The sequence below is a fragment of the Peribacillus sp. NPDC096448 genome (assembly GCF_044762675.1).
Taxonomy (GTDB): domain Bacteria; phylum Bacillota; class Bacilli; order Bacillales; family DSM-1321; genus Peribacillus; species Peribacillus frigoritolerans_B.
In genome coordinates this window covers 564,237-679,579 of the sequence record NZ_JBIWEU010000001.1, presented here as the reverse complement: position 1 = coordinate 679,579, position 115,343 = coordinate 564,237, and the positions used below count along the sequence as shown (strand labels likewise).

Below are 115,343 nucleotides of genomic sequence, written 5' to 3'. Positions count from 1 at the left end.
AGGTGTAATTGGATAATCCAATGATTCATGAATGATTTCAATATCTTTCACCTGTAACTCAAAACCGAACGGTGAGCGTTCATCCTTTTGAATGACACCTGTTACATACAAGGATGACTCTTGCGAAACCGATTTCGCACGAGCGAAAATCTCTTCACCCACTTCAGCTTTCACGACCACCCCTTGAATAAAACCGGAGCCATCACGTATTTGAAGGAAAGCAATTTTCCCACTGGACCGTTTGCTGGCAAGCCAGCCTCCAATGGTTACTTCTTGATCGACGAATTTGCTAGCATCTTTTATTGTAATTTTCACGGAATTTACCTCCAAAAATAACTTAACTTACTAATGAATTTACTCTACTTATTATACCCATAGCCCTGCTTACAAGCAAATAAATCAATTGAAGCGGAGGTTCCATGCCTTTTATATCATTCTTATTATGTTTTTGTTGTATATTCACCAAATTGCATGGTAGATTACTATTCACTAACGTCCATGCTCTTATTACAGCAAAATCATCTCGGTATATGTTATCGATCGACATTTCCATTTCCTTACAAATGATTGAATCCAATCAACGAATGGTAATCAATTTCGCCTTTAACAGGGTTTCAAATGATGCATATAATTGAAAAGCACTTTTAGGGTTTCTTATTTGGCAGGAAAGCAGCTCTTCAAGTCTTTTGATCCGATAGCGTAAACCACTCATTGAAATGTTCAATTCTTTCATACTGCATTCAAGATTTCCACCGCATTGGAGAAATACATAAAGCGTTTTCAATAATTCATTCATTTTGGGGTCATCTTCCATCAATAAAGGACCCAGCATTTTCTCAGCTTTTTTCAGTACCGCCGGATTACTCCCAGTATGCATTAAAATGGATAAAAGATCGACTTCTTCAAATTTGATAATATCCCGAGTTCCTTCATTCATATTCAAAGCGGTTAAAGCTTCTTGAAAAACCTCGTGAGCCCGTTCCAATTCATCACTTATTGTACCAAGTCCCATTTTAAAGTTATATCCGCTGAAAACAGTATATAAATGATCGATGCATTCCTTAGTTCGGAATTGGAATTCATTCCCTGGACTCAACGGTATAAGCAATACGATATTGCCATCCCTTAATGCTGTTAAGACGACTTGATTCCGCTTTTTAAAGAAACTATAAATCTCTTCGATGATTTTCTGCTGAATGAAATAGTCATTCTCTGTCCCCCGATCGGAGGAAAAACGGTAGCCCAGCACCGCAATTGTGAAAAGATGATCCAATGAAGCGTCTAAATACAGGCTTTTTTTGATAATTTCTTCTTTAGAAGTAAACTCCCCATTTAATATTTGTTCAAGAAATAAGCCTTTTACCCTTTCAAGCGCTTCAAAACTGCTTTTCTCATTTAAGAGGAATAAGGAACCAGTCATGGACACCCTCTCAAGGATCATTCGATTGATTTCCAGGTTCGTTTTACCTGCAACTCGATCAGGTTGCACGAAGGCACAATAGCCGTATGTTTTATTTTGTAATGTAATGGGAGTATAAAGCAGCTCCATCCCATCTTTCACGATTCTTCCGGTCTCCAAAATGACAGGACCATTTTCCCTCATTAGTTTAAGCTGATTCCTGACATCCTCTGCCTTCAATTTGTGAAACCCAGCATGATAAACCTGATCGTTATTGAAATTCTCCATCAACAAAGGTATTTTTGTTTTCTGATAAACCATCCTCACTATCGATTGAAGGCTTCTTCCGTTAATCAACTCTTCTGTCAGCAAATTATGAATATCCATCACTGTTGACAAACTATTGCGTTCCTCCAGCAGCTTTTCATATGTTACGGCAAGCTCTTGAACAATCGGTTTGGTTTTATAATATTTCAACTCATCCTGAATCTCCATGCCCCATAAATGTATCGATTTACCTTCGTATCTGCACTCTGAATGCCCTGCTCCCTTACAGGCGCTTTCCTTAAAAATTACTTCATGACCGCAGACCGTTGAATAAAATCCACTTGCATAACCCGTCAATGTATAACAGACTGGCTTTTCCGCGATTCCAGTCTGGGTGATATGTTCCTCTGCCTCATAGGAATTCACCCAAACCCCTTCCACCTTTACATAGTGTACATCGGCTCGACCATCCATCGATAATTCCAGTTTCGTCGTATTGACTTTTGTATAACCTTGCAGCATATGTAATATGGGGCCTTGTCTCAATATCTCCTTTACCGTTGTCAAATTCCCTTTTAGTGCCTTTTTAGCATCATTGACTCCGATATTCCAGCCATAACGTATTAAAAAAGACTTCATTCTTTCAAATCCAATATTCTCGATCAGGTTCTTTCTTAAGGTACCGAAAATTGAAGAGGAGGTCAGGATCATCCTCTCATCATTTAAATGAATTTCACCTTCATCATTCTTAAGATTCAAAAGATTCGTCATGATTCCCCCGGCTTTCCTTTTACATAATATTATACTTTTTCCACACCTTACCTATCAAGATAAATGTAAACGCATTCATATCATGCAGTGGCGGAAAAACCGGTGGGGTCGATACATACCATTCTTTTCACGTGTTCTTAAACAGTTTAATTCATTCGGAGCTGAATCAAATCATTAATGCCTTCATCTTCATTTATCCACTTATCATTTGTCCAGCCATTAAGGTCATAATCGTCCATTGCCAAGTCCACAAAAGCTTTGAATTTATCCGATTGTCCATCAGAATCAGCCATTTTCATGGTTTCAAGCCTAATATTTTCATGGTTACCCGCATAATTGATTTCATATAACTCATTCCTGCCACCAAATTCCGTTCCGATGGAATCCCAGATAAGTTTCATCAGTTTTACCCTTTCCACTGCCGAAACCCCACCTGAACCCTTATAATAATTATCGAGATACGGACGGACCTCAGGGTTTAAAAAATCCTTGGAGCTTGATGGGAGTTGAATGAGATTACCTGCTACAACCTGTTCAAATATCTGTTTCACCTTTGGCCAAACCAAAGGTGCGAACACTCTATAAGCAGTTGCATATGTGCTATTGGGCAGAACAGTGCCATTCGGCCCTTCCATCGGGTCTGTAGCCATCGCTGTCGAGATTGCCCAAAACATATTCCTGTAAGCAAGCACTTCCCCGATATTGGCCTGCACTCCCCTAAATTGATTCGTTCCTGCCATTTCCGTAGCCTTCATCAGAAGCCCAGCCATAAAGTCCAATTTCACCGCATAGCGTGTGCAGCCATGAAATGTATATCGATTCATCCACCCAGTCTTGGATCTAAATCCATTTGCAATTTCCACATTATTATAGGCGAATACATTCTCCCACGGCACGAATACATGATCAAGGACGATGACTGCGTCATTTTCGTCGAACCGGCTAGAAAGCGGGTAATCGAAAGGAGTGCCTGTCTTGGCAGCCGTTTCTTCAAAAGACTGTCTGCTGATCATTTTTAATCCTGGCGCATTCATCGGCACAAAGAAAATCAAGGCATGGCTTCTATCACCTTCCCCAAGATCGACAGGAGAATAATTCGCGACGAAATTATAATTCGTAAGTGCTGCAGAGGTTCCGACCATTTTGGCTCCGCTTACAATTATTCCATCATCCCGCTCTTCCACCGTACGTACAAATACCTCTTTATTTTCATGTAGCGGTTTATTCCTGTCCATTGCCGGATTTATAATTGTATGGTTACAGAAGGGAACGTCCCTTGTGGTTTTTTCATACCATCTTTTCGCATTATCCTCAAACCCCTTAATAAAAATCGCTATACGGTCCCAATGATCCTGTAAATGCAGCTTTGTAATCAGGGGTACGACCCATGAAACCATAGCTTAACTTAGACCATTGTGCTATGGCATCCCTTGCTTCAAGCAGCTCTGTTGCGTTCTTTGAGGCCTTGAAGAACTTATGGGTAGTATGACCTTCATCTGTCTTAGCCGTTAAAATCCGTGCAGTATCCGGATCATGTAGAGCATCATATAGCTGGGCAATTGACCTGGCAGAATTGCGATATGCTGGGTGCGTCGTCACATCATCTACCTTATTACCGTTCAAGAATACCGTTCGTCCATCTCGTAAACTTTCTAAATACTCTTTGCCATTCATCATCGGAACATCCCCCATTCACATCATTCAATTTGAATTCCTAGCTTCATACTAACTAAATGTTCAAGGCATTTTTCTGTTAAAATTCATCTTTTTTCTAACATTTTCTGTCTAATTATACTGAATAATCTAAATATGTTGAACTTAAACAAAAAATCATATACGATATCATATATGATTAATTTTAAATTCAAGGGGTGGGTGTCCATGGCAAAAGCAAGAGTGAAACTTCAAAAGTCAGATTATTCAGAAGAAATGGAAATACTGTCGAACCGCTATATATTAATGAACGGTGATAAGTATGAGATATCACAAATCAAGTTGGATAACCCTATTTCAGGAATGGTATATGGAGCATTATTAAACTATAAAGGATCATTGGAAGCATTGAAGGGTAAGATCAACCATCCTCCTTATAATGAACCTCCTAAAGGGCCGATACTTTATATTAAACCCAGAAACACGTTTTCTTTTTTTTCAAATCCAGTTCCCCTTCCAACCGGCGTACCTGAATTGGAAATCGGGGCCGCACTTGGAATAGTAATCAGTAAAACGGCCACAAGAGTCAAGAAAGAAAAAGCATCGGATTATATAGAAGGTTTTACGATCGCCAATGATATTAGCATTCCACATGAAAGCGTTTTCCGTCCTGCTATCCGCCATAAAGCCCGTGATGGATTTTGCCCCATTGGTCCATGGGTCGTATCCAAGGATTCCATCTCCAACCCCGATTCTTTAGGAATTCGTGTATATATTAATGGAGAGCTACGACAAGAAAATTCAACTTCAAATCTAATTCGCTCCATATCCCGCCTTATTGAAGATGTAACGGACTTCATGACTTTGAGTACGGGTGACGTCCTTCTAGTTGGAGTTCCTGAGAATGCACCGCTGGCCAAAGCAGATGATCATGTCAGGATAGAAATAGACGAAATCGGTTATTTGGAAAATAAGATCATTTCCGAGGAAAAATTATCACTGGAGGGGATTTTATGAAGAGAGCACGTGTAGCCTATGCAGGTGCTGTACATCCAGCAAGTGAATATTATGGCCAGCTGCAATTGGCGGATGGCAGGCTTGTCAAAGAGCAGGACGTTGTCTGGCTTCCCCCGGTGGAACCACGAACTGTCTTCGCGCTTGGCTTGAATTATGCAGACCATGCGAAGGAACTTGCTTTTAAAGCCCCGGAAGAACCCCTTGCGTTCTTAAAAGGTCCCAATACATTCATCGGCCACCGGGGACAGACAAGACGGCCTGCTGATGCAGCTTATATGCATTATGAATGTGAACTGGCAGTCGTCATAGGTAAAAAGGCGAAGAACATAAAAAAGGAAGAAGCCTTTAAGTATGTAAGTGGATATACGATTGCAAATGATTATGCAATACGGGATTACCTGGAGAATTACTACCGACCTAACTTAAAGGTCAAAAATCGCGATACCTGCACCCCCATTGGTCCTTGGCTCGTCGATGCCGAAGATATTCCAGATCCTTCGAATCTTGCTATCAAAACTTACGTCAACGGAAAATTGACTCAGCAAGGCAACACGAAAGACATGATTTTCAGCATTGCAGATTTAATTGAATATTTCAGCAGCTTCATGACATTGAGTCCAGGCGATATCATATTGACAGGTACACCTGAAGGCTTGGCGGATACTGCTGTAGGCGATGAAATCATCACTGAAATTGAAGGCATCGGAAAACTCGTTAGCACAATAGTAGGTGACGATATATTTACAGAAGGCGAAGATCGGCCGCATCTAAAAATCCACAAATAAAGGAAGGGACTAATCATATGCCTCATATTATTATTGAATATACGGATAATATCAAAGATGAAATCCAGATTGACGGCTTATTAAAGAAGGTGAATGATGTACTGATATCCTATCCTTCCATCTTTCCAATTGGCGGCATTCGATCCCGGGCCATCGAATTGAAGCATTATCGTGTTGCCGATGGTACAGAGGATGATGCCTTTGTTCATGCCATACTAAAAATTGGAGCTGGACGCGAGAACAGTGATAAAACCAAAGTATGTGACCATCTATTCGAAACGATGGAGTCCCATTTGGCATCCCTCTTTTCAAAAAGATTTCTTGCCCTCTCCATGGAACTTACGGAATTCAGTGATTTTGGCACATATAAAAAGAATAATATCCATGATCGATATAATAAATGAACAAGATTTCATATTTAAAGGCCTTCCACATCATCGGGAAGGCCTTTAAATTAAAATCTTTTGCCACTGCTACCTGGCTCAGTTGATTTCTGCAAGGTTTTCAGTACGGTTCAAGAACTCTTTGACACGGTCCACATATTCCTGTTTATCATATCCGTTATATAAAGCGCTTGCCATACGGACCGGATCCCCAAAAAAGAATCTTTCGTACAGCGTTTGCCTGGATCCAAATGAACTCATGCATACATCCCATGCGAGACGATACAATTTAACCCTGTCATACGCTCCACCATTCGCGGCTTGAAGATATTTATCCAAATCCGGTCGAAGCTCCGAATTGAAATCAGCTTCATTTGGTATCGCCATTAAGCCACTAGCTCCAAGAAGCTGCATTATTTCACTGAATCTAGGGTAGATCTTCGGATAATAATTCCGGGCTATGTTTAACGGTGTGAAATCGGGAGTCATCATTCCCCACTTATCCACTTTTGCGTTTGCCTCCGAAGCTGTAATGAAAGCCTTTACCGTTTCAAGCGCTATGATGACTTCCGAGATTTTCTCCTGAACATGCTGGTATTGCCCGATATTGATGGTTTCCACCATAAGCTGCAAAATCCCCAGAATGAACTCGGTTTTGGCGATATTCTTCGATACCACCTGATGGGTCATATGAACAACTGCATTGCTTTCATTATAGGCCTGGTTGCAAATGCTGACATCCCCATATGCAAATACCCGATTCCAAGGTACGACTACATCATCAAAAACGATAATCGTATCCATCTCCTCAAATCTTGAACCAAGGGGATGGTCAAAATGTGATTTGCCATAGTCGAATGATTCACGACAGATGAATTTCAACCCTGGTGTATTATTTGGTATGGAGAATGCGAATGCATAAGGGTTTTCTTCTTCTGATTGTTTTAGCAATGTTGAAGGGAAAACCATGATTTCATCCGTGATTCCTCCTTGTGTAGCTAATAATCTGGCACCCTTTATAATAAGTCCTTCTGAATTCTTGCCTGCAATCCGTGCAGCGATGTAAGGATCCGGAAGCTTTGCGGCACTAACTCCCCTATTAACCTGGGGTTGAATCAGGGTATGTGTCAACGATAAATCCTTTTCCCGGCAGAGCTCATAATAATCTTTCATATTTTTGGCAAACGCCGAATCCTGAGTGCCGAACATATCAGCTGCAGTACCGTACGCCATCATCCCACTGTTGATATAGTCAGGGGAACGTCCCATCATTCCATTATTATGTCTTGCCCATTCTTGAATCATTTTCCTCCTTTTTTCAAGGTCTTCCTTAGTCCGCGGCTGCATGAATGAGGTCCCTACTCTTTCGTTTGAGGTTGGTGAAATATAAGTCATGATGTCATTTTTTGCGGAATCATGCTGCAAATCATATAATTCGGCCTGTGTTTTCATGACCCCTTTAAAAGCTGGGTGTTGACTGATCTTATCTTTTACTTGCTCCCCGTTGATCCATACATTCGCCTTTGCTTGGTCCACCCTATCGATATATTCTTTACCTGTTTTAGCCGGCATGCTTACATCCCCCTTAGCATCAATGTAATGAAGCGCTTACAATTTAATAAATTCTAAATATTGAATTAATTCCTATAACAAAATATACCATATGTTATGATATATATATAATACTTAATAAATTCAATATGTATATGTTAATCATATGTATGAGGTGTATATAATGGACATCCGGCAGTTAAAATATTTTGTGACGATCGTACAGGAAGAACAAGTAACCAAAGCCGCAAAAAAATTACATATGGCGCAACCGCCTCTTAGCCAGCAACTTAAATTAATGGAAATGGAAATCGGTGAAAAACTTTTCGATCGGAATGGAAAGAAACTTGAACTCACTGAAACTGGCAAGGTCCTTTATAAAAAAGCTGAAGCTCTATTAAACCAGTTTGAAGAATCACTACTGGAAGTGAAGGAAGTCAGTAAAGGGGTAAAGGGCACTCTTTCCATAGGGTCAGTAAAAACTTGCTTTTCTTACATTCCGCAAAGGATAAGGACCTTTAGAGTTAAATACCCTGACATACGTTTCAAGTTAATGGAAGGTGATACGTTCCGTTTGACAGAAGGCTTAATAAACAGGGAAATCGAGTTGGCCATTGTACGGCTTCCTATTAACGGTAAGGAATTCTCATCGATTAACCTTCCGCCGGAAGATTTTGTGCTTGTCACCCCAAAAGATTGGGATATCCCAGACTCCATCGAATTCAAACAAATTAAAGAATATCCCCTCTTATTGCTGCATAGGGTAAGCGGTCAAGGTACTTACGAACTTATAGTGGATGAATGCTTCAGACATGGATTCGAACCTACGATTGTATGTGAATGTCCTGATGCTGCAATGATCTTATCTTTAGTGAAGGAAGGAATAGGCGCTACCATCATGCCACGTACCACATCCAAATCGTTTTCAACCCAGGGGATAAAAATAGTCGAATTGATAGATTGTGAAGTACAATCGGAAGCCGCTCTTATTTGGCTCGAAGAACGCTACCTTTCCAAAGGCGCCGTCAAATTCCTGGAAACATTTTCTGAATGAATGGCCAGTTATCCTTGAATATTAGTGCATCAGTACTTCTTTTAATTTTATTTGGTACTTTTAGAATCTCCTTATCCATTGAAAAGAAAAAAGCAACTCATCAGGAGATGGCTGCTTTTTCAAATCCATTCACAAGTGCGATGGCCCGCGATTTATTTATAGGCATGCTTTTACATCATTCAATGTCGCAAAACACCCTTAACATCATGACCGGTATTGGACTTTACCAGGATTTCATTATAATTATCTTTTGTAACCGTTTTCAAACCAGCCCTGCGATTACCGATCAGGGTACCTAAATAGCATGCGAGGAATCCAAGCGGAATGGAAATGATTCCTGGTGAATTCAAAGGGAAAATTGGGTCACCTGTCATAATGGTGACTCCGGGAACCGGGTTCCAGACATTTGGACTTAGGGCCACGAGCAAAAGTGTACCAAAAAGACCTGTCATCATGCCGACTATTGCTCCGGTTTTATTGAATTTTTTCCAATAGATCGTAAGAAGGATTACTGGCAAATTCGAACTGGCGGCCAATGTAAAGGCAATCGATGCCAGAAACGCTACATTGAATTCCTGAAGACCTAATGATAAAACAATCGCAAGTGCTGTCACACCAATGGAAGCCCATCTAGCCATCGTCATTTGCTGTTTTTCCGTCGCTTTTCCATCTTTTAATATTTCATTATAAAAATCATGTGAAAATGCCGTAGCACCTGTTAAAACGATTCCCGCAACTACTGCGAGTATGGTTGCGAAGGAAACGGCCGCAATAAATGCGAATAAGATATCCCCGCCCACAAGTTGTGCCAATAAAGGTGCAGCCATGTTACCCGCTGGATTAGCGGCCATGATATTCGATGTTCCAACCAACTTCGCAGCACCGAATCCGAGAAAAATGACCATGATATGAAAAGCACCCATAATCCACATCACCCAAACAACCGACTTTCTTGCCACTCGTGCATTCGGGACAGTCAAAAAACGTATTAAAATGTGAGGTAGACCTGCCGTTCCCAGAATCAGGCCCAGTGACAAGGAAGCTGCATCCCACCCACTGGCATACTTAATACCTGCCTTCAGGTAATCTGCACCCATGGGTGTTGCTGTTTTCATTTCCGTGAAAATTCCGATGAAACTAAAATTCAGCTTCCACATGACGATCATGAATAATATAAACACACCGCCTATCAGCAGGATGGCTTTAATGATCTGCACCCAGCTCGTCGCCGTCATCCCCCCAAATAGAACAAATACCAACATTACAATACCTACGATGATGACAGAGGTATTATACGGGATGTCTAAAAGCAATTTAAATAAAGCACCTGCTGCAACAAGTTGCCCCAGCATGTACATGACTGATATCACCAGGGTATTAAAAGCGGTCACTCCCCTGACCTGTTTATATTTGAACCTGGTAGTCACCATATCGGCCAATGTGTATTTCCCTAAGTTCCTTAATGGTTCAGCCACTAGGAATAGCACGACAAGAAATGAAACAAGTGCTCCATACATCAGGAAAAATCCATCATACCCCGTTAAGGAAAATGCCCCAATCAACCCTAAAAACGTGGAAGCCGACATAAAGTCCCCGGCCAATGCAAGTCCATTTTGCCTAGCGGTCAACCCGCCTCCAGCCGTATAAAAAGAGCCTGCCGTTTTAGTTTTTTTGGAAGCGAAATACGTGATGAAAAGCGTACCTATCGACATTAGCGTAAAGAGAATAATAACTGTCCAATTCATGATTCAAAGCCCTTCTTTCTCGATGATTTCTTTTATCTGTTCATCGATTCTTTCTGATTTCCGTACATATACGCTGCAAACCCATACAGACATAACCGTAATGGAGACACCGTACACCCACGCCCATGTTATGTCCCCAATGAAAGGGCGATCCAGGATATCTGTGTAAAAAACCAGGAAAGGCAAAAGCATGGAATATCCCATAAAGAAAATCGTAAAAGGGATGACGAATTTCCTTTTATCGGAAAGCATATTCTGAAACTCTTTGGAGGCAACAATTTTTTCATAATCCACTAGATTAGTTTGTTCCGATTCTTCAAGTTTTTTTTCCAACCGAACCATCTCTTCGCACCTCTTCTGATATTTATTTTTCCAAGGACGGTACCAGTATTATAGAGCCTCTCCAATGTCAGCCGCTTTCTTCTACGGTATATATCCCCCCGGCCTCCCAAAATCCCAACAAACTATTCTGCACAAAGAGGGTCTAAAACCAATTACTAAGCTTTCCGTACTCCTTTTGTATAACTGATGACACTTACAAATAGGGCAGCAGTAAGCTCCCACTGCTGCCCTGTCTCTGACCATATCTTTTAGAATGCTTGCACCTTCGCTATAGACTTGGCTCGCATATCCTTCATCTGTTTCGACTTCTTTATACTTTCACTTTTCCATTTGATATGAATCTTCTTTCCTTTCAAAGGAAGAGATTCATTGAAATGCAGATGCCAACTCCCTTGAAATGATCCGTCCATTATTTGATGGGCAATTCCCTCATGAACATTTCCTTCGGTTTGGATTTCGATTAAATACACGCCGGGCGGGGGTGTCAGGAATGCTTCCGATAATGTAACGATGACGTGTTGACTATCCTTGGAGTTGATTATCCCTTGACTTTCAAAATATGAGCCAAGGTATGCCGGGATATATGCAAACCGACCTTCCGCAATCAAGTTTCTAAGCTTGGTGGAACTAACTTTTTCATGATCAATTTCAAATTTCTTCAATTCCGTCTCTTCAAAAAATCGCTTACCTTCGATTTTCAACGTTTCCATATTCCCTTCCCCTTTATGCCCATAGCGGAAATCGAATCCAGCCACGGCATGTTTGCATTTAAATCCACATAGATAATCCTCGATTAAGCCTGAAGGTGATAGATGGGCAAATGCGGAATCGAAGTTCACGACTATCAAGGTTTCTACACCTAAATCCTGCATTATTTTTGCTTTTTGCTCTAAAGGAGTAATGTATGTTTGGGGCGTTTGATCGTTTCCAATGATTTGCTTTGGATGTGGAAAAAAGTCATGACTGCCAATTTCAAATCTTGCTGAATGGCAATCCTTTTGGCTAGATTTATCAATTCTTGATGGCCTAGATGAACTCCGTCGAAAAATCCAAGAGCCAGCACACACGGTTCTGCTTCTGCTGAATATATACTGGAAAGTGGGTGCTGAACATGAATGATATCCAAATTCATCTTCCTTCCTTTGCTTCTTGAAAGCTTCCATTATAAACTCAGTAAACGGAACTTCCATAATCCAGCATTCTTCCATCAACTATTCACCAGTTGTACTGGCGCCCTATCGAAAAGACCATGAGAATCGATGTATGTTTTGCCGAAACGTTCGATCATTCATCCTAAACCCCGCTTCTTTTTAGATGATGAATTCTGGCTTGCTTTTTGCCAGGATCGGTTCTTTAAGCGGGACTTCTTCTCCTGATATTATATCAAGTACAGAAGATGCCTCATCAAACCATGAATCCGGAGCTTTGGCTCCCCAGAATGTCTGGCGTCTTGGATCATTCAAATCCCAATGAATCGGTTCGGTATCCGGGTCAGATGTTAAGTAGTCCCCATTGTATAATTCGATCCTGTGACCGTCCGGGTCTCTTAAATATAGGAAGAATGCATTGGATAGGCCATGCCTTCCTGGTCCGCGTTCGATGGACTCTGCATATCCAAGTGATGCCAGTACATCACAGGCATGGATAAGTGCAAGCGGGTCAGGCAGAAAAAAGCCTACATGATGAAGTCTTGGGCCGATACCGTTCATGAATGCCTGGTCATGGACCGTTTGCTTTCTATGTAGCCACGTTGCCCATAATTTGCCCGACTCATCCACTGTATCTTCCGAGCAGGCAAAACCTAATTCTTTCACATAAAAATCGGAGGCTTTTTGCACATTTGGTACACAACAATTCACATGATCGATTCTTTGGACCCTCGAACCCCTATGCATATCGAATCGTTGCAGCAATCTCTCGGCTTTATCCATTTTGTAAAAAAACTCCACTGGCAATCCTGAAATATCCTGAACTCGCAGCGACTTGCCCAGTGCATGCTGTGTTCCTTCCTGCATCCACTTCATTTTCATTCCCTTGGACAGGAAGAAAGATTCCAACCCTTCAAGGTCTTCCTCTTTTTCAACCTTGTATCCTATTGCTTCAACGCTTGGCTTTTCTGCCTTTTGCAAAATAAGCGAATGATGATGCGCTTCCTCTAAACCACGTAAATATATGTGATCATTCGTTCTTTCCGTTTCAATAAAACCTAAAGCATCCACATAAAAGGCTCTTGATTTATCTAAATCTGTTACATTAAGTATCGTTCTCGCAACACGAATAATAGAAAAATTCATAGTATTCTCCCCTTCTTTAATGAAACCCGGATTATTTTTCAGCAGAAGAAACGGCATTTTGTTTTAAGTCTCCAAATTTTGGAATATGATGTTCTCCAATTGCCACGTGGATGACTTGTGTTTCCGTATAGAATTCAAAGCTATAATGGCCACCTTCACGTCCTACCCCACTATATTTCGATCCTCCAAATGGAATCCTCAAATCCCTAACATTTTGGGAATTCACCCAGACCATCCCACTATCGACAGCTTGAGCAAACCTATGTCCACGTTTCATATCATTGGTCCATACATAAGCAGCTAGCCCATACTTTACATCATTGGCCATTCTCAGCACTTCCTCTTCAGCCTTGAAAGGAATGACCGCCATGACGGGACCAAAAATCTCTTCTTGTGCCACCGTCATATCATTTGTACAGTTCAAGAGAAGCGTCGGGGCAATAAAATTCCCTTGCTTGAACGCACTTGGGATGGCACCGCTTACAATCTCCGCCCCTTCATCTTTTGCTATATCCAGATAACGGGAGACATTATTATAATGGTTACGATGGATCAGCGGTCCGATTTCCGTGTCTGGATCCATTGGGTTTCCAATTTTGATATTATGAACACGTTCCTTCAATTCTGCAACGAACTGGTCTATTATCGATTCATGGACAAATAATCTGGAATTGGCTGTGCAGCGCTCCCCATTGAATGAATAAATTCCCCATACCACTGAATCCAGGGCCTTTTCTAAATCGGCATCTTCAAAAATGACCGCTGGTGATTTACCTCCAAGTTCCATGGAAAAGCGTTTCATTGTATCTGCACCATTTTTAATGATTTCAGCACCGGTTGTCGTTTCTCCGGTAAAAGATATCAATTGGACTTCAGGGTGGGCAACCAAGGACGCCCCTGCTGTCTCCCCAAAGCCATGAACGATATTGAATACACCTTTTGGCAGACCGGATTGATCGATGATTTGTGCTAATTTATTGGCCGTCAATGGAGACCACTCCGCCGGTTTAAGGACACATGTATTACCTGTAGCCAGGGCCGGGGCGATCTTCCATGTTTCTAACATGAAAGGCGCATTCCAAGGAGTGATTAATCCTGCCACCCCTATCGGTTTATGAATTGTATAATTGATGAAAGTGTCATCCACTTGATATGACTCTCCTATTAGCCTGCTTTTCACCATTTCAGAATAAAAACGGAAATTCTCCGCTCCCCTTGCCGCTTGTTTTTTTGTCTGGCTAATCGGCAACCCTGTATCAAGTGATTCCAAAAAGGAAATTTCTTCGGCATTTTCTTCAATTAAATCAGCAATCTTATTAATGTACTTCAATCTTTCTTCCACTTTCATCGTTCTCCATGGGCCATTATCGAATGCAGCTCTTGCAGCAGCGACCGCTTGATCAATATCCTCTTTAAACCCTTCTGCCACATTATTGATTGCTTGATTATTAAAAGGGCTAAGATTTTCAAATGTTTTTCCTGAGATACCATCGACAAATTGACCATTGATGTAATGCTTCACATCTTGCACGGGAAAAGTTTGCATGATAAATCCTCCTTTAAAAATTAATTCGGGAAGATGACAATAATCGTTTGGATTTGCGCAATCTTCCCAATCTAGCAATTATGACTGGATTTTTTGGTCAATCAACCCGTATGATTGAAGGGTTTCACGCAGTTCTTTTTCCAATGGTTCCGAAGGAGGTCCCATAGGCGGCCTTAATGCGGGATTGATTTTCCCCATCATACCCATCGCAGCTTTTAATGGTCCTGGATTGGTTTCTTTAAACAAAACATCATTTAATGGCATTAATTTGTAATGGAGGTCAAGTGCCTTATCCACATCACCCTCCACCCAATGGTTATAAATTTCCGCCACTTCTTTAGGAGTGATATTAGCAGTAGCACTTATATGTCCTGCCCCTCCAATAGCCAACATTGGATAGCATAATAATTCAATGCCCGAATATAAGAGAAAATCCCTTCCGCAATTCAATAAGACACGGTTCACATGTTCGAAATCTTTATTTGATTCTTTTACACCAATAATATTTTCACAATCTTCAGCAAGACGTGCCAATGTCTTCACTTCTAAATTCGTCGCCGTTCTACCGGGAATGTTATAAACGATCAGCGGGATATCAACAGCATCGGCGACCGTTTTAAAATGATTGTAAAGTGCCTGTTGATTCGGTTTATTGTAATAAGGAACGATGACCAGAGCAGCATCCGCGCCCATTTCCTGTGCCCTTTTTGTCAAATGTAACGTTTCTTTCTGATTGGCAGATCCCGTGCCTGGTGCAACTGGAACACGGGCTTTTGCTGCTTTTATTGCCGTTTCCATCACTAATTCCCGTTCCTCAATCGTTAGTGAACTCGGCTCGCCGGTTGTCCCGCATACCGAGATTCCATGGGAACCGCTTTCAATATGCCAGTTTACTAGATTTTCTATAGCCTTTACATCAACTTCCATCTTGTCATCAAACGGAGTGATAACGGGAGCGATGGATCCTCTTAAACGACTTTTGATTTCCTCGTACATTTTTTCTACCACCTTTTTCATTATTTGAATATTCCGAATAATTTAAGTGAAAAAATCGGCTTTGCTTTTATCAATAATCGATCGACTATTACAAAACAAAGCCTGGGTCATCAAAGTGCCTGATCTTGATTAGTTTCCGCCCTCTGCTTGAAAGTGCTGATGGCATTCAGTTTATGCTTTCTCACCAATGATTCAATTTCTTCAAAAGATGCTTTTTCCTTTAGAAGCTTTATGATGCTTTCATGTTCGCGAATCGATTGGACTGCGCGTTGCGGCACCATGGTGAACATGGACTTTCTGACTCTATTCATTCTTTGTTGCGCCTGTTTAATTTCCTCCTTTAAAAAGGAATTTCCGCACTTTTCATAAATTTCCGCATGGAAACTTTCGTTTAATTTACCAAACAGCTCTAATTCAAAGTTATGGAGGGCTTTTTCCATTTCTTTGTTTAAATTAATTAGATTTTCAAAATCATGATCATTCATCGTTAAAGAACTGAGGGCAGCTGCATATCCTTCAAGCAAAGATAAAACAGAAAGAGTTTCAATGTATTCGCTCTCATTTATGCTTGTAACCACCGCTCCACTATAAGGCTTATATTGAATAAGGCCGTCAGATTCCAGTTGCCTGATCGCTTCCCTGACAGGAATCGGACTTAAACTAAGTTCTTTTGCCGTTTGATCGATAATGATCCGCTGTCCAGAACCATATGTTCCATCCAAAATTAATTTACGAAGGTGCTCATAAGCTATTTGCTTTTTGCTGGGGTTTTTGTTTTTCTCTTCCATATTTTCATCATATATGAAATCATATATGATTGCAATCGATTTTTATTAAAAATCATATATGATTTTTCTTCACAAGCTTGTTTTGCATATATTAATGATCTATTCCTCTGAATAGGCTTAATGTAACAAATAATACGGTAGTCTACCTTTCCTTTACAATTGTGAAGTGAGCTAAAATTCTTGTCCCGCCTTCTTCCCGAAGTACCATATCGAAATATAATCCAACTAAAAAAAACCTGCAGACCCTGATGTAGCCAGGCAGTCTGCAGGTTATAAAAAATTAGGCCATTTTTGATTTAACGAATGAATGTATTCTTTCAACGGCTGCTTCCAGCAGCTCCAGTGAAGTTGCATAAGAGAGTCTGATGTTATCAGGTGCACCAAACCCTGAACCTGGAATAACGGCCACTTGAGCTTCTTCAAGCAACGCAGTCGTAAAATCTTCGACATTGCTGTACCCTGTTAATTCAACTGCACGTTTAACGTTCGGGAATAAATAAAATGCCCCTTGTGGTTTAATGCAGCTTACGCCTGGAATTTCAACCAATTTATCATATATCTTATTCAAACGGCCTTCAAATGCCTGACGCATTTCCTCAACAGGCTCCTGCGTACCTTCATAAGCGGCAATCGCACCATATTGAGCGGTTGTGGTTGGGTTGGATGTGCTATGGCTAGCAAGGTTCGCCATTGCTTTAATGATGGACTCATCACCGACTGCATAACCAATTCTCCAGCCAGTCATCGAATGCGATTTGGAAACACCATTGATGATGATCGTTTGCTTTTTCAGTTCAGGTGAAATCTCTGCAATGGATGTATGTTTAGCATTTCCATAAACCAATTTTTCGTAAATTTCGTCGGAAACGATCAAGATATCATGAGCCAGGCAAACTTCCCCGATAGCTGCCAATTCTTCCCTGGAATAAAGCATGCCCGTTGGATTGCTTGGAGAGTTGATGATAACCGCTTTCGTTTTTTCGGTAATTGCTTGTTCTAATTGTTCTTTCGTGATTTTATATTGATTTTCTTCCGTACCGACTATATAAACCGGCTTACCGTCTGCTAGCTTGATTTGCTCAGGATAGCTCACCCAATATGGTATCGGAACAATGACTTCATCTTCTTCATCCAAGATCGCTTGAAACAATGTGTACAGCGAGTGCTTTGCACCTGAGCCAACTGCAATTTCAGACGGTTTGTAATCCAAGCCCTGATCACGTTTCAATTTAGCCGCTATTGCTTCTTTTAGCTTCGGCAGACCAGCGGATGGCGTGTATTTAGTTTGACCTTCATTCATGGATAAAAGTGCTGCATCTATGATATGTTTGGGAGTATTATAGTCTGGTTCACCAGCACCCAAACCAATTATATCTAAACCTTGTGCCTTAAGTTCCTTTGCTTTTGCCGTAATGGCCAATGTTGTTGATGGCGTTAATGACTGAACGCGGTTCGCTAATTTCATTTTAAATTAATCCTCCATTCTAAATGCTTCGATAATACTTTAGCCATTCCCCAGTTTTAAAATCATAATAGTCATAGTTAAAACGCTCGGATTCATCAAGATACGTTACTTCCCAGAGCGGAACGTTCTTTTCCATGCCTAGCTTAACCGAAATGATTTTTTGGGGATTAAGCCTTTCATTGACAATGTTCAAGATCTCTTTTTTTGATTTACCATCTTTATAGTTTTCCACTACTATTTCTTTCTTCTTGTCCTCAGGAAGCCAGACTATTTTTTTAGTCCCTTTTTCCCCCTTACCAATGATGACGGAGTATGAATCCTGCCCATTATAAAGGTAGAATTCTTCCATTGTCACAAGGCCGCCTTCTTCCTTTGCCTTTTTAAAAGCCTTATTACCAGCCTCTTTTTTAGGCTGCAACGCTTTAATGTATGCCCCGCTGACAAATCCGATAAAACAAAGGACTAGGATAGAAGCAATAATCAACCATTTTTTCAAAGCTGCTTTTCCTTCTTTCTATGTACGATAAATTGTAAATATCGCTTTTTCTTGATCTTGGGAATCCAATGCAAGACCGAACATTAAGTCATCTTTTTTCAATGTTCGGTTCAAAGAATCCACAATCTTATACAGATCAGGAGAATGTTGCAACCTGACTGTTGAAATTACTTCGATTTTACTTTCCATGAAAACGCCCCTCCATTTTAATAAATTGTCAACAACCACTGGTATGAATAGGATTTGAAGGCTTTACCACCTATCACATTATACCAGTTCAAAGATTATTTTTCTTTATAAATTCATAAAAATTCCTGGATTAATGAATAATCAAGATTCTTTAAATCCACTCTTCTATCATTTCAGCCATTTCTGATATTGAGGCTTGGTGCCAGTCCACTTCCGGAATGGCCTTTTGAAATTCAGGTCCATATTTGGCTGTGATGATACGGCGATCAAGTATAACCAAAATCCCTTTATCTTCTGGAGTGCGTATAAGCCTGCCGAAACCTTGGCGGAACCTTAATAGGGCTTCAGGTAAAGAATACGCAGAGAATGGATTGCGCCCTTGCTTCTCGAGAAGTTGGCATTTTGCAGCTGTCACTGGTTCATCCGGTGGCGAAAAAGGCAGCCTGACAATGATTAAACAAGATAAATCCTCGCCTGGGATATCGACGCCCTCCCATAGGCTGGTTGTCCCAAACAGGACCGCTTTCTCGAAATTTTGGAAATTCCTGAGCAGCCTCATCCGGCTTCCGCCAGAAATCCCTTGTGCAAACAGGGTGAACTCATCCAGAACGCCGCTGTCTTTGACGGAATGATAGGTTGCCCGCAGCATTTCATGCGAGGTGAATAATACCATCATTCTCCCTTTCGCTGCCTGAGCGGCAGCAATAATATGGTTTGCCGCGGTTTCGGAAAATTCCTCCACCGATAAACAATTGATATCTGGTAAATCATTTGGAACCAGTACTTTTACGAGTTCCTTATAAGGAAAGGGTGATGGAAAACTTGCTGTCTGCATTGGCTCATTCTCTAAACCGAGTTGCTCTTTAAAATACTTAAAAGAATCCTTCACCACAAGGGTTGCCGATGTCATGACCACACTTTTTTGGCGCCCGAAATAGGAATCCCATAGCCGTTTACTGCCTGAAATCGGCTGAACCGTCAAAGTCACCCCATGCTGAGGTGCCGCATTCGTATAATCAAGCCAATAAATATTTTCATCATGGGGCTTGATGAAAAACTCATGCAAGGAGTCCCTGGTATCCTGTAAATGTCCAAGCAGCACCTCGATATCATTCAAGTGAAATAATGAATTTTTCCCTAAGGGGGACTCATCATCCAATAAAAGAGCCAATCTTTTCTCTAACTCCGTGATGATGTATCCTAATAAATCCACCAATCGCTCAGCGACAAGAATCGCTTTACTCCATCTTCCATCATCTATTTTGAATGAAAGCCGTTTTGGACTCATGGACCTTGAAAGTTTTTCCGCCTGATTGGAAATGTAATAAAAAAGCTGTTCGAATTCATACGAAAAATCACTAAGCTTTTGATCTAATTCATGCGAAGACTTCCCATTCGTCAGTCCGCTATTTAAGAGCATCCTGTCCAATTTATATAATAATTGCTTTTGATCTGATGTCCCTAGTCTGTTCAAAACCGTCTTCACCGAAATGTAATTAAGCCTGCTCCCAAGCTGTTTTGATGCAGCCTGTTCCAAATGGTGTGCTTCATCGAGAACTAAATACCCTTTTTTTGGAATCAAGGCGTCTTCTGTAAGCAGATCCGTCATTAAAAAGGAATGGTTAGTAATGATGATATCCGCCTTTGCAGCTGTTCTTTTTGCCCTTTCAAAAAAATCCAATTCAAGCCAGGGCTGTTTTAAACCGGCGTATGTAAGACCATCACTTTGAAGCCTATTCCAAAATAGCTGACCGCCGCTTGTAAGATTCAATTCATCTTTATCACCTGTTACGGTTTCAGTAAGCCAAACCAATATCTGCATTTTCGTTAAGGCCGTTTCATAATTATCTTCCTTCTCACGCAAAGCCCTTTCGAACTTTGCCAAGCTCAAATAATTGCTTCTCCCCTTCAGTAAAACAGCTTGAAAGGTAAAAGGAAGGATTTTCTTAAGCTTAGGAACCTCATTTTGAAGAAGTTGATCCTGTAGCTGAAGCGTATACGTCGAAACGACGACAGATGTTTGATGTTTTTTTGCAAAATAAACGGCCGGAAGCAGATAACCTATGGATTTTCCAATACCTGTTCCAGCTTCAATGATTGCATCCTGGCTGGTTTCGAAGGAATTGTGAATCATGTTCATCATATCAAGTTGTCCGCTTCTTGCTTCAAATGAAGGGAATGCATTTTGAAGCATGGCTATTTTTTCCTCATCATCGAGCGGGAAATTCGACTCCGTGTCTTTATGATCACCTTCGTCCTCGGCCTTTTTAAACGCAAGGCCCCTATAAGTAATTAGATCAGATGAATGGACTTCTGCTTTAGCAAGTTTGCTTGCAATGCAAGCATCTATTAATTCGGAAACCTCACTTTGTAAGGAATAAGATAATCGATGTAACTGTTTAAGTGTCATGACTGGAAGATTCATCAGCTTTTTTTTCAATTCCAACAATAATAACGCGGTGGCATATGCATCACTATCCGCTTGATGGGGCCTGGAATGATCTAGGTTTTCTTCTTTAGCCAGCTGGTGCAGCTTATATCCATCGGATGTTGGTTTTAATATTTTCGCCAACTCCACTGTATCAAGGGTGGAACCATAAAACGGCTCAAACCCGCATCGTACTAGTTCTTCCTGTAAAAAAGATAAATCAAATAAAACATTATGGGCAACAAAACAAGCCCCTTCAATAAGCCGGGCAATATTTTCTGCAACATCTTCAAAGTCAGGTGCATTTTTTACCGTCTCGTTGCTTATTCCGGTCAATTCTTCAATAAACAAGGAAATTTCCTGTCCAGGATGGATGAATGTCGAGTATTCATCCACAATTTGGTCATTTTCGATGACCACTCCAGCAAATTGAATAATCCTATCTCCTTTTTTCGGAGAATTCCCTGTTGTTTCCAAATCAACCACTACATATCGTTGCATCATGAATTGTACACCTCAAACTTCGCTTTCTCCACTTCCTGATGGAATTCTCTTATCTTTTTTATACCATAATAATCGTAATAAAGGAAACAAGCCGTACATCAATAGACGAAAAGGGCCGGCACCTTTATGCATGATCCATGCACATGTGCCGGCCCTCCGCTTACATGATTGTAGCTGCAGGTTCGTTTGAAATCAGATCAATGATTTTGTTGTTTTCATCCATGATTGCAACTTTTGGTTTATGATCTCCCAGTTTATCCTCAGAAACCATCACATAAGAAATGATTATCACGACATCATCCGGCTGCACCAGTCTAGCTGCCGCTCCATTCAAACACACGACACCGCTACCCCGTTCACCTGCAATCACATACGTTTCAAGCCGTGCACCATTATTATTATTAACGATGGCGACTTTTTCATTAGGCAGAATACCCACCGCATCAATTATATCCTCATCAATCGTAATGCTACCTACATAATTCAAATTAGCTTCAGTTACACGTGCACGGTGGATTTTTCCATTCATCATCGTTCGAAACATCTCAATTCCCCCTGATCTTATGAATTATTCTACATATAAGGTGATATTATCAATTAGTCTTGCATGCTTGAACTTTACAGCCATTGCAATGATGATGTTTCCTGCCAGCGATTCAAGTGGTTTAAGTTCCGGGTATTGATAGACTTCAATATAGTCGATCACTCCACTTGTGTGGGCAGTAATATGTTCACTCACTAGAGCCGTGACGGTTGCTGTATTTCTTTCACCTGATTCCACCGCCTCTTTGGCCTTTAATAAACTTTGGTATAGCTCTTTAGCCTCCATGCGTTCTTGATCTGATAGGTTCACATTTCGCGAGCTCTTCGCTAACCCATCTTCTTCGCGTACGGTATCTACAGCAACAAGCTGGATGGGGAAATTGAAGTCTTTGATCAGTCCATCTATCACGGCGACTTGCTGGGCATCCTTCTTACCAAAGTAAGCTCTATCAGGGAGGATGATATTGAAGAATTTCGTTAAGACAGTCGCTACACCATCAAAGTGTCCAGGCCTTTGTCTCCCGCATAAAACATCCGTCCTGCTTTGGACAACAACTTTCACAGATGGTTCTTCACCGTACATTTCATGGACTGTTGGATAGAAGAGATAATCCACTCCGCCATTGGCTGCGACATTTTCATCCCGTTCCAAATCCCGCGGATATGTTTCAAAATCCTCATTAGGTCCAAATTGCATCGGATTCACAAAAATACTCAATACCACAATATCATTTTCTTTACGGGCCTTTTCCAAGAGGGTTGCATGCCCCTCATGCAAAAACCCCATTGTCGCTACATAGCCAATGCTTTTGTGATTGTTTTTTTCCTCTCTAAGTGCCAATTGCAAATCAGCTGCTGATGTAAAAGTTTTCATCTTTTCCCTCCGTAAAGTTCAGAAAGCTGCTCATCCTTCATCGTGAATGTATGTTCTTCCGAAGGAAAATCTTTAGATTTCACTTCATTCACAAAGCTTGTAATCGATTGGCCAATCAGTTCATTTGCATCTCCATAAACCTTTACGAATTTCGCAAGCCGGTCTACCCCATACTTGATGACATCATGGTAAACGAGGACTTGACCATCCGTTTCTGCGCCTGCCCCAATTCCAATGGTTGGAATTTCGAGGTTCCGTGTAACGAGTTCCCCCACTTGATATGGAACACATTCAAAAACTACTAGCATCGCCCCCGCCTCTTGACATTTTTTCGCATCTTCCAAGAGCTGTGCTGCACTTTCAGCATCTTTTCCTTGCACTTTATATCCGCCCAGGACACCGACGGATTGAGGAGTCAAACCAAGATGGGCAACAACCGGGATGCCCGCCTTGGTCAATGCTGATATTTTTTCAACAACATCATCCGCACCCTCGAGCTTCACGGCATCCGCATGACCTTCCTGCATGATCCGGGCTGCATTCTTGAGTGTTTCATCCATAGATAGGTGATAACTCATAAAGGGCATATCCGTCACGACAAATGTGTTTGGTGCCCCGCGTTTTACTGCCTTTGTATGATGGATCATGTCATTCACTGTAACTGGAATCGTTGAGTCATATCCCAATACGACCATTCCTAAAGAATCACCGACTAAAATCATGTCAACACCTGATTGTTCGGCTAATTTTGCTGAAGGGTAATCATAAGCCGTCAGCATGACAATCTTCTCTTGATTTTGTTTCATTTTCAAAAAATCTCCGGACAATTTCATTACGTTTCCTCCTTTTGATGGAGGAGATGAAAACATCAGCGAAAACTGGTGTCTATACATTCATGCGCAAAAAAAGGACTGACTAAAAAAGTATCTGTTTAGCTACGAAAAATGGCATGAACAGCCACAATTCGATCAATAAACAGCACTTAACTTTTTAGTCAATCCCTTTGTTTCATCAGAAGTTTCATCCCTCCGTCCCCGTCCAGTTCTCTGGATCAAGGCAGATTTTCAAATGATTTGGTATTTATGGGGGTGCAGTTCACATGAGATACTGCCCACTTGCATTATATCAAGCCAAATAGATAATTTCTATTTAATTTTCACGAATGTGACAAAAATCTAATGAATTTCAATATCTGCAGAATATATCGAATGTACGGTTCCTTTTTCGTCTTCAAGCAGTAAAACGCCTGAATCCGTTATACCCAATGCTTTTCCAACAATCGTGGCATTAACGGTATTGGCTTTGATTACCTGTCCAAGACTGATCGCATAACTCTCCCATAAATCCTTTATAGGCATGAACCCTTGATCTAAATAGAGTTCGTACAGATTTTCCAGACGAAACAATGCTCGTTGAATGACTTTGGACCTTGAAACCGTCCCTCCACTTTCTAAGAGAAGGGAAGAAGCTTTTTCCTGCAGTTCTACAGGAAAATCCTCCATTTGCTGATTGATATTCATTCCAATTCCGATAATGACAGAATGGATTCTATCTGACTCCGCCTGCATCTCCGTCAGGATGCCCACCACTTTCTTGCGGTTCACCAAAATATCATTCGGCCACTTTATTTGTGGCTTTAAATCAGTGGTATCCTCTATAGCCTGAGCCACAGCGACCGCTGCCAATAATGTAAGTTGCGGAGCCTCATGAATCGGGATTTTCGGTCTTAGGATGAGACTCATCCATATGCCGCTGAACTTTGGGGAATGCCAAGATCTCATTAGCCTTCCTTTTCCGGATACTTGCTCCTCGGCAACGACGAGGGTTCCCTCCTGAACTCCTTCATTTGCCAGCTGATGCGCAATTTTTTGAGTGGATTCTACAGTTTCCTGATAATGGATCATCTTGCCGATCGTTTTTGTTTCCAAGCCAAGTTGTATTTCGCTTTCGGAGACTTTTTCAGGCGCTGATATGATTCTGTAGCCTTTTTTCCTTACGGCTTCTACACTATAACCTTCACTGCGCAGGTCTTCTATATGCTTCCAGACAGCTGTGCGCGAACAGCCAATGTATTCAGCAATTTCCTGACCGGATATAAACGCACCATCCGCTTTTGAGAGAGCTTCCATCAGCTTTGATCTTAACTCAGATTGCATTTCACCAGCCACCTCTTTATTTCTTCTTTATCATTTCTTAATTCTTCATTCAAGACAGCATTCAATATTTTTTCCAAGTATTCTTTGACCCATGGACCTGGCTTTTCTTGATGCCAATTCAATAAATCCGTCCCCGTAACGGCAAGATCCGACATTTGCTTTATAATAAGTTCATTGTAGCGTTGGTCTGCATTCTCTTCAGCATCCGATACATTACCGCCAGTCAGTGCAGCCCTGACTTTAGCAGCTTGAACCGTTACGCTATGACCTGCCTGAAATACATCGATGGCTGATGGTTCTTTTTTCTTCACCATCTGTATTGTACGTTGAACGTTTCTAATGGTTTTCAATGGCAGCTTCCATGCTCTCAAAGCCTCTTCCATTTCTTGATCCTTTGTGTGAACCATGATGATAGACCATATTTCAGCCGCTTTCAGCAGCTGAAGCGGCAGGTTCAGTAAGTCCATTAGATGATTTTTTTTATTTGAGAATAGAGGCAGGTATTGATATAATCCGCTTTCCAGCAAGAGTGAGAAAGCCTTTATCTTATTGGAGCCTGCCGCTAGCTTCTCAAATTCAACCAGGATTCTTTCGACAGCGATTTCACTGATGTTCTGGGCGTTCTCTTTAAGGGAATCAAAGGTTTCTTGATCCAGTTCAAAATCAAGTTGACTGACGAACCTTAAAGCACGCATCATTCTCAATGCATCCTCATGAAACCTTTCATGCGGGTTACCAACCGTGATAATCCTTTTTTGTGCCAAATCGCGCTTACCATTAAATGGATCGATGATCTTTCCGGTCCTATCCATTGCTATTGCATTCATGGTAAAATCTCTTCTTTGCAAATCCTCAGTCAAAGAACGGACAAATTTTACGGCATCGGGTCTGCGAAAGTCCGAATACCCGCTTTCCGTTCTAAACGTCGTAATTTCATATGTACCCGTATCCGTAATGACAAGCACTGTACCGTGGTCGATTCCGATATCAGCCGTATTAGGAAAAATCCTTTTGATTTCCTGGGGTGTTGCGGAAGTAGCGATGTCCACATCGTTTATGGGCCTGCCAAGGATATAATCCCTTACAGAGCCGCCAACGAAATAAGCCTCGTATCCTGCTTCTTCAATCAATTCCAGAATGGGTACTGATTTCAAGAATAACCGATCCATCAGCATCTCCTCCCTATTCCATGGATTTACCTTCAAGTGCTTGAATGTAGATGGCTTCATACTCTGACATAATAGTATCACTGTGAAATTCAGTATTGGCCCTTTCCAGCGCAGCTTCAGAAAAGCGTTTATGTAAAATCGGGTCGCTTAAAAGTCCAATCGCTTTTTCAGCAACCATTTTGACATCTCCCAATTCACAAATATAACCTGTCTCCCCATCAACGATGACTTCAGGAATTCCCCCGATATTCGTCCCGATACAAGGAACTCCACATGCCATCGCCTCGAGCAGCACAAGCCCGAAGCTCTCTTTTTCCGATAACAGGAATATCAAATCACTGATTGAATATAATTCTGCAAGGTTATCCTGCTTACCAAGGAACAAGACCGAATCATCGATTCCAAGATCTTTAGCCAATTTCAATACGGTTGTCACTTCCGGCCCGTCTCCTACGAGCAGAAGCTTTGCAGGCATTTTCTTTTGAGTTAAATAAAACGCCTGGATGACGTCTTTCACCCGCTTGACCGAACGGAAATTCGAAACATGTATGATCACTTTTTCATCTTCCCTGATTCCGTATTCATCTTTAAGGTAATCTGAATTGGATTTATGGTATTCTCTTTCATCAATAAAATTATAAACGGTTTTGATTTCCTTATCCGGCGCGATTAATTCGTGCGTTTGCTGGACAAGGGAATTAGATACTCCTGTAACGACATCTGATTGCTCAATGCCGAATTTAATCAAATTGGTCAATGAGGGATCATGGCCCAATACGGTTATATCCGTACCATGCAGTGTGGTTACGATCTTCACTTCATTACCTGACATTTGCTTTGCAAGGATCGCACAAACTGCATGTGGAATTGCATAATGAACGTGGAGGATATCTAATTTCTCCCGTTTTACTACATCCGCCATCTTGCTCGCAAGCGCCAGGTCATATGGTGGATATTGAAAGACTGAATATGAGTTAACTTCAACCTGGTGATAAAAAATATTACAGTACATCTTATTCAAGCGAAAAGGGATGCTCGAAGAAATGAAATGTATTTCATGTCCTTTTTCTGCAAGCATCTTACCTAATTCAGTTGCTACGACACCAGAACCCCCAACTGTAGGGTAACAGGTAATTCCAATTTTTAATTTCATAAGATTATTTTTCTCCTAACAAGTCGGCATCGATCAGTAACGGTTTTTTTGTCTTGAATCCCTCCGCAAAGGCGACTCCCACTTCTTTTCCGAACATCCGCTCCCGTGCCTCTACAGTCTCGATATAGCCATTAACTAACGGTGTTTCTACAGATACTTGACTTTTTTCGAATTGGCTGCCATATGCCCTAAGGCTATCCAGCTTTTTCGATATTGTAGAAGTGATGTCCACGACGAAGTCCGGTTTGTGAAACCCATTGATCATATAATAGTACATATTTTGGACACGATGAGAATCCAGGCCATCTTCTTCCATATACTTTCTTACTCCTGCCGAAAAAACTGCTTCCTCGACTAACTTGGCACAGTTACCATGATCGGGATGGCGATCTTCCAAAAATGGTGCAAATACAAGTGCAGGTTTATATTGGCGAATGACCGTAATGATTTGATTTATGTATTCCGCCTTCATGTATAGTCCCCTGTCGGGTAGACCAAGGGAAATCCTCTTCACCCCAAGGATTTCAGCAGCCTTATCCGCTTCCTCTTGCCGCAATGGAACGGTTCCATTGGATGACATTTCAGCTTTTGTCAAATCACAAATGACAATTTCCCTTCCTTGTTGTACATATTTAGCGATCGTGCCACCCATACCGATTTCAACATCATCCGCATGTGCCCCGAAAGCCAGGATATCTATGTTACTTTTGTTTATCATTTATCTCACCTTGTTTTTGCCGTAGTTTTAGCCAGTCCATATACCCATGTTTCAAACCTTGTATCAGCACTTCTGCAGTGCCCATATTTGTTGCCAAGGGAATTTCATATACATCTGATAGGCGTATAAGCGCCGATACATCAGGTTCATGTGGCTGTGATGTCAAAGGATCGCGGAAAAATAGGACCATGTCCATTTCTCCGCGTGCAATCATTGCACCTATTTCCTGATCACCGCCAAGAGGTCCTGAGTGAAAACGATGGACTGGCAGTGATACTTCTTCGATGATTCGTTTCCCAGTCGTACCTGTTGCAAATAATTCATGCTGCTCAAATACATCTTTATAGGCTGTCACAAATTGAATGATATCTTCCTTTTTCATATCATGGGCAATTAAGGCAATTTTCATCGTAAATCCTCCTGATCCCTATTCAATAATATTTTCCAAGCCGTATACAAGAACATCCAATTTCATGACGGTATCGACAGCAAGTTTGACTCCTGACATGAAGGAAGCTCGATTAAAGGAATCATGCCGAACCGTCAATAGCTCTCCATCACTTCCGAAAAGCACTTGTTGATGGGCAACGAGTCCCGGTAGCCGGACACTGTGGATATGCATGCCATCTATATTTGCACCTCTTGCCCCCTGGATCGTTTCTTTTTCATTGGGGTGCCCTTGTTGTTTTGTTTCACGTACCGCTGCAATCATGTCTGCCGTTTTGGAAGCAGTTCCAGAAGGTGCATCCAGTTTTTGATCATGGTGCATTTCTATGATTTCCACATCCGGGAAATACTTTGCGGCCATTTGGGAAAACTTCATCATCAAAATGGCTCCAATTGCAAAGTTTGGCGCGATGATGCAACCAATGCCCTTTTCTTTTGTCAATGAATCCAGCTTTGCTAAATCTTCCTTTGTAAAACCAGTCGTTCCCACTACAGGGCGGATGCCATGATTTAGTGCCGTTTCGGTATGGAACATGCCCACTTCCGGTGTTGTCAAATCGATCAATACGTCTGCCTCTACGGAAGAAAAGCATTCATTTATATCAGAAAAAACAGGTGCTTCAATACCGTGAAAACCTTCTATTGCGGAAAGGCTTTCCCCGTTATGCTTGCGATCTATGACAGCTGCCAATTCAAACCCTTCTGTCCTGTGTACAAGCTTCACCGCTTCATTTCCCATTCTGCCACGTGGACCTGCTACAATCACTTTCACTTTACTCATCTTTACCTTCCTCCTCCATTTTCTCTTCTTTTCTTGTCCATCTATCTTTATCGCGGGTTGTAAACTTTTCCATGACCAAATCATGCGCGTTTTGAAGGTCAATCCCTAAAGAATTGGCAAAACAAATCAACACAAAAAGCATGTCCCCCAATTCCGCCTCAATGGTATTCTCTTCCTCCGTTGCCTTCTTTGGTTTTTCACCATGGTAATGATTGACTTCCCTAGCCAATTCCCCAAGTTCTTCAGACATGCGGGCGAGCATGGCCAGAGGGCTGAAATATCCTTCTTTAAATTGTCCTATGTATTGGTCGACTTCCGCTTGCATTTGTTGGATCGTCTTTTGCTTTTCCATATGAGTCACCCATTCTTGATTTTCGTTTTCAAACATCATACCTTCTCCATGTTAGCTAAAAGTGAAACAGATGACAACAGATACGTTCGCGAATCAAAATTGCCCATAGTTGGTTAATTAGTTATAATAAGTAAATTAATGCTATGCAAACCGTTGGAGGTATGGGACATGCTTTTGGGCTTAAAATTAAAAAATATCATATTCATCCTTTTTGGGGCTGGAATATTCGCATTTGGCCTCGTGCATTTTAATATGCAGAACAACTTGGCCGAAGGCGGATTCACCGGTCTTACCTTGATTATATATCAACTTATCGGGATAAATCCTTCTTATTCTAATTTGATTTTGAATATTCCCTTATTTTTAATAGGGTGGAAATATTTAGGGCGTACATCTTTCTTATATACGATCATCGGAACGGTTGGCCTCTCCGTTTGGCTATGGGTTTTCGAGAGATATGAAATTGAAATCGATCTCGGTAACGATTTGATGCTTGTGGCATTGTTTGCCGGGGTCTCGGTTGGTGTCGGGCTGGGCATCATTTTTCGTTACGGCGGTACAACAGGCGGAGTGGATATCATTGCGCGTTTTGCCCATCGTTACTTAGGGATGGGCATGGGACGGACCATGTTCATCTTTGATGCCGTCGTCATTGGCCTATCCATCCTTACCTACCTGGATTACCGGGAAGCGATGTACACCCTCGTTGCCGTTTTTATAGGTGCCAGAGTGATCGACTTTATGCAAGAAGGAGCCTATGCTGCCAGAGGTGCAATGATCATTAGTGATAAAAACAAGGAAATTGCTGAAAAAATCATGAATGATATGGAGCGGGGCGTAACTGTATTAAGGGGATATGGGTCATTTACACGCAATGACCGCGAAGTCCTCTATTGTGTTGTTGGGAAAAATGAGTTAGTCCGCTTAAAAAATGCCATAACGTCTGTGGACCCTCATGCATTTGTATCAGTAAGTGAAGTTCATGACGTATTGGGTGAGGGCTTTACCCTTGATGAGAACAAGAATCCCATTGAAAGGTAATCCATTGATTTGTGGCATACCGATGGAATGCAATCCTTATGAATGTTGCCCTGTCTAACTGAATTTTATTAGCGATGTGCAACAAATACTCTTAAAAATGAAAAAAGGACCCCATCCAAGATGGTGTCCTTTTTCAAATTAATCTTCTTCCCTCATTCCTGTATACATGAGAAGAAGACGAACTAATTCCAGTACGGCTACAAGAGCGGCAGCAACATAAGTCATCGCAGCGGCACTTAATACTTTTTTCGTTTCCCGTTCTTCATCATTCCGGATGACCCCAGCGGAAACGAGTTGATCCATCGCCCGAGAAGAGGCATTGAATTCAACCGGCAGGGTTATCACTTGGAACAATACAGCGGCTGCCATAAATACGATACCCGCCAATAGCAACCCAGGAAGTGAAGCTAACATCCCGATTAAAATCAAAATCCAAGATATGTTAGAGCCAAAATTAGCTACCGGTACTAATGCATGTCGGAAACGCAAGAATGCATAGGCTTCTTTATCTTGAATCGCATGTCCAACTTCATGGGCTGCAACCGCTACACCGGCAACTGAATGGCCGTGATAGTTATCCGTTGATAAACGCACCGTTTTATCCCTTGGGTCATAATGGTCCGAGAGCATTCCAGGTGTCTCTTCGACCCTGACATTGAACAGTCCATTTTGATCTAAAATGGCCCGAGCAGTCTCAGCACCACTCATACCGGAAGAGGCCGATACCTTTGAATATTTTTTATACGTGCTTTTCACTTTCATTTGTGCATAAATCGGGATTAAAATGATAATCGCCAAATAAATGAAATACATGGTATCCTCCTATAACTAGTATTACCCTTAATTCTATGGATTGAAGGCAACCGTGTCAAATATAGTGTTCTCTTCCCCTGTCTTTTTAATCATTATGTTCTTTCCTTGGTTTTTCCCTATCACCTTTATATTTTCTCCAGCCTACATAAGAAAGCGTCATGATGATGATTGAGCCTGTCGATATGATGACCCACCAAAGGGAAGGATCTGCATCATCTTCCCCCATATCATCAAAAATGGAGGTTAGTTCGTTTTGCAACGCATCCAGTTCCTTTTGACTATCCCCATCACTGATTACCTCCGGACGGTATTGGTTGATGTATTGAATCCTCGTGTCCAGTTGTTGCATCGTTTCTTTGGAAAGGTCGACTTTCAAGCTTGGATATATCATTTCATATTGTGATAGGAATAAGTTCAATTGGCTATTGAAGGTAATTGTGTCTTGGTTGATCGCGGCATTCTTTGTCTGCTGGAAAGAATTCATCATTTGATCCTCCATCTCTGTCCAGAGGGGCTGATGGGTAGACTTGACCGCATCAACAACAAGCCGGAACTTTGTAACAGAATTAACCTTTTCGGAATCACCCTTGTTCATATCCTTTATTGTCATCAACGCCTCATTATGAGCTACGGTGATAATTCGAAGTTCGTCCATGTCAAGGATCTGCTCTTTCGCTGTCTCTTTTAAAAACCGGTCAGAAAAAAACGTCAGCATCTTTTCCGAATCTCCATATCGCTTCAACTTGGTCATTTCCAAGGCTCTATCGGAAATGTTATCTAATTGCTCCAAACTTGAAGAGGATTCTGCATAGACAGGGAAATGTAAGACGACAAATAAAACAGCAATGGTTAATATGAATTTTTTTAACATGCTACTCGTCCCTCCTCATATCTCTACTAAAACGATATGAAAGAAAAAACATGAGTAGACCTCGTTCAACATAAAAAAGTTAACCCTGCTTTTACAAAGCTGTATTTAGAGTTAACTTTTTAATGGATGATGGATAGGGTGATTCGCTTTTTTCTATATCCAAAGTACCAGCCGACAAAAATGGATAGTATACTGAGCCAAAAAGTGAAATAACCTATCGAATTCATATATACCAATAAATCACGATAAATTGGCATCATTTCAAAAACATAATCGATTATGTCATTATGTATGGTCCAAATACCTGCCACTATCAAATGCCAAGGTTTTATTCGATAAAATGGTGCATATAATACCCCTTGTATCGCCATCCCCAAATGAGAAGCCATTAACATATAACCTTCCCATGGCAATGAGCCAGTTGTCACGAAGGTCATAAAATTCATTACAACCGCCCATATTCCATATTTGAATAGTGTTATAATCGCCAACGCTTCCATAAGTCCGAAATTCCTTTTTAACAGGAACCCCAATAAAACAAATACAAAGAACAGGCTAGCTGTCGGGCTGTCCGGTACAAATGCCAAAAAAATCGCCGGTGTGTTTTCCAATTGACTGCCGTACCAATAATATCCATAGGCAGTACCGAATATATTTATTAATAATAACAAAGCTAGCATTTGCCGATTTGCAAGCCAACTGTAAATAACATTCATTCTTTTACCCTCACTTATCATTCTCAAGTATATTCATTTTACAGGCCATCAACCAGAAAACCAAGTATCCATTTCAATTTCTTCTCATTTACGCTTCAATTTACCAATAAAAAAGCCGACAACCGTAGTCGTCAGCTTCATTTGCAGCATTTGAAAGAAAATGCTGTTGATGGCTATATTACTTTGTCGATAAACCAGATACAAATTCTGCTAATGTTGCCAATTCTTCATCTGTACCTTTGAACATGCCAGCTGGCATGGCACCCTGGCCTTTGACTGCGATTTTAGAGATTTCTTCTGGGCTCAAGCCAGTGTCAATTAAGCTTGGCGCTCCTGCTCCACCAGTTAACTCTGCTCCGTGACAGCTAATACAGCCACTGGAATCCATCAGTTTATACCCATCGCTCTCTTTATCAATGTCTGCACCTTCCACGATCGCTCCTTGTTTCTTGGAAGCTTCCCAATCGTGGTGGGCTGCAGACTCCCATGTTAAATAGAAAACGCCGGCAATTGCCAATAGCATGAAGCCTACAGCAAAAGGACGTTTTGCCGGGCTCCGCTCTGGACCACGATCTAAAAAAGGTGCCAAGAGCAACGCTCCGAAAGCCAAACCAGGTATTACTAGAGCCCCGATTGCATTATAAGGACCTGAAGCATAAGTATACTTAAGTAATTGGTAAAGGAATAGGAAATACCAGTCTGGCAGCGGAATATACGCTGTATCTGTAGGATCTGCTATCCTTTCCAGTGGTGACGGATGTGCGATTGTCAGGCAAAGATAACCTACAAGAAATACAGCTCCTACCATCCATTCTTTTAAAAGGAAATTAGGCCAAAATGCTTCTGTTTTCCCAGGATATTCTGAATAATCTTTCGGAATATTCGGTTTACGGTCTGCGGAGATACGCGAGTCACCTACGAATTTCATACCTTTCCCACGATGCATTGAACAATTCCCCTCCTTTATGAAAAGGTTTTTTTGGTTCTTGGTTCACCATTCTTTTATAGTGGACCTGAAATACCTTGTTTTCGGATCATCAGGAAATGAGCCGCTAGTAAAGCAAATAATGCTGCAGGCAGGAAGAATACATGAATTGCAAAGAATCGTGTCAATGTCTGTGCTCCAACGATGGTTGGATCTCCTGCGATCAATGTCTTGAGTGCCGGTCCCATCAACGGTACCGATTCGACAATTGTCAAAGTAACTTTCGTTGCGAATAGCGCTTTCATATCCCATGGCAATAAATAACCAGTCAAGCCTAATGCCAGCATGATGAAGAAAATCAATACGCCGACCATCCAGTTCAATTCACGCGGTTTTTTGTAAGCTCCCTGGAAGAAGACACGAAGAGTATGTAAAAACATCATAACGATAACTAGACTTGCTCCCCAGTGATGCATACCACGGACAATTTGACCGAAGGCAACTTCATTTTGCAAATAATAAACAGATTCCCAAGCATTTTTAATGTCCGGGACATAGTACATCGTCAAGAACATACCTGACAAGATTTGGATGACCGTAATAAAGAAAGTTAACCCACCAAAACAATATACGAATGCAGAAAAATGATGTGCGGGGTTAACATGTTCAGGAACCTCATGGTCAGCAATATCCCGCCATAACGGCGTAATATCTAAACGCTCGTCCACCCAGTCATATAACTTTGTTAGCAATGTTTACGCCTCCCCATGCGGTTTTAGTTGACCCAAATAAAGTATTCCATCTTTTTCTTTCGTGTCAAAGACATCCAATGGTGAAACCGGTGGTGTCCCCTTCACATTCATCCCATCTTTCGTATACCTGCCGTAATGGCAAGGACAGAAAAATTGATTCGGATTAGTCTTATCCGTATTCCACCCTACCGTACAGCCTAAATGTTTACAGATTGGAGATAATGCAACGATCTTACCATCGTCCGTTTTGTAAACCCAAGCTGTATTCGTTTCTTCAGACTCATACCACCCATCGACCTGTTTAAAACTAAAGTCGACACGGGTTGGTTCGGTAGTCAGTTCACCTACCTTCTGCTTAGTTGCAACGTAATCCCCGCCTTTATCAGCTGATAATACAGGATCAATTGCAAACCTAACCATAGGCATCAACATACCGGCCGCCATAAATCCACCAACGCCAGTAAGTGTGTAATTAAGGAATTGACGTCGTGAAACATTATGCTTGCTCATGCGTTTTCCCCCCCTCTATTACTATACTGAGAGCCCAAAGGACCAATAAATAGCGACACTATAAAACTAGGACATTTCCATGATATCTCAATAATTTACCAAGGTCAATATTTGTAAAACCCAAAAGGTGGCAACTATGTGTCAAATAATGCGAAAAATCCTACTTTTTTTCATTTTTCCAATTATAAGAGAAAATATCAAGGATTTGGAGAACTTGCTGGTTTATCATTTCCCTTGCTTGTTCAATTTCAAGCCCCTCCAAGGGAATGGCCGGAATCCATACTAAATTATTTTCTAATTCCCGCTCTTCCTTTTTCCACTCGAAATCCGATGTAAGAAGGAAAACATGCTCGAAATTATTTTCTTTCACTTCATTGACCCAACCCTTTAACCGTTCAACCTTATCCATTTCATCACTAAAATAATGAAATGTCGGCAATAAAAGAATTCTTCCTTTCATCTGCTTTTCAATTTCCAAGCTTAAAATGGTAAGAAATTCATTCATTGAGCCCGTTTGCTTCATTTGCCCTTTAAAAGATAAGGGAACCAAAGGAATCAAAACGGTATCCACATACTCTTTTGACTGCATATACATGTCAAGATCTTTTGCTGTCCACTTCATGTTTTTTCTTCACTCCCGATTTTTTGAATCAACTCCTTATCATTTTACCATTATTTTTATAACATCTTTACCATATACCCATAGTCTTTACAAAAATGTGGATTTTATCAATGTTTTATAAAAAATAAAAACCTTTCCTGATTACGGAAAGGTCAATTTATTTCATCCAAGTACTTTCAATTGATTCAATTGTTCGGTTAAATTCTTAAATGCTTGTTCATCATGCTTATCAAGTGCTTCATCGATTTCCTTAAGCAGTCGGTCCCTTTGAAAATACAACATGCTTCTTTCTAAAAATTGTTCAGCAAGCAGCTGATCTTTTTCATTCGATGCCGTCGATTTCGGCATGAAGGGATTGTGCTCGAGTACCGCTGCATATTGATAAGAAGAGTAAGACGATTTAAAATTGAGCTGTATATAAATGTCTTCATCCCGATTCAAACGGATATCATGAAAAGATTTCTCTGCATCGGTCGTCATGATATTGGACTTATAGAACCTGAAAGGGACTTCATCCACACAATGTGTCGACATAATCAGTCCACGTGGGCAATATTGTGCATTTTCTACAAAATGAACCTTTTTCATTAGTTGATCATGACTCATTAGATAATTCAATATCCATACGCATTCTCTTCGTTTCAGTTGATAATGATTTAAAAACCACCGAATAAAATCCTTCTTCTCATTCACAGAAACAGGGGCAGCCACCATGAATTCCCTCCTCTGTCTTGATTTAGTTTTGTTTCACTTATCTACATTTCATCTGTGCTTTCACCTAGCCGCTCCAAAATCATTGCATACTCATCATTAGCCGGGTTCATCTCAAGCAGCTTATTAAATACTTCTCTAGATGTGGCTCTGTCTCCTTCTTCAATTAAAAAGAAACCATAATCTTCAAGGAAATCTTGATTGCTCTTGAATGAATTATATGCTTTATGATAGCTGGTTAATGACTCTTTAAATTGTTCGGTATGCTGATAAGATACAGCAGCTATCCATTCAAACTGTGGATCATCCTCTCCATATCGCCTTACTTCACCAATACACTCCAATACATCTTCATACCTTTCTTGGTGCATATACAATTTCAAAAGGGTGAGTGCAGCTTCCAGATATCCCGGATCAATGGCAAGTGCTTCTTTAAAAAGATTTTCCGCCTCTTCGTCAAGTCCGCTTTTCAAGGCTATTTTTCCACCGAAGAAGTAAAGTTCCTTATTGAATTCATCAGCCTTGATTCCTTCTTTGACCGTTTTCAAGGCATTTTCCAGATCTTCAAGATGTTCATAACTCTTTGCCAGGTACAAATATAGAGAATGATATTCATGATCCAATTCTTTCAGTTCAATAAACTTTCGTACGGCTGTCTCATAAAGACCTGCCTGAAAAGCTGTAAATGCATATTCGAATAGAGTGTTGATTTCAAGTCCATCCTTTAAGGCCTTTTCAAAGTGCGGAAGGGCCTCCTCGAACTTCCCTGAACTGCTTAATGCTTCAGCAAGCCTCTGATTGACATTAACACCAGCGATTTCTTGTTCCTGTTCCAAAACCTTTATGTAATTTGCAATGGCTTCCTGATCCCTTCCTTGATGAAAGAACAGTTCAGCTAGTGCAAAATCAATGATGATCTCATCTGGAAGCATTTCCTTGGCCTGCAGTAATTTCCGTTCGCTGACCTCATCCATCCCCTGTAATTGATAAAGGTCCGCTTCCAAAAGCAAAGCACTTGGATATACTTCATCATCTGCACTTACTTTTTCAAGCATCAGCATCGCTTCATCTTCCTGGTCCATGTCAATCAGGATTTCCGCCAACGAAACAATCAATTCTCCTTCATCGGGATAGAGTTGCAGCAGATGTTCAAAAAGATCCTTTGCCTCTTCCGCAAAACCAAGCTGGAGCATTTCTTCGGCCAGCAATAAAATGTCCTCTGCTGACTCTGATGATTTAATTCGATTTATATGTTTAAGAGCTTCAGTTAATTCCCCTTTTTTTAAATGCTGTATAACTTGTTCCACTGTGTTCATTGTTGAATCCTTCCTTTTGCATGATAGACTTGGTCCCTAGTCATACACACTCACGCCATAATGTAACATATTCTGCCATCAAGAACAAAATACCCAGTAATCGCGAGATGCATAGTAAACAGTATTCATTAGTTTACCATACTGTAGCCTTGTATTCCATTGATGAAGTCCCCTCCATTCTCATTAAAAAAAGGTTACTAGTTAATTCTCCACGCTACGGTAAATCTCCTTTTTGATCATGAACCCCTTTTTCATTATTTTCATGATCAATACAGGCCCAAAAAAAGCTCTGATGTTAGCGCTTTCAATGCTTTTAAGCATTTAAAAAAAGTTTACAGACCAAATAAGGTATGTAAACTTTTTTTTATTTACTTTATCAATTGCGTCAAATGTCCAAAAAATTGTGGATATGATACATCGATGGCATCAGGGTCGGCAAGTTCCACTTCCCCATCCGTTATCAAAGCCGCTACAGCAAGCATCATCCCGATACGATGATCCCCATGGCTTGTGACCATGCCTCCATTCAGGGCTTTACGACCTTTGATGATCAATCCGTCTGCTGTCGGGGTTATATCTGCCCCCAGGACGGAAAGCTCATTTGCAACAGTATCAATTCGATTCGTCTCTTTCACTTTTAGTTCTGCTGCATCCTTGATCGTGGTTATCCCTTCAGCCTGTGTCGCCAGAAGTGCAATAACCGGTATTTCATCGATGAGACGGGGGATTAGATCACCGCTGATGGTCGTTCCTTTTAGCCGGGAGCTTCTGACCGTGATGTCCCCTGCAGGTTCACCCTCGCTCGTCTTCTTCTCAATCGTGATATCCGCCCCCATCGACTTCATGACTTCGATGATTCCAGTCCTTGTCGAATTAAGGCCCACATTCTTTAACACCACTTCACTATTTTCCGTAATCGCTGCAGCCACCATGAAGAAAGCCGCCGAAGAAATATCACCCGGCACATGGATGTTCGTCCCTTTGAAGACTTGATTTCCACTAACTTTAATCGTTTGACCGTCCTTTTCGATTTTCCCGCCAAACTCCTGGATCATTCGTTCTGTATGATCACGGGTCTCTTCCGGTTCGATAATGATCGTTTCACCTTCTGCCTGTAAACCAGCCAAGATTATCGCAGATTTTACCTGTGCACTGGCTACAGGCAATTCATAGCGAAACCCTTGTAATTTGCCTCCTCTTATGGCAAGGGGGGTATATTCGGCTCCTTTTCGGCCATCAATGATTGCTCCCATCTGACGAAGAGGGTTGACTACCCGGGTCATTGGACGTTTGGCTATCGATTCGTCACCTGCCAAAACGACTGAAAAATCCTGTCCTGCCAATATGCCCATCATTAACCTGATCGTAGTACCAGAATTTCCGACATCCAGTACTGATTCAGGTTCCTTTAATCCATTAAAACCTTTGCCTTCAATTTTGACGTGCTGGCCATCTTGTTCAATATGGACTCCAAGTTGCTTAAAACAAGAAATCGTACTTAAACAATCGGCTCCTGGAAGAAAATTAGTGACTGTCGTTTCTCCTTCGGCAAGGGCTCCAAACATTATCGAACGATGGGAGATCGACTTATCTCCAGGTATGGCAATCGAACCACGTAATGTTTGGATGTTCGTTTGTAATTTTTTAGTATTCATAAAACCATCCTCCCTATCAATATTATGCCAGGATCGTTTCATAATCTGTATGTCTTGAAATACACTCCGCAGCTTTTATGCGATCAACATCCGTTTGGAAGCTGATGACCAGCACACCGTATATCTCTTCCCTGGTTTCAATGATCCTTATGTTTGTGATGCTGATACCTTCTTGTGCCAAATATCCGGTAATCTCAGAAATTATTCCGGCATAATCCGGTATATCGATATATAAATCATAAAACGCTGGTATGGCGCCTTTCGCATGTGTTGGCAAATCATCCCTGAAAATCTTGGCATCGGTAAAGAATCGAAGGATTTCTTCACTATCTTCATTCGCAACCAGACCTTTTATATGCTCCATTTCATTCAGCCAATCATTCATTAATTCAAGTAGCACATCCCGGTTATGTAACAAAATGTCACGCCACATTTCCGGACTGCTTGAAGCGATTCTTGTAATATCTCGGAATCCGCCTGCTGCGAGCCTTGAAATCAACTTGTTTTCCTTACTGTAATTTTCTGCCTGCTTAACGAGCCCCGATGCAACAATATGCGGAAAATGACTAATGACCCCAGTCAGCTTATCATGTGTGGCAGGACTAACAATGAGAAAGTTAGCTCTTGTCCCTTGCAGCCACCCTTTCAGCTGCTCAACTCTTTCTTCTTTGATGGAATCCCCGGGAGTAAGCAAATAAAATGCATGTTCGAATAAATGCAATTTGGCTGCTGCAGCGCCGCTTTTATGGGAACCAGCCATAGGGTGCCCCCCGATGAAGGCCACCCCTTTATCTATCAATGGTTGCGCTGCCTTAACGACTGTATCCTTCGTACTTCCTGCATCGGATATGAGGACATCACTTTTTAAATCCATATCAGCCAATTGCGCTAAAATCTTCACGGTTTCATTGACAGGCACAGCAAGTAGAATCAAATCAGCTTCACATGCTCCCGCTTCCAAAGATGATACAGAATCATCAATGATCCCCAATAGCATCGATAGTTGAATATTCTTTTCACTTAGGTCCATACCAACAATCACGGCTTCAGGATGTGCATGGCGTACAGCCATGGCCAGTGATCCGCCTATTAGACCTAAACCTATTACAAAAACCTTACCCTTCACTCTTCTCTCCCCCGCATCTTTTATGCTCCTCTAGGTTTGATGAAACGTTAAAGCAGCGAATCAGAAGGTGCCTCAACTTCATTCAAAAAAGTTTTAATAGCATTGATCATTCCTTCATTTTCTTCCGTAGAACCAATCGTTACCCTTAGGCTGTTAGGAAAACCGAAAGATTTCCCCGACCTTGCGATGTAGCCGCGCTCAAGCAAATATTGAAACACCACATCTGCATCCTGTTTAAAATGGATAAAGATGAAATTACCTTGTGACGGGTAATAAGCCAAATTTTCCTCCTTGCAAAAATCATAGTATTGCTTGAGTCCTTTTTGATTTTCTTCCTTGCATTTTTCAATGAAGGCTTGATCTTCCAAAGCGACGATAGCAATATTCTGTGCAAATGTGTTCACATTGAATGGTTCCCGGGACGGATCTAGTTTCTGAATAATATCCTCATCCGCCAAACCGTACCCAACCCTAAAACTGGCAAGCCCATAAATTTTTGAGAAAGTCCGGAGTATGATCAAATTTTTATATTTATTAATCCATTGATTCGTTCTGGGGTAATCCTCAGCCGTTGCATATTCACAATAAGCTTCATCCAAAACGATAAGAACATCTTCCGGCACTTTTTCGATAAACGATAATAAATCCTGTTCCGAAATGTATTTACCTGTTGGATTATTTGGAGTACAAAGCCAGACAACCGCTGTTTTATCATCTATTACTTTAAGCATTCCTTCTAAATCATGAGCACCGTCAATATGAGGAACTTCCCTGATTTCCGCGCCTTCTAGCGTGGCATTATGGCGATACTGCGAAAAAGTTCCTGTTGCCATGACCGTATTCTTTCCAGCCCCCAATAAACTCCTGGAGATGATTTGAATGTTCTCATCAGATCCATTTCCAAAAATAAGCTGAGTTTCTTTCACACCTGTATGTTTTGCAACAGCTTCCCTAAGCAACGTTGCATATCCATCTGGATAGATTGCAAACGAATGGGTTGAATTCCTAACGGACTCCTTGACCTTTTCCGAACAGCCAAAAGGATTTTCATTTGAAGCTAATTTCGTGATTTTTTCCAACCCGTATAATTTTTTCACTTCATCAGTGGATTTTCCCGGTTGATAAGACTTCAAGGAAAGGACCGCTTCATTCCATTTCATGTCAATCACCTCTATTTTTTTATCACTTTAAAGTAAGAAAGTGTGAGAATAGTATATCATAATCATCTTATATCTGCTTTGTCAAATCTGGCCGTAATACCGTAGCCCCTGCCTGGTATACATGCTGTATCTCTTTTTGAGATTTCGTCGTATTTAAGTGGATCATGACCCGGATGCAAAATGGCAAGGAATTGCTTACCGGTATTTCTTTCATGCATGTAACCGGTACATAAGTCCAGCCTTCGAATTTCCTCAAGGCTTTGGCAGGGAAGACAGAACGAATCTCTTCCGTAGCAGAAAAAAATACAGAAGCCACCATATCCGGATCAATTTCGTTGACCTGAATGATTTCGCCCATCAACTTTTCAACAGCGGAAATCACTTCCATTTCTGTGTCTCTTTCTACTGTAGTGGCACCCCTTATTCCTCTAATCACACATAGTCCCCCTTCTCCTGAACTCTATATCATATCCGCCATTTCCTCTATCAGCTCAGAGTCGGCTATATCCATTAATAGCGGTGACCCCACTTCGGTTAGCAGAACAAAGGTAGCTGCATCATTGACCGATTTTTTGTCCGTTTTCATTAATTCAAGCAGCATCGCATGTTCAAGTCGTGTTGGAATGGTTATTTGATAACCTAAAGAAGAAACCCAGTCAATAAACTCATCTAGTTTAAAATCGAGATCGGCTTTCTTTCTGCTTAATTTAAGAGCATATACCATCCCGATTAAAATCGATTCCCCATGCGTAAAGTTTCCGTATCCCATTGAACCTTCCACTGCATGTCCAAGCGTATGACCAAAATTCAAAAAAGCACGAATACCGTTTTCCTTCTCATCCTCTTCGACAATTTTAGCTTTAATGCCAATCCCTTTTGTAATCATTGTTAGGAATTGCTCATCCGTTATATCATTCAAATCAACAATATTCGACTTTAACCATAGATAAAACTCATTATCTGCTATCAAGGAATGTTTAATGACTTCTGCAAAACCTGACCTTAATTCTTTAAGTGGCAGAGTTTTTAAAAATTCCAGATCGTAAATGACCGCTTCAGGCTGATGAAAGGCCCCAATCATATTTTTCCCTAGCGGGTGATTGATGGCAACCTTGCCGCCCACTGCACTATCGTGGGCGAGCAAAGTCGTCGGAACCTGTATAAATGGAATCCCTCTCATAAAAGTAGCTGCAACGAATCCAGCCAAGTCACCGACTGCCCCACCGCCTAGGGCAATAATCAATGACTTGCGATTAATCTGCTGGGATAAGCAGAAGCTTTGGCATTCATAAAACACATCGAATGTTTTAGCATGCTCCCCTTCTGGCACTACATGATGCAAGACCGGTTTTCCCGTCTTGATCAGGGCGTCCTTCACCGTCTGCAAATGAAGGGCCGCCACTTTCTCATCAGTTATGATTAGAATCTTGTTTAAATGATTTAATTCATGCGTTATTAATTCGGGCAATTCATTTATCGCCTTCTTGCCAATTAAAACCGGATATTGCTTGGAAGCCGTTTTTATTTGGATGGATTCCATGATTTAAAACCCCTTTACTTCTTCCCGATATGATCTTATGTATTCTGCTAATTGCTCATAACGATCTGAAGGGAATTGATCAACGATGGCAGCCGCCAGTTCCCATGCCACTACCGCCTCAGCAACTACTGCTGCTGCAGGAACCGCACAACTATCGGAACGCTCGACACTTGCTTCAAACACTTCCTTCGTATCAATATCAACACTTTTCAAAGGTTTATATAAAGTGGGGATCGGCTTCATCACACCGCGTACAACAATCGGCATTCCAGTTGTCATACCGCCCTCAAAACCGCCAAGGCGATTGGTTTTCCGGTAATAACCCTGTTCTTCGTCCCAAGCGATTTCATCATGGACATCACTGCCGAATAGATGGGCCGCTTCAAATCCAAGACCTATTTCCACTCCTTTAAATGCATTGATGCTCATAATTGCTGCGGCCAGTTTTGCATCAAGCTTACGGTCATAATGCACATAACTTCCCACACCCACCGGCATTCCTTCTACAATGACTTCGACGATTCCGCCGATGGAATCTCCTTTTTGCTTCGCTTCATCAATTGCATCCTTCATTTGCTGCTCCACGTTTTTGTCAAAACATCTAACTGAAGATTCTTCTGTTACTTGTTGCAATTGCTGAATATTTTCATATTTTGGCGGTTCTGCCTTCACTCCGCCAATTTCCAAAACATGCGATGCCACTTCTATTCCCAATAAAGACAATAGTTTTTTAGCGACAGCACCTGCTGCCACCCTTACTGTCGTTTCACGGGCTGAAGAGCGTTCCAGAACATTTCTCAAATCGCGGTGCCCATATTTAATCCCGCCGTTCAAGTCTGCATGACCAGGACGAGGACGGGTGATTTTACGTTTAATTTCTTCAGCTTCCTCTTCTGAAAGCCCTTCACTTCCCATAATCTTTGTCCAATGCTTCCAGTCATCGTTCTCAACGACCAAAGCAACCGGTGAACCGAGTGTGTAGCCATGTCTGATTCCCGAAGAAATAAAAGCCTGATCTTTCTCGATCTGCATCCTTCTTCCACGTCCATGCCCTTTTTGCCTGCGTCCCAATTCTTGATTGATATCCTCATTCGAAATCGGCATTCCTGCCGGTAATCCTTCAATGATAGTAGTCAGCTGCGGACCATGTGATTCTCCCGCTGTTAAATATCTCATCTTCCAGCCCCCTTTTAGCACTTTAAAGTGTATATGTATCAATATACCACAATTTTATGAAATGTGGGTATATGTAAAACGTAAAAACCATATTGTTTGAATTTAATCACTTTTCACTCTATTTTACAAGTACTTAAACATTTTCGATATAGTTTATCTTCCAAATTAGAGGTTCTACTGGCTATGCTATTACTGTACAAACGAAAAGGACTGAATGCCCATGAGCAGAATCAGTCCTTTTTTTAAAAGTATTTACTTTTTCTTATAAAAAAATGTGTCGATCGTTTCAAATTGATATTTTCCAGGGGTGAATATTTGCTCTGTACTTCCTACAAAAAAAATCCCGCCGCTTCTTAGTGATGCACTGAATTTTTCATATAATAAATTTTTGGCTTCTTCGGTGAAATAAATTAACACATTGCGGCAAACGATTAAATCGAACCCCTGTTCAAATCGATCAGCGAGAAGGTTTTGCTTTTTAAATGTTACCCTTCTCTTGATTTCATCATCGACATGATAAAAATCCGCTTTTTTTTCAAAGTATTTCCTTTTGATTTCTTCAGGCACTTCATTTAAGGAACGTTCAGGATATAGCCCCAATTCCGCCCGCGCCAACACATTTTCATCCAGATCCGTCGCCAATATCTCTATCTGGCTAAGTGGAACCAGATTGGATAATATCATTGCAAGCGTGTATGGTTCCTCGCCGGTTGAACAGGCCGCACTCCAAATTTTCAACTTTTTTTTGCTTGCTAATAACTCAGGAAGGATTTTCCGCTCCAACACTTCCCATCTTTTCGCATTTCTATAAAATTCGGAAACATTGATTGTCATTCTATCCAAAAACTCATTTAAAACGCCGGGATTGGTTTGAATGCCTTTATAGTATTCACGAAATGAATGATACCCTCTTTTTTCATATAGGGATGTCAGCCGCCTTTTCATTTGCCCTTCCTTATATAATGCCAAATCAATGCCTGTCAACATTTTGATATTACGGATAAACTCTTCATATTCTTGAGGCATTCCCACGACTCCCCTGCACATAATTATTTTAAGTGGCCCTTCCCTTTATATATCGGAGAGCGCCATATTTTCTTTAAACTAAAATAATTCCTTACCTTGCCGGGAAGCTAAAAAGCAATACAAAAAAGCGGGTTCCATCGCATTATGACGATGGAACCCGCTTCTTATAAAGTGATGAGTATTAATTAATAAACCCACTCGTTTACAAGTTTAGAATACTCAACAAGTTCTTCTTCTTTGAAGAATAAACCGATTTCACGTACAGCGCTTTCAGCTGAATCAGATCCGTGAATGATGTTTTTGCCAACAGTTACGGCAAAATCGCCACGAATTGTTGCTGCTGCTGCATCTTTAGGGTTAGTAGCACCCATCATTTGACGTGCAGTTGCGATTACGTTTTCACCTTCCCAAACCATTGCGAAGACAGGACCTGAAGTAATGAAGTCCACTAATTCGCCAAAGAAAGGACGTTCTTTGTGCTCGCCATAATGTTGCTCAGCCAATTCTTGAGAAATGACCATTAATTTTGCTCCTGCAAGAAGGAAGCCTTTCTTTTCGAAACGGGAAACGATTTCACCGATTAAATTGCGTTGAACGCCGTCAGGCTTAACCATTAAAAATGTTCTTTCCATGAATGTCACTCCTAATATGTATCATTGTTATTTGCCTATATAAGGCAATACTTTTAGAATATTACCATTGTTTGATGAGTTTCGCAACTCCCATTATCAAAACTTTCTTTTTCCGATATTTTTCGCGATATCCGATAAAGTTTTTCTAGCTTTAATGGCAGGAAGACCTTTCAACTCAGTAAAAGCCTTTTCTAAATACATATCACTGATCCTCGCTGCTTGTTCAATGGCACCGGAAGTTTTTATCGCATCGATTATATGGGACATTTCGTCTTTTGGCGTATCTTCCCGAACAGTTTCGATAAGCTTTTTTAACTTTGGATCTTCCATAGCGATCAATACGGGTAAAGTGATATTACCTTGAATCAAATCACTGCCGGCCGGTTTCCCAAGCTCTTCTTCCGACGCCGTAAAATCCAATATATCATCGGTGATTTGATAGGACATACCGACATAATATCCGAATTTAAATAGCTTTTGGTGAATCCTCTCTTCAACGCCTGCTGAAATGGCTCCCAACTGGCAGCTGGACGCAATGAGCAATGCCGTTTTCCGTTTGATCCTCCTAAAGTATATCCGCCAATTCTGTTCGAAATTGTACTTATCTTTTATTTGTTCAATTTCCCCAAGACATAGTTCAACCATTGTATCAGCGAGAATTTGATGCGCTAGCGGAGATTCGATAACCGCCATCATTTCCAGTGCACGAGCAAAAATGAAGTCGCCTGTGTACATGGCGACACGATTATCCCATTTCGACTTAATGGTAGCGGATCCCCTGCGTAAATCCGCATCATCCACAACATCATCATGTACAAGGGAAGCCGTATGGATTAGTTCCAAAGTCGCTGCGACATGCTTTACGACATGAATATCATAGTTGCCAAACTTCGCACCCAATAGGACGAATACCGGACGGATCCGTTTTCCACCGGATTGCAGTAAATGCAGGGAAGCTTCCCTTAAAACCGTGGAATCCGCTTCAATTGCGGCTTCCAGTTCTTTTTCTATTAATTGCAAATCTGCATTCAAAAATGAATACATCATTTTAAATTTCATACATTCCACCCAGCTTTGTCCATTGCTATTCTGCTTATTTTGAAGGCTTGTACCCGAAATGTGTTGCTGCTACCCCACCGAAATGGGCTTTATAACTGACATTTTCCATTCCTGCCTGCTTAAACATGTTTTCAAGCTTTTTCATGCCTGGGAAATCTCGAGCTGATTCCTGCAGCCATGAGTATTCACTATAGCTTTTTGCGAATAATTTGCCGAACATGGGCATGATGAAACGGAAATAAAAATAATAGCCCTGTTTAAAGCCTAGCATCGTTGGCTGTGACGTATCCAAGCAAACGACCATACCACCCGGCTTGGCTACACGGTTTAACTCTTTAAGCACTTTCATGTAATCAGGGACATTCCGCAGCCCGAAACCGATCGTGACATAGTCAAAGCTATTATCTTCAAAAGGAAGTTCCATTGCATTCCCATGCATTAGGGAAATTTGATCCAGATTGAGTTCCTTCACCTTTTGTTCGCCAATTTTCAGCATGTTTTTACTAAAATCCAGACCAACAACCTTTCCTTCTGGTCCGACTTCATTAGCAAGGGCAATGGTCCAGTCCGCTGTTCCACAGCATACATCCAGTGCACGGGCGCCTTTTGGGACATTCATGATGGCCATTGTAGCCTTCCGCCATTTAAGATGCTGTTTAAAGCTGATGAGGGAATTCATCTTGTCATAATTTCCGTAAATCTTTTCAAAGACATGATGAACTTTTTGCTCTTTAGACTGCTCCATGATTCACCCTTCTTTCACATATGAATTAATACTCTCTGTTTGTTCCAAGATGGACTTCACTCTTTCCAGTAGTTCATCATCCAACTTTGCCAGCTTCCGCACCGAGCGCTCTACGGATTGCCTGGCATCCCTCAGGCACTTGTCGAATTGGGTGCGTACCTGTTCTTCCTTTTCCGAAATGGGAATATCCCCACCAATCGAGTCATCAAAAGGCATTTCCCTTAGGACATCAAAAACTATTGATTGCCCCGACTTCATATAACTGCTCTTCTCGGCATGCAACCGTTTTAAAAGCAGCAGGTCTTCCGATATTTCTATCCAGGCAGGCTCATTATAGTAATCCGCCAGTTTATGAATCAGTGAAGCCTCGATCGCTTTTACCGTCATTAAAAGCGTTGGTACATCATGAATGGACCCTTGTTGGTAAAGAATGATTTTATTATCATTTATTTTTTTTATCGCACTTGAAAGTATTCGGATCATATCAACATTACCTACACTGGCAAGCCCTTGATAATATAAGCCACTATAGTAATCACCGGCAAGCACTTGTAATTGACGATTTTTCAATACCTCGGGTGACTCGATCCCTTCACCCGAATTCGAGACGATTTCATGGGTATCCAGAGCTATTTGCACTAACATGGTTGAAATGATGTATTGATTCCGTTTTTCGCTTTTAACGTCCAAATCGTTAAACAATCCCCAAAGCAATATCAGTTTATCTTCGTCCAAGCTTGGCTTTTGTATATACTTCAATAAATATGGATGTTGAGCTTTCGTTTCTATTAATCGTTTTAATTGCCTTATGTCGTCCGTTATGTTTAACAATTGAGATCACCCTTGCATCCCCGAAAGATAATTTTTTTCATACATATTGGTTTCTGTCTGTGTAAAATACACATTATTATACCATAAAAACAATCAGATGAAATGGTCAACGTTTATAAAATGAAACTTCCAAAAATAAGGAAATCATCGACTTTTGCTCTTCAAAAAATGGATGCGGGAAATTTACAGCTTGTTAAACGCGATATCAGATGATTGATTTACTAATTAACCAAGCATTGAGAAGCTATCATTTGTCAGGTGAATTCTTTTTGGAATCACTTTCTATCTCTCCGAATGGAGTATAGACCTTTGCATGGCCCCTGATTTTTATTGCCGAGGTATGCTCTGTGAATTGTGCGATCATCACCTCTCCTGAGTCCAGTTTTTCGGAGTGATGAAACTTGGTGTCCGTTCCCCTTGTCAACCCGATGACATTCACACTATCCTCAATGGCTTTGATTACGACAAAATCATTCAGAATCTTTTTTTCATTCATTTTTTCCTGCCCCCATGTCCTTAGTCTTTAATGAACGCCAGAACTTCAGCTCTAGTACGATGATCTTTCGCAAACGTTCCCCTTACAGCTGAAGTCACTGTTTTAGATCCGGGTTTTTTTACACCTCGCATGGTCATGCACATATGTTCAGCCTCTACTACAACCATTACACCATGAGGCTCGAGCTTTTCCATTATCGAGTCTGCAACAGTAGAAGTGATACGCTCTTGAAGTTGCGGACGCTTCGATACAGCCTCAACCGCCCGTGCCAATTTACTTAAGCCAGTCACTTTTCCGTTTTTCGGAATATATGCTACATGGGCTTTCCCGTAAAAAGGGACTAAATGATGTTCACATACCGAGTAAAACGGAATATCCTTTACTAGTACGAGTTCTTCATGGTCCTCTCCAAAAACAGTATCGAAATATTCCTTAGGATCTTGGTTAAGTCCAGAAAAAATTTCTTCATACATTCTGGCTACACGGGCAGGAGTATCCAGCAGTCCTTCCCTCGTTGGGTCTTCCCCTACAGCCTCGAGAAGCATTTTAACCGCTTCTTCTAATTTGGCATGATCAACATTAGCCATTATTTGTACCTCCTAAAAAATCAATAATATTATGTATTCAGATAAAAAAACCAAAGCGCGTTGCACCCGGAAATCCATAATTGCAATTATCAAAGCGAACCATTACACCATAGATTGAAGCCCATTAAAGGCAGTTTCGCCGGAAGCGGTTTCGAATGGTTATTTCCTTGTGACAGATTTACCATCTGAAGCGTTTCTAAAATATTCACTGTCTTTTATATTATCACAGATGGAAATTAAGAAGCAAAAAAAGGGCCGCGTTTTCACGCGGCCCTTTTCGGTTAAGCACCCGTATGTAATGGTAGAATTACTTCACTGCATCTTTCAGCGCTTTACCGGGTTTGAAAGCTGGCACTTTGCTAGCTGCAATTTCGATTTCGTCACCAGTTTGTGGGTTACGGCCTTTACGAGCCGCACGTTCACGAACTTCAAAGTTACCAAAACCAATCAATTGGACTTTATCACCGTTTTTTAGAGCTTCTAAGATTGTATCAAAAACAGCATCAACAGCTTTTGTAGCGTCTTTCTTAGAAATTTCAGTTGCTGTAACAACTTCATTAATTAATTCTGTTTTGTTCATGCCATTCACCTCCTCCCAAAAGGAATCTTTATAAAAAATCATTATTACAACACTATAATAGTGATTTGATATTAGTTTCGGTCGAAAAAATTTCATTCCCTGATAATCAGGGATTACCAAGCCGGTTTAATTTCCAAATAATTCATCCGAAAATTTATAAATAGGTTGAAACCGCTGTTATAACGCGTTTTCTGTATGTAGATTATCACAAATCCTATAAGCTTAGCAAGGGAATTCAAAAAATAATGGGAATCTTTTCATTAATAATTGTATATATTATAAATTTTGTCTTTCGCTATTCATCATTTCCCTTTTTTATAGAAATTAAACTTATTATATTGCTGAAAATCGCTTAACCACAGGGTTTTTTCAAGATTATACTAAAAAACAGCAGATTATTTCAAATATTAGCGTCCATAAATGATATTTTTCTTGCGATCCTGCGTTTCTTCCATGTAAAAAGACCAATCCATAAATGGAGTTGGTCCAGCCTTAAACGTTTTCTATAAGATGATGGCAATCAATCCGCCACTGCCCTCATTAATAATCCTCTCCAGTGTTTCTTTCAATTTATAGCGAGCATTGTCTGGCATCATCGCTAATTTCACCTGTATGCCTTCCCTTACGTAAGAACTTAGGCTTCTTCCAAAAATATCGGAGTTCCAAATGGAAAGTGGATTGTCTTCGAAATCCTGCATCAGATACCGGACTAATTCCTCACTTTGCTTTTCCGTACCGATGATTGGCGAGAATTCGGATTCGACATCGACCTTGATCATATGGATGGAAGGAGCCACTGCTTTTAGCCTGACACCGAATCTGGCCCCCTGACGGATGATTTCAGGTTCATCAAGACTCATATCGTTAAGGGATGGGGCTGCGACACCATATCCAGTTTGTTTAACCATCCTCAACGCATCGGCCACCTGATCATATTCTGCTTTCGCATACGCAAAGTCCTGCATCAAAGATAGCAGATGATCCTTGCCCCGAATCTCTACACCTACAATTTCCTTCAGAATATCATCATAGAGTTCATCAGGGGCATATAGGTCTATTTCTGCAACGCCCTGCCCCATCTCAATTCCTGCAAGAGCGGCACGGTCAATGAACTCGAATTCATTGAAATGACCGACTACACGATCAACATCCCTCAATCGTTTAATGTCCTTGACGGTCTCTTTAACCGCTTCCTGGTAACTTTCCCTTAACCAATGATCCTCGCGCAGAACCATTACCCAGCTCGGGAGATTAACATTGACCTCGAGAACAGGGAATTCGTACAGGGCCTCGCGCAGTACGCTATAAACATCCGATTCCCGCATTCCTTCGACACTCATGGCCAATACGGGGATATCATACTTTTCCTGCAAGGATTCCCTCAGTGCTACCGTATTCGGGTGGTGAGGCTGAACGGAATTGACAATCATGATAAACGGCTTGCCAACCTCCTTCAATTCTTCGACGACCCTTTCCTCGGCCTCTAAATAATCACTTCGCGGGATTTCTCCTATCGACCCATCCGTCGTAACGACTACGCCTAATGTGGAATGATCCTGAATTACTTTGCGAGTACCGATCTCGGCAGCTTCATTGAACGGAATCGGCTCTTCATACCAAGGCGTGTGAATCATGCGGGGACCATTTTCATCTTCATACCCTTTTGCCCCGGGTATTGTATAACCGACACAATCGACTAAACGGATGTTCACGTCGAGACCTTCAGCTACTTGAATCGATGCTGCCTGGTTCGGTACGAATTTGGGTTCCGTCGTCATGATCGTCTTTCCGGCAGCACTTTGAGGCAGTTCATCCTGTGCCCTGGCACGGTCCGCCTCTGACGGTATATTCGGAATGACGACCAGTTCCATGAATTTTTTAATAAATGTGGATTTACCAGTCCTGACGGCACCGACCACCCCCAAGTATATATCGCCACCGGTCCGTTCAGCTATATCTTTAAAAATATCTACCTTTTCCAAGGTATCCCCTCCCGAATTAGAGTTTTGGGATTTCGTTTATCCATTTGCATTTATTTAGGACAATATATATCTATGATGTTGTCCTAAAAATTTATTCCATTTATTTCCCTGGTTCAATCCCTTCCTCCACCAGAAATTTTTATATAAGGGTTGTTATTTTAAAAGTAAGATGAAATAAAGATAAAAGAAATAACCCTTCCCCTACAATATATTTTGCAGAAGAAGGGTTATGCCTATTTTGTAAGAAATATTGGTGTTTTTGTTTTTTCATCAATTGTATATGGTAATGAATAGGCAGGGACGAACTCCGAACTCTGCACCAGCAGTTCCCGGATATCTTCACCTTGCTTGATTTCCCCCTCATGCTTCTTCAATGCCTCAAGTAAATCAGGGGTATAATCAACAAAAATGCTGCCTTGACCATCGACTACAAGGTATAAGTCTTTTTGTGAAAATGGACTCGTGACCGTCGGAGCTTCCTTCAGCCCCATTTTTTCATAATCAAGCGTGAAGACATTATCGGATAACCTTTCCTTAAATGGCGGGTATCCATTGCTTTGCTGATAAGCAGTCAATCTCAAGGAAACATCCTGAATCTTCTGGGCCATCCTGACATCCAACAGCTTTACAGTCGGATCCTTTTCAACATTAACGAGGATGTATTGAAAAACGCCCCCTGATTCAAAGGCATTGTCCGGCGGTTCAGCCATATACCTAGGCGAAATCTTAGAAAATTTTATGACATATTTTTGATAAATCGGTGTACCTGCATCTTTTGTAACTATGGGCAGTATGCCGCCTTCATCTTTCTGAAATTGATCCACTGCACTTTGGACGGATTGTATTTGCTCTTTATAAGGCAGTTGGTTTTGCATTTTTTGCTTCTCCGGATATAAGCAGCCAGATAATGATACAGAGATGCATAATAAACATAATATTTTGAAAAAATTTCTCATCATTTCTCCTCACCTATCAAGTGGTTGGCCCGCTAAGAACAACGATAAGGATGATCAAACCGGCCAGAATCATAAGTATGTATGCGATAATTGCTGTCAAGACTCTCCAAAAACCTTTTAATTTATAGCGGCTTAAGTAGATTAAAAATATTGAGATAACCATAAAGCCCATAGCTATAAAGGATATCCACATTTTTTGCAGAGCAGGTGTCATATCTTCATCACTCCTTTTTCCAGAAATTATTATAACATACCAAATTACGTTAAAGGAATTAAATCCTTGTCCAATCTGTGTAATTCCCGTTTTCATTGCTCATTTTCGCGAAAAAAATTTCTGAGGTGCAGCAATATAACGAGGAATATATAAGTAATTCCCACACTACCTCCAAACAACAAAAAACAGCCCAAAGGCTGTTTTTCTGCTCACTTAAATTAAGATTGAAGCGTCGGCAAGACTTCTTTAAACGCTTTAATGACTGTATCGACTTCATCCAGCTGAATGGTCAAAGACGGCTCGATCCTGATTGTTTTGGAATTAATAAGCGTACCTGCCACTAAGATGCCTTTATCAAAAAGGGCTTTTGAGAATTCATACCCCACTTCATCTTTATGGAACTCAATACCAATCATTAATCCTTGGCCGCGGATTTCCAAGACCTTATCTTTGTGCTCAGCAGCCACTTCCCTTAACCCATTTAAGAAGTATTCACCAACTTCTGCAGCACGCTGCGGTAAGTTTTCTTCCAAAAGTACATCGATCGTAGCAATGGCCGCAGCACAAGCTAGTGGATTTCCTCCAAATGTCGTAGTGTGCATGAATGGATTGTCGAACCAGCTTTTAAATACTTTCTCATTGGCTACCACAGCCCCTGCAGGCATTACTCCGCCGCCGAATGCTTTCGCTAAACAAATAATGTCCGGAACAACATCATATAGCTCAGAAGCGAACATTTTACCTGTCCGTCCCATTCCTGTTTGCACCTCATCCAAGATCAATAACGCATCATATTCGTCACATAATGCCCGAACCTGCTTTAAATAATCTTGCGGAGGAAGGATGACCCCTCCTTCACCTTGAATAGGCTCCAACAGTACAGCAGCAACATCTTCACCGACCAATGCACAACTTTCAAACGTTTTTCTCATCATATCCACATCACCGAATGGTACATGGCGCACACCTGGTACCAACGGGATGAACGGTTTTCTGAACATGCCCTTTGCCGTTGCCGATAGGGAACCAAGGCTTTTCCCATGAAATGATTTTGTCGTGGAAATGATCGTGTATCGGTCACTGTACATTTTAGCCAGCTTAAGTGCAGCTTCCACGCTCTCGGTACCGCTGTTCGTAAAGAATGAGTATTTTAGATCTCCCGGTGTGATTTCGGCAAGGATCTTGGCAAGCATTGCACGTAATGGATCAAGTAAGTCCTGGCTATGAAGGGCTTGTCTTTGTAACTGATCGGTTACTGCCTTTACTACTTTAGGGTTACGATGGCCAACATTATAAATACCAAACCCACCTAAACAATCAATATATTTTTTTCCATTTACATCCGTAAAACAGGAATCTTGATCAGACCACTCCACCGAAGCGAATTGTGTGTCTTTAGTGACCGTCTTCCGATATTCCAAAAACCCAGGGTTTACATGGTTACGGAAATTCTCGACAGTTTCTTTTGTCACCCACTGCGCATCTTCTTTTGAAATTTCTTTTTGCTCGATTAATTGAAGCACTTTTTTAATATAATCTTGGGTTGCTGATTGGTTAGCTTGAGTGTTTTTACTTTCTACGTTAATTGACATTTTATAATCTCCTTTTTTTATAGCTTTAGTTAATTGGTTAATTAAGATTGCTTGTTTTATGAAACTTTGATGCTTACCTCCCTTTTTTCTTATACTTACTAATCAAGCAAGAACCATGCCAAGTTAATTAACCAATAAAATCGCATTTTCTTTGATAAATCTCTTAAAATCTATGCAATTATGCATATCGTTATTTCACTTTGCATAAACAACCTTGAAAATCATTAAAAAGCTTCTCAAATGCTCCCATAAAAATAAAAGCCGTTGACAAGTGATTTTTATCACTCGGCAACGGCTTTTATTCAAAATGCATTTTTTTCAATTTTCTTACTCTGTTCAGCTAACACTTTTTGATACTTCCTGCTCACTGACGATTGACTTATCCCAAGCGCTTTAGCCGCTTTGGTCGTTGTTTTATACTGTTTCATGGCAAGCATGATCAATTGCTCTTCAACATGATCCTGTGCTTCCTGCAGCGGAAGAATTCTCGTAATGATGGGTTTCGTTTGTTTAAAGTCACTGCCCACAGGTATGAACCTTTGAATGAAGTCAGCATCGATCATTTCTTCATCTGCAGAAACGACCAATCTTTCAATCATGTTCTGCAACTCACGAATGTTCCCTGGCCAGGTATAGACTTCCAGTATATTTAATGCATCGGGGGAAAAGTGGTAATTCCGCTGATACCTTTCATTCAATTTTTGAAGGAAATGAAAGGCTAGCGGCGGTATATCCTCCGGCCTTTCCCTTAATGGGGGCACATGAATGGGTATGACGTTCAATCGATAGAATAAATCTTCTCTGAACGTGCCCATCTCGACCATTTTTTCCAGACTCTTATTCGTGGCCGCAACAATTTGAACATCAATGGAAATGGGTGTAGTGCTGCCAATCGGAATCACTTCCTGTTCCTGGAGCACCCTCAGCAGCTTCACTTGCAGATGTATGGGCATGTCACCCACTTCATCAAGGAATAAAACACCTTTATTGGCCTGCTGAAAGTATCCTACCTTCCCATTTTTATCCGCTCCTGTAAAGGAACCCTTCGTATAACCAAACAATTCACTTTCGAGGAGGTTTTCCGGAATCGCCCCGCAATTTATCTTCAGGAAAGGTTGTTTAGATCGCCTGCCCATTTTATGAATGGCTTCAGCTATCACTTCTTTACCTACTCCCGACTCCCCATTGATTAATACAGTTGATGAAAAATGTGCGATTTTCTTAACTTGGCTGATTATCTGCTCCATTTTAGGACTTGCAAAAACCAACTCTTTATAAAATTGATCCTGTTTTTTGAAAGAGTCCAGTTCTTTCCTCATTTCATTTAATTCCGATTTCAATTGTGTCGTTTCCGTTATATCCCTAGATGCAATGACTATTCGATCTATATCCCCTTGTTCATTGAACACAGGGGTGCCTACGGAAAGGACTTTCTTATTCATTTTAGTATCTTGGACAATCGATACTTTCTTTTTTTGTTCAAGGACTAACCGGGTGACCGAAGGATTAAAAATCCCTTCATCTTCTAATTGCAAGAGATTCTTCCCGATATAATCTTTTAAATCCTTCCCCCAGAAACCTGAGATGATGCTGTCACTATAGCGCAGCAGCTCTCCTTTTTGATTGACTACAAGTATTTCATCATAGATATTCGCCAAAATGGCATTCAAGTCTTTATTCGAGCTTTTTATCAATTCTATTTCCATGGCCATTTCCTCAACCATCGGTAAATCCTGAACGATGATGATCAGGCCTTCGACTTCTTTTTCATGGTTCAGAATCGGGCTATAGTCGACAAGCACACTCATGACATCAGTAATCTCCAGCTGATTCAGAATACTGCTCCCGCTGGCAAACACGCTATGTATATGCTGCTTATTGAAGATGTTCGCAGCAGGTTCATTAAGGACTTGTTCAGAAGGCTTTTTTATCATCTTCAAGCCTGATTCATTGAAGTTCACGATATTTCTTTCTTTATCAGCAACAAATATCCCCATAGGAATGGAGGTTAATATAACATTTAGCAGGTCTAAATTTTGTTTACTGTCCTGCTTGAATAATTCAGCTAATACATCTTCCCTTTTTACATAACCGGTTAGGAGGCCATCATCCGTTTTTATCAGTACGATAGGTTCACCGATAATTTGAAACAGATGCGGCAAGGAAATGTTAGGGTGCAATTTACAGACATCATCAATCGAAAAAGCATACTGTAAAAGCTGATCGACTGTCGTGATTTTTTCATTTAACGGGAGGTCATCCATGCGGATATACGCAAACACTTGATTTTCCTTCATAAGAAAGAAGAAAGGTTCCTGTATCTCATGAATTTTTTGGTCTGAAAATGTAGGCTGATCAATTGTTATAGTTATGAATGGTCTAATTTTATCATCCGGAATAGATAACACAGTTTCACTCTCCTTTTGTAACCTAACCTATATTTTATCACAATTCCGAATTGCAAGATAAAAAATAAGAGGCACCATTACTCATATCCAGCATTTACCTTTATTCGCACCACAACAAAAGGGTCCTTTAACGGACCCTTTTGATCTAAAAACCTGGTAGACTTATTTTATAAAGGACCGTTCACCTTATCTTATAAATTCTAATCAGGTTTGCTATACAGATGGGACAGCTCCCGCCATGCCGTCATTATGGCCTCATGCCTGTTTGCAAAGTTTTAGGAGCCAAGGGTATATATATGCTTCCAATGCTTCTGCCCCGTCACTTTTCCTTATTCATTCCCCGTATGTAATTTCACAGTTAGATAAAAACGATGAATATGACCATCAAAAACTAGGCGACGACGTTAGCATTTGTTTTCGCAGCCATTTTCCTAACCATGACATCGAGAACCGTCACAATAGTCAGTAAATTCAGGCCAGTACAGAAGGAATGCCTTTCCTTTCCATAACTGTACGCTGTGAAAAGCATCACCATATAAGCGAGCCAGAAAGCTCCCGGGAACCATACTAAGCGACATATGTGCTGAATACACATTGCTGACGCCATGAACGGAAAATTGAACAACAGGCATGAGCATGAATGACCTCTTCATTTTCTCATCGGCCGTTTAACACTCTTCCTCATTTAATGAATACAGTAGATTAGATTCACTGTGCTTTTTCAAAATGGAATAGCGGAGGGGATTCCGTAAACCATTTTGTCCGATACAGAAGATAACCAATCCCAATTACCGCCCAGACTATTCCTAAAATCAAGGAACTCATCTCGAGATTAAGCCAAAGGATGAAGACCGAAGCCGCGCCTAAAACCGGGGACAGAATAGTTGAAAGAAAACCTTTAATCGTTCTGAAGCTTTTGTTTCTTATTGAATGGACGATTACGCAAATATTCACGAAGGTAAATGCAATTAAAGCCCCAAAGTTTATGAGAGAAGTGGCCGTAACCAAATCAAGGAATAAGGCAACCAGTGATATCGAACCGACAAAAATGACATTAAAAAATGGCGTATTGTATTTGGGGTGGACAAACCCAAATAGTTTTTTCGGGATCATTTGGTCACGTCCCATTACATATAGCAATCTAGAAACACTAGCGTGAGATGCAAGTCCGGAGGCAAGGGTACCGCATAATGTTCCTGCAAGAAAGAAAGCCTGAAATAACTTCCCGCCCACGAAAAGGGCAATTTCCGGAGAAGCTGCTTCAGGATCGCTAAAACGGGAAACATCCGGGAAAAATAACTGTGTAAAGAATGATGCCGTCACAAATAAGACCCCTCCGATAAGGGCAGTCAAAAAGATGGCCCGGGGGACCGTTTTGGATGGATTCGGTGTTTCTTCCGATAAAGTAGTGACTGCGTCAAACCCCAAAAAAGAAAAACAAAGGATTGTAGCACCAGTTATGAGGGTCGAAATTTCCATATCGGGCCCGATGAATGGCTGAACCGACAAGACCTCTCCAGTCCCCTCTCCCCCCATGACTCCTTTAACGACAAGTGCCCCAAAAATGACGATGACCAACATTTGAAAAAAAACAAGGAAGCTATTAAAGTTGGCTGCAAGATTAACATTGAATAAGTTAATGACTGTCATTAAAAGGACAAATGCCACCACCCATATCCAGGGATAAACTTCCGGAAAAAGTGCAGTTAAGTATATTTTTGTTAAAATGCCGTTCACCATCGGTAAAAATAAATAATCAAGTAACGACGACCACCCGACAAGGAAGCCTAAATGTGGACTGATCGTTTTTTGTGTGTAAGTATAGGATGAACCTGCCTGCGGATATATCTTCACCATTTTTCCATAGCTGGCTGCTGTAAACAACATTGCTAAAAGAGCAATGACATAAGCGGTTGGCACATGCCCCCCCGTTTTTTCGGAAACTATCCCGAATGTATCAAAAACAACCATCGGCGTCATATATCCAACACCGAGCAATACGATATGCCATAAGTTTAAAGACCTTTTTAGATTACCTGTTTGCATGTATCATTCCCCTTCCTTTTTAAGCGAGAAAAGTTAACAAACTTTTCTCGCCTCCCATAGAATTTTTTGGTCATATTACACTTCGCAATTTTCATACCAAAAAAAATAGTCGATTTTCAACAAAAAACAAGGAAATATGCAGAATGATTTATGCAAAATTGAATAACCTATTCAATTATTCATAAATAAAAAAAAGAACAGATGATTTTTTGCCCATAAAAAAAAGCAGAAGATATTTAGATATCTTCTGCTCATTTGACTAAATCCCCCGTGCCGAGGTCAAATTACTAGTTTACTTTCGTTGCATTGTATGCTGATAAACGGCAAGGCGCATCATCAAATGCCTAATTTAATGAAATTCTTTTATGAAAATCAACAGATTGGAGGTTAATCCTGCTGCCTGCTATCCAATATGTTAAAAAGTTCTTCCATCTCATTCGTTTTTGAACGATTCATCAAAAGGTCAACTGCCTTTTTCACTTCTTCCCCATTGAATAAAACATCGTACAGGGCTTCGGTGATTGGCATATTCACTTCGTACTTTTGGGCTAGTTGATAGGCGGCTTTAGTGGTTCTGACACCTTCAACGACCATACCCATGTTTTCCAAAACTTCTTCAAGCTTTTGCCCTTTACCAAGCATATTCCCAGCTCTCCAATTACGGGAATGGACGCTTGTACAAGTGACGATCAAGTCGCCGATCCCAGCTAAACCTGAAAACGTTAGCGGGTTAGCCCCCATGGCCACCCCTAGACGGGATATTTCAGCCAATCCTCGAGTCATTAATGCAGCCTTGGCATTATCCCCATAGCCTAAACCATCCGTAATGCCGGCAGCCAAAGCAATGATGTTCTTCAAAGCCCCTCCGATTTCAACACCAATCAAGTCAGGATTTGTATATACACGGAAATTATTATTGATAAAGATGTCCTGAACCCTTTCGGCAGCTTTCATATTCTTTGAAGAAACGGCAACTGTTGTCGGGTGACGCAGACTGACTTCTTCTGCATGGCTCGGTCCTGAAAGAACCACTATATCCTTAAGCCATTCAGACGAAGAGACTTCTTCAATCATTTCCGATATACGAAGCAGGGAATCAGGTTCAATTCCCTTACTCACATGAACGATCGTCAATGGTTTATCATGAGCCTCTTTAATCTGACCAAGCACTTCCCTGTAGGCTTTGGTCGGCACCGCCAAAATAATTATTTCAATCCCGGCCAATGCTTCCTTAAGGGAAGAATAACCTTTAATCCCCGAAGGCAATTCAATCCCAGGCAAGTATTTTTCATTCGTATGATTTTGATTGATTTCATTGATTTGATTCTGATTATGTCCCCATAATCTCACTTCATGCTGGTTATCAGCGATTACAAGCGCTAAAGCAGTCCCCCAGCTCCCAGCTCCAATCACAGCGATACTTTCTTTTTCTTTTACCACGGTATAACCACCTTTACTATTTTCTCTGGCGTCCAAAAATTCGTATTGGTGTTCCTTCAAAACCAAAGGCATCCCTAATTCGATTTTCTAAAAATCTCTCATATGAAAAATGCAATAACTCCGGATCGTTAACGAATACGACGAAAGTTGGCGGCTTGATCGCTACCTGAGTCGTATAATAAATTTTCAAACGGTTGCCATTATGAGTCGGTGTCGGATTCATCGCAACGGCATCCATGACCACTTCATTCAAGACATTTGTCTGAACCCGGATAGCATGATTCTCACTAGCCTGATCAATGACAGGTATTAAGGTATGTGTCCGTTTTTTCGTTAAGGCAGACAGATAAATGATTGGCGCATAATCCAAGAACAGGAAATGGGCACGGATCTTTTCTTCAAAATCCTTCATCGTTTTTTCATCTTTCTCGATGGCATCCCACTTATTGACGACGATGATGACCGCCCTACCCGCTTCATGGGCATATCCTGCAATTTTCTTATCCTGCTCACGAATTCCTTCTTCAGCGTTCAGGACTACAAGAACAACGTCTGAACGTTCAATTGCCCTTAATGCACGTAGTACACTATATTTTTCCGTGCTTTCATACACTTTGCCTTTTTTCCGCATCCCTGCTGTATCAATAATGACATACTCTTTGCCATTGTACTTATACGGGGAGTCAATCGCGTCACGAGTCGTACCTTCAATATCACTGACAATGACACGTTCTTCACCTAACAATGCATTGACCAGAGAGGATTTACCTACGTTCGGTCTTCCAATCAAACTGAATTTAATGACATCATCAGCATAATCCGGGCCGTCAAATTTAGGGAAATGTTTGGCCGCTTCATCCAGAAGGTCACCAAGACCAAGTCCATGAGACCCGGAGATCGGGAATGGATCGCCAAAACCTAACGCATAGAAATCATAAATTTGATCTTTCATTTCTGGGTTATCGACTTTATTTACTGCAAGGACAACCGGCTTTCTGGATTTATAGAGTATCTTTGCGACCTCTTCATCAGCAGCCGTTACACCTTCACGACCATTCGTCATAAAAATTATCACATCAGCTTCGTCAATGGCAATTTCAGCCTGCTGGCGAATTTGTTCTAGGAACGGCTCGTCACCGATATCAATTCCACCTGTATCAATAATGTTGAAATCATGTGTCAACCATTCACCCGAACTATAAATCCTGTCCCGAGTCACTCCTGGAACGTCTTCAACAATCGAAACCCGTTCTCCAACTATTCTATTAAAGATTGTCGATTTTCCCACGTTCGGACGACCGACTATCGCAATTACCGGTTTTGGCATTGCTATTCACCCTTTCTGCTACTATATCTCTGTCAAAGTCACGAAATTCATGAATGCATTTATTACGGTTGCTTTGCATTATTGATTTTCATAATTTCCTTTTAAAGGAAAAGGCTGTATCCATCATCATTTAAAGGAATCTTTCATCAGTAAGAAAAATCCCGACTGATTTTCAGTTAGACTCATCAGGTATTCACGGGCAGTTTGTCCACTTGACGCCCCGGTTCCTAAGGTGACATGAAGCTGAACACCCCTGCATGCTAAAACTTGATTATAAACAGCCCAAAAAAATGAAGAAAGCTTCGGCTTACGGCTTCCTTTTTAATTGTTTAGAGCATTTTACGATTTATCTACAGACCTCTAACTATCCTATAGTAACAAATTTCTCGCCAATCAACAATGATTGTATGAATAAAAGCCTTCCAATTCCAATTGGTTCGATTAATACTTCTGCCTTTTGATAAATCAGCTAATACTCCATACTAATTTTCTCCATACTCATTGATTAAAATTCTCTTTTCCTTGTTTTGATAAAAATCTCGATTGGGATATTGAATAAATGTATTGGCCAACCAGTTCCAACATTCTCCACAGTATGTTTGCACCCAAAACCAACACGGCATTATCATGCCATGCGTAAGTAAGCGCCACATAAGGTAAAGAGTGGTAAGCAAGTAATCCGGAATATATGATATCTCCCATCAGCATCCCAATTAAAAGGACGAACAATCGATGTTTCCAATTTTTAAAAAGTAATAATATAAGATAATTCAGGAAAATACACAAAAGGTAAGACGGTTTCATTATGAGCCATATCGGATCAAGTAAAGAAAAAAGTTGAAAACTGGCATAAGCGAGAGTGATAATAAGACTTCCGCTGATCAGTTCCATCATCTTGATGATTGATTTCTTCCTAATATATACACACAATATAAGGAAGAGATACGGGCCGCTCAAATGTACGGAAACCAATGGAACCTCCAGTTTATAGCCCGCCAATACCATAACGGCTAATAGATGAAAAAGAAAATCAAAACGAAAGGGAACCGTTTTCGGAATAAAATACATGACAATGACCCAAACTATCCATGAAATCCAATAAAATATAATTCCATCCATGCAGCGTCCCCCCTTTTAGGAACATTATGGCTTGTTTATTCAAAGTATAAACGTAAAGCACGGCATTTAATGAGGAAAAACTTCCCCCTATCATTTAAAAAGGAGGTGTGAACATGGGAAAAGATCGGCAAGAGAAGAAATTGAAAGAAAGTAAACGGGTGGAGTCCGACAGGGACCAATCACTGGGTCATAAAGGGGCAACAAGAATGGAAAGCCCTGAAGTGGCACGAAAAAGGAATAGTTAAGTCTATCCTTGAACAAAAAGGAAGCATCTCAATTCGTTTCAATTGAGATGCTTCCTTTTTGTGGTCATTCATTTAGCATACGCCGAACAATCAATGCCTCTTTGAGATAACCAATGGTAGGTATTTCCTTTGATGACTAATTTGGATTTCCTTAGCTCCGATATATTACCGCACCCGAGTGCTGTCATGATGACCTTCAAATCTTCATGTATGTAATGTATTTCTTTAATCAATTGTTCCAAGCCAAACTCTTTATAGAGCTTGAGGAAATGTCCGGCCAATCCGACGCCTTTCGCTCCTAATGCCAGGCTTTTTGTAATTTCCAAAGGGCTTTGGATGCCACCCGACCCAATGACTGAAAGCTGTGGTGAAACATTTACTGCTTCGACAATCGAAGCGGCTGTCGGTATGCCCCATTCATTAAAATATCCGAGTATTTTTGCTCGTCTTTCATTCTCGATTTTAGCAAAATTCGTTCCGCCAAACCCGCCTACATCAATGATTGAAACACCCACGGAATGTAATTGCTTTACCGTTTCCATACTCATCCCAAATCCAACTTCTTTTACGATGACAGGAATTCCGATCGTTTTGTTGATTTTTTCTATTCTCGAAAGGGTACCCGCAAAATCCCTGTCCCCTTCAGGCATCGTCAATTCTTGGATGACGTTAATATGAATCTGAAGGGCATTGGCCCCGATCATTTCGCTTGCCCGCTTAGCCTGTTCGACTGTTGCTTCACCACCGAGATTACCAATCAACACACCATCAGGATTTTCCTTCCTTACAACTTTAAAAGAAGCTTGCTGGCTAGGATCCTTGATGGCTGCCATTTGCGATCCTACCGCCATGGCGATTCCCGTTTCCCTTGCAGCAATGGCTAGGTCACCATTCAATTTTTCCGTTTCAGTGCCTCCGCCTCCGGTCATGGCATTTATAAAAATTGGCGAACTTAATTCAAGTTCGCCAACTTCTGCTGTGAGGTTCACATTATTCAAGGAAATACCTGGTAAGCTTTGGTGAATAAACGAAATATCTTCTAGTCCGGTTTGATGCTGCTGTCCTGTCTTAAGCGCAAATTCTATATGATCTAATTTTCGTTGTTTTCTCTCCAAGGCCATCACCATTATTATCTTATTTTAGTTTTTTCAATTGATCACCGATCATTTCACCTAGCTGAAAACCCTTCGATTCTTCAGGGATCTCATAATCTGATGTGTTGTAATTGGATTGAGGTTCTTCAAGTTCCTTGATGCTCAATGATAAACGTTGATCCGTTTCATTGACTTCCAGCACTTTCACTTCGACAGACTGCCCTTCTTTAAGTACTTCTTGCGGAGTGGCAATATGCTTGTGTGAAATTTGTGATATATGGACAAGCCCTTCTACCCCTGGAAAAATTTCCACGAATGCACCGAAAGAAACAAGGCGTTTGACGATACCTTCCAGTGTAGAGCCTTTGGCCGCTTTTTCTGCAATTCCTGCCCAAGGTCCAGGAAGGGTATCCTTGATGGAAAGTGAAATCCTTTCATTATCACGATCGATGGATAGCACTTTCACCTGCACCTTATCCCCTTCGGAAACGACATCGGATGCCTTGTCGACATGCTGATGGGAAAGCTGGGAAATGTGGACAAGGCCGTCTACGCCACCAATATCCACGAACGCACCAAAATCGGTAATCCTTTGGACCACACCCTCAAGCACTTGCCCGCTTTCAATCTTATCCAAGACGTTTGCTTTTTGTTTTTCCTTTTGGTCCTGGACTACTGCCCGATGTGAGAGGATTAAGCGATTTTTGTCTTTCTCAAGCTCAACGATCTTGAATGTTAAAGTTTTGTTTTTGTAATCAGAAAAGTCTTCAACGAAATAGTCTTCTACTAGAGAAGCTGGAACAAAACCACGTACGCCTAGATCTACGACAAGCCCGCCTTTGACGACATCTTTAACTTCAGCCTCAAATACGTCTCCATTTTCAAATTTCAATTCCAGGTCATCCCATGCCTTAAGAGCGTCAATTTTACGTTTTGATAGAATGAGAGCTTCTTCTTCGACTTTAATGACTTCCAGCTCCAATGCATCACCTTCCGAAACGGCATCTGACGCCTTTTCGACATGCAGGCTTGAAAGCTCACTGATGGGTATGATTCCATCAGTCTTGCTGTTTTCCACATCGACAATGACCTGTTTTTCTTCTACCTTTGAAACGGTTGCTTTAACTTGATCCCCAACTTTGTAATTGTTCACTTCTACTTGGTTCATATCTTCTGTCATTACTAACTCCTCCTTAACCCATGACTGATCAGCAAATTTCCTCTTCATCGGCCACATATTTTATTTAAAGTGGTTCAATAAAAACACTTTCCTAATAAAGATAAAAACAGTTTTTTTAGAGTAATAAAGTCATATTCCTTTTCATCGGCAATAAAGGAACAATACCCTTATTTTATAAATTCTAACAAAATCAGAAAATTGTCAAGTATGAAGGACTATTTATGCTCGGAAATCAATTCCCCAATATGCTCCATGATGATCTTGGTGGCTTCATCGGCTGATATTTTCTGTTCACGATATTCGGTAAAATTTATTGGAGGACCGTAAACGACCTTCAATGGACGTAAAAATTTATATGGGCCGATGATTGCACACGGTATGATAACGGCATCAGACCGCAATGCGAAAAATCCGGCACCCGCCAAACCTTCTCCCAATTCACCGTTCTTGCTTCTGGTTCCCTCGGGAAACAGACCAATCGCCTTGCCCTCCTTCAAAAGCTTTAAGCCTTTTCTAAGGGATTCCCGATCGCTATTACCGCGTTTCACGGGAAATGCATTTACTCTTGGTAATATACCCTTTAAAACAGGTGCATGAAACAACTCTTCTTTCGCCATGAAATGAATATCCCTTGGAGACGTCATGCCAACTACGGGCGGATCCAAATTATCAATGTGATTGGCACAGATCAATACCCCGCCCTCTTTAGGGATATGTTCCTTTCCAAGTGCTTTAACCCTAAACGAAGGCGTTAAAACGCCTTTTACGATGTTCTTGGCAAATGTGTAAAAATCCAATGTCATCTTTTCCTCTCTTCTATTAAAGACATGATACTTTCTGCGACTTCCTGAATCGATAATGAGGTCGTATCGATTTCGATAGCATCCGCTGCCTTTTTCAATGGCGAAACCTCGCGTTCGGAGTCCAGCTTGTCCCTTGTTGCGATTTCTTCCCTTAATTTTTCGATATCCGATGGAAAACCTTTCAATATATTTTCCTGATGCCTCCGCTGTGCCCTTTCATCCACGGAAGCGATTAGAAATACCTTTACTTCGGCGTTTGGTAACACATGCGTACCTATGTCCCTGCCATCCATGACGACACCGCCATTTTCACCAAAGATTTGCTGCCTGCGAACCAATTCCTCCCTGATGCTTCGGTGCTTTGCCACTTCCGAAACGGAACCGGTCACTTCATTGTTCCTGATTTGGGCTGTCACGTCCTCGTTATCCAAGAACACCAACTGGCCATTTTCACTTGGTCTTAATTCGATCTCCGTATTGATGAGAACTTCTGATAATGCTTGTTCATCATCCAGGCGAATCTTTTGATTAAGTGCCTTATAGGTAATGGCCCTGTACATTGCACCTGTATCCACATATATGTAATTGAACTTTTCTGCAACAATTTTAGCAACCGTGCTTTTTCCAGCAGCAGCTGGTCCATCGATTGCGACTGATAATTTTTTTTTCATAAATCCTCCCAAGAATCCTACAATCATGCTGATTATTTAGTACCCTTTCATTTTATCACAACTAGCGGGAAAATCATTAATAAAAGGGATGTGTACGTTCAAAATCACCTTCGTTCTTTTTTTGACCTCTACAGCCATCAAAAGTTATCCTTTTATTGAAAATCTTCTTACAAAAAAAAGCGGATCACCGCTTTACTTATTGGTCCCATTGAATGTTTCAATGATTTTCGTATAATTATTGCTGGTAACACCTTCATACCTCGAGAGCTTGGTCAAATCAAAGATTTGATCCTCCATGCTCAAAAGGAACTGGAAAAAAAATAAGCAGGCCAATTGGATGATGATCACTTTAATTAATAGTCTCTCAAATGTTTTCATATCAGCCGCACCCTCCATCTGTTTATATTAGCAGTATGGATGGAATCGCCGTTTTTCATTCAATCATGTTAAACATGCAAGCCTTTTTTCTTTAAGTCCACCTGCTTTTCAAATATAAATCTCATTAATGTCTTTACATCATTTTTTGAAGGTTCAAGAAACTGGACGTGCAGCAGCATATTTCCATGCTCTTTTTCCGTTACGCGAATGACTTTGCTTTTTAACCTTACATAATGAATCCCACCTGATTTTAACGTAAGCGCCATCCACAGGTATAATTGCGAAACTGATTGAATGTTAGTGCCTTTCAAAAGCCTTATGGAAGCTCCGCCTGCGCTGATATCCTCCGTAAATGCACGAAAAGGGGTAAATTCGGAATGTTCTGGATGAATGGCCGTATCCAAGGTTACATCCAGGCGCACGTATTGCCTCCGTTGGATTTTAACAAACGTTTCTGCTTCGGGCAGCAATAGTTGCATCATGGGTATTCTTCCTTTCACTTTTCCAAGCACTTCAGAATCGAATATATAAACAGCCTGCTCTTCATTGGAAAATGTGACATTGAACTGTGTCCCATCCATAAGGAATGCGATTTTCCCAGTCCCTACATCGATGGGATAGTCCGTATAGACACAACCCGTTCCCATTTCTACAACCATACAATTGAACTTTTCCTTCTGTGATGTGTATTTCGGCTCGAGCATTAATATATCACCAATTTTAAACATCGTCTTCCACGTCCTTTTTGAAAAACTACATAATATTACCCATCAATTTTCCCATATATTCCAAGTAATCATTAAGTTATTATGTCACGAAATAAGAAAAAGGGAAAGTGACTAAGCACATTTCCCTACAACTTATGATTCATGATTGTTTAAATTAAATTCTCGTATACCGGTTCGGAATTCTTTAATTTTTCCACCTTTTCTTCTTGACCGGTATCTGCATTAATGAAAATACGGTAGGTATCCTCTTTAATCGTACCGAGAAATTCATAACAAAGAACTTCTTCACCAATATCATTGGTAATTAACGCCTTTCCTTCTTCCATTATTTTTACATTACTGTTGATTTTATCCTTAGCTTCTTTCTCGGATATGTTCGGATTCCCTATTTCCCTGGTTTTGTGTGATTTTAAATACTCATCAGCTGAAAACCCTATAACGGATCCATCATCCAATGCGATTTTGACCTTGACTGAATCTGGATAAATCTTGACCCCATTTTCCGATGTCACGAAATTCAATAATGCGATATTATCGTATTGAGCACTTTCAAATAATTCAAGTGAACTAAAATCATGTTCCTTTAAAAAAGCTTCGGCTTTTGTATAGGCTTGATTCAAATCAATATTTGTTTTGTTCACATCCCTATTATTGATATACCAAATAGGGTAACCGCCTTTTTTGGTCAAATCCATATTCAGTTCAGTATCGGAGTCTTTATCGAGGATGCTCACACTATAAAATCCATAATCGGAACCTTTTCCGTTTTCTTCCACGTTCACCTTCAAATTTTTGCTTTTTGAGTGTGCATAGTTTTTTGCCGTCTCGATTGCTTCTTCCTTCGTAATGGTTTCACCTTGCAAATTTTTGAAGTTTTCATCCCTCTGTTGTGCAGAAGTAAAAGTCGGATTCATCTCATTCGTTTCCCCGTACCCTGATACTTTTTTCTCTACCGTCTTTAAACCATCAATGATCGTGTTATCCGAATTTTCTTTCCCTGATGCAAGAGCCATTTCGACATCCATCCATCTTAAATTATTTTTAAGGACTAGATACTGCACTTTCCTTAACTCGCCCTGGATGTCTCCTGCCTGTGTGTACAAGGATTGCAGAGTCGCATATTCCTTATCATTCAATGGTTCTTTTTCAAGGTCACGTACCGCTGTTTTATAACTGAAATCCGCAATTTTTGATAAAAATTCCTCTGTCTTGTTAAAAGGAAGCAGGGTCAATGGCAACTGCCCGACATCACTTTGGGCTTCGGAAGTGATACGCCAAACATCTGTTAACGCCGGACTTAATGAATACCGTGAATTCATGGCCAAAGTACTGCCGACCTTATCGTGCAATAAATCCACTTGATAGCTTAAATCATGAAAGGCTCGCTGATACGTATTTTCCGCGTTGATTAATACAGCATTTTTTTCCTTATGTTCTTGATAACCCCAGAATGCAGTTCCCGCAACAACTACAACAAGCAGGGCAATCACTATATTCCTGATCATTTCCCTTCACCTCTTTACTTACAAAAGATATGTTTTCCGATTCTTTTAATTTGTTCCCTTGACCAGATCCATTTGCTTGTTGCCGTATCGGGATTAAAGTAATATTCTGCATTACCGCTTGGATCCCACCCATTGATAGCATCCACCACGGCTTCTTTCGCCCTTTCGTTCGGTGTAAGCCAAATCTGTCCATCCGCAACAGCCGTAAACGCCCCAGGTTCAAAAATCACACCCGAAATGGTATTAGGAAATGCAGCACTTTCCACCCTATTCAGGATTACTGCTGCAACGGCAACCTGACCTGTATATGGCTCCCCTCGCGCCTCTCCATAAACGGCATTGGCCATCAACTGTATATCGTTTTGAGAATAACCTCCTGGAAGATTGGCTGATGTCGTTGTTTTGGGAGGGGCCTTTCCGGAAGCGGTCCCTCCATTTCCTTTCGCTTTTACCTGTTGTTCAATGGGGACTCCCCCATAATAGGTGAAATCGTTTCCTTTATTGATCTGCTCATGAACAAATGCTTTATTGAAATTAGACGCATTCGTCAACTTCTGTTTTGTTGTTGTCCCTGCCAAACCATCGATTGGAAGCCCGAAATCTTGTTGAAAGTTTCGAAGTGCCCAATAAGTGCCCCATCCATAGGCTCCATCAATCTTTCCCTTATAGTAACCGATGTTTTGCAGGCGTGCCTGCAGTTCAATTACATCATCTCCAACCGCACCTTTTTGAATGACTTGGCCCGAAAAGGCATTTGTTCTTGTTTCCGGGTAAATTCCGAAACATATAGTTATACACGAAAACAGCAAAAGCCATTTCCATTTTGACGAAATTCCTTTCATCAAAAACACTCCTCTTTTTCTTGAATTAATGTAATTCTATTTTCTTCTTTACTGGCTTTTTTATTCCAAACATAAAAAAAACGGAGCGGGCAAAATATGCCAGCACTCCGTTTTTAATAGTATTCGTCATTTGCTAAGGTAGTGATTTTGTGAAAGTTTTTCTGCGTGAAAGTCAGACAACAAACGTGCTTTCTTTACTTTTTTCATGCCTAACCACCATAGATAAATCATGAATGGCATAATAAAGTACACCCAAAATTTTTGGGAAACTAAAATATAATCATAAACCCCATGTAATGAAATGGGTATGATCAATGCCAACAATAAATAGACCTTATTATTCGAAGGCGAAAACTTCGCCTTGCCCAAATAATATCCCATGATCACTCCGAACAAAGCGTGACTGGATACAGGGAGAACGGCCCTGAGAAAAGCGTGTTCCACCCCGTTGGCCAGCAGGTACAAAATATTCTCCATTGTGGCGAATCCAAGGGAGACTGCAGCTCCGTAAACAATCCCATCATATGGCTCATCGAATGCCACATGCTGATAAATAACATAAATGAGTATGAACCACTTGAAGAATTCCTCAAGCAGTGCAGCCCATAAAAAAGCATTTGCTAAATCAGTATTCAAGATATGTTCGGTTTCGAGTACATACTGTATGAACATAATCGGCAATACAAGAAAAACACCGAATAAAAATGTTTTGACCACAACCGATATCGGTTCGGTTTCATATTGATCTTTCAAATAGAAATAGCTCAGTAGCGCCAATCCTGGCGCGATAGCCGCTGCAAACATGACCAGCATTAGCTGACCCTCTTTTCATCTTCGTTTCCTTAATCGTACCATGGAATGAAGAAAAACTGAATCCAAGAATCAACTCTTCCAAATTTTATTTAATCCTTCAGTACTTAAAGAAGGTCTCATCTATTGTGTTTTCGCTTGCCAGCATGACAGCTAACTTAATTCGTGCCTTCTTGCTGTCATAATCAGCGCCTAATATCACACCGCGTTGTTTTAAATCAAATGCGCTGCCTTCATAATCATAAGCTGGGTACACTTTTCCTTCTTCTGCACTTGTAGTCATGATGATCGTTATTCCTTTATCGAGTGCAGCTTGTATGGAAGTTACCATTACAGGGGTAACTTGTCCCCTACCTACACCCTCGAGCACGATGCCTTTCGCACCGTTTGCAACCGCAGCATCAATAAAGAGGCCGTCAGCGCCTGTATGGCACTTGATGATATCCACCCTTGGGATGCGATTCTTAATATCATAACACTCCCTATGTAAAGGTTTTTGATAGATGCTCACGACATCATTATCAATTATCCCCAAATATCCATAGCCAAAAGATTCAAACCCCTGTAAATTGGAAGCATGAACTTTTTTGACATACTTTGCTGAATAGATCCGCTCATTAAAAACGACCACTACCCCAACATCCCTAATAAGATCACTCGCAGCGCATAATATCGAATTCCTTAGATTGGAATATACATCGGTGCCCACCTCTTGAGGAGAGCGTTGGGAGCCGGTCAATACGATTGGACGTTGATCTTTACTCGTGACATCAAGGAAATATGCCGTTTCTTCAAGTGTATCCGTACCGTGGGTCACGACGATTCCCGTAACTTCAGGATCCTCCAATTCCTTTTGTATGGCTGATTTAAGCTGCTGCATTTTTTCAAAGGACATGGACATGCTTGAAATCTGGAAAAGATCAACCACTTTAACCTCGATATCGCTGGGCAATTCGCAAAGGGATGCCAACTCATGGCCAGTCAATGCACCAGAGGCCAACATACCATTCGCAGTTTCTTTACTGGCAATAGTCCCACCAGTCGTTATTAATGATATTTTTTCCATACGGTAACAGCTCCTCATTTATATAATTCACTTTTCTTTAACAGCTAAATGATAGGCAATCAATCCACCATGAAACCTGCCGTTCTCTATGAAGATTTCGTTCGCATTATTTCCGGCTGCCAGAACCCCTGCAATATAAAGACCTTTAACGTTCGTTTCCATCGTTTCCTCGTTATATGCAGGCCTTCCAGTCTCCTTATCAATAGTAATGCCCATTGAAGCTAAAAAGGAATGGTCAGGATGGTAACCAGTCATTGCAAACACAAAATCATTTTTAATGACTTTTTCCTCATCACCTACATGATAGACGACGCTGTCTTCCGTTATCCTGTCGACATTCGCATTAAATTCCATTTTGATCGTTCCATTGCGGACTAATGATTCGAATTCCGGAAGAATCCAAGGTTTGATACTTGGAGAGTAATCCGATCCTCTATAAAGGACTGAAACCCTTGCTCCTGATTTGACCAATTCCAGAGCTGCATCCACACTTGAGTTTTTGCCACCGATGACTGCAACATCACAATTATAGTAGGGATGGCCCTCCTTGAAGTAATGAAACACTTTAGGGAGCTGTTCACCCGGTATGCACATATAGTTAGGATGATCATAGTATCCGGTCGATATGATCACATGCAGAGCTGCATAGTCCCCTTTCGATGTCTTGACCAAAAACTTCCCATCTTCTCCTTTCTCCACTTTTTCCACTTTTTCGAATTTATTGACCCGCAATTCTTTCCTTCTGACTACTTCCCTATAATAGGCTAGCGCCTGATTGCGGACCGGTTTACGGTTTTCGATTATAAAAGCGACATCACCAATCTCCAGTTTTTCACTCGAACTGAAAAAAGTTTGATGTGTCGGATAACGGTAAATGGAATCAACCACATTTCCTTTTTCAATGATCAGGGACTGTATTCCCACTTCTTTAAGAGCGATCGCAGCAGCCAATCCACAAGGGCCCCCACCTATGATAATGACTTCTTCAACATTCATCTTTTTCCACTGCCTTTCCATGCACTATGTAATACGTTCGTCTAAAAATAAAAACTCCTATCAATACATGATAGGAGTTTTTACAAATCATTTCAATGATAAAGCAATGAACATGATTTTTAACTATATGTTGATACTGATTTGAATCCTTTTAGATCCAGCCACGGAAGCGGGAAGCTTCAGCCATTTTTCTTACGCCAATCATATAAGCCGCCAGTCGCATATCAACGCGTCTTGATTGTGCAAGTTCATAAATGTTATTGAAAGATTTCACAAGGATTTTTTCCAGCTTTTCGTCCACTTCTTCTTCAGACCAGTAATAACCTTGATTATTTTGTACCCATTCGAAGTAAGAAACCGTTACACCGCCAGCAGAAGCAAGCACATCAGGAACAAGAAGGATTCCGCGATCCGTTAGGATTTGCGTCGCTTCAATTGTTGTAGGTCCGTTAGCTGCCTCGACAACGATCGATGCTTTGATATCAGCAGCATTTTCTTCAGTGATTTGGTTTTCAATTGCAGCCGGGACTAAAATATCACATTCCAATTCAAGCAGTTCTTTATTTGAAATTGTGCTTTTAAACAATTTCGTTACGGTTCCGAAACTATCTCTCCGATCGAGAAGATAATCGATATCCAATCCTTCAGGATCATGAAGTGCACCGTATGCATCCGAAATTCCAATAACTTTAGCACCTGCGTCATGCATGAACTTAGCTAAGAAACTACCTGCGTTACCAAAACCTTGAATGACGACCCGCGCCCCTTTAATATCGATCCCGCGTTTCTTGGCAGCTTCATTGATACAGATCGTTACGCCCTTAGCAGTTGCTGATTCACGGCCATGAGAACCACCAAGCACTAGCGGTTTACCCGTAATGAATCCTGGTGAGTTGAATTCATCCATACGGCTGTATTCATCCATCATCCAAGCCATGATTTGAGAATTCGTAAATACATCAGGTGCCGGGATATCTTTAGTCGGCCCCACGATTTGGCTAATTGCTCGAACGTAGCCCCGGCTCAGTCTTTCAAGCTCACGGAATGACATATTACGAGGATCACAAACGATACCGCCTTTACCCCCGCCGTATGGCAAATCTACGATGCCGCATTTCAAACTCATCCAAATGGATAATGCCTTCACTTCACGTTCCGTTACATTAGGGTGAAAACGGATACCACCTTTTGTAGGCCCAACAGCATCGTTATGCTGTGCACGGTAACCCGTGAAAATTTTAACCGAGCCATCATCCATGCGGACAGGTATCTTCACCGTCAATAAACGCAAAGGTTCCTTCAACAGCTCAAAAACTTCTTCCGGGTAACCCAGCTTATCCAAAGCTTTATGTATTACAGTTTGGGTTGACCTCAGTACGTCGTGTTTTTCTTCTTCATTTACATGGCTATTGCCTTTTGCCGATTCCATTAAAAGTACCTCCTAGAAAATCTCATCCATATATAAAATTATAATGTACAAATAGTCCTCTTCATGTGCTAGTATACACCTTCGTTACATTTATGCAAGAGTAAAAATGGGAATTTAAAAGTTGGAAATATTCTAAAAATGAAAACGTTATCATATCAACTGATTTCTTACACTTTTACCCTATATCTTCTTCGGCCGAAAGTTGAGACAAAAAAAGGCAAACCACATTTTTTTACCATAATGTGGCTGCCTGGACTCATTTGTTTTACATCAGCTAAAATGTGTGAGCAAAACATGTATCGCTTCATTTTCGATTATACATGTTCCATATTCATTGATGCGGCTGAGTGTCAATGTAGATGCATGGCCATACTCAGCCGCTAAAGATATGACCGTGTCATAAGTCGTGTCTTTAACATTTTCGATAAGTAAATAGTATCTACCCTCAAAATGATAAAGGGTACTTTTAAGCAAACCTTGAAAAGATAATCTATGAGATAATTGGACGATATCTTCAAAGTCATCGAAAACATACAGAATATGGGGGAAGTCATCAATCTTCACCTGTAAATCCAAGAATTCCTCTTCGTCTGCCAATAGTTCCTCTTCTTCCTTTGTCACAATGATTATCAACCCTTGCGCAGGCAAGGAGAAAATTTCGATTGCAATGGAGCCACTCATTTTAAAGCTGAGTTCTTCGCACGCTTCTTCGACCATATCCTGAAATAGCTTGTGGACCTTCAAGGAATTCCCTAAAATATCTTCTTTCGTTATGCCTCTATCAATTAAATCATCAAGGGTCAAAAAAATCTTGATTTTATTATTAGTTAATCGTTCCAGCTTCATAAAAAAATGCCCCCTGGTTACCATCTTCATACATCATATGAAGCCTTGGTCGCAGGGTGCATATCCATTATTTCTCCTAAGAGGGCCGGCAGCTAACCTTTCAGCCACTCCTCCCATTTCATTTGCGTGTCCCCCATTAAGACTCCGCTGAAGGCAGTTCGGTCTTCTTCAGAAATAAGGCTGAGGGCCGCACCGCCAAGACCCACCTTCAAATCCGGGAAATCCTTTGTTAACGCTTCAACCAGCTTAAATGTTTCAGCAAGATTCTCTGTCAGTGAACATGACATGAATAGGTAAGAGGGCTTTATGATGTTTAAAACGGTGAAAAGGTCCTTATCAGCAATGGATTCTCCTAAATAAATGGTTTCATACCCTTTCCGCTTTAAAAAAATGGTAAAGATTAATAGTCCAAATTCATGTTTTTCACCGGGAGCACAAACGGTAAGGGCTTTCGGAAGAAAACCATTAGTCGGAATTGTATGCATAACTGAACTGATCCTGGATTTTATTATGTTCGACGCAAAGTGTTCATGAGCGGAAGTAATTTCTCCCCTTTCCCACTTATCCCCAATCCGAACCAATATTGAACCGAGTACATCAACTATGGTTTGTTCGATTGTATACATACTGAATGCTTGGCCTATCAGCATATGGGCTTTATTTTCATTGAAATTCAATAGAGCTTCGATTAATTCATCCGATAACTTAATCGCTTGCTCATCCTTACGGTTCGTTTCTGGAACTCCAGGCGCTAGAGTGCCAGTACTTTCGAGAAGTGAAACGGCTTGGCTTATAGTAAAACCTTGCTTTGTTTTATTAATGAGCCACTTAAGGATTTGCAGATGTTTTTCAGTATACAGCCGGTGCCCCGATTCATTCCTGACAGGTTCGATGAATTTATAGCGCCTTTCCCATGCCCTAAGGGTTCCCGACTGAATGTCCAGCAGTTTTGAAACTGCCTTTATATTATATTTACCTTCTTGCATGGTTTTACAAGGCCTCCAATAACTGTACGATCATTTGATGAAATTATAGTGGATTTTTCAAGGTCTTAAAATAGCGGTATTCTCGATAAAAAGCAGCTTAATAGGTTTTTTCCACAGCTTCGCCTATTTCAGTCTCTGTACCCCTTTTCAGGGTGAAGAGGTGCGTTTCCGGCTTAGCTTCAAGCCTTAAAGGCACTGCGCTTGTCCCATAGCCATTACTCGTCATATATATACAGTCCTCCTCTTTTTTAATGCTTCCGATCTGATAGGGCCCGAATCCGAATATGCGAATCTGCCCGCCATGGGTGTGACCTGACAGGACAAGACTAATATGGTGTTCCGGAGTCAACTGTTTCTTGACCAAAGGATTATGGCTCACCAAAATCCGGAAATCCTCATTCCCGCAATCCGACAGGGCAAGGTCAAGCCTATCACGTTCTTCCGATATATCATCAATGCCCAGAAGAGCGATTTGGCTGCCATTTTGAGACTCAAAAGAAACAGCTGTATTATCAAGGATCTTCACACCATGTTTCAAAAGAGTTGCATCCAGTTCATGGAAGTCTCCTTCATAATCATTATTACCCCAAACAAAATAAAGGGGACCTAGTTCTTTTAGTTTCAATATATTTTTTTCCACACGTTCTAAGGGGACCCCGCTTTCCCTAATGTCACCGCCGATAATCACCAAATCTGCATTGTCACGTGTTTCCTCGATCAATTTATCCGCAACGATCCGCCGATGAATATCGGATATAAAAAAAATCCGCACATCGCCAAAGCCTTCAGGGAAGTCTTTGAAATATAGGTCTTGGGAAATCACCCTATCTTGCATAGCCGTACGCCACATGTAAAAGATCGTGGCAAATGACAGCAGAATGATGATTAAAAATAATCCAGATAACCATAACATCTTAGTTAAACCTTCTTTCCATCCTTATCCAAACGTACTTTCATATAACCATAAAACGATATTACCCGCAATTAAATATGATTTAACGCATTCATCATTTATTTTCATGATATAAGTTAATATCATAATTCTTCTTCATCATTTCAAAAACCTTATGGCGATTTTTCCATTCTTCCTCTTTTTCCCACAATTGCTTACTTTTATTGATGATTTCACAGCGTAGCAGTTGAAACTCCTTTTCAGCTTTATCTAGCTTTTTTTTAATTAAAACCATATATCCATATAGACCAATCGCCGCCGCCAAATAAAGGAAATGGCTAAAATGGTCGACGAAAACACTAAACATACTGAAAAAGGAATAGGAATAGGGTACAACGATATAAAAATAAAGATAAATCATAAAAAGGGCAGCAACAATCATGGTTGCCCATAAGCTTTGAAGGTGCTTCTTTTTAAGTGCCTCGAATTTTTTCTTCCGATCCACGACATTTTGCAGCATTTGTTTTGTTGCTTGATCCGTTTTCTCATCCAATAAAATGATTGTCGATTCCATCGCATTTCCTCCTCTGCTCTTACAAATCATGATATGAAAGAGTAGAGGAAAAAATGATAATGTACCTGTCACGTTTGCCTTCATACTTAACCAAGTCAAACAATTTTAAAAACACCCTGCCTATAAAGACAGAGTGCCATCGTTATTTCTTGATCGGAATTTTCAATACCTGACCTTTGGAGATTTCATTGCCATTCAGCCCATTCCACTCCTTGATCAGAGCAATCCCTTCCTGTGATTTGTAGTAATTCATCGAAATGCGAAATAGTGTTTCTTCACCTTGAACAGTATGTAAGACAACTTTGTATCCCTCTTTATCCGGTTTCGCGGCTTGAACATTTTCGGCAGCCTTTTTCTTTTCTGCTGCTGCCTTCTTTGCTTTTTCGTCAGCTATTTGCTGTGCTTTGGCCTTTTCCTCAGCTTCTTGCTGCGCTTTGGCCTTTTCCTCGGCTTCTTGCTGCGCTTTGGCTTTTTCCTCGGCTTCTTGCTGCGCTTTGGCTTTTTCCTCGGCTTCTTGCTGCGCTTTGGCCTTTTCTTCAGCTTCTTCTTTTTCCTTCTCCGCTTCAGCCTTTGCCGACTCTTTTTCCTTTAAACCCTCTGCCGTTGCTGTAGTGGGAATCGATCCTTTATCTTCCTCTTTTAAGACTACTTGGTCACTTTCATTAACTGGTAAAGGCCTATCCTGAAGATATGTATAAAGGCTGTAAAATCCAATTGGTAGCAAAATAAAAAATAACGCTAATAATTGTATCATTGGAAGTTTAATCTTCACTTTACTTTTTTTCTTTTTATTCTGGTGGACTTTGCTCCGCTTGGGCAATGATGACTTAGCCTTCTGACGTTCAATTCGCGAACGTAGTTCACCAGCCTGATCATTTTCTTTTTCATTCTTTTGCACCCGGCTCATTCAAGTCACCCCCTTTCTTGCTAAACCCTCTTTGCTTTTTGTTCCTGATTATAATGCCAAGGATAAAGTCAATCAAAAAGTGGGCCGTTATCGTCACGATGATATTATTAGTCATTTCAAATAAAAAACCGATAAAGAAGCTCAAAACCAAAACATTTAAAAATAAAAACCAATTAAAAAGGTAACGATAATGAACGGCTGCAAAAATGAGGCTCGTAAGAAGCAAACCAAAATGTGTTTGCAACACTCCACGGAATAATACTTCTTCACTTACCGCTACCACTAAAGCTACGATAAAAATCATCGGGTAAGACAAATTACTGAAAATGCGTTCGTTAATACCGCCATCATCCTGATAGGAAGATGGTGTCACTTTCATAAGCAATATGTCAAATAACACGACAATGACTCCAGCGGGAATTCCAATCAGCAAAATATTCAGGTCATCAAAGATAAATAAGTCGAAAAAAGCAGAACGGTCTTTAAATAAAATAATACCTAAAAAGATGGCTAACGTTAAGAGAATAATTTGTGTAAGAAACAAATTATATAGCAACTGTTTATCTGTAAGTTGTTTAATTAATTCAGCTTGCTTATTTTTCATTGCCATTTTCCTTCTTTAATAAGATATAAGCCAATTCCTTTTTCCAATTGGAAAAGGAATTGACCGGATCCACCTTGACTTCCGGCCATACATCAGCCATTTTTTCGGCATCCATCCCACAGATATCACAGCAGATGGGGTTCACTTCCCGATGCTTTTCTCCAAAGTAGTCCAGTATCCCTAAACGGCGACATTCCTGTGCATATATCCAGTGAAGGAATTTATGCAGCTTTTCTTGATTCCTGGATTTCCTCTTTTGACAATATTCTTTCATCCCTGCCACTTGATTCTGATTATTGCCAGTAATGAACTGGGTAAAAAAACGGAGCTGGATTTCGTTCAACGAAAAGGATTGCGACAGCTGTTCTTTTTCTGAAAGGGTCAAATTCGCCAGATTCTTTTGTGTTGCATTAAGGAAAGAACATACACCATCGATTTGCGAATCCGTAGGCAACTGTTGCTCTATCAAATGCAGGGGAAGCCCTTCATCCCCTTCGCTATATAATAAGACAGCCACACTTTGTTTCCGATCTCGTCCCGCCCTGCCTATCTCCTGCAGATATGCTTCCATCGTGGACGGGATATGAAAATGGATAACATATCTGACATCCGATTTATTCACACCCATTCCAAAAGCACTTGTTGCGCATATAATTTTCAACTGGCCGGAAATGAATTGCTGCTGAATGAGCATCCTTTGTTCCTGTTCCATTCCACCGTGATAATAATTGACACTATCAATCCCGTTATCCTGTAAAAAACCAGCGACCGATTCCGCCACTTTTTTAGAGGAAAAATAAATGATTCCGCTTCCGGTAAATTTCCTGACAAGCTCCAGCACACGGGCTAGCTTCTCATCGTAGCTGAACATTCGCTCGACAATTATGGCAATATTTTCACGATCTACGGATGAGACCATTTCCTTGACCTGTCCAATGTTGAGTTTGACAACGATGTCCCTCCGGACCTCATCGGTTGCAGTTGCTGTCAGGGCAAGAGTCAACGGATTGTTCAGTTCACGCCTCACTTCCCCTAAATTCAAATAATCCGGACGGAAATCGTACCCCCATTGTGAAATGCAGTGTGCTTCGTCTATGACGAACAAACCTATTTCTATGGATTTCAAGGATTTTATCACATCATCGATGCTCAGCATTTCAGGAGATAAAAAGATGAAACGATAACTATGTAACCTATCGAAAGCTTTCCTTTTTTGATTAAGCGTCAAAAAAGAGTTGAGGGTCAATACACTTTTTTCTCCACTCATCTTCAGCTGATCTGCTTGATCCTGCATTAAAGATAATAAGGGGGAGACAATTAGGACAGTCTTATTTAAAAGATAAGCCGGCAGCTGATAACATAATGATTTACCTGATCCGGTCGGGAGCATCGCTAAGGTATGACGGCCGGTCATCAATGATTCAACCACTTCCTTTTGACCAGGACGGAATTCATCAAATCCGAATTTTTCTTTGAGGACTCGTTCTATATTCATCATCTCTCACCTATTTTCGCAAGTACAAGTCTTATTTGGAAAAAGCTTATTTGTTTATTATCGACCATCTGCTTGATAGCTTTAAGCTTTTTCGTACCAAGTTCCTTAATAGCTTCAGCAATTTCCCTCTCATCCTCGATTGTCACATATTCGGAAATCGGAAAATCTTTTTCCGATAAAACAATTTCTACGAGGTGATCTTCGATGGTGTTGACTTTCAATCTGCGGATTTCAGCTATTTCACCGAGATTTTTCCCTTCCTGGATGTATCGTAAAGTAGTCTTTGTAGATTGTGTCAAATGAGGATTACCACTTCTTTTCCAATCATTGGTTAATGAGGACAAGAGAGGATAATCCTTTCCCGTTTCCATTTCTGCAAGCATTTGATGCAATGAGTCAAGGAATGTATAGCGAACATACTCTTCTTCTACATCTTTCCTTTTTGCAATCTGTTCAAACGTAAGTCCAATCCTGTTTATCCCTGTTATTTTCAAAATGAAAATGTCTCGTTTCATATCACTTTGATTTTCTAAAAGAGATATCAGTTCATCATATAGATGTTGGGCAATCAACGCTCGATCCTGACGATTGGCATGTAAAAATTCCTTTACGAAGAATTGGATTTTGGGATTTCGTTGTATCGGATAAAAACGTCTTTCATTGTGGACAATATGGGATATGGTTTGAATGAGTAAGTTTAACCTCCCCCAGAAAACAGGGGTTATATTGTGATACTTCCAACCATTTAAATACGCCGGAAAAGGATGACTTTTAAAGTAATCGTCCAACATTCCCTCTCCTTGCATACTAATTTCATATGCATCTGGTTTATCCGTTAAATTAATCATGTCATGCTTAAGTAAATGTTCAATGTTTTGATTTAATTGCTGACGGGTAAATCGAGGTATTGTCCCAAAAATATCCGTTAACCCGAATAAGTGGGCATCTTGGATTGTTTGTGACGATTTCTTACCTTGCAGCATATGGTATATAGCATAAATGGAGCGCTCACCTTGAAATTTTTTTATCGCATATAGAATGATGGCCTGTAGATAATTATTCATGGGACTCACATCCTTGTTTCATTTAACCAATAAACCCATTGTAACAAAAAACTGCAAAAACCGCCGTTATTATTGATGAATACAACGGAAATTATGTGACTAAATGACGAAACATGGAAGGAACCAAGTTAATTATTTCGATGTTTTTCGTTGACATTCAGCTACATGATAGTTATTATCAATACAATTTCTATTGAAAAGTTTGGCATTCGGTCTTACAATAAGAAAGAGATAATAATCTGAAATAAAAAGATTATCAGTTGTTAATCAACTTAGGAGGGGTTATATTCATGGCTAAATTTACTATTGTGGATAAAGAAACATGCATAGCTTGTGGGGCTTGCGGAGCAGCGGCACCAGATATATACGATTATGATGACGAAGGGATTGCATTTGTTACCCTTGACGATAACGAGGGAATCGTTGAAATTCCAGATGTACTTATAGACGACATGATGGATGCATTTGAAGGATGCCCAACGGATTCCATTAAAGTTGCTGACGAGGCATTTGACGGAGATGCACTAAAATTCGAATAAAGTTACAAGCCATTTTCAATCGAGAATGGCTTTTCTTTTGGTCAATGTCGCATTACAACTTCTCGGCCAAAAAAACAGACATAAAAACAACCGGATATGGATATCCGGTTGTTTTTTATTTCTATCGTCAATGCCATTAAGCATTTTTATATAATGTTTGCTTATTGATCCATGTCTGCAATTTAATGAACAGCAACATGAATACAGATGTGATGAGCACGCCTTTAATCACGTTGAAAGGCAAGATTGCCGTCGTAACGAACTTTCTTGACTCGGGCGCCGACATGGCATCCCACCCCATAAAGAAGGTATAAGCCGGTAAAAAAACAAAATAGTTTAAAACGCTCATGAATACTGCCATGGAGACTGTTCCCGCAAGTAAGGCGAACGTCATCCCTTTTTTTGAATTGATTTTCTGAAATACATAATAAGTTGGCAACACAAACAGTATTCCGGCTATAAAGTTAGCGATATGCCCCACAGGCACAGCAGTCAAGGTCCCTGTCATGACTAAATCCAATAGGTTTTTAATGAACTCGACTAGAATTCCAGCCATCGGACCAAAAATCAATGCCGCCATCAGTGCTGGGATGTCGCTAAAATCAACATTGAGAAAAGACGGGAATCCTGGAAACGGGAAATTTAAAAGCATCAATAAATAAGAAATGCTTCCCATCATGGCAAGAGTGACCGTTTTTTTCACTTTGTTCTTTTTCATAGTTCTCTCTCCTTCTTTTCCGATCTACCTGAAAAAGAGGTTAGGGTTCCAAAATATGTTGATGCTCAATAAAAAACCTTTAATTCCAATAGAATTAAAGGGATAAATTAAAGGTTACATCAAACAAACGTTCAGCAAATAACTGTTGAAACGCACTCAGGAACCTCCATCTTCTCCCATCCAGACTATACTGTCGGCTTTGGAATCACACCAAATCCTGCCTTGTAAGGCTCGCGGGCTTAGAAGAAGAAATTCCTTCATCACCGCCGGTGGGGAATTGCGCCCCGCCCCGAAGATAGACCTATAAAATTTTTTATACTTCCCATTATATCTGAAATACCTTTTTTTTGATAGCATTTTTTCTCATTTGATGCATTTAGGAAGAATATCGAACGCAGTGAACGGCTTAAAAAAAATGCCGGATTTACAATATGACAATTCGAAAATTTTTCGCAAAAGAATATGAAGCTATTTATATCGCGACATTAAACAAATGATCAGATGAAAATCTTTTGTTTAAGCGCTTTCATTCAGATAAGCCAAATTGACATAATCAGCATTTCAATTGTAAAATTAACTGAAATTTAAGATAATTTTTCCTAGGAAGGTGTTTAGACGTGTATCGGATTTTAGTAGCAGACGCCATTAAACCAGAAGGACTCGGACCGCTTTCAGTGGCACCCAATATTCATCTCATTCAGAAGACCGTAAAGGAAGCTGCAAACGAACTTGATCAGATCGATGCAATTCTCGTGAGAAGTGCAACAAAGGTTTCGGAAAATTTAATGAACCGTATGCCGCAGTTAAAAATTATAGCACGCGCTGGTGTCGGAGTTGATAACATAGACATCCCCGCGGCGACAAAACGCGGGATTGTCGTGGTTAATGCACCTGACGGCAACACCATTTCAACAGCTGAACATACATTCGCGATGATGGCATCATTAATGCGCCACATTCCACAAGCTTATGCCTCACTGAAAAATGGGGAGTGGAAACGTTCTTCATATACGGGAACTGAACTTCGTGGTAAGACATTAGGCATAGTTGGCTTTGGACGTATCGGAGGGGAAATTGCCAAACGTGCTAAAGTGTTTGGCATGGATGTCATTGTCTATGACCCGTTCCTGACTGTCGATCGTGCAAAGAAAATGTCCGTAACGGCCCTGCCGTTAGATGAATTGCTTCCTAAAGCAGACATCATTACTGTTCATACACCACTAACGAATGAAACTAGAGGATTAATTAATAAAGAAAAACTGCTTACCTGTAAAAAAGGGGTCTATCTACTGAACTGCGCCCGTGGTGGAATTCTAGACGAAGATGATTTATATGAAATGTTAGTTGAAGGGCATGTTGCAGGGGCGGCACTGGACGTTTTCGTCGAAGAACCTCCACTTGGCCATAAACTGCTTGAACTGGATAGCGTCATTGCTACACCGCATCTAGGTGCTTCCACGAAAGAAGCCCAATTAAATGTCGCCGTACAGGTTGCCCAAGAAGTATTGACCTATTTCGAAGGAAATCCAGTCTCAAGTTCAATCAATCTTCCAGCCATATCTAAGGAAGTGTTTGAAAAGGTACAGCCATTCCATCAACTTGTTCAGCAAATGGGATCCATTGCTTCTCAGTGCTTGAATGAAGGAATTCAGGAAATCTCCGTTACATATGCAGGAGAATCTTTGGATTTCGATACAGCGATTCTTACAAAAAGTCTAATCTCTGGCTTTTTAAGATCAAGAATTGATGCATCAGTCAATGAAGTGAATGCCTTATTGATTGCAAAAGAGCGTGGCATAACCGTTGGTGAAAAAATCTCTACGGACTCTTTAGGTTACTCGAATTTGATCAGCCTTAAAGTAAAAGGTGACAACCGTGAATTAACAATAAGTGGGACGTATATCGAAAATTACGGTTCTCGTATTGTAAGTTTTAATGGTTTCAAAATCGACTTTCATCCGGAATCGAATTTACTTTATATCCAGCATACCGATAAACCTGGTGTAATCGGTAACGTAGGTAAGGTCCTGGGTGATCACGGTGTGAATATCGCCACCATGCAGGTTGGCCGAAAAAAAGCTGGCGGGGAAGCCATCATGGTTTTGAGCTTCGATTTACCATTAGAAGACAACATGAAACAGTTTTTAATGGAAACAGAAGAAATTACATTCATGGCCCGTATTTCATTATAAGAAGAAAAAAAGTGCCCGTCAGCGCGGGCACTTTTTCTGTTAGTGCAAGAGGGAATTTGCCAACCGTAGGCAGGATGTTCATAATCACACCATCATATGGCACCCCCCCTCATTTAGTATTTAGCTCCTGTTTTAATTTACTTGGTTCGGTGCTTCGGGCACCAATATGTCTTCAGTTAAATTCAGCTGGCCAACCTCTTCAATAGGAGCATTTTCAAACTTCACTTTTTCAAAACCAAAGTCCTTAGCTATGAAGAGTATGGCTTCTAAAGCTTGAAGGGTTTCCTCACTATTTTCAATAGCAGCTTGATCTGATAGGTGAATGATCACAAGGTCTCCATTAGAGCTTATCCTTTCCCATTTCAGGTCATGCGGGATTGCAGGTGAAATTCCCTCGATGTCCGCCTCCCCTTTTCCAGCTTGCAGCGCCTCCTCAAAGTCCCGATAACCCATATTACTTGGAACAAGGAACCTTGGAGTGGACTCATCCCTTTGGTAAAGAAGGTATGTGCGATTTTTTTGATGAGGTATATCCACCTCCTTTAAATATCCCGCATGCGCAAACCTGGCACCTTGCTTACCCTCTGTGGAAAATGTCATTTTCTCTATTTTATTATAGGAAAGCGTTTCTACCATCGAATGAAGAAACAGTGTATCTTCATCCAATAGTTGGCTTTTTTCCGGAAAGTCAATATGAGCAGTGGTTGTATCGTTTCCTTGGCTAATCTTTATATCAAGTGGAAAATAGTCAGATAGCCCATATTGCGCTTCATCGATATCGGACATTTGATTAACTAACTGATTCAGTGTATCACTTTCATCATAATGTTTGAGTTTAATTGAAATGGGAACGATGAAATTCATTTGATCATCTGGGACGCCCATCGTTATGATCGATGCATTTTTAAGGTCCTCTTGATAGATCGCTTGTTCAAATGTTTTATCCTTTTCCCCTTTTCGGGGTTCCATTTCTGAAAACTTGTCTTTGGATTCGATTTTCGCTTGGTTACTCGAAAACTCTTGATTTTCCTGTTTATCTTCTGAAGGGTTTTCTTTGTTACTTGCATCCTGACGTTCAAGATCTGCCATTTCGTTACTTTCAGATAGAGATAATTTCCCACTGCTGCCACTGCCTTCTCGATTTGTCGTTCCTTTCTTTTCAATAATTAACGATGATGCCAAAACAACCATCAAGAATAGGGAGGCGACACCCGCAAATAGAGGTATCCAGTGTTTCTTTTTCTTTTTATCATGTATTCTCGCAAACACCTCTGCCTTGGTTCGGTCATCTTTTAATTTCGGAAGCTCGCGTAGCATGTCTTCAATTTCGCTTTCTTTCCAACGGGATCTTCTCAATGCGGTGGCCCTCCTTTCCTGATAAATCTTCCATCAACTTTTTAATCGCCTTCAAAGCACGGTGCTGGGTCGTTTTTACCTTACTTTCACTCCAATTCAATACTTCAGAAGTTTCCGTAATGGACAATCCCTGAATGTATCGTAAAATGATGACGGATCTTTGATTTGTGGTACACCGGTTTAAGCATTGATAAATATCTTGGATTTCATCGTTCTTGATTGCCACTTCTTCGGGAATGGGCTCTTCATCTTTTAGCAATTGCCTATCCCAATCAAAATTGGGAAAGATTTTGTCTTTCCACCCTTTTTGTTTGCGAAAGTGATCAATCGTCACATTCCTTGCAATCGAATACATCCACGTTTTTTCACTGCTTTTTCCTTCGAAGCGTTCATAGGCCTTCATCACCCGGATATAGACCTCCTGAACAAGGTCTTCAGCGGTTTCTCGATTTTTAGTCATATAAAAAATGAATTGATATATTTCCTGATGATATTTTTCATAAAGATCGTGGAAAACGGAATCCTTCATTTCCCCACATCCGTTCATAAATATAGTCGTCAATCCTAAACAAAAGTTACATACTTCGGCTTTAATCTTATTATAAAATTCCGTTAATTTCCACATTTCAGGGACCTCTTATTTTGTTTCCTAAAAAAACAAAGACAAGTTGGAAAGAACTCCAATTGCCTTTGTCTTCTCAGTTCCTTATGAAACAAGATTTTTTGGCAAGCCACCCGTCATTCATTCAGCATTTTCCATAATTCGAGGCAGAATAATACTGAACGTCGTCCCTTTATTAGGTAAACTGTTTACCGAAATGTAGCCATCATGGGCATTGATGATATTTTTTACGATTGCCAAACCCAATCCGGTACCCGAGCGGCCGCGGGTCCTTGCTTTATCCGCTTTATAAAACCTCTCGAATACAAAAGGCAAATCTTCTTCGGGAATTCCAGTTCCAGAGTCCCTCACATCAATGATCAGACCCCTTCGATCACTTGTCCTCTGAATGACATCAATGTTACCGCCTGGAGGAGTATGACGAATCGCATTATCAATTAAATTAGTCAAAACCTGTTCAATACGGTCCGGATCGAAATGCCATTGAATTTGATCATCTTGCAGGTTGGCTGATATTGTAATTCCTTTTTCCTTAGCCAGCCCAGAGAACTTACTTGTAATCCTCTTTAAATAAGGAGAAATAGGTACACATTCATAACTAAGATTCATTTTACCCGATTCCAATTTAGCTAGATCGAGAAGATCATTGACTAAACGTCCCATTCTCAAAGATTCATCATAGATGATGCGGGCCATCTCCACCTTTTCCTCTTCACTGCTCGCAATGTCATCTACAATCGCTTCACTATATCCTTGCAACATTGAAATCGGCGTCCTTAACTCATGGGAGACATTCGCTATGAAATCAGTCCTAAGTTTGTCTATACGTCTTTCATCACTCATATCCCTTATGATGGCCACCGCTCCCCGAATATTGTCGCCATTTGTATATAGCGGACTGACAATCAATCCCCAATTACGGCCCTGCAAGGTAATTTCACCGACTTGTTCCTTATCGAAGGACTCTGATTCATCAAAAAGATTCATCAAAACCAAAGGGACATTCACATTATCTTCCCGGTTATAGCCCTTTTCAAAGTACCAGGATTGCAGAAACCTTTCCGCTGGCGGATTCGTTTCAAGAATTGTGCCATCTTTATTGAAGGTAATGACGCCATCTGCCATACTGCTAAGTATGCTTGAGAGATGTTCCTTTTCCTGGCTGAGTGCATTCATATTGAATTTCAGTTGCTTCCTCATCTGATTAAACGCTATGGCCAGCTCACCGATTTCATCTTGAGTCAGTATTGGAACCTTTGTATCAAATTTCCCCCGGGCAATCGCTAGGGCGGCTTCCCTCATCTTCACCAATGGGGCATTGATTCTTGTGGATAAAAAGAAAGCAAAAATCGTTGTCAAAATAATGGCGATGCCCGCTGCCAATAAAATGAACTGCGTAGTGGATTTTGTGGTTTCTTCCATGGACTCCAACGATTGAAATAGGAACACTTCATCCTGTTCCCCATTTAATTCAAGTGGAATGCCTACCACGATTGCGGACAAACCCTCGTTTCCCGCATCATCGGAAAGCGCCATTTCCTTTTTTACAGTCTTTCTTTCCGTAAAAACCTTGAGCAATTCGGAATCATTTTTAATGAGTTCCGGCGTGATTTCAAACTCATTATCTCCTCCGATGGATGAGAAAACCATTTTGTCATCATTAAGAATGACCATTTTCGTTTCATTGCCTATTAATTCCGAAGCTATTTGTAAAACCTCATTGCTGGATCCCTGATGTTCATTGGTTACCTTAATGATTTGTTCAGCCGTTTTGGTTAAATCATTTTCAATATTTTCAATTTGGAAATTCTCAAAGAATTCGACCAGCAGAACGGTTAAAACAATTAATACAAACGACACGAGCAATAGGATCGTTGCCCATAGCTTCCCTACAACACTGCCCCATAGCATCAGTCATTAATGACTTCGAACTTGTAACCTACACCCCAAACGGTCACAATCATTTTTGCTGCGTTTTCGGATATGCGGTTTAATTTTTCACGCAAGCGTTTAACATGCGTGTCTACAGTTCGAAGATCTCCAAAGAATTCATAGTGCCATACTTCCTTTAACAATTGTTCCCGGTCGAAAACCTTATCTGGGGATTTCGCCAAGAAATATAACAATTCATATTCTTTTGGTGTTAATGAAACCTCTTTGTTATCAGCAAGTACACGATGGGCATCATTATCTATTGTTAGATGCGAGAAGACGATCACATCTTTTGCCGTCGTTTCCGTTTGCATGTAACCTGTGCTTGAAGATCGACGCAATAAAGCTTTAACCCTTAACACGACTTCACGGGGACTGAACGGCTTTACGATATAATCATCTGTCCCCACTTCGAAGCCTTGAACGCGATTCACTTCTTCCCCTTTAGCCGTCAGCATGATAATCGGAGTCGTTTTCTTTTCCCTTAATTCACGGCAAACTTCGATTCCATCTTTACCAGGCATCATAATATCCAATAAAATTAAATCATAATCATTTTCAAGGGCTTTTGTTAAAGCCATATCTCCATTTTCAGCTTCATCGATTATATATTCTTCTCTTTCCAAATACATCTTTAGCAGCCGGCGGATTCTTTCCTCATCATCCACCACGAGAATTTTAATAGCATTATACATTATGTAATCAGCCTCCTATCATATATTCTACAAAATGAATACTTCCATGACTAATACTTTTTCCTTACATAATACGATAAAGAGCCAATTTCGCATGGCTTCCATGAACCTTTCACCATTTTGTCACAAAAAAAGGACTTTGACCGCTCATTAAGAATTGATAAGTGCTATTTCACCAAAATATTCCCATTAAAAGGGATGAAGGAAAAAAGGGATCATTTTCCAGAAAAATCGATAAGCAAACTCCTCGACGTTTCTATCAAAAGACCCCCTTCATCCAATATTACAATACAGAATCAAGCATATGAATGCAAACCAGCAATAACAAGATTAACGAATATCAGGTTAAACATTATGATGGCAAAACCGATGACGGCAAGCCAAGCCGATTTTTCCCCTTGCCACCCCTTTGACATCCTCAGATGCAAGAAAGCCGCATAAAACAACCAAGTAACCAGTGCCCAAACCTCTTTTGGATCCCAGCCCCAGAATCGTGTCCAGGCCACTTGAGCCCAGATCATTGCAAAAATTAGGGCACCGAGTGTAAAGATCGGAAAACCGATAAGGACCGAACGATAACTAATCTCGTCCAATAAATTCAAATTCACATTTTTAACGATCGGTTTAATCAATGCTGCCACTCTTTTGCGAGCAATCAACCTTATTAAACCATACAGGACGAGTCCCATGCCGAATGACCAAAGAACAGTATTCAGTTTCTTGGCATTGATCAGTGCAGGCATGTCCACCAGTGGTTCAAATCGATCCCCCTCGATGAGTTTCCCTTCATTGGGACCTACCAACGCCGGTAGGTTGAATTCCTGTTTGACCTCTGCACCTTTTTTATCGACCCAATCAAAATTCGCCTTATAATCCATGGCGGCAAAAGAAGAAGTGATGATGACGAAACCGATGGTGCAGACTAATGTGAACATGATGACTTCTAGCCAGAACGTTCTTTTGCTTGATTGTGTCTGATCAACGAATTTGATTAAATAAATGATGGCAGTAACGAAACTTATGGCAAGGATCGACTGTCCTGCCGCTGCAGTCGTTACATGAATATGTAGCCAATCGCTCTGCAAAGCAGGGATGAGTGGCGAAATTTCTGTAGGGAACATACTTGCATAAGCGATTATCAATAATGCAATCGGTAAAGCGAAAAGCCCAAGGGCAGGTGTTTTATAAAGAAAATAAATTAATATGAAAGCACCGACCAGCATCATTCCGAAAAAGGTCGTAAATTCAAACAGGTTACTTACCGGGGCATGGCCGGCAGCAATCCATCTGGTGATGAAATACCCAATTTGTGCCGCAAACCCGAGAATGGTGATGAAAATGCCCAGTTTTGCCCATTTGTTTTGTTTCTTTTCCTCCGCACCGCGTTTATCCTTGATCGATCCCCCGAATAAAAAGGTAGCGATCAGATATAAAATGAAAGCTGCATATAAAAGGTTACTGCTTAATTCAGCCATTTAATACTTCCCCCTTACTAGACTCCTCTTCAAGTTGATCCATTGGTTCGGAAAGTGATGTTGATTCTATCGCTTGTTTTATATCTCTTTTAATGCCGTGCCAGTTTTTGTTTGTATGGCCGGCCAAAAGTATCTCATCATCTTTCCTCTTAATCCATATACGCCGGTGATTCCAATATGACCCTTGGACAACGCCGATCATGAAGATGATTCCACCCGTGAATAGGATCCAAAGCGTTAAATCCTTCCTGACGGTCAAAGCCGTGACATCTTGGGTTTCCACACCATTAAAAGCCATTTTATAAGTGTTTTCCCCTAAAGGCTCCACAGTTTCCTTAATCGCTACGAAACTGACTTCACCCTCTGGCTTATCCGGAGTATGCATTTTAAAGATAAATGCTGGATTATTCGGAATCTTCGATATCGTTCTAGGTTCGCCTTTTTCATCGAACTCGAAATCGGGGAAGTAACTGATCAAATCAACGGAATATCCTTCTTTCAATTCGTATTTCTTTTGAGGGTTGTTCAAATCAATCTTTAAGCTTCCATATTTCTCTTCGGTTTTTTTATTTATCAAATTAAAAGCCATCGTACTGAGCTCATCCAGTTTATAGTCTACTTGGTAGAGGGCATAATGATCATGTTTCAAAGGTTCATTGACTTTGATTTTATAATCTTTAAGCTTATCAAGGTCCACTTTTTCCCCCGGTAAGGTATCTCCCTTGCGCTCATAGAGCGTAACATCGGATTGATATGTTTTTGCGATCGTTCCGGTTTTATCAATCGCAGCACTGTACTGCTTATCTTCTTCACTCTCTTTATCATACACCTCTAAGGTAAATTCATTATTCTGAAGGTAGTATTCACCATTTGTACCCGGGATTTCTTTTCTCTCTCCTTCACGCAGCCAAAGTACTTTGTCGATATACATCCCAGGGACGGAACGTAATAATGCCCCAATTAAGAAAATGATAAGTCCAATATGATTTACATAGGGTCCCCAACGTGAAAAACGACCCTTTTCGGCAAGTATATGACCGTTTTCCTCTCGAATATGATAACGCTGCCTTTTTAGTCTATCCTTTACTTCTTCAAGGTTTATATCTTGGTCTTCAAGCTTTGTCTCCCCATAAATCCGCTGACGTTTCATGAAGCCGTCATGACGTGTGACCCCTTGTTTTTTTAACGATCGATATAATGGAAAGAACCGGTCGATACTGGCAATCAATAGTGATATGCCCAGCATGCCTATGATAATCAAATACCACCATGAACTATACAAGTTATGAAACCCGAGTTCATAATACACCATTCCGAACCAGCCGTACTCCAGTTCATAATGCTCTGCAGGCGTAGCAGTTGAAGGGATGTACATTTCCTGGGGTAAAATCGTCCCGATTGCTGAAGCGATCAAGGCAATGACAATGAGCGTCACCCCGACCTTAACGGAAGAAAAGAAGTTCCATATTTTATCGATGATCGTTTTTTTATATGTTTGTGAACGCCTGGCACTTCCTTCATATCTCATATCAATAAGCTTGTTCTCTTTTTCGTTATCAAGCACCATACCGCATTTACCACAAATCTTTGTGCCAAACGGATTTACATGACCACAATCGCATTTTACTTCTTTCATGTCAAAAACTCCCCAATATCATGGTTTAATTCTCTCCATATGCTTTTGGATGCTCTCTTCTGTCAAAGCTCCGGTGATGATATCTATCACTTTCCCCTCTTTATCAACCAAAAAGGAGACAGGCAATATATCCACGCGATAAGCATTTTCCACTTCCCTACCTTTATCGATCATGACAGGAAAGGTAAGATCATGCTTTGTAATGAAATTATTGACAGCATAGTCAGATTCCCCGACATTAACCGCCAATATCTCAACGCCCTGGTCTTTAAAGTTTTTATATTGATTTTCCATATAAGGCATTTCATATTCACACGGCTTGCAATATGTACCCCAAAAGTTCAGGAAGACGCCTTTTCCCTTGTAATCGGAAAGTTTATGCTCTTTACCTTCCATATCAGTCAAGACGAAATTGGGTGCATCGGATCCTTTTCTCAGGCTTTCATTCTTATCTTTAGTGAAGTTCGTATAAAGGGCAAACACTAAAGCTGCACCTAAAAGCAGGAGAATGATGGTTCTGCTAATTAGGCGTCGCTTCTTTTTATCCATAGAAATCCTCCTAAGGCCACACTAAATTTAACCATACCATTATACCATTTAACGCCATGTCCTTTATATTTACATTTCTGAAGGTTTTGTGACATTCTTTCCCGATTCATGAAGGAAAAGGTATTTACAGGTTGTTTTCCACCACCCATTCTTCCAGGGGAAGAATGGGGTAGTGGTTTCAACCCATCAATACAATACTCGCTTACATTCTCCGCTGTTTAGGCTCGGTCGTTGCTAAAGTCCGCATTAATTTAACTTCATGTGGAGTCAGCTCACGGGAATCCCCTGCAGTCAAACCGTCCAAGGTCAAGAAACCATATTGTTCCCTCTTCAATTTAATGACGGGATGGCCAATTGCTTCGAACATCCTGCGGACTTGCCTGTTCCTGCCCTCATGTATTGTGATTTCAACTATGGCCGTTTCCTTTTTCTTGTCGGTAGACAATACCCTCGTCTTGGCAGGAGCAGTCTTGCCATCCTCCAACTTGATACCCTTATCCAGCTTTTTCAAGCTTTCACGCAAAGGCATTCCTTTCACTTTTGCCACATACACTTTATCCACTTCATGCTTCGGATGCATTAACGTGTTTGCAAATTCCCCGTCATTGGTTAAAATCAACAAACCCGAAGTATCGTAATCCAAGCGGCCTACTGGATAAATCCGTTCATTGATATAAGGGAAAAAGTCCGTTACGACTTTTCTGTTCTTATCATCAGAAACAGCCGAAATGACGCCGCGCGGTTTATAGAATAGGAAATAAACCGGAGCTTCTTTTTCAAGCGGGACTTCATTAACCTCAACCTTATCATTAGGCCCCACTTTCACACCTAATTCCTTCACTACTTTGCCGTTCACTTTTACCTTACCTTCTAAAATCAACTCTTCTGCTTTACGGCGGGAAGCCAGTCCAGCATGTGCTATCACCTTTTGTAATCGTTCCATCTATCTTCACCCCATAGTATAATCATTCGTTTGTTATTGTCTATACATACACAATCATACAATTATTACATATCGAGAGGCAAAAACAAAAGGTTTTTCGTGATTAAGAGCTTTTCTTTTATTATTACACCAATAATGGGACGGTTAAATGGGGTGGTTTCCATAATGAGTGTAACATAGCTTATTTTTCCATACAAAAAAATGTTTCTTTTGAAGAAAGTTTGAATGCACCTTAATGATGGAGGGCTACTTTTAAGAAAAAAGACAAAAAAAAGAAATGGAATCTTCCATTTCCCTAACTTTTAATTCATACCGAAAACCAGTGTGACGACGATAACGGCAGCTATGATTCCGATCAAGTCTGCCAAAAGACCGACCTTAAGGGCATCACCCATTTTTTTGATCCCGACGGCTCCAAAATAAACGGTCAATACATAGAATGTGGTATCCGTACTTCCCTGAATAGTGGCAGCCAAGCGGCCAATAAAGGAATCCGGTCCATAAACAGATATCAGGTCGCTGGTTATTCCTAAAGCGGCTGTTCCGGATATTGGTCTAATAATCGCAAGGGGTAAAACCTCAGACGGAAAATGAAGAAGGGAAAGCAAGGGGTGCAGTGATTGTACAATGAAATCCAAGGCCCCTGATGCCCTAAATACCGAAATCGCCACAAGCATCCCTACCAGGAAAGGGATGAGGGAAAAGGACATGCTGATTCCTTCTTTCCCCCCCTCTACGAAGGTCTCATAGGTGGGAACTCTCTTCAATGTGCCGTACAGTAATATACCTAGGATCAAAATCGGTATCATCCAAATTGAAATGGTGGTCATCCAGTGCAACATCCTATTCCCTCCCGCTCCTCTTTCTCCTGTAATAAAAATATCGATCTATCGCGATTCCTCCAACGGCAGAAATGGCCGTTGCTATTATGGTCGGAAAAACGATGTCCGTCGGGGAGTGGGCATCGTAGTTCATTCGGATCGCAATGACAGTAGTTGGAATCAACGTTACGCTTGAAGTATTGATTGCTAAAAAAGTGACCATCGAGCGGCTGACCGTTGCTTTTCCTCCATTTAGTTTCTTTAGCTGTTCCATGGCTTTTATACCAAGAGGGGTAGCTGCATTCCCCAATCCGAATGTATTTGCCATCATATTGGAAAGTATATACCCCATGGCGGGATGATTAGGAGGCACTTCAGGGAATAGCCATCTCATGAACGGCTTGAACAAGTTGGATAGTTTATCTAACAGCCCCGATTCCTCCGCGATTTTCATCAAACCCAGCCAAAAGACAAGTATGCTCATTAGTCCCAGGCAAAGGGTGACCGCTTCCTTTGCGCTGACAAATAGAGCTTCATTCACCTGATCCATCGTTCCATTAATCATGCCAAAGACGATACCGATCACAAACATCCCGACCCAAATGTAATTAACCATTGCGTCCGATTCCCAATACCGCTTCAAATACTTCAGCCCATGAAGATTGGAATGATTGTTGCTTGAAGCTTTCTTTTGATTCCCCATAAAAAATTGAACGAGTGCCTATTTTCTTTCCATCAAGATAGATGGATGCTCTGCCGACCACTTCCGGGATTTTCCTTTTATCTTTCCAAGCATTCCGGGGCTTCAACAATTTCATTTTCACATTGACCAATTCTCTCTCTTCCTTTGTTAGTGGATACGAAAAATCATTTTTAATGTAGACATGTCCTTTATATATTTTATTTTTCATGTTTTCCACCATGCCTGCGGGTAAAATTTCTGTAGGCGTATAATCTTTAAAGGCGGATTCGTACATTTGAATATGATCATTCCAATCATCCGGACCATTCAATGTCACAGCAATCAGGTCAAGCTCGTTTTTTGTTGCCGTCGTGACCAAGGTACGTTTTGCTAGTTTGGTATACCCTGTTTTCCCCCCTGTGCAATACTCATATAATTGTGTAAGTAGGCGATTTTTGTTCTTCCATACATAATCCCATTGTTCTGTGGAATTAGGTGCCCTGTGTTCCTTTGTGCCGGCAATCTTTGCATACGTTTCATTTTGCATGGCATAACGAGTGAGAATGGCCATATCATATGCGGTTGAATAATGGTTCTTCGTATTATCCAAACCATGTGGATTTGAAAAATGGGTATTTTTCATCCCTATTTCTTCCGCCTTTTGATTCATCATCCAGACGAATCCATCCAGGCTTCCGCCAACCTTTTCACTGATTGCGACTGCTGCATCATTACCAGAACGAAGCATCAAGCCATATACCAAATCTTCGAGCTTAATTCTTTCTCCTACTTTTAAGTAAAGGGAAGATCCCTCCGTCCCGAAGGCATTGCTGCTCACCTTCACTGTCTCATCCATTTGTCCCGATTCAATAGCCAAGATAGCCGTCATTATTTTCGTAATGCTTGCTATGCGATTCTTTTCATGAGCATTCACTTCATAAATGACCCTTCCGCTATCCTCATCCATTAAAATCGCGCTATGGGCACTTACGGATACATTTGCATTGGCACTTTCTACAGGTGCCATTAAAGACAACAGGAGAATGACGATACACAAACTCGATAACCCTTTATATAGAAAACGCATGAGTGCCCCCTCGTCTCTTTACTTGTTTTTGTACAAGTTTATGCAAAGGGACAAGGGTTATGAATAAAAGAATCTAATCCTTCATGATATCTACTGATTTTCAAGGGAAAAATCCCATAAAAAAAATCGATAGGGACCCCTATCGATTTAGTGTTCTATTATACTAATAATTCAGCGATTTCATCAATTTTCTTAGCTCCGAATACCACTTGTTCATCATTGATGATCATGGCCGGCACGCTCATGACTTTATATTTCTTCTTGATTTCCTGGAAATTGCTTATATCGACCATTTCAGCTTCAACGTTAGGGTTTTCAATCGCTATGCGCTGTGCACCCACTACAACGTCTGGACAGTAGTGACATGCCAATGAAACCATGACCTTAATGTTCGCTTTTTTACTGATTCCCTTAATTGAATTCAATACAACTGAGTCCAATGCTTGACCAGGTCCAGCCAGGTTATAGATGGCCAAAATGAAGGAATTCAACTCATGGCCGCCTGGTACACCGTGGTATTTAACGCCACTGTATTCACCATTCGAATTTAAGAGGGAAACGACAGGGAACTTATCTGCATTGATTTTTTCTTCAATTTCCGTATTTTCACCTTTGTTGTATAACTCAAGATGAAGCTTATCTCCTAATTCCGCAACATCCAACAAGAAGTCTCGCAATTCGACTGATTTTGGCAAACTTTCATCGACTATGGACACCAATGTAACGTCGCTCTCCATCTTGCCGAAGATTCCCTTTAATTGGCCACGTAACGCATCACTTAATAAAGCGCTCTTGCCTGCTGGGACAGCGGCCTGTTCTTTTTTCGCCGGTTTTTCAACTTCAGGTTCATCTTTGATTCCTAGGCGATCCTTTTCTTCTTCAATATATTTCCCGGCATCCGTTGCTGCAATCGCTCCATCAGATACAGCTGTGATAATCTGGCGCAAGGATTTTGGCCTTAGGTCGCCCGCCGCATAGACACCATTCACATTAGTCTTCATATCATCATCGGTTAAAATGTAACCAGCATCATCCATTTCGATATGGCCCTTGAATATCTCTGTCTTCGGCTCGTAACCTATGAAAACGAATACTCCAAACGTATTGTCTTCTTCCTTCGCCTTATATTCAAATTCTTCTTTAGTAACGTTATTGATGAAACGTGCACTTTGAATCATCCCGTCTCCATGAACCCCAAGGATTTCCGTATTGAATTTCACTTCAATCTTATCATTTGCCATTACTTTATCAACAATGGACGGGGCACACGAGAAGCTTGATTCTCGGGCGATGATTGTAACTTTTGTAGCAAAACGTGTCAGGAATATTGCTTCTTCAGCGGCTGCATATCCTGCACCGATAACGAAAACTTCCAACCCTTCAAAGAATTCACCATCACATGTTGAACAATAAGCTACACCGCGGCCAGTGAATTCCTCTTCACCTGGAAAACCCAGCGTCCTTGGAGTAGCACCCGTTGCAATGATGACGGCGCGTGCATGGTAGTCCCCGCCAAGGGTTTTTACGACTTTCACCTCACCAGAGAAATCCACGCCCGTTACATCAGCTTTAGCGAATTCAACGCCAAAATCTTCGTTTTGAAGCTTCATTTCTTCAACTAATCTAGGGCCCGATATATGACGGATACCAGGGTAATTGGCTATTTCCGATGTAGTGGCAGCTTGTCCGCCGCCAGTTCCTTTTTCAAGAATTATTGTCTTTAACTTGGCTCTTCCAGCATAAACGCCGGCTGAGAGGCCTGCAGGACCGCCACCAATAATTAATAAATCATATATTTTTTTCATCTTTTGTGCTCCTTGCTGAATGATAATACGTACTAAACTGTTATTTTGAAAAACAAAAGGCACTTATTTTAGGTAAGTGCCTTTTGTCATTGGATCTTGTCGGACGAATTGTCCCACCAGTAATCGTAATCAAAGCTGGTTATGTCCATTGATTGAAGAAATGGACCATCCCATAAATATTAAAGTTTACCTACTAGGTCCAGGCTTGGTTCAAGAGTATCTTCACCTGGAGTCCATTTTGCAGGGCAAACTTTATCCCCATGTTCCGCTACGAATTGTGCAGCTTGAACTTTTCTTACAAGTTCTTCAGCATTGCGGCCAATTCCTAAGTCATTAATTTCGTATGCTTTAATTTGTCCTTCTGGATTTACGATGAAAGTTCCACGTAGAGCCAATCCATCTTCTTCAATCAATACACCGAATTGACGGGATAAAACGTTAGCTGGGTCAGCTAACATTGGATATTGGATTTTACCGATTGTATCAGTAGCATCAGCCCATCCTTTGTGGCTGAAATGAGTATCTGTTGAAACTGAGTAAACTTCACAACCAATTTCCTTGAATGTTTCATAGTTATCTTGAAGATCAGCTAATTCAGTTGGACATACGAAAGAGAAGTCAGCTGGGTAGAAAAAGAATACTGCCCATTTTCCTTTAACATCTTCAAGTGTAACTTCCTTGAATTCTCCTGCATGGTAAGCTTGTACTTTAAAATCTTCAACTTGTTTATTGATCAATGACATAATAAATTCCTCCAATAGCTATTTTTTTATCTGCTCCTGTTTATAATAATTATTAAATAGAAACTAGTCAATAAATATACCTTAATAATTTTTAAGTTCACAAATTGGTCACAGTTTTTATATTAATATAAATTAATTATTATTAAAAACCCATAATACTTCAAAGTAGCATTTTCAACACAGTTTCAATGTTATTTCAAGGATTCAAATAAGACACATACTCATTATTTCGTTAGATGATATCCTCTCCTTTTCAATCTAATAATAATATCCAAATGAGAATCATAAGTCGCTTTAAAATAAAATCTGCGGGTCTCCCTTCACATCTTTTCCATATTCCCCCTGAAAAATTCGTGTTACAAAATTTCAGGCAAAAAAAAAAAAACGAACCTTCACGGCTCGTATATTTGTAATTGGTTCTCCATAGACATTTCTATAATTAATCAGTTATTGCTTTTTCCAAATAAGCTTTTTCGCTTCGGTGAATCTTACGGCTGTTTTCGGCCAGTTTACAACGTCCCACCATTTGTCCACATAGGCAGCACGATTATTTTTATATTGCAGGTAATAAGCATGTTCCCATACATCAAGAACAAGGATTGGGATCGTATCCCACTGGGTCAAAACCATGTGCAATTCCGATTGAAGTATTTCTAGCCGCCGTGCACGCGGGGCCCAGACTAAAATCGCCCAGCCAACACCTTCTACTTGTTTAGCAGCCTCACTAAAATGACTTTTAAAAGCTGCAAAGCTTCCAAAATCCTTCTCAATCTGTTTAAGTAAATCGCCCCTTGGCTGTCCGCCCCCTCCCGGAATCATCACTTCCCAGAACAGCGTATGGAGATAATGGCCTGATCCATGAAAGGCAGCTTCCTTTTCCCAATGTTTCAACAAGGAAAAATCATTCGTTTCTCTCGCTTTTTTCATCATCAATTCCGCTTTATTCAAACCATCGACATATGCTTGATGATGCTTATCATGGTGCAGATACATGATTTCCCTTGAAATCGTCGGTTCCAGCGCATCATAGGCATAAGGTAACGGCGGTAGCGTATGCTTCCCAATCGGTACTGATTGCCTTTCCTGTATATTGAATTCCCTAGCGAGTTCTTCAATTTCCTCGTAGACCCGAGCCATCTCTTCTTCAATCAGGACCATATCCTCATAATCCATTTCTTCCTCATCCATATTCTTTGCCAACTCGGAAAGCCGTTCAATATTTGACAGCAATGGCGAATCGGTGAAGTCGATCACCTCAAGATATTCCATCACTCCATCGACCCAATCACTTACCTCTTTAGCATAGTCTCTTACCTCAGACATCTTGCAACCTCCTCTTAACCTTTATGCACATAAATCATCAAAGTATTTTATGTTTCGATTAAGCGGAGATTCCATTTATAGCTAAAAAAACAGCAAGGCTTATTAAGCCTTGCTGTTTCATTATCTTGACTGCAACATTTTCGTCCGGTAATCCGTTTCATAAAACTCCAATTCTTCACGCATGGTCTGGAATCCACTTTCCACGGCCTTCAGAATGGATATTATACTGTCAGGTACACTTTGGTGAAATTTAATCGAGTTTTTTCCTGTATAGGCAGATCTGCTGTCCTCAAACCACCGATCTGATTTTGGGGAAAAGTATTCTTCGATACATTGATGATAAACTCTATAAAGCGTCTTTTCAGCTGCAGCTTTATTGAAAACATCATTTTTCAGAACGATTTGGCAAGCCTCCAAGCCCTCTTCACAACTTACAAGCATTCTTCTTAAACTGGAAAGGATCCCTTTATAATAGGTTTCATCCCCGCTTTTTTCCTCTTGCAGCTTAGAATAGGTCGTCTCATTTATAAATTCTTCCAGTTGAGCCACTGTCGTTTCTAAAAAGCCCTTTACATCTTCAAGCTGAGATTTTACCAATGTATTCCCCAACCGTGAACCCTCCTCAAATTGATTAAGATTGAATATAATAGTCAACATGTGATTCTATATCATATGGTTTAGCTTGGTCAATAGATATAAACACTTTCTCCAATTTTTCAAAATCTATATTTTCGAAATAACCAGCCAGCTCTTTTTCTGCATTTATATATATTCGTTTTCGGTTAACCAGGCTCGGGTCTTTGAGTAGACAGACCATGGCAATGATATCAGCCATATAAATATCTCTGTTAGGGCTTTTGAATATGGGATTGGCGGGATATGGGGTCCAACGAGAGACCATCTCATCAAAATAGCGGAGATACAGTACATTCAGCGTCTTTTCTTCTCCATCCTTTATGTATTGTATAACGGATCGATTAAAGAAGTCCTCAGGTGAATTCGACTTTTCCTTTTCAAGCCCAAATCCATTGCATGCTACAATTCGCACCCGCAATCCCCCCGCATTCATTTTTTTCTATATTATCACAATTCAAAGAAAAATGTTATTCGATTGTTTGTTGAAATTTTTCAAAAAACAGATCGGCTTCACCGCTTTCAAAGCTATCATCCGAATTATCGGCGAGGGGCGGTAATTCATCTATGGAATTCAGGCCGAAGTAATCCAAAAACTCTTTTGTTGTCCCATATAAATAAGCCCGGCCCGAGCCTTCAGCACGTCCGACTTCTTTAATTAAGACTTTAGTGACAAGTGTATGAATGGGGCGTTCGGTTTTCACTCCGCGTATTTCATCAATTTCAGCTCTAGTAATCGGCTGTTTATAGGCAATGATTGCGAGTGTTTCCAATGCCGCCTGGGACAAGCCTTGAGTGTTTGATGTTTCGACTAATCTTTTCAAGTAATCCGAGTGCTCTTTCTTTGTCGTCATTTGATAAACACCAGCTATTTCGACCACCTGAATCCCGCGTACATCAGATATATATTCTTCCTTCAAACTTTCAACGATGTCCGTTGCTTGATATTCCGTAATTTCCAGGACAGAGGCAATTTGTTTGACGGAGAGCCCTTCATCTCCGGCAGCAAACAATAATGCCTCTAGAATCCCTTTCCAATTAATAACTTCCAACTGGTTCTACACCTTCCTTAGCAGCAATCATGATTTCCGAAAAGTTATCTTCCTGTTCAACGATGATTTCATTAAGTTTCATCAGCTCCAGTACCGCCATGAAAGTGATGACGATATGCTCTTTAACCGGGAGCGAAAACAGTTCAAAAAAACTTTTCTTCCCTTTAATTGATTGTAACTCAATCATGATTTCATCCATTCGTTTCTCTATCGATATCTCTTGTTTCGTTACTTTCGTGTAAAGCGGCTTTTGAATTTTTTGCCTTCGCAGCAGTTTTTGCAAAGCCCCCAACATATCGTATAGACTTATATTCAACTCTTGTTTATCACTTTCCGCTTCTTTAACATAAACAGATAAATCACTTGCGGGTTTGGTGAACATCAAGCTTCTTTCTTCTTCCATCCCTTTAAATTCTTCGGCTGCATTTTTATACTTTTTATATTCTAATAGTTTTTCCACAAGCTCATCCCGCGGATCTTCCTCAAATATTTCCCCATCTTCATCAATCACTTGTTCATCTTCATGCTTTGGAAGCAGCATTTTACTCTTGATGGCAAGCAATGTTGCAGCCATCACCAGATATTCGCTGGCCACATCCAATTCCAGATGCTGCATCGTATGGATGTAACCTAGGTATTGATCTGTAATATCAGCCATCGGAATATCGTAGATGTCTATTTCCAGGCGATTGATCAAATGCAGGAGTAAATCCATCGGACCTTCGAAAGCGTCAATTTTTATATTATAACCCATTAAATTACCTCATTTAAATCTAATTGGCCGATATAGACCTATTTCTTTTACTAATCAAGTATAGTGGATTGCCGCCCTTTATCCAAATAATAATTTACTGTCCAAAGAAAAGTTTTTATTAGGGATTTCCGTCAAATGGGTCATTGCCCAATCACATTCCGAAATCCAACATAACCTAGAAATGTAAGAATAGCAGAACAAAGGAGGTACTCATTATGGGTGCAGGTGGTTTTGGAAACGGCGGCGGATTCGCGTTTATTGTAGTATTGTTCATTTTATTAGTTATCGTCGGTGCTTCTTGGTGTTAATGGAAGACTGATGAATCAAGCTGATTGCCTTGCAATCAGCTTTCCTTATTTTCCAAGAAAAAATTCTATGCTAAACTTAGTGAGTATACATAGCGGATGTTAAGCTATTAGAAAATGGCTTTTTGCCTTATTTTAGATGATTCCATCAAACCAAAGGGGTGCTCCTATTGACTTACGCGGAAGAATACCTTTCTTTCCTTGTCCATTTCCATGGTTCCAGGGATTACTTTGAATGTCATGAAATCCTTGAAGAATATTGGAAGGAAACCGCACCAAAAGAGCGTGACTCTCATTGGGTAGGGCTCATTCAAATTGCGGTTGCCCTGTATCATGATCGCAGGGGAAACAAAAAAGGGGCTGCAAGGACCCTGTCTAAAGCCATGGCAAATCTCCATCTTAAAAAGGCCGAGCTCCTGAAGTTGGGACTCGATCCAGAACGACTGTTCAAATTGCTCGAGGATACCCTTGAGCGAATGTTATCACAAAAGCCATATAAAAGCATCAATCTTCCGATAGCGGATCAATGCTTGATCGAAAAATGCCAGTACATGTGTTTCCAAGAAGGGTACATATGGGGTGCGGCTAGCGACATGGCCAATACATCGATAGTTGATAAGCACCTAATGCGTGACCGTTCGGATGTCATTTCAGAAAGGGCTCGACAGCTTTACCTTCGAAAAACAAGAATGGAGGACCGCCCTTAAGCGCGGTCCTCCATTCTTGCTTTCATATTCAGAAATCTTCACACTTATCAAGAAAGCTTTCCGTAAACTCATTTGCTTTTAATTCTTTGTCAGGATATTGCTCCTTGATGGCCCTGACCATCGTTTTACCGATACCTTGCTTCCGGAAGGATGGATTTACAGATATATGTTGTATCTCAATGTGGTTTGAAGAGACTTCTATCCCGATCAAGCCCGTAATCTCTTCATCTTTCCATAAGAACAGCTGTAGGTTTTCATCCGTTTCATAATTCTTCATCGTATTCCGAAGCGTTTTTATCTCTTTTTCATTTGGCATGAAAGATAATAATCCCATGGCAAACTTCTCATAACTTTTCTTATACTTAATCAACATAATATCCCTCGTTACTAAATAACGTTTTTATTATCTTCCTGTTTTCCAATTAATTTGCTTTGAATAATAATTCTCACATATAACATTTACATCATACATAAAAACCTCGTTCGTTTCAACATCACTTTCAGCACTTGATTTATCGATGTGCTATGTGCTAAGCGATAAACAGCCAGTATACGATTCCCCACATCAAAGCGATAATAAGCATCATAAGTAAAAGAGTCTTATTACTTTTCCTCATCCCATACCCCTTTATGAATGGTCCAAATATTTAAATAACGAATTCATTCTACTATAACTTAACACAATCTGACAAATATCCTTGCAATCTTGCTTCGATTTTACTACATTGGTAAAGTGATCTAGGTTCATAGAGTGACATTTTAAGTATAAAAGACAAAGATACACCCAACTTCTTCGTTAAAATGAACGTAGCTATCTTGGCTATATAAATTTTTTTCAGGAAAATATGTATCTTTTTTATCCTTTGTTTCGTCAAATACTATGAATCTGATTTAAAGGTGCCGCCCTTTTATTGAAAGATTCCCAATTCAGCAGGAAAAGTTAAGGAGGATTATCATGAAAAAAATGAATAAATGGGTCATTGTAACCATTTTATTATGTCTATTATTGCCATATAAGGCTTTTGCAGATGCAGCTGTTGGTGAAATGATCGTCACACTTGGTGAGAATTTGACAAATGAACAAAAAAATATGATTTTATCAGAAATGAAAGCGCCAAATGATGTTGAGGTTTTAACGGTTACAAATGCGGAGGAACATGAATACTTAGGAGACTATATCGCTAGCCGTCTGATCGGTACAAAAGCGATTTCATCTTCTGCGATTACTTTGGAGGAAAAAGGTACCGGACTTAAACTGGAATCGAAAAACATTAACTGGGTTTCCGATGAAATGTATATCAATGCACTGGCTACTGCCGGAGTAAAGGATGCTACCGTCTATGTCACAGCACCTATACCCGTTTCCGGTACAGCGGCTTTGACAGGAGTCATTAAAGCCTATGAAATCTCTGCCGACAAGAAGATTCCTGAAGATGTGAAACAGGCAGCGAATGAAGAAATGGTGAAAACAGCAAAATTGGGTGACGAAATCGGTACAGAAGAAGCCTCTGCACTTGTTACGAAAATCAAAGAGGAAATGGCTGCAAATCCACCAGCCAATACTGAAGAGGTCCGCGATGTTGTCGAGTCTTCAGCAAAAGACCTTGGAATCGCCTTAAATGAAAATCAAGTTCAAAGTTTAATTGATTTATTCAATAAGCTAAAAGAATTGGATATTGATTGGAACGCTGTCGGTGATCAGCTGACTGCAGCTAAAGATAAACTTTCCAATTTTCTTGAATCCGAAGAGGGTCAATCATTTCTGGATAAATTGAAAGAAGTTTTCAGTAGTTTAATAGACGCGATCAAGTCACTTTTCAGCTGAATGAAATAAAAAAAGGATGGCCAATGCCATCCTTTTTTCTATTTTTTATTGACGACTGCGGCTTCATGAAGGGCCAAATCCAAATGGATAAGATCTTCGTAAGTCTCACGTTTGATGACCAACCGGGCTTCTCCATTTTCGGCAAAGACGACTGCCGGTCTCGGAATCCGATTGTAATTATTCGACATGGAATATCCATATGCGCCTGTACAAAATACCGCCAAGACATCACCGCGGCCGGCTTTTGGCAATGGTAAATCCCAAATCAACATATCTCCGCTTTCACAGCATTTGCCTGCAATGGACACTGTCTCTTCTACAGGGTCTAGTGGCCGGTTTGCAAGAATGGCATCATATTTCGCTTCGTAAAGAGCGGGACGTAGATTATCACTCATGCCCCCATCTACGGCAATATATTTACGGACATTAGGAACTTCCTTTTCAGAACCGACCTTGTACAGTGTCACACCAGCGTCCCCGACCAATGAACGGCCAGGTTCTATCCAGATTTCAGGCATCACTAAATCAGAATCAGCAATCAGGTTCTGCACTTCCCTAACGATCTCCTCAACATATTGAGACGCCGGTAGCGGGTCGTCCTCTTCTGTATACCGAATCCCGAATCCCCCTCCGAGATTCAATACCTTTGGTTGAAACCCTACCGAACCGTGCCAATCACTCAGCTTGCCGATAATTTTTTGGGCTGCCAGCAGGAAACCGGTCGTTTGAAAGATCTGGGAACCGATATGGCAGTGCAATCCCAGCACTTCCAGAAATTCACTTTTAAGCGCTTGTCGAAGGGCAGCTTCGGCCTGGCCGTTAATAAGATCAAAACCAAATTTCGAATCTTCTTGCCCTGTCAAAATATAATCATGCGTATGGGCTTCGATACCTGGTGTTACACGGAGAAGGATCTTCACCTTTTGTTCACGGTTTGTACAAATTTCTTCCAACAGTGTCAACTCTGAAAAATTATCGACTACTATACAGCCAATGTCATAATCCAAAGCCATATGTAGCTCTTCTTCACTTTTGTTATTTCCATGGAAGTGAATCCGTTCTGTTGGGAAATTTGCCTTAATTGCCGTATATAATTCTCCCGCTGAGACAACATCAAGGGAAAGTCCCTCTTGCTCAGCCAACTGGATCATGGCAATCGAAGAAAAGGCCTTACTAGCGTAAGCAACTTGTGCTGAAATCCCCAATTCCTCAAAAGTTCTCTTGAACCCTCTCGCCCGTTCGCGAATTAGCTCTACATCATAAACATATAATGGTGTACCAAATTGTTCGATCAATTCGATCGTGTCCACTCCGCCAATCTCCAGATGTCCACGTTCATTGACACCACCGGTTCCGTACAAATGCATGATAGCCTCACCTTCCTGACTTAAAACTAAATATTAATAAGAAATGAGGCAGCCTCAAATAAAGATACCCTGCTGTAAAAGGTCCTCTATATGAACAAGCCTCATCCGAATCAATTATCCCATGTAAATATTGTTCTCTATGACTGCTTAGTGGTTCGAAGGGAAAGACAGATTGGTTTAAACTCCAAAGAGTCATGGTAGCTTTTTCTCTTTGTGAAGCCTAACTTTATCGCTTTATCCGAATAAAAATAAATTACCACAACTTTTCGACAACATCAACCTTTAGATTTTCTCGGCTGCCTATATAAATCCTGGGGATGTACAATGCTCGGACGTTCTATAGAACCTGGATAAGGTCTTCTAAATATTATATGTGACAAGGCCTTCGGCTGAAACGGGAGAAGCGGCCATAAATAAGGTGTATTTAAGGTTTTTATACTAGTGAGCATGATCAAATAGAGTGTGATGCCTATAACTAAGCCAGGCACTTTAAATAAAGCGACCAACACTATCAGTACTAAACGGGAAATTTTATTCGCAACCCCCAATTCTAAACTCGGAGTGACAAATGTACCGATTGTCGCTACAGAAGCGTAGAGAACCACTTCAGGTACAAATAGGCCAACATCTATCGCTATTTGTCCTATCAAAACCGCCGCAACCAAGCCCATTGCCGTGGAAAGCGGGGTCGGGGTATGAACGGCTGCCATCCTTAAAAACTCTATACCTATATCGGAAATGAAGATTTGGATCACTATGGGTATATGCGTTTTTTCATTCGGCCCGATATACTCGAACTTTTCCGGCAGGAGGGAAGGCTCTAAACAAAACAATAACCAAATCGGCAGCAAGAATAATGAAACGAAAATCCCGAGAAACCGTACCCAGCGCACCAAGGTCCCAACGGCAGGTGCCTGCCGATACTCCTCAGCGTGTTGCATGTGATGAAAAAGGGTGGACGGGGTAATGATGACACTCGGTGAAGTATCCACATAAATGAGGACATGCCCCTCAAGCAAATGCGTTGCCGCCACATCAGCCCGTTCCGTGTATCTGACAAGCGGGTAGGGGTTATACCTTTGCTTTACGATGAACTCTTCGATCGTTTTATCAGACATCGTTATGCCATCAACCTCAATACTATTCAATTCCTTACGAACGATTTCTATCAAATCCGGATCGGCAATATCTTTAATGTAGCCGATGGATATATCGGATTTCGATCGTTCCCCTACATGCAACATTTCGAAACGTAATCTTTCATCCCGGATTCTTCGTCTGGTTATCGCTGTGTTAATGATGATATTCTCGACAAAACCATCCCTTGATCCACGGACGACTTTTTCCGTATCGGGTTCTACTGGCTGTCTCCCGGGATAGCTCCTGACATCCACTACCAGTCCTATTGGTTTACCATCAACAACAACGACTATTAAACCGGATAATACCTGATCAACAAGCTCATCCATCGTCTTTATTTCCTGAACGGATTGGTGTACGAGTAAGTCTTTGACTACATCAAAAACTTTAGTAGACACGATATCGGCATTTTTGTTATGAATAAGAGAATCGAGGATATCAATGATGTACTCTGTATCCGTCAGCCCGTTTATATAGTAAATATGCACATCTTTTCTTAAGACCTTTATCCTTCTTACTCCTAAGTCAAAGCTGACGCCCAGACCTACTTTCTCTTCCATGTACGCGTCAACTTCCGCTACCCTACTCGGAATCGGCATCATGTTTTGAGGTTTTTCTGAAGTCATCATGACCACTCCTTTCCAATATGATTTCCACCGCTAGCTTCGTTATCGGTGCTCCTCTTTTAAAATCGTCCTGATGGGACATTTTTCCGATATCCCCTATCCCAACTACTATGGGAACATGTAATTGATCGATGCAATACACCGTATCTCCTGTTATCTTGCCCAGTTCAAATTCCTCGGCGCCGTATTTATCAACCCCGTTCGGTGTCAAATTACCATCACGGTCAATACAGATATCCACCTTGGTCCATTCTTCCCTTCTAGTCTTTGACGCGACCGCTATCACGCCAAGGACATCAATATCAGGGTGTCCGGCAACTACCTTCATTGCCTGTTCGCCTGATCCTTCTCCGATAAAACCGCTATCATCAAACATGACCAATACAGGATCATACTTCGCCTTTTTTATTAATTCAACTAACTCCAAGCCCGTATATCGTGATGGATTACCTTGGGACATGGAGATACATCTTCCCCCTATTTCCTTGGCTACATGCTCGACAGCCCGTTTCGCATACTCATCTCCATCCGTAATCAATATCACTTTTCGTTTGGTTACCATCTTGGGCCTACCTTTCATCATCAGGAATAGTTACCTCATACACTTATAAATCGACAAAATAAATCCATTGGAATAATGATCCGGCTATTTTTCCCAATACGAGTGCCATTAACAGATAAATGATCTTCTCTTGAATTCCGATTCGTTTTGAAAGAACCGGAAATACATTCAGGACTTCAGTTAAGGCAGCAGCAAGCATCCCATTAAATATCCCGTCAGCCAAACCGATCGGAATTAATAGAAAATGCGGGAGGGAAAGTTCCGTTTCCTGTAATCCTAACCATGTTCCTGCGACAACTCCGGCAATGATGGCTCCTTCGTAGTAATGAATCATTTTCATTGTCTTTGTCAGCTGAGTCAGTCTTGGAATCACCCCAAGTACAGTTAAAAACGCTACAAAACCGGCACCTGTCGCAAAACCCCCGGCTAAACCGACAAAGATTCCGAAGATGATTTTACCGGTCATCAAGGTGGCGCACGTTTTCCTTATTTTCATTCATGATTACATAACGGTCCAAATCCTGCTGATAGTTGAACATTTCAACCTCGAGCGGACTAGGTTCCTCATTGAAGCGTTTTTTAAAGAAATGATTAAAAAATAGAATCATGCCCATACCAAGGCCGAAGCTATATGGGATTTGGATCAATAACGGCTTATCTTCCACTTTTCCCGTTATTATAGTAAAGATTTTTTGATGCACTTCCCCCATGCTCACATCCACATGAAAATTCATGATCGTCATCCCGCCGCCGACAAATAACAAAAACCAAACTAAGGCGAATGACAGGTATGACATTTTCTTTTTCGAGAGAATGATTTCGATGATCGTCTGGGAGGGGCCGAATGTTTCCACTTCAATAGTCGGATCCACCTTGCGGATGGCCATGATAACTTGAGCCAAATCAATGACAATAATATTCTTATCTTCCTTCTTGACCGTTAATAATATGATTTCTTCAATTTTGGTAATCACTTCTTCAGGCCCGATTATCCTTGCAATATCTTTTATCCTCACCGTTTGATTTCCCTTTGCTTGTACACGGTTCCTCATCCTGATATATACAACTGCCATTATCATCACATCCCGACCTTTTATTTCCTTATGCTAGTAGTATGGATTGGAAGCAGTTTGAAAATGCAGGAAGTGAACCATGTCCAAATATTACTAATTTGAAAACAAAAAAAGACACGCTGCAATGACAGCATGTCTTTTTGGTTTACATTCATCTATTAATGAGTGGGGAAGAAAATCAGCTGAACCAAAAATATCAATCCAAAAATATAAATGAGCGGGTGTACTGATTTTCCTTTTCCACTGAATACCTTCATTAGGGGATATGTGATGAACCCAATTGCAATCCCTGTAGATATACTTGAAGTAAGCGGCATCGTTAAAATGATTGCAAATGCTGGAAATGCCTCATCGAAAATTTTCCAATTGACTTTAGCCAGCCCTTCCATCATGAAACATCCCACGATGATCAAAACGGGAGCTGTGATTGCTTGAACTGAAGAAATTGCCGATATCAATGGAGAAAAGAAAATCGATACAGCAAACAAGATTGCCACGACAGTAGCGGTTAATCCCGTACGTCCGCCTGCAGCCACTCCCGTGCTTGATTCCACATAGGCAGTCGATGGGCTTGTACCAAACATCGAGCCGACTGTAGTCGCAATCGCATCACCTAAAAAGGCTTTCTTGGCACGAGGGATTTTCCCATCCTTCGTTAGTCCTGCCTGTTCTGTCACGCCAATCAAGGTACCTGTCGTATCGAAAATCGTCACGAGTAAAAAGGCGAAAACGATTGAATATAAAGAATTCGTGAAGACCCCAGCGATATCGATATCGAAAAATACCGGTGTTGGTGGTACAGATAAGACCCCATCGAAGTTGAGCAAACCGATAAAGTAGCCAATGATTGCCGTAACGATCATACCAATGAAAATTGCCCCTTTTATATTACGGGCCATAAAAATCAAGGTAATGAATAAGCCTGCTAACGCTAAAACGGTTCCAGGCTGATGCAAATCGCCAAGCGTCACCATCGTTGATTCATTAGGCACTACGATTCCAGCATTTTTCAATCCGATAAACGCAATGAATAAACCAATACCGGATGTGATGCCATATTTCAATGAGTTAGGGATCGCATCAATTATCATTTTACGCAAGCTAGTCACGCTAATTAATAGAAATAGCAAACCAGCAATGAAAACCGTACCGAATACGGTCTGGTATGAAAGGCCCTGTGCCCCCACCACGCTGGCAAAATAAGCATTCAAACCCATCCCTGGTGCTATCGCAATCGGGTATTTTGCAACGAGCCCCATGATAAGGGTACCAATCACCGCTGATATGACCGTTGCCATGAAAACTTGTTCAAATGGAATTCCGATTGAAGACAATAAAGCCGGATTCACAATGAGGATATAAACCATAGTTAAAAATGTCGTAACACCCGCCATGACTTCTGTACGGACATCCGTCCCATTTTCTTTCAGGGAGAAAAACTTTTCCATAAACATATTTTAGACCTCCAGATCTAAAGGAATCACCGACAACCGTTTGCACAAAAATACAAGGTGTCCTAATATTGTACTGCATCGACGTTTTTCCTGATCATTATTCATTGAAAGAAAGATAAAAAACGAATGAGAAACGCGACCTTTACTATAATATTCGTTTTTATTCCTAAATTCAACTAAAAATTCGACCCCATCCATATTTTCATCTTAAGTCACTTTTACTTTTTCCTAAAATCAATATTTATTTTCAGCGCAATAAAAAAACCACATGAATCACTGATTCATGTGGTTTTTCATTTGCTGAAGAATCTTCTTTTCCAGCCTTGACACCTGAACTTGGGAAATACCAAGCCTTGCCGCCACTTCCGATTGCGTCTGATCTTTATAATACCTCAGGAAAACAATCAGCCTTTCACGTTCATTCAATTCATGTATGGCTTCTTTCAAAGCGATTTGATCGAACCAGGATGTTTCATTATGGTCGGCAATCTGGTCAAGAAGGGTAATCGGATCTCCATCATTTTCATAAACCGTTTCATGGATGGATGAAGGGCTCCTGCTAGCTTCTTGGGCCATGATGATTTCCTCTGGCGACAGCTCTAGATGTTCCGCCAATTCATTGACAGTCGGAACACGGCCATACGTCTTTGAAAGTTCCTCTTTGGCCCGGCGAATTTTATTCGCCATTTCCTTTAATGACCGGCTTACTTTAACCGTTCCGTCATCACGGATAAAACGTTGGATTTCACCAATGATCATAGGCACAGCATACGTTGAGAATTTCACTTCAAATGATAAGTCAAATTTATCCACGGACTTCAACAGACCTATGCAGCCTATTTGATAAAGGTCATCCGGTTCGTAACCTCGATTGAGGAATCTTTGCACTACTGACCATACAAGCCTCAGATTGCTATTGACAATCAAATTCCTTGCATCTTGGTCACCGCTCTGGCTGCGTTGGATTAAACTCCGCAATTCCTCATCTTTTAAATGGGGCTGGCCTTTCTTGCTCTTCTCGTTTTTAACCTCCACATCCATATGCAAGTCTCCCTTAATTGCACAAAGCTCTGCTTGTAGTTAAGTGCTTTTTTAATCGAATGATCGTGCCTTCGCCCTTATGGGAAATTATATTGATTTCATCCATGAAGTTTTCCATGATGGTGAATCCCATACCGGAACGTTCAAGTTCGGGTTTTGTCGTAAATAACGGCTGTTTAGCCTCCTCGACGTCTTCAATGCCCAGTCCTTCATCCCGGATGGTCAATTCCACAGTATCGCCTTCGATGACCACTGAAATGTAGACCCAACCTTCAGGATCACTCTCATATCCATGGATAATCGAATTCGTAACGGCTTCTGACACGACGGTCTTGATCTCTGTCAATTCATCCATCGTCGGGTCCAATTGGGCAATGAATGCCGCAACAGTTACCCTGGCAAAAGATTCATTTTGGCTAAGTGCAGAAAATTTCGTTTCCATTTTATTTTTCATATTAGGCAACCCCCAGTCTTTGCAAAGCGTTTTTTTCGGATAGTTCCATTTTAACAATTTTAAACAACCCTGACATCTCAAATAACCGCTTTACTGCTGGAGAAATTGCACAGACCACCATTTCACCTTGCTTTTTGTTTACCTGCTTATAACGACCCAAAATAACTCCGAGCCCTGAACTGTCCATAAAATCCAATTCTTCCATGTTAAGGATGATATGCTTGATATTATGCTTTTGAATGGCTGCCTCTGCCTGATTTTTCAATTTTTCTGCTGT

117 protein-coding genes, 1 pseudogene and 1 riboswitch (2 of these 119 cut by a window edge) are annotated in these 115,343 nt (G+C 40.8%); of the genes and pseudogenes, 11 read left to right on the top strand and 107 right to left on the bottom strand.

Annotation, left to right across the window (positions count from 1 at the left end; translation table 11 throughout):
* The 4 genes from asnS to ACIQ0C_RS03285 form a co-directional block, all read right to left on the bottom strand.
* Window positions 1-315: the 5' portion of an asparagine--tRNA ligase gene (asnS, locus tag ACIQ0C_RS03300; RefSeq protein WP_403056799.1), read on the bottom strand. 978 nt of this gene lie to the left of the window's left edge; the window shows 315 of its 1,293 coding nt (coding positions 1-315); it begins with the start codon at window positions 313-315; its stop codon lies off the left edge, out of view.
* 262 nt (window positions 316-577) lie between these two features.
* Entirely contained in the window at window positions 578-2,437 is a 1,860-nt protein-coding gene (locus tag ACIQ0C_RS03295) for a XylR N-terminal domain-containing protein (RefSeq protein ID WP_403056796.1), read from the bottom strand.
* A gap of 146 nt (window positions 2,438-2,583) precedes the next feature.
* The gene (locus ACIQ0C_RS03290; RefSeq protein WP_403056793.1) at window positions 2,584-3,834 is read right to left on the bottom strand and encodes a 4-hydroxyphenylacetate 3-hydroxylase family protein; all 1,251 of its coding nucleotides are present in this window, start codon (window positions 3,832-3,834) and stop codon (window positions 2,584-2,586) included.
* Window positions 3,758-4,114 carry a 4-hydroxyphenylacetate 3-hydroxylase N-terminal domain-containing protein gene (locus ACIQ0C_RS03285; RefSeq protein ID WP_403056790.1) on the bottom strand — a complete coding sequence of 119 codons (357 nt, stop codon included), beginning with the start codon at window positions 4,112-4,114 and terminating at the stop codon, window positions 3,758-3,760. Before ACIQ0C_RS03285 ends, ACIQ0C_RS03290 begins: the two co-directional genes overlap by 77 nt.
* Window positions 4,115-4,318: 204 nt before the next feature.
* On the opposite strand from ACIQ0C_RS03285, the gene ACIQ0C_RS03280 reads away from it, so the two are divergent.
* From ACIQ0C_RS03280 to ACIQ0C_RS03270, 3 genes are read left to right on the top strand one after another with little or no spacing between them, the layout of a single operon-like run.
* Window positions 4,319-5,107, top strand: coding sequence for a fumarylacetoacetate hydrolase family protein (locus ACIQ0C_RS03280; RefSeq protein ID WP_403056787.1), 789 nt, complete (start codon window positions 4,319-4,321; stop codon window positions 5,105-5,107).
* Complete coding sequence (locus ACIQ0C_RS03275; protein WP_402840047.1) at window positions 5,104-5,892, top strand: fumarylacetoacetate hydrolase family protein; 789 nt, start codon at window positions 5,104-5,106, stop codon at window positions 5,890-5,892. Before ACIQ0C_RS03280 ends, ACIQ0C_RS03275 begins: the two co-directional genes overlap by 4 nt.
* Window positions 5,893-5,909: 17 nt before the next feature.
* Window positions 5,910-6,296, top strand: coding sequence for a 5-carboxymethyl-2-hydroxymuconate Delta-isomerase (locus ACIQ0C_RS03270; RefSeq protein WP_403056784.1), 387 nt, complete (start codon window positions 5,910-5,912; stop codon window positions 6,294-6,296).
* A gap of 78 nt (window positions 6,297-6,374) precedes the next feature.
* On the opposite strand, the gene hpaB is transcribed toward ACIQ0C_RS03270, so the two are convergent.
* On the bottom strand, window positions 6,375-7,847 hold the full coding sequence (gene hpaB, locus ACIQ0C_RS03265) for a 4-hydroxyphenylacetate 3-monooxygenase, oxygenase component (RefSeq protein ID WP_403056781.1): 1,473 nt from the start codon (window positions 7,845-7,847) through the stop codon (window positions 6,375-6,377).
* Between the two features lie 163 nt (window positions 7,848-8,010).
* Between hpaB and ACIQ0C_RS03260 the strand changes: the two genes are divergently transcribed.
* Entirely contained in the window at window positions 8,011-8,880 is an 870-nt protein-coding gene (locus ACIQ0C_RS03260) for a LysR family transcriptional regulator (RefSeq protein ID WP_403056778.1), read from the top strand.
* Window positions 8,881-9,059: 179 nt separating this feature from the next.
* On the opposite strand, the gene ACIQ0C_RS03255 is transcribed toward ACIQ0C_RS03260, so the two are convergent.
* The 21 genes and pseudogenes from ACIQ0C_RS03255 to ACIQ0C_RS03155 all read right to left on the bottom strand — a co-directional run bounded on the left by ACIQ0C_RS03255 (window position 9,060) and on the right by ACIQ0C_RS03155 (window position 29,905).
* A complete protein-coding gene (locus ACIQ0C_RS03255) occupies window positions 9,060-10,625 on the bottom strand; it encodes a solute symporter family protein (protein ID WP_403056775.1) in 1,566 nt (521 codons plus the stop codon).
* Window positions 10,626-10,628: 3 nt separating this feature from the next.
* The gene (locus tag ACIQ0C_RS03250) at window positions 10,629-10,967 is read right to left on the bottom strand and encodes a DUF485 domain-containing protein (protein WP_403056772.1); all 339 of its coding nucleotides are present in this window, start codon (window positions 10,965-10,967) and stop codon (window positions 10,629-10,631) included.
* A 248-nt stretch (window positions 10,968-11,215) separates the two neighbouring features.
* A pseudogene (locus ACIQ0C_RS03245) lies at window positions 11,216-12,099 on the bottom strand (cytidyltransferase).
* 178 nt (window positions 12,100-12,277) lie between these two features.
* Complete coding sequence (gene hpaD, locus ACIQ0C_RS03240) at window positions 12,278-13,261, bottom strand: 3,4-dihydroxyphenylacetate 2,3-dioxygenase (RefSeq protein WP_402840028.1); 984 nt, start codon at window positions 13,259-13,261, stop codon at window positions 12,278-12,280.
* 31 nt (window positions 13,262-13,292) lie between these two features.
* On the bottom strand, window positions 13,293-14,807 hold the full coding sequence (hpaE, locus tag ACIQ0C_RS03235; protein WP_403056769.1) for a 5-carboxymethyl-2-hydroxymuconate semialdehyde dehydrogenase: 1,515 nt from the start codon (window positions 14,805-14,807) through the stop codon (window positions 13,293-13,295).
* Window positions 14,808-14,885: 78 nt separating this feature from the next.
* Window positions 14,886-15,803, bottom strand: a complete 918-nt coding sequence (gene hpaI / locus ACIQ0C_RS03230) for a 2,4-dihydroxyhept-2-ene-1,7-dioic acid aldolase (RefSeq protein WP_402840023.1) — start codon at window positions 15,801-15,803, stop codon at window positions 14,886-14,888.
* Between the two features lie 110 nt (window positions 15,804-15,913).
* Window positions 15,914-16,591: a GntR family transcriptional regulator gene (locus tag ACIQ0C_RS03225; protein WP_402840020.1), complete on the bottom strand. Its 678-nt coding sequence runs from the start codon at window positions 16,589-16,591 to the stop codon at window positions 15,914-15,916.
* A gap of 280 nt (window positions 16,592-16,871) precedes the next feature.
* Window positions 16,872-18,056, bottom strand: coding sequence for a pyridoxal phosphate-dependent aminotransferase (locus tag ACIQ0C_RS03220; RefSeq protein WP_403056766.1), 1,185 nt, complete (start codon window positions 18,054-18,056; stop codon window positions 16,872-16,874).
* 19 nt (window positions 18,057-18,075) lie between these two features.
* Window positions 18,076-18,552, bottom strand: coding sequence for a cell wall elongation regulator TseB-like domain-containing protein (locus ACIQ0C_RS03215; protein ID WP_403056763.1), 477 nt, complete (start codon window positions 18,550-18,552; stop codon window positions 18,076-18,078).
* Window positions 18,553-18,570: 18 nt separating this feature from the next.
* Window positions 18,571-18,741 (bottom strand): YpmA family protein, encoded by a 171-nt coding sequence (locus ACIQ0C_RS03210; RefSeq protein WP_065310840.1) that lies wholly within the window; start codon window positions 18,739-18,741, stop codon window positions 18,571-18,573.
* A 151-nt stretch (window positions 18,742-18,892) separates the two neighbouring features.
* Window positions 18,893-21,673: an ATP-dependent DNA helicase DinG gene (gene dinG / locus ACIQ0C_RS03205; protein ID WP_403056760.1), complete on the bottom strand. Its 2,781-nt coding sequence runs from the start codon at window positions 21,671-21,673 to the stop codon at window positions 18,893-18,895.
* 160 nt (window positions 21,674-21,833) lie between these two features.
* Complete coding sequence (gene panD / locus ACIQ0C_RS03200) at window positions 21,834-22,217, bottom strand: aspartate 1-decarboxylase (RefSeq protein WP_402840010.1); 384 nt, start codon at window positions 22,215-22,217, stop codon at window positions 21,834-21,836.
* A 24-nt stretch (window positions 22,218-22,241) separates the two neighbouring features.
* A complete protein-coding gene (gene panC / locus ACIQ0C_RS03195; RefSeq protein ID WP_402840007.1) occupies window positions 22,242-23,090 on the bottom strand; it encodes a pantoate--beta-alanine ligase in 849 nt (282 codons plus the stop codon).
* A complete protein-coding gene (gene panB, locus ACIQ0C_RS03190; protein ID WP_402840004.1) occupies window positions 23,087-23,923 on the bottom strand; it encodes a 3-methyl-2-oxobutanoate hydroxymethyltransferase in 837 nt (278 codons plus the stop codon). Before panB ends, panC begins: the two co-directional genes overlap by 4 nt.
* A gap of 342 nt (window positions 23,924-24,265) precedes the next feature.
* A complete protein-coding gene (locus ACIQ0C_RS03185) occupies window positions 24,266-25,246 on the bottom strand; it encodes a biotin--[acetyl-CoA-carboxylase] ligase (RefSeq protein WP_403056757.1) in 981 nt (326 codons plus the stop codon).
* The gene (locus tag ACIQ0C_RS03180) at window positions 25,231-26,415 is read right to left on the bottom strand and encodes a CCA tRNA nucleotidyltransferase (protein WP_403056754.1); all 1,185 of its coding nucleotides are present in this window, start codon (window positions 26,413-26,415) and stop codon (window positions 25,231-25,233) included. The genes ACIQ0C_RS03185 and ACIQ0C_RS03180 overlap by 16 nt, the downstream gene beginning before the upstream one ends.
* A 13-nt stretch (window positions 26,416-26,428) precedes the next feature.
* Window positions 26,429-27,568, bottom strand: a complete 1,140-nt coding sequence (bshA, locus tag ACIQ0C_RS03175; RefSeq protein WP_402839997.1) for an N-acetyl-alpha-D-glucosaminyl L-malate synthase BshA — start codon at window positions 27,566-27,568, stop codon at window positions 26,429-26,431.
* Between the two features lie 4 nt (window positions 27,569-27,572).
* Window positions 27,573-28,286 carry a bacillithiol biosynthesis deacetylase BshB1 gene (gene bshB1 / locus ACIQ0C_RS03170; protein WP_403056751.1) on the bottom strand — a complete coding sequence of 238 codons (714 nt, stop codon included), beginning with the start codon at window positions 28,284-28,286 and terminating at the stop codon, window positions 27,573-27,575.
* On the bottom strand, window positions 28,270-28,695 hold the full coding sequence (locus tag ACIQ0C_RS03165; protein WP_403056748.1) for a methylglyoxal synthase: 426 nt from the start codon (window positions 28,693-28,695) through the stop codon (window positions 28,270-28,272). Before ACIQ0C_RS03165 ends, bshB1 begins: the two co-directional genes overlap by 17 nt.
* Window positions 28,696-28,713: 18 nt before the next feature.
* Window positions 28,714-29,514: a 4-hydroxy-tetrahydrodipicolinate reductase gene (dapB, locus tag ACIQ0C_RS03160; RefSeq protein ID WP_268564143.1), complete on the bottom strand. Its 801-nt coding sequence runs from the start codon at window positions 29,512-29,514 to the stop codon at window positions 28,714-28,716.
* Window positions 29,507-29,905 (bottom strand): nucleotide pyrophosphohydrolase, encoded by a 399-nt coding sequence (locus ACIQ0C_RS03155; RefSeq protein ID WP_402839988.1) that lies wholly within the window; start codon window positions 29,903-29,905, stop codon window positions 29,507-29,509. Before ACIQ0C_RS03155 ends, dapB begins: the two co-directional genes overlap by 8 nt.
* Before the next feature lie 129 nt (window positions 29,906-30,034).
* Here ACIQ0C_RS03155 and ACIQ0C_RS03150 point away from each other — a divergent pair, with 129 nt between their 5' ends.
* Entirely contained in the window at window positions 30,035-30,907 is an 873-nt protein-coding gene (locus ACIQ0C_RS03150; protein WP_402839985.1) for a YitT family protein, read from the top strand.
* 138 nt (window positions 30,908-31,045) lie between these two features.
* Here ACIQ0C_RS03150 and ACIQ0C_RS03145 read toward each other — a convergent pair whose 3' ends face one another.
* The 32 genes from ACIQ0C_RS03145 to ACIQ0C_RS02990 form a co-directional block, all read right to left on the bottom strand.
* Window positions 31,046-31,720 carry a zinc metallopeptidase gene (locus tag ACIQ0C_RS03145; protein ID WP_207440386.1) on the bottom strand — a complete coding sequence of 225 codons (675 nt, stop codon included), beginning with the start codon at window positions 31,718-31,720 and terminating at the stop codon, window positions 31,046-31,048.
* Window positions 31,721-31,805: 85 nt separating this feature from the next.
* A complete protein-coding gene (gene ypjB / locus ACIQ0C_RS03140; protein ID WP_402839980.1) occupies window positions 31,806-32,591 on the bottom strand; it encodes a sporulation protein YpjB in 786 nt (261 codons plus the stop codon).
* Window positions 32,592-32,710: 119 nt separating this feature from the next.
* A complete protein-coding gene (lhaT, locus tag ACIQ0C_RS03135) occupies window positions 32,711-33,307 on the bottom strand; it encodes a lipoprotein heptaprenylglyceryl N-acetyltransferase LhaT (protein WP_403056745.1) in 597 nt (198 codons plus the stop codon).
* A 178-nt stretch (window positions 33,308-33,485) separates the two neighbouring features.
* Entirely contained in the window at window positions 33,486-34,253 is a 768-nt protein-coding gene (locus tag ACIQ0C_RS03130; protein WP_402839974.1) for a menaquinol-cytochrome c reductase cytochrome b/c subunit, read from the bottom strand.
* Between the two features lie 56 nt (window positions 34,254-34,309).
* On the bottom strand, window positions 34,310-34,984 hold the full coding sequence (gene qcrB / locus ACIQ0C_RS03125; RefSeq protein WP_034307974.1) for a menaquinol-cytochrome c reductase cytochrome b subunit: 675 nt from the start codon (window positions 34,982-34,984) through the stop codon (window positions 34,310-34,312).
* 3 nt (window positions 34,985-34,987) lie between these two features.
* Window positions 34,988-35,494: a Rieske (2Fe-2S) protein gene (locus ACIQ0C_RS03120; RefSeq protein WP_034307977.1), complete on the bottom strand. Its 507-nt coding sequence runs from the start codon at window positions 35,492-35,494 to the stop codon at window positions 34,988-34,990.
* Window positions 35,495-35,654: 160 nt separating this feature from the next.
* A complete protein-coding gene (locus ACIQ0C_RS03115) occupies window positions 35,655-36,116 on the bottom strand; it encodes a YpiF family protein (RefSeq protein WP_403056742.1) in 462 nt (153 codons plus the stop codon).
* 162 nt (window positions 36,117-36,278) lie between these two features.
* Entirely contained in the window at window positions 36,279-36,830 is a 552-nt protein-coding gene (locus ACIQ0C_RS03110; RefSeq protein ID WP_063233222.1) for a ReoY family proteolytic degradation factor, read from the bottom strand.
* Window positions 36,831-36,871: 41 nt separating this feature from the next.
* On the bottom strand, window positions 36,872-38,143 hold the full coding sequence (locus ACIQ0C_RS03105; protein ID WP_402839963.1) for a tetratricopeptide repeat protein: 1,272 nt from the start codon (window positions 38,141-38,143) through the stop codon (window positions 36,872-36,874).
* A gap of 368 nt (window positions 38,144-38,511) precedes the next feature.
* Window positions 38,512-39,798: a 3-phosphoshikimate 1-carboxyvinyltransferase gene (aroA, locus tag ACIQ0C_RS03100; protein WP_403056739.1), complete on the bottom strand. Its 1,287-nt coding sequence runs from the start codon at window positions 39,796-39,798 to the stop codon at window positions 38,512-38,514.
* A 22-nt stretch (window positions 39,799-39,820) separates the two neighbouring features.
* Entirely contained in the window at window positions 39,821-40,924 is a 1,104-nt protein-coding gene (locus ACIQ0C_RS03095; protein WP_403056736.1) for a prephenate dehydrogenase, read from the bottom strand.
* A 47-nt stretch (window positions 40,925-40,971) separates the two neighbouring features.
* Entirely contained in the window at window positions 40,972-42,084 is a 1,113-nt protein-coding gene (gene hisC / locus ACIQ0C_RS03090; RefSeq protein WP_403056733.1) for a histidinol-phosphate transaminase, read from the bottom strand.
* Window positions 42,085-42,151: 67 nt separating this feature from the next.
* Entirely contained in the window at window positions 42,152-42,520 is a 369-nt protein-coding gene (gene aroH, locus ACIQ0C_RS03085; RefSeq protein WP_402839954.1) for a chorismate mutase, read from the bottom strand.
* Between the two features lie 24 nt (window positions 42,521-42,544).
* Entirely contained in the window at window positions 42,545-43,624 is a 1,080-nt protein-coding gene (aroB, locus tag ACIQ0C_RS03080; protein ID WP_403056730.1) for a 3-dehydroquinate synthase, read from the bottom strand.
* A gap of 3 nt (window positions 43,625-43,627) precedes the next feature.
* Window positions 43,628-44,800, bottom strand: a complete 1,173-nt coding sequence (gene aroC / locus ACIQ0C_RS03075; RefSeq protein WP_403056727.1) for a chorismate synthase — start codon at window positions 44,798-44,800, stop codon at window positions 43,628-43,630.
* A 252-nt stretch (window positions 44,801-45,052) separates the two neighbouring features.
* Window positions 45,053-45,826 (bottom strand): CheR family methyltransferase, encoded by a 774-nt coding sequence (locus ACIQ0C_RS03070; RefSeq protein ID WP_403056724.1) that lies wholly within the window; start codon window positions 45,824-45,826, stop codon window positions 45,053-45,055.
* Between the two features lie 185 nt (window positions 45,827-46,011).
* Window positions 46,012-46,458 carry a nucleoside-diphosphate kinase gene (gene ndk / locus ACIQ0C_RS03065; protein ID WP_034308008.1) on the bottom strand — a complete coding sequence of 149 codons (447 nt, stop codon included), beginning with the start codon at window positions 46,456-46,458 and terminating at the stop codon, window positions 46,012-46,014.
* A gap of 96 nt (window positions 46,459-46,554) precedes the next feature.
* On the bottom strand, window positions 46,555-47,517 hold the full coding sequence (gene hepT / locus ACIQ0C_RS03060; protein WP_402839942.1) for a heptaprenyl diphosphate synthase component II: 963 nt from the start codon (window positions 47,515-47,517) through the stop codon (window positions 46,555-46,557).
* 34 nt (window positions 47,518-47,551) lie between these two features.
* Window positions 47,552-48,262 carry a demethylmenaquinone methyltransferase gene (locus ACIQ0C_RS03055; RefSeq protein WP_403056721.1) on the bottom strand — a complete coding sequence of 237 codons (711 nt, stop codon included), beginning with the start codon at window positions 48,260-48,262 and terminating at the stop codon, window positions 47,552-47,554.
* A 3-nt stretch (window positions 48,263-48,265) separates the two neighbouring features.
* Window positions 48,266-49,093, bottom strand: coding sequence for a heptaprenyl diphosphate synthase component 1 (locus ACIQ0C_RS03050; protein WP_403056718.1), 828 nt, complete (start codon window positions 49,091-49,093; stop codon window positions 48,266-48,268).
* Between the two features lie 247 nt (window positions 49,094-49,340).
* A complete protein-coding gene (gene mtrB, locus ACIQ0C_RS03045; RefSeq protein ID WP_076365643.1) occupies window positions 49,341-49,589 on the bottom strand; it encodes a trp RNA-binding attenuation protein MtrB in 249 nt (82 codons plus the stop codon).
* Window positions 49,590-49,609: 20 nt separating this feature from the next.
* Window positions 49,610-50,176, bottom strand: a complete 567-nt coding sequence (gene folE / locus ACIQ0C_RS03040) for a GTP cyclohydrolase I FolE (RefSeq protein WP_034308020.1) — start codon at window positions 50,174-50,176, stop codon at window positions 49,610-49,612.
* Window positions 50,177-50,483: 307 nt separating this feature from the next.
* Window positions 50,484-50,756 carry an HU family DNA-binding protein gene (locus tag ACIQ0C_RS03035; RefSeq protein ID WP_034308023.1) on the bottom strand — a complete coding sequence of 91 codons (273 nt, stop codon included), beginning with the start codon at window positions 50,754-50,756 and terminating at the stop codon, window positions 50,484-50,486.
* 503 nt (window positions 50,757-51,259) lie between these two features.
* Complete coding sequence (gene spoIVA / locus ACIQ0C_RS03030; RefSeq protein ID WP_034308024.1) at window positions 51,260-52,738, bottom strand: stage IV sporulation protein A; 1,479 nt, start codon at window positions 52,736-52,738, stop codon at window positions 51,260-51,262.
* A gap of 233 nt (window positions 52,739-52,971) precedes the next feature.
* On the bottom strand, window positions 52,972-53,694 hold the full coding sequence (locus ACIQ0C_RS03025) for a hypothetical protein (RefSeq protein WP_403057113.1): 723 nt from the start codon (window positions 53,692-53,694) through the stop codon (window positions 52,972-52,974).
* 16 nt (window positions 53,695-53,710) lie between these two features.
* Window positions 53,711-53,908, bottom strand: coding sequence for a DUF2768 domain-containing protein (locus ACIQ0C_RS03020; protein ID WP_048681698.1), 198 nt, complete (start codon window positions 53,906-53,908; stop codon window positions 53,711-53,713).
* A gap of 218 nt (window positions 53,909-54,126) precedes the next feature.
* Window positions 54,127-55,500 (bottom strand): putrescine aminotransferase, encoded by a 1,374-nt coding sequence (locus tag ACIQ0C_RS03015; protein WP_403056715.1) that lies wholly within the window; start codon window positions 55,498-55,500, stop codon window positions 54,127-54,129.
* Window positions 55,501-55,802: 302 nt separating this feature from the next.
* Entirely contained in the window at window positions 55,803-57,908 is a 2,106-nt protein-coding gene (locus ACIQ0C_RS03010; RefSeq protein WP_403056712.1) for a sigma 54-interacting transcriptional regulator, read from the bottom strand.
* 708 nt (window positions 57,909-58,616) lie between these two features.
* Window positions 58,617-59,954 (bottom strand): APC family permease, encoded by a 1,338-nt coding sequence (locus tag ACIQ0C_RS03005; RefSeq protein WP_403056709.1) that lies wholly within the window; start codon window positions 59,952-59,954, stop codon window positions 58,617-58,619.
* Window positions 59,955-60,341: 387 nt separating this feature from the next.
* Window positions 60,342-61,394: an NAD(P)H-dependent glycerol-3-phosphate dehydrogenase gene (locus tag ACIQ0C_RS03000; protein WP_402839924.1), complete on the bottom strand. Its 1,053-nt coding sequence runs from the start codon at window positions 61,392-61,394 to the stop codon at window positions 60,342-60,344.
* Between the two features lie 16 nt (window positions 61,395-61,410).
* Window positions 61,411-62,721 (bottom strand): ribosome biogenesis GTPase Der, encoded by a 1,311-nt coding sequence (gene der, locus ACIQ0C_RS02995; protein WP_034308039.1) that lies wholly within the window; start codon window positions 62,719-62,721, stop codon window positions 61,411-61,413.
* Between the two features lie 498 nt (window positions 62,722-63,219).
* Complete coding sequence (locus ACIQ0C_RS02990) at window positions 63,220-63,840, bottom strand: YphA family membrane protein (RefSeq protein ID WP_403056706.1); 621 nt, start codon at window positions 63,838-63,840, stop codon at window positions 63,220-63,222.
* Between the two features lie 113 nt (window positions 63,841-63,953).
* On the opposite strand from ACIQ0C_RS02990, the gene ACIQ0C_RS02985 reads away from it, so the two are divergent.
* Window positions 63,954-64,085, top strand: coding sequence for a YpzI family protein (locus ACIQ0C_RS02985; protein WP_402839918.1), 132 nt, complete (start codon window positions 63,954-63,956; stop codon window positions 64,083-64,085).
* A gap of 68 nt (window positions 64,086-64,153) precedes the next feature.
* Here the strand turns inward: ACIQ0C_RS02985 and fni are convergent, their stop codons facing one another.
* The 20 genes from fni to ACIQ0C_RS02885 form a co-directional block, all read right to left on the bottom strand.
* On the bottom strand, window positions 64,154-65,200 hold the full coding sequence (gene fni, locus ACIQ0C_RS02980; RefSeq protein ID WP_402839915.1) for a type 2 isopentenyl-diphosphate Delta-isomerase: 1,047 nt from the start codon (window positions 65,198-65,200) through the stop codon (window positions 64,154-64,156).
* Window positions 65,201-65,219: 19 nt separating this feature from the next.
* Window positions 65,220-66,359, bottom strand: a complete 1,140-nt coding sequence (gene rpsA, locus ACIQ0C_RS02975) for a 30S ribosomal protein S1 (RefSeq protein WP_403056703.1) — start codon at window positions 66,357-66,359, stop codon at window positions 65,220-65,222.
* 215 nt (window positions 66,360-66,574) lie between these two features.
* Window positions 66,575-67,162 (bottom strand): lysophospholipid acyltransferase family protein, encoded by a 588-nt coding sequence (locus tag ACIQ0C_RS02970; RefSeq protein WP_403056700.1) that lies wholly within the window; start codon window positions 67,160-67,162, stop codon window positions 66,575-66,577.
* Window positions 67,159-67,833: a (d)CMP kinase gene (cmk, locus tag ACIQ0C_RS02965; RefSeq protein WP_251540836.1), complete on the bottom strand. Its 675-nt coding sequence runs from the start codon at window positions 67,831-67,833 to the stop codon at window positions 67,159-67,161. The genes ACIQ0C_RS02970 and cmk overlap by 4 nt, the downstream gene beginning before the upstream one ends.
* Window positions 67,834-68,025: 192 nt before the next feature.
* Window positions 68,026-68,211 carry a YpfB family protein gene (locus ACIQ0C_RS02960; protein ID WP_402839907.1) on the bottom strand — a complete coding sequence of 62 codons (186 nt, stop codon included), beginning with the start codon at window positions 68,209-68,211 and terminating at the stop codon, window positions 68,026-68,028.
* Between the two features lie 68 nt (window positions 68,212-68,279).
* The gene (locus tag ACIQ0C_RS02955; RefSeq protein WP_403056697.1) at window positions 68,280-68,939 is read right to left on the bottom strand and encodes a flagellar brake protein; all 660 of its coding nucleotides are present in this window, start codon (window positions 68,937-68,939) and stop codon (window positions 68,280-68,282) included.
* A 149-nt stretch (window positions 68,940-69,088) separates the two neighbouring features.
* Window positions 69,089-70,444: a germination protein YpeB gene (ypeB, locus tag ACIQ0C_RS02950; RefSeq protein WP_403056694.1), complete on the bottom strand. Its 1,356-nt coding sequence runs from the start codon at window positions 70,442-70,444 to the stop codon at window positions 69,089-69,091.
* A 14-nt stretch (window positions 70,445-70,458) separates the two neighbouring features.
* On the bottom strand, window positions 70,459-71,286 hold the full coding sequence (sleB, locus tag ACIQ0C_RS02945; protein WP_402839901.1) for a spore cortex-lytic enzyme: 828 nt from the start codon (window positions 71,284-71,286) through the stop codon (window positions 70,459-70,461).
* Window positions 71,287-71,412: 126 nt separating this feature from the next.
* The gene (gene prsW, locus ACIQ0C_RS02940) at window positions 71,413-72,099 is read right to left on the bottom strand and encodes a glutamic-type intramembrane protease PrsW (protein ID WP_403056691.1); all 687 of its coding nucleotides are present in this window, start codon (window positions 72,097-72,099) and stop codon (window positions 71,413-71,415) included.
* 97 nt (window positions 72,100-72,196) lie between these two features.
* Entirely contained in the window at window positions 72,197-73,162 is a 966-nt protein-coding gene (locus tag ACIQ0C_RS02935; RefSeq protein ID WP_403056688.1) for an asparaginase, read from the bottom strand.
* A gap of 27 nt (window positions 73,163-73,189) precedes the next feature.
* Entirely contained in the window at window positions 73,190-74,158 is a 969-nt protein-coding gene (locus ACIQ0C_RS02930; protein WP_402839893.1) for a YpdA family putative bacillithiol disulfide reductase, read from the bottom strand.
* Between the two features lie 151 nt (window positions 74,159-74,309).
* The gene (locus tag ACIQ0C_RS02925) at window positions 74,310-75,587 is read right to left on the bottom strand and encodes a Glu/Leu/Phe/Val family dehydrogenase (RefSeq protein ID WP_048681753.1); all 1,278 of its coding nucleotides are present in this window, start codon (window positions 75,585-75,587) and stop codon (window positions 74,310-74,312) included.
* A 270-nt stretch (window positions 75,588-75,857) separates the two neighbouring features.
* Complete coding sequence (locus tag ACIQ0C_RS02920; protein WP_095389680.1) at window positions 75,858-76,433, bottom strand: genetic competence negative regulator; 576 nt, start codon at window positions 76,431-76,433, stop codon at window positions 75,858-75,860.
* Between the two features lie 92 nt (window positions 76,434-76,525).
* Window positions 76,526-77,419 (bottom strand): MerR family transcriptional regulator, encoded by an 894-nt coding sequence (locus ACIQ0C_RS02915; RefSeq protein ID WP_403056685.1) that lies wholly within the window; start codon window positions 77,417-77,419, stop codon window positions 76,526-76,528.
* Between the two features lie 97 nt (window positions 77,420-77,516).
* Window positions 77,517-78,332, bottom strand: coding sequence for a metallophosphoesterase (locus ACIQ0C_RS02910; protein WP_403056682.1), 816 nt, complete (start codon window positions 78,330-78,332; stop codon window positions 77,517-77,519).
* A 94-nt stretch (window positions 78,333-78,426) separates the two neighbouring features.
* Window positions 78,427-78,885, bottom strand: a complete 459-nt coding sequence (locus tag ACIQ0C_RS02905; RefSeq protein ID WP_403056679.1) for a YpbF family protein — start codon at window positions 78,883-78,885, stop codon at window positions 78,427-78,429.
* Between the two features lie 142 nt (window positions 78,886-79,027).
* Window positions 79,028-79,792 carry a LysM peptidoglycan-binding domain-containing protein gene (locus ACIQ0C_RS02900; RefSeq protein WP_403056676.1) on the bottom strand — a complete coding sequence of 255 codons (765 nt, stop codon included), beginning with the start codon at window positions 79,790-79,792 and terminating at the stop codon, window positions 79,028-79,030.
* Window positions 79,770-80,396 carry a CPBP family intramembrane glutamic endopeptidase gene (locus tag ACIQ0C_RS02895; protein WP_402839878.1) on the bottom strand — a complete coding sequence of 209 codons (627 nt, stop codon included), beginning with the start codon at window positions 80,394-80,396 and terminating at the stop codon, window positions 79,770-79,772. The genes ACIQ0C_RS02900 and ACIQ0C_RS02895 overlap by 23 nt, the downstream gene beginning before the upstream one ends.
* Window positions 80,386-81,891, bottom strand: a complete 1,506-nt coding sequence (locus tag ACIQ0C_RS02890; RefSeq protein WP_403056673.1) for a RecQ family ATP-dependent DNA helicase — start codon at window positions 81,889-81,891, stop codon at window positions 80,386-80,388. Before ACIQ0C_RS02890 ends, ACIQ0C_RS02895 begins: the two co-directional genes overlap by 11 nt.
* Window positions 81,891-82,955 carry a YpbB family protein gene (locus ACIQ0C_RS02885; protein ID WP_403056670.1) on the bottom strand — a complete coding sequence of 355 codons (1,065 nt, stop codon included), beginning with the start codon at window positions 82,953-82,955 and terminating at the stop codon, window positions 81,891-81,893. Before ACIQ0C_RS02885 ends, ACIQ0C_RS02890 begins: the two co-directional genes overlap by 1 nt.
* A gap of 290 nt (window positions 82,956-83,245) precedes the next feature.
* On the opposite strand from ACIQ0C_RS02885, the gene ACIQ0C_RS02880 reads away from it, so the two are divergent.
* Complete coding sequence (locus ACIQ0C_RS02880; RefSeq protein WP_034308087.1) at window positions 83,246-83,494, top strand: ferredoxin; 249 nt, start codon at window positions 83,246-83,248, stop codon at window positions 83,492-83,494.
* 136 nt (window positions 83,495-83,630) lie between these two features.
* Here the strand turns inward: ACIQ0C_RS02880 and ACIQ0C_RS02875 are convergent, their stop codons facing one another.
* Window positions 83,631-84,212, bottom strand: coding sequence for an ECF transporter S component (locus tag ACIQ0C_RS02875; RefSeq protein WP_403056667.1), 582 nt, complete (start codon window positions 84,210-84,212; stop codon window positions 83,631-83,633).
* A gap of 164 nt (window positions 84,213-84,376) precedes the next feature.
* Window positions 84,377-84,513, bottom strand: a riboswitch (FMN riboswitch).
* Window positions 84,514-84,829: 316 nt separating this feature from the next.
* On the opposite strand from ACIQ0C_RS02875, the gene serA reads away from it, so the two are divergent.
* Window positions 84,830-86,404, top strand: coding sequence for a phosphoglycerate dehydrogenase (gene serA, locus ACIQ0C_RS02870; RefSeq protein ID WP_403056664.1), 1,575 nt, complete (start codon window positions 84,830-84,832; stop codon window positions 86,402-86,404).
* 132 nt (window positions 86,405-86,536) lie between these two features.
* Here serA and ACIQ0C_RS02865 read toward each other — a convergent pair whose 3' ends face one another.
* The 18 genes from ACIQ0C_RS02865 to ACIQ0C_RS02780 all read right to left on the bottom strand — a co-directional run bounded on the left by ACIQ0C_RS02865 (window position 86,537) and on the right by ACIQ0C_RS02780 (window position 104,512).
* A complete protein-coding gene (locus ACIQ0C_RS02865; RefSeq protein WP_403056661.1) occupies window positions 86,537-87,760 on the bottom strand; it encodes a GerMN domain-containing protein in 1,224 nt (407 codons plus the stop codon).
* Complete coding sequence (gene sigX / locus ACIQ0C_RS02860; protein WP_402840256.1) at window positions 87,726-88,307, bottom strand: RNA polymerase sigma factor SigX; 582 nt, start codon at window positions 88,305-88,307, stop codon at window positions 87,726-87,728. Before sigX ends, ACIQ0C_RS02865 begins: the two co-directional genes overlap by 35 nt.
* 195 nt (window positions 88,308-88,502) lie before the next feature.
* Window positions 88,503-90,296, bottom strand: coding sequence for an ATP-binding protein (locus ACIQ0C_RS02855; RefSeq protein WP_403057110.1), 1,794 nt, complete (start codon window positions 90,294-90,296; stop codon window positions 88,503-88,505).
* Window positions 90,293-91,009: a response regulator gene (locus ACIQ0C_RS02850; protein WP_034308096.1), complete on the bottom strand. Its 717-nt coding sequence runs from the start codon at window positions 91,007-91,009 to the stop codon at window positions 90,293-90,295. The genes ACIQ0C_RS02855 and ACIQ0C_RS02850 overlap by 4 nt, the downstream gene beginning before the upstream one ends.
* A gap of 296 nt (window positions 91,010-91,305) precedes the next feature.
* Entirely contained in the window at window positions 91,306-92,484 is a 1,179-nt protein-coding gene (gene ccsB / locus ACIQ0C_RS02845; RefSeq protein ID WP_403056658.1) for a c-type cytochrome biogenesis protein CcsB, read from the bottom strand.
* Window positions 92,477-94,120 (bottom strand): cytochrome c biogenesis protein ResB, encoded by a 1,644-nt coding sequence (gene resB, locus ACIQ0C_RS02840; protein ID WP_403056655.1) that lies wholly within the window; start codon window positions 94,118-94,120, stop codon window positions 92,477-92,479. Before resB ends, ccsB begins: the two co-directional genes overlap by 8 nt.
* An 18-nt stretch (window positions 94,121-94,138) precedes the next feature.
* A complete protein-coding gene (resA, locus tag ACIQ0C_RS02835) occupies window positions 94,139-94,669 on the bottom strand; it encodes a thiol-disulfide oxidoreductase ResA (RefSeq protein ID WP_034308103.1) in 531 nt (176 codons plus the stop codon).
* Window positions 94,670-94,871: 202 nt separating this feature from the next.
* Entirely contained in the window at window positions 94,872-95,612 is a 741-nt protein-coding gene (rluB, locus tag ACIQ0C_RS02830; RefSeq protein WP_034308106.1) for a 23S rRNA pseudouridine(2605) synthase RluB, read from the bottom strand.
* A gap of 302 nt (window positions 95,613-95,914) precedes the next feature.
* Window positions 95,915-96,442, bottom strand: a complete 528-nt coding sequence (locus tag ACIQ0C_RS02825) for a spore maturation protein (protein ID WP_402840251.1) — start codon at window positions 96,440-96,442, stop codon at window positions 95,915-95,917.
* 13 nt (window positions 96,443-96,455) lie between these two features.
* The gene (locus tag ACIQ0C_RS02820) at window positions 96,456-97,049 is read right to left on the bottom strand and encodes a nucleoside recognition domain-containing protein (protein WP_048680124.1); all 594 of its coding nucleotides are present in this window, start codon (window positions 97,047-97,049) and stop codon (window positions 96,456-96,458) included.
* A complete protein-coding gene (locus ACIQ0C_RS02815) occupies window positions 97,042-98,202 on the bottom strand; it encodes a D-alanyl-D-alanine carboxypeptidase family protein (protein WP_403056651.1) in 1,161 nt (386 codons plus the stop codon). The genes ACIQ0C_RS02820 and ACIQ0C_RS02815 overlap by 8 nt, the downstream gene beginning before the upstream one ends.
* A gap of 158 nt (window positions 98,203-98,360) precedes the next feature.
* Window positions 98,361-100,007, bottom strand: coding sequence for an FAD-dependent oxidoreductase (locus ACIQ0C_RS02810; RefSeq protein ID WP_403056648.1), 1,647 nt, complete (start codon window positions 100,005-100,007; stop codon window positions 98,361-98,363).
* 179 nt (window positions 100,008-100,186) lie between these two features.
* Entirely contained in the window at window positions 100,187-100,750 is a 564-nt protein-coding gene (ahpC, locus tag ACIQ0C_RS02805) for an alkyl hydroperoxide reductase subunit C (RefSeq protein WP_061144331.1), read from the bottom strand.
* 447 nt (window positions 100,751-101,197) lie between these two features.
* Window positions 101,198-102,073, bottom strand: coding sequence for a superoxide dismutase (locus ACIQ0C_RS02800; RefSeq protein WP_403056645.1), 876 nt, complete (start codon window positions 102,071-102,073; stop codon window positions 101,198-101,200).
* 120 nt (window positions 102,074-102,193) lie between these two features.
* Window positions 102,194-102,682, bottom strand: coding sequence for a YpuI family protein (locus ACIQ0C_RS02795; protein ID WP_034308117.1), 489 nt, complete (start codon window positions 102,680-102,682; stop codon window positions 102,194-102,196).
* Between the two features lie 22 nt (window positions 102,683-102,704).
* Window positions 102,705-103,121, bottom strand: a complete 417-nt coding sequence (locus ACIQ0C_RS02790) for a hypothetical protein (protein WP_403056642.1) — start codon at window positions 103,119-103,121, stop codon at window positions 102,705-102,707.
* 55 nt (window positions 103,122-103,176) lie between these two features.
* Window positions 103,177-103,758 (bottom strand): SMC-Scp complex subunit ScpB, encoded by a 582-nt coding sequence (gene scpB, locus ACIQ0C_RS02785; protein WP_402839838.1) that lies wholly within the window; start codon window positions 103,756-103,758, stop codon window positions 103,177-103,179.
* A complete protein-coding gene (locus tag ACIQ0C_RS02780; protein WP_403056639.1) occupies window positions 103,745-104,512 on the bottom strand; it encodes a segregation/condensation protein A in 768 nt (255 codons plus the stop codon). Before ACIQ0C_RS02780 ends, scpB begins: the two co-directional genes overlap by 14 nt.
* A gap of 215 nt (window positions 104,513-104,727) precedes the next feature.
* On the opposite strand from ACIQ0C_RS02780, the gene ACIQ0C_RS02775 reads away from it, so the two are divergent.
* Together ACIQ0C_RS02775 and ACIQ0C_RS02770 are read left to right on the top strand one after the other, a co-directional pair.
* Complete coding sequence (locus ACIQ0C_RS02775) at window positions 104,728-104,820, top strand: YjcZ family sporulation protein (protein WP_072273196.1); 93 nt, start codon at window positions 104,728-104,730, stop codon at window positions 104,818-104,820.
* 167 nt (window positions 104,821-104,987) lie between these two features.
* Window positions 104,988-105,524, top strand: coding sequence for a DUF309 domain-containing protein (locus tag ACIQ0C_RS02770; RefSeq protein ID WP_403056636.1), 537 nt, complete (start codon window positions 104,988-104,990; stop codon window positions 105,522-105,524).
* Window positions 105,525-105,552: 28 nt separating this feature from the next.
* Here ACIQ0C_RS02770 and ACIQ0C_RS02765 read toward each other — a convergent pair whose 3' ends face one another.
* Window positions 105,553-105,897: a GNAT family N-acetyltransferase gene (locus ACIQ0C_RS02765; RefSeq protein ID WP_402839829.1), complete on the bottom strand. Its 345-nt coding sequence runs from the start codon at window positions 105,895-105,897 to the stop codon at window positions 105,553-105,555.
* A 591-nt stretch (window positions 105,898-106,488) separates the two neighbouring features.
* Here ACIQ0C_RS02765 and ACIQ0C_RS02760 point away from each other — a divergent pair.
* On the top strand, window positions 106,489-107,349 hold the full coding sequence (locus ACIQ0C_RS02760) for a DUF1002 domain-containing protein (RefSeq protein ID WP_403057107.1): 861 nt from the start codon (window positions 106,489-106,491) through the stop codon (window positions 107,347-107,349).
* Window positions 107,350-107,387: 38 nt separating this feature from the next.
* Here the strand turns inward: ACIQ0C_RS02760 and lysA are convergent, their stop codons facing one another.
* From lysA to spoIIAA, 9 genes are all read right to left on the bottom strand, one after another.
* The gene (gene lysA, locus ACIQ0C_RS02755) at window positions 107,388-108,716 is read right to left on the bottom strand and encodes a diaminopimelate decarboxylase (RefSeq protein WP_402839826.1); all 1,329 of its coding nucleotides are present in this window, start codon (window positions 108,714-108,716) and stop codon (window positions 107,388-107,390) included.
* A 275-nt stretch (window positions 108,717-108,991) separates the two neighbouring features.
* Window positions 108,992-110,458 (bottom strand): spore germination protein, encoded by a 1,467-nt coding sequence (locus ACIQ0C_RS02750; protein ID WP_402840245.1) that lies wholly within the window; start codon window positions 110,456-110,458, stop codon window positions 108,992-108,994.
* On the bottom strand, window positions 110,439-111,044 hold the full coding sequence (gene spoVAEA / locus ACIQ0C_RS02745; RefSeq protein ID WP_095389705.1) for a stage V sporulation protein SpoVABEA: 606 nt from the start codon (window positions 111,042-111,044) through the stop codon (window positions 110,439-110,441). The genes ACIQ0C_RS02750 and spoVAEA overlap by 20 nt, the downstream gene beginning before the upstream one ends.
* Before the next feature lie 43 nt (window positions 111,045-111,087).
* Entirely contained in the window at window positions 111,088-111,510 is a 423-nt protein-coding gene (locus ACIQ0C_RS02740; protein WP_034308131.1) for a stage V sporulation protein AB, read from the bottom strand.
* On the bottom strand, window positions 111,500-112,117 hold the full coding sequence (locus ACIQ0C_RS02735) for a stage V sporulation protein AA (protein WP_402839821.1): 618 nt from the start codon (window positions 112,115-112,117) through the stop codon (window positions 111,500-111,502). Before ACIQ0C_RS02735 ends, ACIQ0C_RS02740 begins: the two co-directional genes overlap by 11 nt.
* 158 nt (window positions 112,118-112,275) lie before the next feature.
* A complete protein-coding gene (locus ACIQ0C_RS02730) occupies window positions 112,276-113,565 on the bottom strand; it encodes an NCS2 family permease (protein ID WP_191928996.1) in 1,290 nt (429 codons plus the stop codon).
* 279 nt (window positions 113,566-113,844) lie between these two features.
* Window positions 113,845-114,612 (bottom strand): RNA polymerase sporulation sigma factor SigF, encoded by a 768-nt coding sequence (sigF, locus tag ACIQ0C_RS02725; RefSeq protein WP_402839818.1) that lies wholly within the window; start codon window positions 114,610-114,612, stop codon window positions 113,845-113,847.
* Between the two features lie 13 nt (window positions 114,613-114,625).
* Entirely contained in the window at window positions 114,626-115,066 is a 441-nt protein-coding gene (spoIIAB, locus tag ACIQ0C_RS02720) for an anti-sigma F factor (protein WP_034308139.1), read from the bottom strand.
* 1 nt (window position 115,067) lies between these two features.
* Window positions 115,068-115,343: the 3' portion of an anti-sigma F factor antagonist gene (spoIIAA, locus tag ACIQ0C_RS02715; protein ID WP_034308142.1), read on the bottom strand. Its footprint extends 75 nt past the window's final position; 276 of the gene's 351 nt are visible here — the last part of the coding sequence; the start codon falls outside the window, past its right edge — the gene reads right to left on this strand; it ends in the stop codon at window positions 115,068-115,070.

Coding starts and splice junctions, on each gene's coding strand:
- prsW (WP_403056691.1), bottom strand. CDS start 72,099: ATGCTGGTCATGTTTGCAGCGGCTATCGCGCCAGGATTGGCGCTACTG.
- ACIQ0C_RS03055 (WP_403056721.1), bottom strand. CDS start 48,262: ATGGAGCAGTCTAAAGAGCAAAAAGTTCATCATGTCTTTGAAAAGATT.
- ACIQ0C_RS02750 (WP_402840245.1), bottom strand. CDS start 110,458: ATGATGCCGATTCCGAGTAGGGTAGCGGAAGTTGACGCGTACATGGAA.
- hpaI (WP_402840023.1), bottom strand. CDS start 15,803: ATGTACGAGGAAATCAAAAGTCGTTTAAGAGGATCCATCGCTCCCGTT.
- mtrB (WP_076365643.1), bottom strand. CDS start 49,589: ATGAATGAAAAAAAGATTCTGAATGATTTTGTCGTAATCAAAGCCATT.
- cmk (WP_251540836.1), bottom strand. CDS start 67,833: ATGAAAAAAAAATTATCAGTCGCAATCGATGGACCAGCTGCTGCTGGA.
- ACIQ0C_RS02740 (WP_034308131.1), bottom strand. CDS start 111,510: ATGACCGGTAAAATCATCTTCGGAATCTTTGTCGGTTTAGCCGGGGGT.
- ACIQ0C_RS02765 (WP_402839829.1), bottom strand. CDS start 105,897: ATGTTGATTAAGTATAAGAAAAGTTATGAGAAGTTTGCCATGGGATTA.
- ACIQ0C_RS02730 (WP_191928996.1), bottom strand. CDS start 113,565: ATGGAAAAGTTTTTCTCCCTGAAAGAAAATGGGACGGATGTCCGTACA.
- ACIQ0C_RS03035 (WP_034308023.1), bottom strand. CDS start 50,756: ATGAACAAAACAGAATTAATTAATGAAGTTGTTACAGCAACTGAAATT.
- ACIQ0C_RS03070 (WP_403056724.1), bottom strand. CDS start 45,826: ATGCCTCAAGAATATGAAGAGTTTATCCGTAATATCAAAATGTTGACA.
- ACIQ0C_RS03255 (WP_403056775.1), bottom strand. CDS start 10,625: ATGAATTGGACAGTTATTATTCTCTTTACGCTAATGTCGATAGGTACG.
- ACIQ0C_RS03180 (WP_403056754.1), bottom strand. CDS start 26,415: ATGGATCGGTTATTCTTGAAATCAGTACCCATTCTGGAATTGATTGAA.
- ACIQ0C_RS03285 (WP_403056790.1), bottom strand. CDS start 4,114: ATGATGAATGGCAAAGAGTATTTAGAAAGTTTACGAGATGGACGAACG.
- aroC (WP_403056727.1), bottom strand. CDS start 44,800: ATGAGATATTTAACAGCGGGAGAATCACATGGTCCGCAGCTGACTACT.
- ACIQ0C_RS03225 (WP_402840020.1), bottom strand. CDS start 16,591: ATGGAAGAGAAAAACAAAAACCCCAGCAAAAAGCAAATAGCTTATGAG.
- ACIQ0C_RS03150 (WP_402839985.1), top strand. CDS start 30,035: ATGCTTTTGGGCTTAAAATTAAAAAATATCATATTCATCCTTTTTGGG.
- ACIQ0C_RS02955 (WP_403056697.1), bottom strand. CDS start 68,939: ATGTTTAAAATTGGTGATATATTAATGCTCGAGCCGAAATACACATCA.
- ACIQ0C_RS02810 (WP_403056648.1), bottom strand. CDS start 100,007: ATGAAAAAAATATATGATTTATTAATTATTGGTGGCGGTCCTGCAGGC.
- panD (WP_402840010.1), bottom strand. CDS start 22,217: ATGTTTCGAACGATGATGAATGGAAAAATCCACCGTGCACGTGTAACT.
- ACIQ0C_RS03015 (WP_403056715.1), bottom strand. CDS start 55,500: ATGTCAATTAACGTAGAAAGTAAAAACACTCAAGCTAACCAATCAGCA.
- ypeB (WP_403056694.1), bottom strand. CDS start 70,444: ATGATCAGGAATATAGTGATTGCCCTGCTTGTTGTAGTTGTTGCGGGA.
- ACIQ0C_RS02925 (WP_048681753.1), bottom strand. CDS start 75,587: ATGGAATCGGCAAAAGGCAATAGCCATGTAAATGAAGAAGAAAAACAC.
- ACIQ0C_RS02990 (WP_403056706.1), bottom strand. CDS start 63,840: ATGGATGGAATTATATTTTATTGGATTTCATGGATAGTTTGGGTCATT.
- ACIQ0C_RS02775 (WP_072273196.1), top strand. CDS start 104,728: ATGGGTGCAGGTGGTTTTGGAAACGGCGGCGGATTCGCGTTTATTGTA.
- ahpC (WP_061144331.1), bottom strand. CDS start 100,750: ATGTCATTGATCAATAAACAAGTTGAAGATTTTAAAGTACAAGCTTAC.
- ACIQ0C_RS02910 (WP_403056682.1), bottom strand. CDS start 78,332: ATGTTATGGTTATCTGGATTATTTTTAATCATCATTCTGCTGTCATTT.
- ACIQ0C_RS02735 (WP_402839821.1), bottom strand. CDS start 112,117: ATGGCAGTTGTATATATCAGGATGAGGAACCGTGTACAAGCAAAGGGA.
- dapB (WP_268564143.1), bottom strand. CDS start 29,514: ATGAGTAAAGTGAAAGTGATTGTAGCAGGTCCACGTGGCAGAATGGGA.
- ACIQ0C_RS03260 (WP_403056778.1), top strand. CDS start 8,011: ATGGACATCCGGCAGTTAAAATATTTTGTGACGATCGTACAGGAAGAA.
- ACIQ0C_RS03270 (WP_403056784.1), top strand. CDS start 5,910: ATGCCTCATATTATTATTGAATATACGGATAATATCAAAGATGAAATC.
- ACIQ0C_RS03280 (WP_403056787.1), top strand. CDS start 4,319: ATGGCAAAAGCAAGAGTGAAACTTCAAAAGTCAGATTATTCAGAAGAA.
- sigX (WP_402840256.1), bottom strand. CDS start 88,307: ATGAACGGATGTGGGGAAATGAAGGATTCCGTTTTCCACGATCTTTAT.
- ACIQ0C_RS03005 (WP_403056709.1), bottom strand. CDS start 59,954: ATGCAAACAGGTAATCTAAAAAGGTCTTTAAACTTATGGCATATCGTA.
- ACIQ0C_RS03110 (WP_063233222.1), bottom strand. CDS start 36,830: ATGGTGGCTGCCCCTGTTTCTGTGAATGAGAAGAAGGATTTTATTCGG.
- panB (WP_402840004.1), bottom strand. CDS start 23,923: ATGAAATTGTCCGGAGATTTTTTGAAAATGAAACAAAATCAAGAGAAG.
- ACIQ0C_RS03275 (WP_402840047.1), top strand. CDS start 5,104: ATGAAGAGAGCACGTGTAGCCTATGCAGGTGCTGTACATCCAGCAAGT.
- ACIQ0C_RS03165 (WP_403056748.1), bottom strand. CDS start 28,695: ATGAAAATTGCCTTAATTGCCCATGATATGAAAAAGGAAGATATCATT.
- ACIQ0C_RS02915 (WP_403056685.1), bottom strand. CDS start 77,419: ATGCAAGAAGGTAAATATAATATAAAGGCAGTTTCAAAACTGCTGGAC.
- ACIQ0C_RS02900 (WP_403056676.1), bottom strand. CDS start 79,792: ATGAGCCGGGTGCAAAAGAATGAAAAAGAAAATGATCAGGCTGGTGAA.
- ACIQ0C_RS02800 (WP_403056645.1), bottom strand. CDS start 102,073: ATGTCTGAGGTAAGAGACTATGCTAAAGAGGTAAGTGATTGGGTCGAT.
- spoVAEA (WP_095389705.1), bottom strand. CDS start 111,044: ATGGTAACCAAACGAAAAGTGATATTGATTACGGATGGAGATGAGTAT.
- ACIQ0C_RS03025 (WP_403057113.1), bottom strand. CDS start 53,694: ATGAGAAATTTTTTCAAAATATTATGTTTATTATGCATCTCTGTATCA.
- hepT (WP_402839942.1), bottom strand. CDS start 47,517: ATGAAATTTAAAATGATGTATTCATTTTTGAATGCAGATTTGCAATTA.
- ACIQ0C_RS02885 (WP_403056670.1), bottom strand. CDS start 82,955: ATGAATAATTATCTACAGGCCATCATTCTATATGCGATAAAAAAATTT.
- bshB1 (WP_403056751.1), bottom strand. CDS start 28,286: ATGATAAACAAAAGTAACATAGATATCCTGGCTTTCGGGGCACATGCG.
- dinG (WP_403056760.1), bottom strand. CDS start 21,673: ATGATGCAACGATATGTAGTGGTTGATTTGGAAACAACAGGGAATTCT.
- ypjB (WP_402839980.1), bottom strand. CDS start 32,591: ATGTTAAAAAAATTCATATTAACCATTGCTGTTTTATTTGTCGTCTTA.
- aroA (WP_403056739.1), bottom strand. CDS start 39,798: ATGAATACTAAAAAATTACAAACGAACATCCAAACATTACGTGGTTCG.
- ACIQ0C_RS02960 (WP_402839907.1), bottom strand. CDS start 68,211: ATGAAAACATTTGAGAGACTATTAATTAAAGTGATCATCATCCAATTG.
- ACIQ0C_RS03295 (WP_403056796.1), bottom strand. CDS start 2,437: ATGACGAATCTTTTGAATCTTAAGAATGATGAAGGTGAAATTCATTTA.
- ACIQ0C_RS02815 (WP_403056651.1), bottom strand. CDS start 98,202: ATGCGTTTTCTATATAAAGGGTTATCGAGTTTGTGTATCGTCATTCTC.
- ACIQ0C_RS02935 (WP_403056688.1), bottom strand. CDS start 73,162: ATGGAAAAAATATCATTAATAACGACTGGTGGGACTATTGCCAGTAAA.
- ACIQ0C_RS02760 (WP_403057107.1), top strand. CDS start 106,489: ATGAATAAATGGGTCATTGTAACCATTTTATTATGTCTATTATTGCCA.
- lhaT (WP_403056745.1), bottom strand. CDS start 33,307: ATGAATGTTATTTACAGTTGGCTTGCAAATCGGCAAATGCTAGCTTTG.
- hpaE (WP_403056769.1), bottom strand. CDS start 14,807: ATGCAAACTTTTCCCGTGCAAGATGTGAAGCATTACATCAATGGTCAA.
- ccsB (WP_403056658.1), bottom strand. CDS start 92,484: ATGGCTGAATTAAGCAGTAACCTTTTATATGCAGCTTTCATTTTATAT.
- ACIQ0C_RS02985 (WP_402839918.1), top strand. CDS start 63,954: ATGGGAAAAGATCGGCAAGAGAAGAAATTGAAAGAAAGTAAACGGGTG.
- spoIIAB (WP_034308139.1), bottom strand. CDS start 115,066: ATGAAAAATAAAATGGAAACGAAATTTTCTGCACTTAGCCAAAATGAA.
- ACIQ0C_RS02780 (WP_403056639.1), bottom strand. CDS start 104,512: ATGGGTTATAATATAAAAATTGACGCTTTCGAAGGTCCGATGGATTTA.
- ACIQ0C_RS03210 (WP_065310840.1), bottom strand. CDS start 18,741: ATGGAAAGTAAAATCGAAGTAATTTCAACAGTCAGGTTGCAACATTCT.
- ACIQ0C_RS03250 (WP_403056772.1), bottom strand. CDS start 10,967: ATGGTTCGGTTGGAAAAAAAACTTGAAGAATCGGAACAAACTAATCTA.
- sleB (WP_402839901.1), bottom strand. CDS start 71,286: ATGAAAGGAATTTCGTCAAAATGGAAATGGCTTTTGCTGTTTTCGTGT.
- ACIQ0C_RS02905 (WP_403056679.1), bottom strand. CDS start 78,885: ATGGAATCGACAATCATTTTATTGGATGAGAAAACGGATCAAGCAACA.
- ACIQ0C_RS03145 (WP_207440386.1), bottom strand. CDS start 31,720: ATGTATTTCATTTATTTGGCGATTATCATTTTAATCCCGATTTATGCA.
- rpsA (WP_403056703.1), bottom strand. CDS start 66,359: ATGACAGAAGATATGAACCAAGTAGAAGTGAACAATTACAAAGTTGGG.
- hisC (WP_403056733.1), bottom strand. CDS start 42,084: ATGAAATGGAATGAAGCGGTCCTTTCCTTGAAGTCTTATCAACCGGGA.
- ACIQ0C_RS03220 (WP_403056766.1), bottom strand. CDS start 18,056: ATGAAATTAGCGAACCGCGTTCAGTCATTAACGCCATCAACAACATTG.
- panC (WP_402840007.1), bottom strand. CDS start 23,090: ATGAAAACTTTTACATCAGCAGCTGATTTGCAATTGGCACTTAGAGAG.
- folE (WP_034308020.1), bottom strand. CDS start 50,176: ATGGCTAATGTTGATCATGCCAAATTAGAAGAAGCGGTTAAAATGCTT.
- bshA (WP_402839997.1), bottom strand. CDS start 27,568: ATGAAATTAAAAATTGGAATTACCTGTTACCCTACAGTTGGGGGTTCT.
- hpaD (WP_402840028.1), bottom strand. CDS start 13,261: ATGAATTTTTCTATTATTCGTGTTGCGAGAACGATACTTAATGTAACA.
- ACIQ0C_RS03020 (WP_048681698.1), bottom strand. CDS start 53,908: ATGACACCTGCTCTGCAAAAAATGTGGATATCCTTTATAGCTATGGGC.
- ACIQ0C_RS02930 (WP_402839893.1), bottom strand. CDS start 74,158: ATGAATGTTGAAGAAGTCATTATCATAGGTGGGGGCCCTTGTGGATTG.
- hpaB (WP_403056781.1), bottom strand. CDS start 7,847: ATGCCGGCTAAAACAGGTAAAGAATATATCGATAGGGTGGACCAAGCA.
- rluB (WP_034308106.1), bottom strand. CDS start 95,612: ATGGAACGATTACAAAAGGTGATAGCACATGCTGGACTGGCTTCCCGC.
- ACIQ0C_RS02890 (WP_403056673.1), bottom strand. CDS start 81,891: ATGAATATAGAACGAGTCCTCAAAGAAAAATTCGGATTTGATGAATTC.
- aroB (WP_403056730.1), bottom strand. CDS start 43,624: ATGGAATCCATCCAAATAAAAACGGCTTCCAAGCAATATCCGGTTTTA.
- ACIQ0C_RS03120 (WP_034307977.1), bottom strand. CDS start 35,494: ATGAGCAAGCATAATGTTTCACGACGTCAATTCCTTAATTACACACTT.
- sigF (WP_402839818.1), bottom strand. CDS start 114,612: ATGGATGTGGAGGTTAAAAACGAGAAGAGCAAGAAAGGCCAGCCCCAT.
- ACIQ0C_RS02825 (WP_402840251.1), bottom strand. CDS start 96,442: ATGACCACCATTTCAATTTGGATGATACCGATTTTGATCCTAGGTATA.
- ACIQ0C_RS03115 (WP_403056742.1), bottom strand. CDS start 36,116: ATGAAGTGGACAGCAAAAGATCTTGACATGTATATGCAGTCAAAAGAG.
- der (WP_034308039.1), bottom strand. CDS start 62,721: ATGCCAAAACCGGTAATTGCGATAGTCGGTCGTCCGAACGTGGGAAAA.
- ACIQ0C_RS03185 (WP_403056757.1), bottom strand. CDS start 25,246: ATGCAATCTGAGTTAAGATCAAAGCTGATGGAAGCTCTCTCAAAAGCG.
- ACIQ0C_RS02920 (WP_095389680.1), bottom strand. CDS start 76,433: ATGAAGCTGGAACGATTAACTAATAATAAAATCAAGATTTTTTTGACC.
- ACIQ0C_RS02850 (WP_034308096.1), bottom strand. CDS start 91,009: ATGTATAATGCTATTAAAATTCTCGTGGTGGATGATGAGGAAAGAATC.
- ACIQ0C_RS02895 (WP_402839878.1), bottom strand. CDS start 80,396: ATGAAAAATAAGCAAGCTGAATTAATTAAACAACTTACAGATAAACAG.
- ACIQ0C_RS02880 (WP_034308087.1), top strand. CDS start 83,246: ATGGCTAAATTTACTATTGTGGATAAAGAAACATGCATAGCTTGTGGG.
- resA (WP_034308103.1), bottom strand. CDS start 94,669: ATGGATAAAAAGAAGCGACGCCTAATTAGCAGAACCATCATTCTCCTG.
- ACIQ0C_RS03155 (WP_402839988.1), bottom strand. CDS start 29,905: ATGATGTTTGAAAACGAAAATCAAGAATGGGTGACTCATATGGAAAAG.
- ACIQ0C_RS02875 (WP_403056667.1), bottom strand. CDS start 84,212: ATGAAAAAGAACAAAGTGAAAAAAACGGTCACTCTTGCCATGATGGGA.
- ACIQ0C_RS02820 (WP_048680124.1), bottom strand. CDS start 97,049: ATGGTTAATTACATTTGGGTCGGGATGTTTGTGATCGGTATCGTCTTT.
- ACIQ0C_RS03105 (WP_402839963.1), bottom strand. CDS start 38,143: ATGAACACAGTGGAACAAGTTATACAGCATTTAAAAAAAGGGGAATTA.
- lysA (WP_402839826.1), bottom strand. CDS start 108,716: ATGCATTTGTACGGAACCGGTGGTGTCAATGAACGTGGACATCTGGAG.
- ACIQ0C_RS03290 (WP_403056793.1), bottom strand. CDS start 3,834: ATGGTTTCATGGGTCGTACCCCTGATTACAAAGCTGCATTTACAGGAT.
- ndk (WP_034308008.1), bottom strand. CDS start 46,458: ATGGAAAGAACATTTTTAATGGTTAAGCCTGACGGCGTTCAACGCAAT.
- ACIQ0C_RS03130 (WP_402839974.1), bottom strand. CDS start 34,253: ATGCATCGTGGGAAAGGTATGAAATTCGTAGGTGACTCGCGTATCTCC.
- resB (WP_403056655.1), bottom strand. CDS start 94,120: ATGAAAGAAGTAAAATGCGATTGTGGTCATGTAAATCCGTTTGGCACA.
- ACIQ0C_RS02970 (WP_403056700.1), bottom strand. CDS start 67,162: ATGACATTGGATTTTTACACATTTGCCAAGAACATCGTAAAAGGCGTT.